This is a genomic window from Rubellimicrobium mesophilum DSM 19309, from assembly GCF_000600335.2.
Lineage (GTDB): Bacteria > Pseudomonadota > Alphaproteobacteria > Rhodobacterales > Rhodobacteraceae > Rubellimicrobium > Rubellimicrobium mesophilum.
Map to the genome: position 1 here is coordinate 92566 of NZ_KK088571.1, position 96533 is coordinate 189098.

The window sequence follows — 96533 nt, forward strand, 5'->3', positions numbered from 1 at the left end:
TCAACACCATCACCCTCGCCCAACGCGGCGGCGCCGGCCCCAACATCGACAGCGTCAAGATCACGCCTCTCAATGTCGGGCCTGCGGACACGACCGCTGACGAGGGCAATGACCTTGCGCTCGCCGTGGTCAACTCGACCAACCCGGCGGCGGTGGTCTTCCAGGTCAACGGCCTCGACAGCGACATCCAGACGATCACGGTCAGCTTCAACGGCGGTACGGCAGAGGCGGTGACCCTGGATGCGCAGGGCCGCTTCACGCGCGACCTCAGCAGCCAAGCCGGCACGGTGACGGCCAACCTCGTCGTAAAGGATGATGCGAACAACACCGCGTCGACCTCGGCGACAGTGACCATATCGACCGGGGGCGACCCGAACGCGGACATCGCCGTCAAGAGCAAGGACGCGGCCTTCTACGCCGACCGTCTGCACTTCAACTGGATCGACAACCCAGAGTCCGTGACTCCCGGCACACCGCGCGACTACAAGGACAGCGCGGTCGTCACCATCTCGAACACCGGCACCGCGCCTCTCCAGTTCCTGGAATCGACGCTCACCGGGCCGTTCAAGCTGGCCAACCCGGCCGCTTTCACCGGCCTCACGCTAGGCGCCGGCAAGTCGGTCGACGTCACCGTCCTCTTCGACCGCACCGCCTACACGCCGAAAGCCCAGACCGTCACGGGCGTCGTCGAGGGCGCGCTCACGCTGCGAACGAACGACGCCGACAGTCCGATCGCCAAGGTCAACCTCGAGGCGTTCTGGCAGCAGCGCGACGAGGGCGGCTGGGAGCCGAACGCCAACGAGATCTGGAAGATGTTCGGCTTCGGCAACTTCATCGAGGGTCTCTCTCTCAACAACGGCGGCGAGTTCTCGGCCCTGAATTTCTACGATGTCTACCTGCCGGCGGACGAGACGGAGGTGCTCTCTGCCTACTGGCGGCTGGCCGACGGGGTCACCTCAGCCAAGGTCACTCAGCTTGCGGCCTCCACAAGCCGGCCGGGGCGGCGCTCACCATCCACAATCCGGGATCCAAGAGCGCGGCGGTCCAGATCACCTATCACGATCCGCTCCAGAACCAGTCCATCCTGCCACTGCGGCCGAACGGGACCTTCGCCACGGGTACGTTCACCAACACGACGGTTCCGGATGCCTGGACGGGCAACGACATCTTCGGCTTCACCGTCGCCGGCCTTTCCACCGATCCCAACCTCAATCCGACCGGGACCGGCGCGCCGACCCAGGCCGAGCTCGACGCCCGCTATCCGGGCTACACGGTCAAGAACGGCAACGTGTTCGACCCGAGCGGCAAGGCGGTGCCCGACGGCTACACGGTCCGCGTGTTCCAGGCCGTGGATATGAACGGCGTGGCAATCCCGAACACCTATCTCATCCTCCAGGACTACACCGGCATCAACTACGACTACCAGGACAACGTGTTCGTCGTTGAAGGCATCACGCCGGTCTTCTCGGGGACAGCGACCGCAACCCTGTCTTCGGCTCTCGCAAAGACGAGTTCGGCCAGCCTCCAAGGGACTGGAGAGGCGACTGATGATCGCCTTCTTGGAGACGCGGGGGCGAACCACCTGCGCGGCTGGGGCGGCGACGACGTGCTGATGGGGGGCCGGGGCGAGGACCACCTGAGCGGGGGGGCGGGCGAGATCCGGCTCCGGGAGGTGCGGGCGGGGGTCCTGGTCGAGCTCAACGTCGACGACGACGCGCGGCCCGAGCTGGCGATCCTGGTCCGGGGCGGCGGCGGGCTCGACGCCGGCGACTTCGTGCTCTGACCGGCGGCGGGCCGGCTCGCCCCAAGGGGGCGGGACCGGCCACCGCACGCCCCCGGCGGACCGGTCCGCCGGCCTGTGGCTGGCTATCCCTGTTGGAAATAGGCACCCAACTTGGAAGGCCACTAGTCTGGCAGAAGGTTCACGGGCCTGTCTTGGAGAGGCGCGATGACAACTATGCCGGTGGATGCGAGCCTGCGTGAGGTCCGACGCCCTACCAGGTGGACGTCTAGAACATCCTGCTAACTTGCTTCGTGTCGCGAGTGATCTTCGTTCCAGTGCTGGCGGTACGACCGAAGCCGTATGACGGGTCATCGGCTTGCACCTTCGTCCATCTGACATGATCCAACTGCTTCGAACGGCGAGTCTGCTCGGACCCAGATCGATCGCCGGAGTGCCGATCGTTACGACCAGACCATTACTGTCACGACCAGGGACTTCCTTTGGCGAGGAGCTAAAAGGACCTCGTGATCCCACTGGAGGCCTGCAGCACCGCCGAGACCGGAGTCGTGCGCCCCGATGCTCAGGGTCGCTCTACAGTGAGTTGGCAAGATGGGAGTTCCCGAAAGGCTTGCCAGCGAGTATCGTCCGAGAGCCATGACGCCCAAGACCTCTGTTGTCGTAGTCACCTACAACCATGCTGCGTTCATAGATCAGGCACTTGAATCGGTTCTGGGTCAGAGGACCGATCATGACTTCGAAGTCATAATCAGCGAGGATGCGTCCACCGACGGAACCCACGAAATCGTCAAGCGCTGGCAAGAACGGTTCCCCTCGGTCGTCCGTTTGCTCCTCTCGGAGAAGAACCTGCGCAGCAATGAGACCGTAAGGCGCGGCTTTCATGCGGCACGAGGCAAATACGTCTCCCTGCTGGACGGCGACGATTGCTGGAGTTCGCCGGACAAGCTTGCACGACAAGCGGCAGTCCTCGACGCGGATCCCAGCCTTAGTCTCTGCTTTCATAATGCAGTGGTCTCTACGGGCACGACGCGTTTCGGAGGTCTGTGGACCGATCCTTCATTGAAGGCGAGGCTCGGCTTGGCCGACCTGTGGGAGGGCAACCCCTTCGCGACCTGCGGGAGCATGTTCAGGAGGGCTTGCGTGCCACGGATTCCGGACTGGTACTGCCAGGTCGGCGGCATGATCACCGATTGGCCCCTCTATGTCCTCTTCGCCGAAAAGGGCGACATCGCCTTCCTGCCCGAAGCGATGGGCGTCTACAGGCTCCATCCGGGCGGTGCGTTCTCGCCGAAGTCGGACCTGACCAAACTCGAAACCATGGAGATGCTTTACCGGATCGTGAACGAAGGGACCGAATTCAGGCACGACAAGGACCTTCGGGCGGGTCATGGCAGGTATTTCCTCGACATGGCACGGACCTACTTGGATCAGGGCCGAACGGATCTCGCGCGCCGGTGCCTTCGGGAGGCTCGCAGCTATCGGCCCCGCGGTCAGTTCCGAGGTCTCGCCGAAGCGTTCTCGCTGGAGGTGCGCAGTTGGCTGCGTCGGAGAGCATCGCTGTGACGATCGACAAGGCTGAGGTTCCGACGATCCCTCCGATCGCGGAACCGGCCGCCTCGCCGCGCTGGTCGGTCATGATCCCGACCTATGAAAGCGCGCATCTGGCCGCAGGGGCGATCGACTCCGTGCTCAAGCAGGCGTTGCCGCCCGACGACATGGAGATCGTCGTCGTGGACGATGCCTCGCGCGATGACATCGAACGTGTGGTGGCCGAACGTGGCGGGCGGGTTCGATTGCACAAGCAGCCGAGTAATCTCGGCGTGCCGGCCAACCTGACCGAATGCATCCGCCTTTCCAGGGGGCAACTCGTCCATATTCTCCATGGCGACGACATGGTCCGCCCTGGATTTTATGCCGCAATGGAGAAGGGCTTCGCGGATCCTTCGGTGGGCGCCGTCTGGTGCCGTCAGATCTTCATGGATCGCGACGGAAACTGGACCGGAGTCAGCGCCATCGAGGCGCCCGAGGGCCGGGTCCTGCACGCGGCCCGGTTCCTGGCGGAGCGACAAAGGATCATGACGCCATCCATCTGCGTGCGCCGCTCCGTCTATGAGGCGGTGGGCGGGTTCCATCCTGAGCTGCGCTGCGTGGAAGACTGGGAGATGTGGGTCCGCATCGCGGCCCGCTTCGCCATCGGGCACGTTCATGAGCCCCTGGCGGTCTATCGGATGCACGCCGCGTCGAACACGGGCCGCAACCTTCGGGATGCGGCCGAGGCGGCCTATGCGGGAAAGGCCATAGACCTCTTCGCTGCCCATCTGCCGCCATCCGAGGCAGGGGACGTCGTCCGCGCGGCTCGCCGCTCCGCCGCTCGTCATGCGCTGGACACCGGCTGGAGCCTTGCGCGAGGTGGGGATCGGTCAGCGGGACGGGCTCAGGCCGCGGCGGCCCTGCGGCTGTCCCGCGATCCTGCGATCCTGCTCCGGGCGGTCTACAACCTGCTCCTCGGTCCCATTTCGCCATCCCATCCGGGAGGGCCGACGTGATGCTCCCATCGGTGGTGATCTCGGGCTGCGGGGCGGTGGTCAACGAATATTACGGTCCGCTGCTGCAGCGTCGGGAGCTGGATGGCCAACTGCGCGTCATCGGCGTGCACGACCCGTCGCCCGACCGGATGCGTGCAGTGGTCGACCGCCATTTCCCTTCAGCCCGCCCTTGCGCCGTCTTCACGGATCTCGTGGGGCTTCCTGCCGATCTGGTGATAGTTGCAGCCCCACCGGCCACTCATGCCGCGCAGGTCATCGAGGCACTCGAGGCAGGCCGAGCAGTCCTCTGCGAGAAGCCCATGGCGCTGACTGGGGCGGAGGCGGAACGAATGGTCGTGACAGCGGAACGGACGCGTCGACTCCTTGCGGTGGCGCTGGTCCGCCGCTGGCACCCATCGAGCCGCATCGCGCGCTGGATCGTCCGGAGTGGGCTCTTCGGGTCGGTCCACTCGGTCGATGTCTTCGAAGGGGGACCGTTCCGGTGGCCCGTCTCGGGACCGGGATACTTCACGCGAAGCCTGTCGGGGGGAGGGGTCTTGGCCGACCTTGGGCCCCACCTGCTCGACCTTCTCCACGACTGGCTGGGCGAGCTCGAGTTGCTGGAGATGCAGGACGATGCCATGGGCGGAGTCGAGGCCAATGCGCTCGTGCGACTCCGCGCCGGGAACGTGCCGGTCGTCCTGCGTCTGACGCGCGACTGGGAGCGGCCGAACGAGATCACCGTCCAGTTTGACCAGGCGATGTTGCGCTGGAGGCCCGACGACATCAGCCATGTCACGGTCACCACGCGGGACGGGCAGGCGCTGAAGCTTACCGGGCCCGAGGATGGTGACTTTCTGGACAGTTTCGGCGCCATGCTCGACGCGGTTCTTGAGCGGATGGCCGGGTGCCCCTCCCCGGTCGTGGAAGGCCGCGAGGCGTTGACGGTGGTAAGATTGATCGAGAGGGCCTACCGAGACCGCCTGCCCATGGTCATGCCGTGGCTGGAACCGGCCCATGGCTGACCTTGGCCCTCGAATAGCCGTTGTTGGCGCCGGCGGCTTCGTGGGCAATCGCATGGTGGAGGTCCTGAACCTTGACCTCCGGTGGCCCGTCCGGCCTGTGGCACGCCGCGCAAGCGGGCTGGCCCTCGCGGCCCGCTTCGCTCTCGATGGCCGCGTGGCTAATGCCATGGACCATCAGCGCCTGAAAGAGGCGCTCGACGGCTGTGAGGTCGTGGTCCACGCCGTGGCCGGTGACTCCGCGACGATCATCGGGTCCGTGGAGCCGGTTTACACTGCGGCCGCGGCGGCGGGCTGCCGACGCCTTGTCTACCTCAGTTCAGCCATGGTGCATGGCCAATCGCCGACCGCCGGGACCGATGAGGGGTCGCCATTGCCGCGCGACCAGCGCCTGCCCTACAACCTCGCGAAGCGCGAGGCCGAACGGCGCCTCTTCAAGCTTGCCGAGCGAGGCAAGGTTGAAGCGGTGGCCTTGCGGCCGGGCATCGTCTGGGGGCCGCGCTCACAATGGATCGGAGGGCTGGCCGACGCCCTGCTGGGTGGACGGGCCGGGTTGGTGGACGCTGGCCGGGGGGTTTGCAACGCCATCCATGTGGACAATGTCGTTCATGCCGTGCGACTGGCCGCGACCGTTCCTGGGGTCGCGGGCGAGGCGTTCCTGATCGGAGAGCATGAGACGCCGAGCTGGCGGACCTTCACCGCGAGGGTTGCCACGGCCCTAGGGATGTCGATCGAGGCCATTCCGACGCTCGACTTCGAGCAGACGCCACCGACGCTGCAAGAACGGGTCGACGGCTGGCGACAGTCCCGCTCGGTCCAGCGTGCGCTGGAATCCCTGCCGAGGCCGCTCCGGATGGGGCTGGCGGCCGCTTGGGCGGCTTCGGGCGCCCTGCCGCAAGCGAGACCGCCGGGACCCCAGGCCGACTTGGAGATGGCGCTCCTTCATCGCGCCACGCACGTCCCGAACTGGGAGAAGGCGCGCAGAGTGCTCGGCTACGAGCCGATCATGCCCACGGACGAGGGCTGGCGACGCACGATCGCCTGGCTCGCCTTTGCAGGCTATCCGGTGACCGTCACATGACGCGGGTCTCGGCGGTCATCAACATCTACGAGGAGGACCCGACGCTGATCTCGGAGGCCATCGCGAGCATCCGGGCGCAGACCCGACCGGCGGACGAGATCATCGTCGTGCAGGACGGCATGCACCGGGATTATTCCGCGTTGTTCGCCCGGCATCCGGACCTGACTCTCCTCCGGCAGGAGAACATGGGTCTGGCGGCTGCGCGCAACACGGGGCTGCGCGCGGCGACTGGCGACATGATCCTGTTCCTGGACGGGGACGACCGCCTCATGCCCGAGGCCATCGCCGTCAACCTTGCGCAGCTCGAGGGAGAGCCGGGAGCCCTCATGGCCTTTGGCGGCTGGCGTTTCATCGAGGCGGACGGCACGCCGCTGCCGCAGATCGTCATGCCGCCTTTGGGCGAGGACCCTGTAGCGACTCTTCTCCGCGGCAACTGCATCGGGATGCACTCCACCGTGCTTTATCGCCGCTCCGCCCTGCTGGCGGAGGGAGGCTTCGCCCCCGACTTCCGCGCCTGCGAGGACTACGAGCTGTATCTGCGCATGGCCCGGCGGGGACCGATTCTCGCCACGGGCCGCCTGCTGGCCGAATACCGGCAGCATGGCGGCAACATGTCGTCGGATCATCCGATGATGATGCGCACCGCTCTGCGCGTGCTGGCCGCGCAGGAGCCGCACCTCGCTGGCCGGCCGGACTGGGCGGCTGCGCGTCGGCAGGGCATCGCAGCCTGGAAGGTGCATTATGCGCGCCAGCAGTATGCCGACATCCTGAAGGCAGCCCGCGGACAGGCGCCTGCTGGACGGGTCCTGCGAAGCTGGCTACGCATGACTCGCGCGGTCCCGTGGACGATGGGCAAGGTGGTCATGTCGGAAATTCTGAGCCGTATTCGGGCGGCGATCCGCACCGACGCGCGGCAGCGGCCGGTCGATCATGTTGACTGGGGTCAGCTTCGGAGGACAACGCCCGTGAGCCCTTGGTTCGGCTTCGACCGGGGGCTTCCGGTCGACCGCCGCTACATCGAAGGATTCCTGACGACGAGCGCGGGCGACATCCGTGGCCGTGTGCTCGAAGTTGGCGACAATGCCTACACGCTGAGGTTCGGCGGCGACCGCGTGACAGCGAGCGAAGTGCTGCACGTCGATCCGGAGGCTCCTGGCGTCACCTACGTCGCCGACCTCGCCGATGGCGCCGGGCTGCCCGACAATGCCTTCGACTGCATCGTGCTCACGCAGACGCTGCACCTCATCTACGACATGCCCGCCGCCATCCGTACCATCCGTCGCATCCTCGCACCCGGAGGCGTGCTCCTCCTCACCGTTCCCGGCGTGAGCAGTGTGGACCAGGGAGAGTGGGGAGGCACATGGTTCTGGTCGTTGACCGCCGCTTCCCTGGGCCGCCTTCTCAGCGATGCTTTCCAAGTCGAGAACGTGTCGGTCGAGACGCATGGCAATGTGCTGGTCGCGACCGCCTTCCTCCACGGCTTGGCCGCGTCCGAGCTGACGGATGAGGAGTTCGCGGTCGCGGACCCGAATTATCCCGTCATCGTGACAGCTCGGGCCCGTAAAGCTTGAGGATGCGGGCGGCCCTTGGTCGGCTCGGCGGGGTCGCTCGATGGCTGGCTGGTCGGTCCGATCCCGTCATCCTGATGTATCATCGGGTCGCCCAGACGGAGGTCGATCCCTGGGGCCTGTCGGTCCGGCCCGAAACCTTCGAGCGGCAGATGGCCCTTCTCGCGCAGACGCGGAGGCCCGTGCCACTCCGATGGTTGACGGCTGAGTTGCGGGCCGGGCGGAGGCCGCCAGGGGCCGTGGCGGTGACCTTCGACGATGCCTACCGCGACGTGCTGGAGAATGCCCAGCCGAGCTTGGTCCGGCACGGCGTCCCCGCGACGGTCTTCGTCGTCTCGGGCACGATCGGATCGGAGCGCGGCTACTGGTGGGACGAGTTGGCGCAGTTGGTCCTGGGAGATCAAGCCCTTCCGGAGGCCATGGACTTGCCTGTCCCATCGCCGGAGGTCGAGCTGGCACGCCAGCAAGGAGACCGCAGCGCCCTGCACATGGCTCTCTGGCGTTTGGTCAGGCTTCGGCCGGAGGAAGAGCGCGCCACGATCATGCGGGCCGTGGCTCGTGCCTATGGCGACCCGCCGATCCCCTATGCGCCAGTGATGACGGAGCACGAGCTCCGTTCGATCACCGATGGCGGGCTGGTGAGTCTCGGGGTCCATACCGTGACGCACCCGTCGCTGCCCTCGCTCACGGTCGAGCGGCAGCGCGAGGAACTGGCGGCCAGCCGGGCGGAGGTGGAGCGGATCGCCGGAGAGCCTCTTGCCTCGCTGGCCTATCCATTCGGCGACTACGACGAGACCACCATCGGCGTCGCGCGCTCGCTCGGCTTCGACCACGCGGTCAGCGTCGAGGCTGGGTGGGCCAACGACTGGGGGCGACGGTTCGCGCTGCCACGGATCGACGTCAAGGACTGGCCGGACGCGCGTTTCCTGCGGACGCTTGCATGGCTCGGGTAAGCGCGATCATCATCTTCCTCAATGAGGAGCGCTTCCTGGCCGAGGCCATCGCCAGCGTCCGGGCGCAGACCTTCGACGATTGGGAACTTATACTCGTGGACGACGGCTCCACCGATGCGAGCCCTTCGATCGCCCATGCAGTCGCGGCGCAGGACCCCCGTATCCGCGTCGTGACGCATCCCGGCGGCGAGAATCGGGGCATGAGCGCGAGCCGCAACCGCGGACTGGCCGAGGCAAGAGGGGATTACGTCGCTTTCCTCGATGGTGACGACGTCTGGCTCCCGCAGAAGCTTGCCGAACAGGTGGCGATCCTGGACGCCGAGCCGCGATGCGGGATGCTCTATGGCCGGACGATGCTCTGGCATAGCTGGAACCCGGAAGCGGCGGATCGAGACGGGTTCCTGGATCTGGGGGTGGAGCCGGGTCGCTCCTATGACCCGCCGGTTCTCTACAGGCTCCTGTTGCGGAACCGGGCGCAAGCCCCCACGACCAACAATGCCATCCTTCGCCGATCTCTGGCGGACCAAGTGGGTGGCTTCGAGGACGAGTTCCGCACGCTGTTCGAGGATCAGGTCTTCTATGTGAAGACCCATCTCGCGGCGCCTTGCTTCGTGGACGACCGTGTCTGGGCCTGGTATCGCCAGCATCCCCGAAGTTCGACCTCGCAAGTCCACCCCCTGCGGGAACTGGCGGCGCTCGCTCGCTTCCACCGCTGGGTGGGGGGCTACTTGCGGGCGCATTATCCGGGCCGGAGGGATCTTTGGTTGTCGCTGTTGGCTGCGAGGGTCGATTGCCGGTTGCGGCAAGCTAGGGCCATGGCCGGCTTCGCGCTGGGGCGCGGCTGATGGCGATGCCTCGCGTCTCGATTATCACGCCTTTCCTCGACGCCGAACGCTATCTTGCCGAAGCCGTCGAGAGCGTGCGGGCCCAGACCTTCCCCGACTGGGAGTTGCTCCTTGTCGACGACGGATCGAGCGACGAAGGCCCTGCCATCGCGAACCGATATGTTGACGCCGAACCTGGGAGGATTCGTTACCTGCCGCCGGACCCGCGTCGGCGTGGTGCCGCAGCGGCTCGCAACAGGGGCATCGCGGCTGCGCGCGGGGCGCTGATCGCCCTTCTCGACGCAGACGACACCTATCTGCCCGAGAAGCTTGCCCACGACTTGGCGACCCTTGCCGCAGACCCCGGCGTCGCCTGGCTGTACCGCTCTACCCGCTGGGTTCATGATGGTGCTCTGGGGCGCGATTGGACCGAGCGCCCTGGCGTGCGGACCGACCGGAGCTACGATCCACCACACTTGCTGATTCGCGTCATTCTCAGAGAGCGCGGCGATGTGCCCTCCACCTGCGGCGTGTTGATGCGTAAGACTGCGGTTGAGGCTGTCGGAGGGTTCGAGGAAAGGTTTCGCCTCTACGAAGACCAGACACTCTGGGCGAAGCTGATGCTCAATGGCCGGACCCGCGTCGGGACAGGAAGCGATGCTCTTTATCGTCAGCATCCTCTATCCACCTCGGCGGCGGCCATTGCTTCAGGAGACTATCACCCCACCCGGCCCCATGCCGCGCGCAGAGCCTTTCTCGACTGGCTCCAGGATTACGTGCAGGACCATGGTGCCGATCCACGCTTGCTCCAGGCGCTCGCTGCGGCCAAGGCCGATTGCGACGGTGGGGCCTTGACGGCCGTCCGGCGTCGCTTGCGGCGTCTCAGCCGCTACGTCCCGGCGATGCCATGAACTCCGTGCAAGTAGCGCGCCAGCCGTGATCTGAGGCCTCGTGGCGGAGGCTCCGGCTGTGGTGGCGGTGGAAGTCCGGCCAGGAAGGCCGCCATGCCCGCGCCACTCTGCCGCTGCGCATAGGCGCGCTCGATGGCCCCGCCAGGTAGAAGGGCCTCGACGAGGCGGTCCCGAATCGCCTCTGCATCATTGGCTGCGCGCCGACCACGAAGCATCGCAAGCTCCTGCGCCTCGCGCGTCCGAAGCGCTTCGAAAACCTGGTCGAGTCGCTCGGGCGAGAGATCGGAAAGCCCGAGTACATGCGGCCAGCCGATGTGGCGGCACTGCCTCGTGATCTTGCCACCGCCGCGCACGGCGTCGACGGCGAGGACCGGGACCCCCCGCTTCAATCCCATGACCAGGCCATGCAGCCGCGTGGTGACAAGGATGTCCACGCGTGCGATCAGCGCCTCGATCTCGCCCGGCGTTCGCAGGCCCATCTCATTCTGGTCGAGGCGCGTGTCGATCGCGACCCGCGCCGCCTCGTGCCGATCGAGCAGGGCGCCGATCGCCCTGTGAGCGGCGTCCGTGTCGGCCTCGTCGTGGGCCTCCACGAGGCAGACTCCGACGACCGGGGGCAGGGTAGCCCGACTGGCGAAGACCATGTCCGCATTCACGCCCTCGGCACTGTCCCTTTCGATCACGAGATCGAAGGGGTTCCACTGCGACGGGGGCCGCTCGAGGGACAGGTTGAGGCCAACCAGCCGGCAATGGGCGAAGCGCAGGAGAAAGTCGCGCTCGAGTGCGCCATGGTTGAAGGGGCCGCAGACGAAGAAGGCATGGCTGTAGATCGCCGGATCGACATCGCTCAGCGGCAGGCCATCCTCGAAGGGCGGGGCCACGGCCACATCGGCGGGCATGTCCTGTTCGCGTAGCCAATCCAGGAGCACGTCGCGCGCGAGGAGGTCGCCTCCCGTGGCGTGACCGTCCGCGTAGCTGAACCACCCGGCCACAAGAGCCCTCATGCCGCCACCCACCTGTGCGCGATCTCGACGTGGCCAAAGCCCGGTGCCTCGACAGCCTCTCGCCCTGCTACGAGGCCCGGTTGCACGTCGAAGACGAGTGCACCCTCGCAGCGGTCCTCGATGACGCCGTCGCCTGCCGTGAGGGCGACGTTCAGCCGGTAGCGGCCCGGACGGAGGGGGAGCGAGTCGATCTCGCAGCAGAAGACCTGGGACCTGGCGCCGGTTTGCACGTCCTGAGGCGCCGAATTGCCGGTGTCGAAGGACGTGACCCCCTGACCCAACACGTCATAGATCGTGAAGGCGCAGCGGACCCGGTCCGTGGGGCCATTGGCGCGGAACTCGAAGCAGGCTCGCTCGCCCGAGATCAGCGTTGGACCAGCGCGACCTTGGATGCGGATCGCCTCGACCCTGACATGGCCCCGGCCGCTCCGCTCCGTGCGCAGATGGATCGGCTCGTCGGCCCAGCGCTGCAGCATCCGGAGATGCTCGCCTATGACGGTCGTCGGTGTTCCATCCATGGCCACGACGCCCTCCCGGATCAGGATGGCGCGGCTGCACAGTTTCTGGATCGCCGCGAGCTGGTGGCTCACGATCAGCACCGTGCGACCCTCGCCCACCAGTTCGCCGATCCGGCCCAAGCACTTGGCCTGGAAGGCTGCGTCGCCCACGCCCAAGACCTCGTCCACGATCAGGATGTCGGGGTCGATATGAGCGGCCACCGCAAATCCCAGCCGCAGGTACATGCCGCTCGAATAGCGCTTCACGGGCGTGTCGATGAAGGGCTCTATGCCCGAGAACTCGACGATCTGCTCGAAGCGGGCCGCTGTCTCGCGGCGGGACATGCCGAGGATCGCGCCGTTGAGGAAGACGTTCTCGCGCCCCGTGAGCTCGGGGTGGAACCCTGTTCCGACCTCGAGGAGAGCGCCTACGCGCCCGCGCGCGATGATCCGGCCCGAGGTCGGCTCGACGATGCGGGACAGGATCTTGAGAAGGGTGCTCTTGCCTGCCCCATTTGCGCCGATGATGCCCAGGACCTCCCCGGGCTGAACATCGAACGACACGTCGCGAAGCGCCCAGAATGTGGAGACCGTCCGGCGACGGCTCCGAAAGGAGGCGAGACCCTCTCGGAGGGTGGGAAACGAGTTGCGCTCTCGCCCGACCATATAGGACTTGGCCAGGTGCTCGGCGCGGATGGCAAGGTGCTTCATGCCCGCGCCCTTCCTACAGGATGTCCGCCAGACTTCGCTCCGTATGCCGGAGGTAGACGGCCCCCATCCCCAGTGCAACGAAGGTTGAGGCGACCGAGATCGCGAAGGAGGGTGCGTGGATGGCAGTCCCGAAGAGGGACCAGCGAAGCCCATCCACGACCCCGACCATGGGATTGAGGCTGTAGATCATCCGCCAACCGCCGGGCAGCGCGCTGCTCGGGTAGGCTATGGGCGATGCGAACAGGGCAAATTGAAGCGCGAAGGGCAGGGCGTGGCCGACGTCTCGGTATTGGGCATTGGCGGCGCACAGGATGAGGCCCACGCCGAGCGTTGCCGCCAGCCCGAGGAGCAGCGGCGCCCAGACCAGAAGGAGGCGGACGGACGGCACCCAGTCATAAAAGATCAAGACCGCCACCAGAAGCGGCAGATGCACCAGCAACTCGATCAGGCCCGACAGTACGGCTGCGAGTGGCAGAGCGAGGCGAGGGAAGTAGACGCGGCGCACAAGCTCCTGGTTCGTGACAAAGCTCGTCGCGGCCGTGCTGACCCCGTGGGAGAAGAACTGCCAAGGGATCAGGCCCGCCAGCACGAAGAGCGGGTAGGGAACCCCGTCCGTGGCGACGCCGGCGAGGCGGGCGAAGATGAGCGTCAGAACGGTGGCGGTCAGGAGAGGCTGCAGCAACGCCCATGCGCACCCCCAGCACCGTCTGCCGATAACGGACCTTGAAGTCCCGCCAGACGAAGAAGGCGACGAGCTCCCGATGGAGCCAAAGCTCGTCCAATCCGAGTGACCCGATGCCGCGGCGGCGCTCGATCACAAGGACTGGCGGCTCGTGGGTGCGGGCTGGGCGCCACGGCTCCCTCATCCCCGGTGCTCCGTGGTCCAGACGATGCGCTGGCCGACCAATCCTGCCACGATGCCGCGGACCGAGATCGTCACGTCGACGGCCAGAAACGGAAGGGATGCGAGACTCATCAGGACAAGCCGCCGGTCCGCACCAGACAAGCGGAGCGCAAGCCCGATCTGCAGGCCGACGACAAGAACATAGAGGCCGACCAGAAGGGCTGCGACGATGATGGGGACCAAGGTCCCCGCCACCCAGCCAAGTAGGGCCAACAAGGCCAAAACCACGAGGAGCGGACGCTCGAAATAGCCAGCATGGGTGGCGAGCGAATCGAACCAGGCCACAAGGCTCTCGCCCCTCCCGCGAAGGAGCAGGGCCTTGGTCGCCGACTCGGCATATCCGGCGGACCAGCGCACGTGCTGCGCCAGATAGCCAGCCAGCGTGTCAGGCACGTCCTGGAGCGCGCGCACGTCGGCCGCGTAGGCGATGCGTCCACCCTCGGCCGAGATTGCAGCGGAGAACATCGTGTCGTCCGCGAACTGCCATCTCTCAGGATAGAGCTTGCGAAAGGTCGCTGGCCGACATGCCCAGGAACCTGCGAGCTTCGTCGGCAACCCGAGCGCGTGCTGGCCGCGGCTCGTCACCGCCTCGCCCACCGCCGCCTCGAGATAGCAGTAGGCCGAAACGAGCGAGCGGCTCGCGCGGTCCACCGGATGCTCTATGGCGACGGCCGCGACCCTGGGGTCGGCGAAGTACTTGACCAGGTTCTCAAGAGCGTCGGGCGCCAGCCGGTGGTCGGCATCGATGACGAGGAGGAGGTCGTCATCAGACATCGGGAGGCCGGTCAAGCCTTCCCGCAGCGCGATCGCCTTGCCTCGCTGAGGGGAAGGCAGGGCCACCGCGCGGAAAAGGTCGGGCTGCATCGCCTCAGCGTCGCGCATGAGTTCGGCCGAGCCGTCCGCGGATCCATCGTCTATCAGGATCACCACCCGATCTCCCTCGTAGGGCAGAGCGGCAAGAGAGGCGATCAGACGTGGAAGCCGCCGGGCCTCGTTGCGGCAGGCGCATGCGATCCAGATGCGCGGCCTCGCAGAGATCGCCTTCCAGGGCCGATAGAGCATCGCGGCCGCATAGCAGAGGAGCAGCCGGCGCGAGGCCGAGACCGCGAGGACGGCAGCCACAAGGACAGCCATAATGGTGAGAGAGACTTCGACCATGTACTGTTGCTTGCCAGGCCCGGTGATTGACAGAATTGCAACGTCCGAAAAGACCATAGCCTTGCAATTCAGCGCCGGGAAGCAGGGGTTTGACCGCTTCGATTGGGGTGGTCCTTCTGTCGCGAAACGTCGAATATGGGTTGCGCCCAGGGAGAACGGGGATGAGCAGTGCAAGCGACGCGGACGACGGCTCGCCCGACATGGGTCCGTCCTTTGCCGTCGTCGTTCCAGCTCATCAGGCCGCTGATCAGATCGGGCGCTGCATCTCCGCCCTGCGGGCGAGCGGTTTCCTCGATCAGGAGATCCTCGTCGTGGACGATGGCTCCCTCGATGGAACCAGCGAGGTGGCGACCTCGTGCGGCATACGCGTGATCCGCCACGAGCGGCCGCAACGTCCAGCCTTGGCGCGCAACGCGGGGGCGGAGGCGACCGCCTCCGAAATCCTCGTGTTCGTGGACGCGGATGTTCTCGTGCATCCGGGGGCCCGTGATCGGCTCGAGGCATTCTTTCGAACCTCCCAAGATCATGCCGCGATCTTCGGGTCCTACGATGACGCCCCCGAAAGCCGGCGGCCCGTCAGTCGCTACCGCAATCTCCTGCACCACTATGTGCACCAGACCAGCCGGCCAGAGGCGAACACTTTCTGGACGGGTTTCGGCGCAGTCCGGCGGTCCGCCTTCGAGGCTGCAGGCGGCTTCGATCCGGTTTGGGAAGCCATCGAGGATGTGGAACTCGGGCTTCGGCTCAGGGCTGCCGGCGGCCGGATCCGACTCGACCGGACGCTCTTGTGCAAGCATCTGAAGGACTGGACCTTGGTTTCCATGTTCCGGACGGACTGGAAGGGCCGAGCGGTGCCTTGGACGCAACTTCTCAGGCAGCGCAGGACGGAGGCGGGCGACTTGAACCTCTCCCGCGCGCATCGGGTGAGCGGGCTCCTGACGCTCCTTCTACCCTTCTGCCTTCTCGCGGGTCTGGCGGCCCCTTCGGCTCTTTGGCTGCTCCCAGCTTGTCTCGGTGGGTTCGTCGCTGTGAATGCGCGCTTTCTGACGTTCCTCGGGATGTCCGGAGGACCCGGTTTCGCGCTGAGGAGCATCGGCTACCACCTCGCGCATTATGCGGCGGCCGACCTCGGCTACGTTCAAGGACAGCTCCAAGGGCGGCGCCGGGGCGGGGTTGATCAAGGGGTCAGGCTCGGCGCGCCCGCTTCCATTCGTCGCGTCGATGCCTCCAAGGAATGAGGGACGGTCGAGGAACAGTGCCGACCCTTGGGACCGGCCAAGACGTCGAAGCCCTCGGCGCAGGGTCGCTGCACTGAGATTGACGACCGTCCGAGCCTCAAGCAAAGTCGCACCTGCACCTCCCACGACGAAGGTATGCACGAGTGAGCTCCCCAGCCTTGGCTCGATCGAGCTCGTCCTTGTGGGCTTCATATGACTCAGTCGAGGGTCGGACTGTCCTGCCGCATGATCCGCGATGCGGGCAGGACCGTGGAGATCTGGTGCGGTGTGAGCCGTGACTGGCCCTGCTCCCCTTCTGTCCTTTCGGGGTGCCCTGCTCGCGTTTGGTCTGGCGCTGGCGCTGACCTGGCCCATGCTGGCGACTGGCGGCTATCTCGTCTTCACGGATACCCTGTCCTACATCAGCGGCGGGGACATCATCTGGCGGATGGGCCGGCATCTCCTTCGTTCGCTCATGGGGATCAGGGAGGCTGTCGGCGAATCGGCGCAGAGCATGGTCAACGACAAGGGCGAGCCCTATGTCGTCCGTTCCTTCGCCTACTCGCTGTTCACCCTGGTTGCCGGAGCCTCGATCTGGCCGGCGGGATTCGCGATCCTGCAGACGGCGGCGACGCTCTGGGCGTCCTTCGCGCTGATCGGTCCCGAGGCGATCACCCGGCCCGGGAGGCTCGTGCTCACGTTCCTGTACCTTGCGACCGCTTCGACGCTCCCGTGGTTCGCTGTCTATCTGATGCCGGACCTGCTGGCCGCAGCGATCGTCATCTACGCCGCGATCCTGGTTCGGCGCTTCGATGACCTGAGGACCTGGCAGCAGATCGCCTTGGGAGCGATCGCCTCCTTCGCCATCATCGCGCACTACGGGCATGTTCCACTGGCCGTCGGGCTGTTTGGTTTCGTCCTGATCTGGAGGGGTGTCGGGCGACGCCTGACCCGACGCGTGATCCTCGCTGGGCTCATACCCATTCTCTTCTCGCCGCTCGCGAACCTGAGCGCCAGCAGCCTGGTCCTCGACACCCCGAGCACGACCCCGCTGCGCTTGCCTGTCCTGCTGGCGCGCTCCATCGCCGACGGGCCCGCGCGCTGGTATCTCGAGGAGGCCTGCCCGGATGCCGCGCTCGTCATGTGTGAGGTCTATGGCAAGGACATTCCCGATATCGGGGAGTTCCTGTGGGGCGATAGTGGCATCAGCTCGCTCACGCCCGAGCAACTCGAAGGGATTCGGGCCGAGGAATCCACGATCCTCCTGAGCGCCTTTCGTCGGTATCCTCTCGAGCAGACCGAGTCGCTGCTGGGCAATTCGGCTCGTCAGATCGTGAGCGTCGGCACGGACCAGATCAGCGTGGCAACCTGGGACGAGCAAGGCGACCTGATCTTTGCCGAGCCCGGCGCACAGGGCCTCCGCATCGTCGAGGCGTTCGACCCTGTCACGGTGGTTGGAACCTGGGCGGCCGCTGCGGTCATCCTGCTGCTCTGGGCCATGGGGCGGCTGGGCCGTCATGAGCTGGAGCTCCTCGCGATCGTGGTCGTGGGGCTCCTCATCAATGCGGCGATCTTCGGCGGCCTGTCGGCGCCTGTCGATCGTTATCAGTCCCGGGTCATATGGCTTATCCCTGCGCTCGCCGGCCTCTTTCTCACGACCAGCAATAGGGTCCGCCAACTGCACAAGTCAGGTGCAACTCTGCGTGGACGACGAAGCGACGACTTGACGGAATGGCCACGAGTCCAAGATCGCTGACCCAGGTTCCTGAGGTGTGCTGCAGGGGATCCATGTCCTGACACCCTCGTGAGCCGGGTCTGCCGCCCCGACCGGGGCTCCCGCCCGTGCCGCTCGCGGGGCGCTCGAACGCTGTGGCCGGGGTTCGGATGCGGCGCGCTGCCTGGTTCGGGAGTCGGCTCGGATCAGACGGTTTGCACTCGTCGGCCCGACTCGACCTTCTTCGTCTCGAACTCCTCATGGTAGGATCGCTCGACATTGACCGTCCAGAGATCGTTCTCCTCTCCCAAGATGTTCCTCACCGCGAGCATGGCCGTCAGCATGGAGTGGTCTTGGTTGTTGTAGCGATGAAGACCATTTCGTCCCGCTGTCTGGAAGTTCCGAAGCGTCTGCAGCCAGGTTCGTATGACCTCGACGGCGTCCCGGTATTCCGCATCGTAGACGGGGTAAGCCTTTTCCTGCCGGATCACCGCGAAGCCGGTGATTCTCGCGGCGTCGGCCAGACCCAGCTTCTCGATTTCGCTCGCGGCAAGGCCGCGCAGTTCTTCGTCGGGCATGGACCAGAGACGGTCGCCCTTGTTGACGAAATATTCCATGCCGATCGAGGCCGTGCTCTCATCGGCGACCATGTCGCGCGACCAGGCCCGAAAGTTCTGGATGCGTCCGACCAGCACCTCGGGCGAGTGAATGTAGATCCAGTTGTCCGGAAACGGGTCGACTTGATCGAGCTGCAGCGCGACGATGAGGAAGTCACGGTAGCGCAGCCGCTGGGCCGCATCCCTCACCTCGTCCGGGGGCGGAGGATCGAAGGCCTCGATCAGGTCGCGCAGGGCCATCGAGTTGATGAACTGGTCCCCCTCGACCAGTTCCTCCGACGCAGGCTGCCCGTCGACCGAATCCTTCCCGATCCCTACCGCAATGACCCGATCCTCCGACCACAGCACCCGTGTGACATTGGCGCCAAGACGAACCTCGCCACCACGTCCGATGACGCTGTCGCGCACGCGCTCCCACATCATGCCAGGGCCGAGCCGAGGATACTGGAACCTCTCGATCAAGCTGGTCGCATCGGTGCCGCCGAACACGGAATTCCGGATGACCTTCATCAGCGAAAGGCTCTTGATGCGCTGCGCTGCCCAGTCAGCCTGGATTCGTCTCGGCGAAATGCCCCAGACCTTCTCCGTATAGGCCCGGAAGAAGTGCATGTAGAGCCGACCGCCGAAACGATTGATCGTCCATTCCTCGAAGTTGGTTTCCTTCGGGTGAGGCCAGATCTGCCACTTGAGATAGGAAATCAGGATCCGCCCAGCCTCGTAGAGGCCGATGTTCCACAGGGCATTCAGTACTTTGAGTGGATAGGCGTAGAACCGGCCGCGATAGTAGATGCGGCTCATCCGTGACACGGTGATGAAATCGGCGCCCAACACCTCGTGCCACATGGCCTCGACCTCCGGCACCTTGGTGAAGAACCGATGTCCACCGATGTCGAAGCGGTAGCCGTCCCTCTCCTCCGTCCGGGATATGCCCCCCACCATCCGAGAGGCTTCGAGCACGACCGGATGGGACCGAGGTGCCCGCCTCTGCAGTTCGTAGGCCGCCGTCAAGCCCGCCGGCCCGGCGCCGATGATCACGACCCGATCTGCGCCCATAACATTCCCAACAACCTCACCCCATCCCTTGGGACAACTAAAGCACAGAACGGATTTGCTGCGCAAATCGTATCGGCTGCCAACCATTGGGTGGGCGGGCGAGGTCGGCCTGGACATCGAACAACCTCTACAACCCTAAGGTGACAGTTGTCGACAGGTCGAGGGTCGCAGGTTGCGAGTCCATGGACGAAGATGAAAATCCGCACGGGGCAGTCATGTCTCCAACTGGTGGCGAGCCGCGCCTCGTTTCCGGAGCTTCCGAGCCCAGAGACACATCGGCTCCGTCTCATCATGTGGCGCAATACGGCTCGGGCGCCTGACGGTCAAAACTCAGGGGGCAGTGTCGGGGGGCGCGGTTCACGTCGCTTCGCGCGCTGGGAAACCATCCATCATGCCTCGGCAAGGCTCTCGCCAGGAGCGGCCTCATGTCGTCACTGAACTCCCGTCGTGCGCAGCGCCCGATCCGTTCGCCGCCCTCCTTCGGACCCCTGCAAGCGGCGGGTCTCCCGGCCGCTCAAATCGTCCGGCGCGACCAGTCGCCTAGGCCGTGGCGGTCAAGGAGTCCAACTCTCCCAACCGCTCCCGAAGTGCAGGGATGGTTCGGACAAGCCCCTCGTCCAGGGGCACCAGGGGTGTCCAGCCAAGAATTTCACGGGCAAGGGAGATGTCGGGGCGACGCTGCTTGGGGTCGTCGATCGGCAGCGGCCGTCGCTCTAGCCGGGACGTGCTGCCCGTGAAGGCCAGTACCTTCTCGGCCAGCTCCCGGATCGTGAACTCTCCCGGGTTGCCGATGTTGATCGGTCCGGTGACGTCGGGCCCTGTCGCCATCAGCCTCATCAGCCCCTCCACCAGGTCGTCCACGAAGCAGAAGGAGCGCGTCTGGCTGCCTTCTCCGAAGATGGTGAGCGGCTCCCCGCGAAGGGCCTGAACGATGAAGTTGGATACGACGCGCCCATCGGCATGGTGCATCCTCGGCCCATATGTGTTGAAGATGCGGGCCACCTTGATCTCCACCTTGTGCTGGCGGTGATAGTCGAAGAACAGGGTCTCCGCGCAGCGCTTGCCTTCGTCGTAGCAGGAGCGGGGCCGATCGGGTTGACGTGGCCCCAGTAGCCCTCGCGTTGCGGGTGGACGCTGGGATCGCCGTAAACCTCGGAGGTCGAGGCCTGGAGCACCTTGCATTTCAGGCGCTTCGCCAGCCCCAGCATGTTGATCGCTCCATGGACCGAGGTCTTGGTCGTCTGGACGGGGTCGTGCTGGTAGTGAATGGGAGAGGCCGGGCAGGCCAGGTTGTAGATCTCGTCCACCTCGACGAAGAGCGGAAACGTCACGTCGTGGCGCAGGAACTCGAAGCGCGGATGAGTGTGCAGGTGCTCGATGTTGCGTTTCGTTCCTGTAAACAGATTGTCCACGCAAATGACCTCATGCCCCTGGGAAAGGAGCCTGTCGATGAGGTGGGAGCCGATGAAGCCGGCGCCTCCGGTCACCAGTATGCGCTTGCGGCTGTCGTAAAGTCTTGCCAACCGAGTTGCCTTTCAAAACTTGGGCGATCATCACGAATCGCCTTGTTTCACGTCCTCCGGGTCGATGCCGCCGCTGACGTCAGACTCCCTCGGATTTGCCAACGATCCATGATCCGGTCAGACAACTCGGTTCGGCGGATCACCATTCCTCAGGCGCTCGGTTGCGACCACCCGCTCAAGTCCCCTCATGGACTCCCTTGATAGGTCTCATTCCGAGATAGTTTTTCAGATACATCGATCGCATTGGTGTTGTTGGAGTGGACGCTATCATGGGACCAGAGACCCGATGAAGCCCGAGACGCCTGAATTGCTGCTGGGATGTGGCCTTGGACGACGTGACGAGGCCGGGTGATCGTGTGCAGGCAGGATCGAGGCCTGGCCGAAAGTGAGCGGGAGCTTGGGATCTCGTGCGGCATCCCTGGCAGGCATCAAGGTAATCGACACACAAGCGCGCTTGATCCACGACAGGGTGCTGGTGTCCCTCCGAGCCTACGAGGCGCCCGGCAGGGCGAGGTACCTGCAAGCGAGGACTCCGTTGGTGCCAGGAGGAGGAGCAGTGAGAGCTTGGTCGCCATGACGCCGTCGGTCTCCGAGGCCATCCCGATGCGCGTCGGGCACCGCGCGGCCGAAGGAGGTCATACGGAGCAGGGCTGCCTGTCAGAGGTGCCCAAGGTCACCCTGGCCGGCAGGCGTGTCGAGGGCAGGCTGGGGCTGGCCGCCGATGGGAAGAAGATCGCGGCTGGGCGGCCGCGATATTCGCACTACGATTGTCGCGGACCACTCTGGGCGGCTGGTCTCAAGGGGAGTACAAGCCGCCCAGGGCGACTCAGGGAAGACAGCGATCAGGTGTTGCAATGACTAATCAGTCGTTGATTTCCGCACCTGCATTGTGGCAAAATTACGACGGAAGACTGCGAAGGGGGTGCCTCTTCGCGGGCATGGTTGTTCTATGAACTTGGCTCAGAGAAGATCTGAGCCTTTAAAAGTTGTTTTCTGTGATCTGAGACAGGAGGTGCCAAGTGTCGGCCAATATTGAGGCGAGCTCGGAACCTGACGTCGGACCTTCGCTGGAGTCGAGTCAAGGACAAGCTCTCTTGGGCCGGCTCTCCGGTGCCTCGGCCAAGGCCGCGCTCTGGCCTTTGGAATACCGGGGGCTTCCGAAGCGCATTCTCGATGTCGCAGCCGTTTTGATGTGTGCCCCTTTCGTTCTACCCATCATCGGGTTGCTGGCGATCATCATTTCGTTCGATGGGGGGCGCCCATTTTATTGTCAGGCGCGCGTGGGCCGCAACGGGCGCCAGTTCATGTGCTGGAAGCTGCGATCGATGTGCCACGACTCCCACGCGGCGCTGGCGGCCTATCTGGCCGCGGACCCCCAGGCTCAACGCGAGTGGGAGACGACCCAGAAGCTCAAGGACGACCCGCGCGTCACGCGGATCGGCCGGATCCTGCGCAAGTCATCGCTGGATGAACTCCCACAACTCTGGAACGTCCTGATCGGTGACATGAGCCTCGTCGGCCCCAGGCCGATGATGCCTGACCAGTGCGTGTTCTATAAGGGCGTGAGTTACTATGCCCTTCGCCCCGGAATCACGGGGATGTGGCAGGTCTATGGACGAAACGAGACCGCCTTCGCCGATCGGGCGGTGTTCGACGACGCCTACGAGCGTGAGCTTTCGTTCATGACCGATCTCAAGCTCGTGGCTGCGACGATAAAGGTAGTCCTCAGAGGCACGGGCTACTGAGCTGGATCGAGGCTCATCCCTGCTCCGCTTGGTCCTTTGATGGCAGGTCGCTCTGAAAGCTGACCAAGCCATCCGCCTCAGCCTCATCCGACTGCCTTGACATGGAGTGCCGGCCGCTAGGTTCGACGGGCTCGTAGGCGCCGGGAGTCGCTGCGGCGGTCGCCTCCCGTCCTTGCGCATCGGACGGCGTTCCGAGGAGTGATGGCCTTCAGTGCGCGGTTGACCCGAGGTGGCCGTCCGGGATAGGGGCATCGCCCTCTGAGCGGGGGAGGAGCCCATGGCGCGCTGGTTGGGCGTGGATTTCGGAACGTCGAACACCTCAGCGGCGGTCCTGGAGAACGGCCGGCCCCGGCTGATCGAGCTGGAGCCCGGACGCGTCTCGGTGCCGACGGCGGTCTTCCTCGACTACGGATCCAAGCGAATGCTGTTCGGCACCGCGGCGGTGGAGGCCTTGGTCGGCGGCCGCGAGGGACGGTTCCTGCGGGCGCTGAAGCGGGTCCTCGGCACGCCGCTGATGCGCGAGAGGCGGCAGCTTCTGAGTCGGCGGATGACGCTGGTCGAACTGGTGGGCGAGGTGCTGGCCCGGGTTCGGACGCGAGCCGAGGATGACGCGGGCGAACGTTTGGACCGGGTCGTCGCAGGGCGGCCCGTGGTCTTCCACGCCGAGCACGAACGGGATGTCCAGGCGGCGGTGGACCTCGAGGAGGCCTACCGGATCGCCGGGTTCGAGGAGGTGGCCTGGCTCACCGAGCCGGAAGCGGCGGCGCGCGCCTGCGGGGTGCGCGACGGCCTCGGGATCGTGGTGGACATAGGAGGCGGGACCTCGGACTTCGCGGTCTTTGCGGCGGAGGCCGGACGGACCCGCGTGCTCGCGAGCGAGGGCGTGCGGGTGGGCGGCACGGACGCCGACAAGGCGTTGAGCCTAGCCCATGCGATGCCGCTCCTTGGGATGGGGACGCGGCTGAAGGCCCAGATCGGGAGCGCCATGCACGAGGTGCCGGTCGCACCCTTCCACGACCTCGCGACCTGGGAGCGGATCGGATTTCTCCAGACCCCCGAAATGACCCGCGAGGCCGCACGGATGTGGCGGCTGGCCGAGCGGCCCGAGCGGATAGGCCGGCTCCAGACGGTGCTGGAGTCGGGCTTGGGCTTCGACCTCGCCTTTGCGGTCGAGGAGGGCAAGATCGCGGCCAATGGGGGCATGGGCCGGATCGACTTGGCGGTGATAGAGCCGGGGCTCGGCGCGCCGCTGGACGCCGAGCGTCTCGCACGGGACCTGGGGCCGCTCACGGAGGCGATCGCCGCGGGAGCGCTGAGGGCCACGAAGCACGCCGGGGTCGCGCCGGAGGCTGTCACCCATGTGGTTCATGTGGGCGGTTCGAGCCTTCTCGACCCGATTCGCCGTGCGATGGCCGACCTGTTCCCCCGCGCTCGGCCCGTGGAGACGGCTGCCTTCACCGCCGTGGCCGAGGGGTTGGCGCTGGCGGCGGGAGAGCGGAGCTGACGAGAGGTCAGCCAGCCTTGGCGAAACCGCGGCGGTGGAGCGCCCGGTCCATGTTGCGCACCGCATAGCCCGAGGGCAGCGGCCAGTCGGCATAGGCGTCCTCTCTGGTCGCAAGCTCGTGCCGGGCGTGAAGCGGCCAGTTCGGGTCATCGAGCGCGGCCCGACCCAGGGCAACGAGGTCGGCCGAGCCTTCGGCCACCACGGCCTCAGCCTCCCCGGCATTGGTGACGAGACCCACCGCCATGGTGGGCAGGACGGCGCCTTCGCGAACGCCATGGGCGAGGGGCACCTGGTAGGATGGGCCCAAGGCGAACTGCCCGCCAGCGAAGCCGCCCGAGGAGCAGTCGATCAAGTCGGCGCCGATCTCCTTGAGCGCCCGGGCGTAGGCCACGCTATCCTCCAGGGTCCAGCCGCCCGGAATGCCGTCCTGGGCGGAAATGCGGACGAACATCGGCTTGTGGGCGGGCCAGGCCTCGCGGACGGCCTTGGCCACGGACAGCGGAAAGCGCATCCGGTTCTCGAGGCTGCCGCCCCACTCATCCTCGCGCTTGTTGGCGACGGGCGATAGGAACTGGTGGAGGAGGTAGCCATGCGCCGAATGGACCTCCACGAGATCGAAACCCGCTGTCTCGGCTCGGCGCGCCGCGGCTACGAAGGCGTCGCGCAAGGCGCTGAGTTCGGGCGCCGTCAGGGCATGAGGGACCTTGTAGTCCGGCGACTCGGGCGCATGCGAGACGGCGCTGGGTGATACGGGACGCCAGTCCTCGAAGCCGACCAGGGGCTTCTCCTCCTCGGTCTCGTCGAAGCCCTCGCGCCAGGGGACAGGGGAGGCGGCCTTGCGGCCCGCATGGGCGAGCTGGATGCCAGCGGCGGCGCCCTGCGCGTGAAGGACGTCCACGATGCGGGCAAGGGGGGCGGTCTGGTCGTCGCTCCAGAGGCCGAGGTCGGCGTAGGTGATACGCCCCTCGGGCGTGACGGCGGTCGCCTCGACGATCACGGTGCCGAAGCCGCCCAGCGCGAAGCGGCCGAGATGGACAAGGTGATAGTCGGTGGCAAGGCCGCCGCTGGCCGAGTACTGGCACATCGGGGTCACGACGAGGCGGTTGGAAACGGTCAGTCCACGGAGGCTGATGGGCGAGAAGAGAAGACTCACGGCGGATAGGTCCTGGCTAGTCCCGACACGCCCGGGACGGTTGCAGGAAGGGGAGGGCGACGATGGGTCAAGGCCGTGGCCTTGCGGTCATTGCAACCCAGGCTGACCGGTGCCGTATGGCTCGCACGGCAGGCAGCAAGTAGCAGGCGACCGGATGCCCGGCTCGCGGCCCGGGGAGGCCAGGCTACTCGCGAGCCGACACCATGCGGTTCACGAGGGGGACCTCCTCAAGAAGGAGCGAAAAGAGGAAGCCCAAGGCACCGAGCGCGGCCGCGATCCAGAAGATGGGTCGGAGAGCGTCCGCCACCTGCAGGCCGACGGTCGCGCGCATCTCCTCGGGCACGCCGGCCATCATCTGCGGGCCGATCTCGCCCGAGCCAAGCTCGATTCCACCCATTTGAGTCGCGAGCCGAGCGGCGAAGAGCGCGCCGAACGCCGCCACGGCGAGCGAGCCCCCGACCTGACGGAACAGAAGGCCGGCGGCGGTGGCGGTGCCCAGCACCTCGCGCGGGACGGCGTTCTGCACGGCGGTCGTGACCACCGGGAAGATGCAGCCCATGCCGAGGCCCACCAAGGCCAGGGAAACGCTGAACATCGGGACCGAGGTCGTGGGCTCGATCCGCGACAGGAGCAGCATCCCGGCCGTGAGGAAGCAGGTGCCGAAGATCGGAAGCCAGCGGTAGCGCCCGGTCCGGCCCATGTAGCGCCCCGAGACGGTCGAGGTCGCGAGGATGCCCGCCGTCATCGGGATCAGCATGAGCCCCGACTCGGTCGGCGAGGCGCCCTGCGCGATCTGGAGAAAGATCGGCAGGAAGGTGATCGACCCGAACATCGCCGCCCCGGCGATGAAGCCGATGGCGCTCGTGACCCAGAACACGTTCATGCGGAAGAGGCCGAGGGGATGATCGGCTCGGCCGCCCTCCGCTCGATGGCGAGGAAGGCGAGGCCCGAGGCCAAGGCCACCGCTGCGAGACCGAGGACCTGGGGCGAGGACCAGGGGAAGGTGCGACCTCCGAGGCTCGTCACCAGTGTGAGGGAGGCGAGGGCCAGCGACAACGTCGCCGCGCCCCACCAGTCGACCTCGTGGCTCACGCGCCGGCCGCTCGGCTGGAAGGACGCGAGGAAGCCCGCCATGGCGAGGCCGCCCACGGGAAGGTTGACGTAGAAGATCCAGTGCCAGCTCACTGCTTCCACGAACCAACCGCCGATCAGGGGGCCCAGGACCGACGAGACGCCGAAGACGGCGGCGAACACGCCCTGGATCTTGCCCCGGTCGCGCGGGGGATGACATCGCCGATGACCGAAAGCGCCAGGACGAAGAGCCCGCCGCCGCCGAGCCCCTGCAGCGCGCGGGCCAGGATCAGGAAGGTCATGCTGGTGGCCAGCCCGCAGAGCGCCGAGCCCAGTAGGAACAAGGCCACCGAGACCACGACCGTGTTCCGCCGACCATAGAGGTCGCCGAGCTTGCCGTAGAGCGGCGCGACGACCGTCGAGGACAGGATGTAGGCGGTGACGACCCAGCTCAGGTGGTCGAGGCCGCCGAGGTCGGCCACGATGGTCGGAAGCGCCGTCGAGACGATGCTCTGGTCCAACGCCGCGAGGAGCAGCAGGAGGCCGATCGAGACGATGACCAGCCTCACGTTCGACACGCGCGCGGCCTCGGGAACGGTGGACTGGGACGGGGAGGGCATGGAAGCTCCTGGAAGACGACCGGCAGGACACGAGGCGACGTGGCGAGGCAAGGCCCGGCCCGCGCCACCTTTACGCTTCTCCGAGCCCTGGTGACAGCACCCACTGGGGCAGGTCTGCCCAAGGTGGCGCGGGAGCCCGCTCCGGCCAGGGCGAGGCGTCACCTGGCGACGGGCGCCGACCTCGCCAGGGACCGGCACGGCTTCGCTCAAGCACAGGTCGAAGGGCCGACCCCATGCGGAGAGGAGGCCGAAGCCGTGGGCCGATTTGGGGAGGCGGGTCACCAAGGCCATCGAGCCCGACGTGGGCCGTCCGGTCAGGGGCGGGCCAAGGTTGGGGTCGATACCCTCTTTGGGCGACCCGCACATGACCTGGGCGGCGGGAACTCGTTGTCCGTCGTGGATCGGAGGCTCGCCGGGTGCAGGATGCCCTGTCCGGCTACGAAAGCCTGTCTATCCGGAGAACCCCGGCTGCCTGGCGGCTCGCACCTGAGGATGCTCGGATCGGACAGGCCGGCAGGCAAGTCATCGGGGGTGACTTCCCGTTCGGGTCGTAGGAGAACGTTCCGAACCCCCGGATGACGAGACGGATGCATCATGTCGACCTCCTACGATTCCGTCCTGGCTGACATGGTGGCGGCAGCCCGGGCGGCGGGCGACCTGACGCTCCGCCATTTCCGACGCTTCCGAGAGCTTGAGATCGGCATCAAGGGACCGGCCGACTTCGTCTCGGACGCCGACCGCGAATCGGAGCTCCTGATCCGCGAGCATCTGCTCCGTCGCTACCCGGACTGGAGCCTCACCGGCGAGGAGTTCCCGCCGGAGGAGCGGACGGGCGACCACCACTGGCTCGTCGATCCCATCGACGGCACGACGAACTTCATCAACGGGATGCCCTACACGATCTCCATCGCGCTGCGGCACCGGAGCGAGACGGTGGCCGGCGCACTCTATAATCCGGTCGCTGACGAGATGTTCACCGCGACCAAGGGCGGCGGCGCATGGCTGAACGGCGAGCGCCTCCGAGTCAGCGCACGCAGCGAGGTGGGGCTGATGGCGGTCGGGACGGGCCTGCCCACGCCGAATCTCCACAGCTTCGCGGGCTACTACGCCCGGCTGGAGCGCCTGCGCGCGCCCATCGGGGCGGTGCGGATCGTGGGAAGCTCCGCCAACTCCTGCGCCCATGTCGCCTGCGGGCGGCTGACCGGCTACTTCGAGGAGTCGGGCCTTGTGGACTGGGCCGTGGGGGTGCTCCTCGTGCAGGAAGCCGGGGGGATCGTCACGGACTGGTGGGGCCGGGGGCCCGAGGTCTACGAGAAGACCGGCATGGTGATCGTCGCCAACCCAGCCACCCACGCCTACCTCCTCGACCAACTCAAGGACGCGCCGCGCAAGGACCTCTGAGCATCAGGCCAGCGCCGCGCCGAGCCCCTCGGGATCGTCGGTGGTGATCTGGTCCACGCGCAGGTCCAGGAGCCGGCGCGCGGTCTCCACCCCTTCGGCGTCGGCCTGTCGGATCGTGTAGGCATCCACTCGCCGCCCGGCGGCCTGGAATGCGGCGACAAGATCAACGCCCTGATCCGAGGCGGCAAGGACCAGGCCGTGATGCAGGTAGATCATTTCGGCCTGCGGCGCGTCGGCCAATGCCCCTTCCACGAAGCTCGTGAAGTCACTCGTCTCGCGGAGACGCTCGATGGCGCCGAAGTGGCAGGGGTCGTGGCCGATCCGCAGGCCATCCACCCCCTCGGACAGGCGTCGCACGGCCTCGACGTCGCCGGAGGACAGGACGAAATGCCGTGCCACTGGGGCGACGATCCGGTGGAAGGCGGCGATCGTGCCGGCGTCGAGGACCTGATCCTCCTTGAAGTCGAGCTGGAGGAGGCCCTCGGGATGCGCGCCCTCGCAGGACATGAGCTCGCAGAGGTCCTCGATCAGCATGACCCGATCAGGGAGTGGCGCTCCGTCCGCACCTCGCAGGTGAAGGGCGCGGAGCGTGGCGGCCGAGGCGGCGCGGACCGGCCCGGTGCCGGTCGTGTCGCGGTCCAGCACGAGGTCATGGAGCACCGCGAAGCCGCCTTCGCCATGGACCACGAGGTCCACCTCGGCACTCGCACCGAGCCGCAGCCCCTCGACGATGCGGCGTCCCGTGAAGGGCGTGTCGCCGGCCCGCCGCCGGGCCCTGTGCCACTTCAGGAAGGTGCGACGCCCGTCGCGGGTCACCGAGATCGCGTCGGCCATGGGTCTCAGGTGCTCCGATGGACGGCGCGGCCGTCGCGGTAGAGGGCGAAGGCGCGGGGGATCGGCGCGACCGACTGGCCGGCGTGCCAGGCGCGCGCGTCGGGGACCATGGCCTTGAGCCGAAGCCCGTCGGCGAGGTCGACGTCCACGATCCCGTGGGCGCCGAAATCCGTCACCCTGTGGACCTGGGCGATGTTTCCGCCGGAGACCGGCACGATCTCCAGCGCCTCGGGACGGACCGCCAGGAGGGCCGGCCCGTCGCCGACGGGCATCGGCACCTCGATGCTCGGGTGGCGGAACGCGCCGCTCGACACCATGCCCTCGATCATGTTCATCGAGCCGATGAACCCGGCCACGAAGGGCGTCTCGGGCTTGCGATAGACGTCGTCCGGGGGGCCGATCTGCTCGGTGCGCCCATCCCGCATCACCACGATCCGATCCGCTAGGGCCAATGCCTCGTCCTGGCCGTGCGTCACGAAGAGCGTGGTGATCCCGAGACGCTGCTGAAGCTCGCGCACCTCCTCGCGCAGCCGCTCTCGCAGGTGCTGGTCGAGGCTCGCGAAGGGCTCGTCGAGGAGGAGGATCTTCGGCTCCAGCACCAGCGACCGGGCGAGGGCCACGCGCTGCTGCTGCCCGCCCGAGAGCTGGTGCGTCATGCGCTCGCCATAGCCCGCGAGACCCACCTGGTCGAGCGCGGCCTCCACCCGCCGTCGGATCTCCTCGCGCGGCAGGCGCCTCAGCTTGAGGCCGAAGGCGAGGTTCCGAAAGACGTTCATATGCGTCCAGAGCGCATGGCTCTGGAAGACCATGCCGGTCGGGCGCCGCTCCGGCGGGGTGCGGGTCACGTCCTCTCCGTCGATGGCGATGCTGCCCGAGGTCGGCGTCTCGAAGCCGCCGATCATGCGGAGGAGCGTCGACTTGCCCGAGCCCGAGGGGCCGAGCAGGCAGACGAGCTCCCCGTCGCGCACGGTGAGGTTGAAGCGCTCCACGGCGTTCAGGGCGCCGAAGGACTTGGTCACGTCGCGGATGTCGAGGACCGCCATGCCGCGCCTCAGGCCCCGAAGCCGCGGGCGAAGCTGCCCGAGCCGATGACACGTCGGGCGAAGATCAGGGCCACGAACGAAGGAATCCAAAGGATCACGGACAGAACGGCCCCATACTGAATCACCGGCTGGTTGTTGATGAAGGAGATCATGAGGACCGGCAGCGTGCGGATCGCCGGCGCGCCGATCAGCCAGGCCCCCTCGATCTCGTAGAAGGTGTTGACGAAGCTGAGGAGGACCGCCGCCGCGATGGTCGGCCCCGCCTGCGGCAGGGTGATCGACCAGAAGACCCGCAGCGGCGAGGCGCCCACGTCGCGCGCGGCCTCCTCCATGCGGCGGCTCACGGCCTGGAAGGCGGCCACCGGGATCCAGATCATGAAGAGCAACGTGCCGACGAGCTGGATCAGCACCACGCCCCAGAATGTGCCGATCAGGCCGAGGTTGAGGAAGATGCCGGCGATGGCGACGAGGAGGCCGAACTTGGGAAAGGCCTGTCCGGCGAGGAAGGAGAAGAACAGGACGTTGCGGCCGGGGAAGTCCATGCGGGCGAAGGCGTAGGCCGCAGGCAGGCAGATGGCCGAGGAGAGCAGCGTCACCGTGGTCGCGAGGCTCAGGCTCGTGGTGATGGAGGTCCAGACGTCGCGGCGCGCGAGCGTCGTATTCCAGTAGCGCAGCCCGAACTCCTGCGGGATCACCGCCGGGTAGCGCCAGACGTTGCTGAAGGCCCAGGTGCCCACGACCACGAGTGGGAAGACGATCACGAGGGTCAGGGCCACCGCGAAGGCAACCCCGGTCGGGTCGATGGGGGCGGAGCGGCGAGGCATGGTCATCGGCGCGCCCTGTCGCGCGCCACGGAGCGCACGTAGAACAGGCCGAACACGAGGCAGAAGCCGAAGGTGATGACGGCCTGCGTGATGGCGGTCGTGGGGTCGTTGAGGTCGCGGAAGGTGCGCTGCATGAACGGGCCCATCATCTCGGGCGAGGCGGGGCCGAGCACGTAGGGCAGCGTGAAGGCCGAGAAGATGCCGAGGACGGTGAAGCTGATCGCCACGAGGATCGAGTTGCCGATCCGGGGCAGGATGATGTGCCAGAGCACCGCGAAGCGCCGGGCGCCCACGTCCCGTGCGGCCTCGATGGAGGCGTCGGACACGGCTCCGAGCCCGGACAGCAGGATCAGTACGGTCAGGGGGATGTGGTCCCAGACGAGGCCGATGACCGGGCCCCAGGGGGTGAGGTAGGGCGACTGTATCTTGGGCAGGCCCACGGCGTTGAGGAGGATGTCCACGGTCCCGTTCGGGCCCAGCACCCGGATGATGGCGTAGCTCAGGATCACCGAAGGCACGAACATCGGGAAGATGGCGAGGCTCTGGACATAGGCCGCGAGGGGCCCCTTGGCAAAGCGCAGGTAGAGCGCGATGGGCAGGCAGACGATCAGCAGCAGCACCGCGCAGACTCCGGTGGTCCAGAGCGTGACGCCGAGGTTGCCCAGGCTGTAGGGGTCCGAGAAGAAACCCACGTAGGTCTCGACGGTGAAGCGCCGCCCGCCCTCGCCGTCCGGGAGGAACAGCGTCCGACCGATGGCGGAGAGGATCGGCCAGATGATGAGCCAGCCGACCAGGGCCACGGGCGGCGCGACGAGCAGGAGGCCGATCGACCTCCTGCTCGTCGCGGTCGGCGTGTCCGGTCGCGCCGTCACTCTTCGCGGGGCACGTTCGGGGCGACGTTCCGATACCAGCCGTCGTTGATCGCCACCTCCCAGTCGCCGCTCGGGAAGACGGGGATCGTCTCGGGGATCACGTCCGCATACTTCTCGCGCAGCTCCTGGCTCACGTAGTCCCAGGACACCCCCGGGGAAGCCGCCGAGCTCGGTCAGGACGGCGTTCTGGACTTCCTCGGTCAGGATGTAGTCGGCGAGCTTGAGCGCGGCGTCGCGGTTGACGCCGTTGGCGAGGACTACGCTGCGGGAGAAGCCGCCGGGGAGGCCGAGGTCGGTGAGCTGCACGAGACCCGTGGTCTCGGGCAGCACGCCCTGCTGGATCGCCTGGATCGCCTGGTCGGACCAGGCCGGGATCATGGTCACGGCGGACTGGCTGAGGAGCTGGATCGACTGGGTGTTGCCGGAGGTGTAGGCCCCCTCCTCGAACAGCGACGGCGCGAGGTCCGCGAGGATGTCCCAGGCCGGCTTCAGCGCGGCCTCGGCGGCCTCGGGCGAGTAGTTGTCCACGGTGAACTTGGACGGGTCCTTGCCGTTCGCCTCGTAGATGGCGCGGCGCACGAAGTTGCCGCCCGACCCGCCCTTGTCGGGACGGTTATAGATGAACTGGCCCGGGTTCGCCTTAATCCAGGCCACGAGGTCAGCGAAGGTCCGAGGCGCCTGCTCGGCCGGGAGCTTGGCCGTGTCGAAGGCCAGCAGGACCTGGCTCCCCCGGTAGGGCAGCGAATAGTCCGTGTCGATGGCCAGCGGGTTGATCTTGTCGTAGTTCGACAGACCCGCTTCCTTGATGTTGACGTACATGCCGGCTTCCATCGCGCCGGCGGGCAGCCGAGGGTCGAAGTTCTCAAAGAAGTCGGCCTGCGGGTCGGTGCCCGACGACAGCGCCGCCAGCGCGCGGTCGGCGATGCTGAGGTTGCCGGCGTTGTCCCCGGCGTCCACGAGGTTCAGCGTGATGCCCGGGTTGGCGGCCTCGAAGCCCGGCTGGACGAAGTTGGTCCAGAAGTCGAGCACGTTCTGGTCCGACGAGGTGTACCAGTCGATGGTGCCCTCGGCGGCGAGGACGCCCCGGGGCAGGAGCACCAGGCCAGCAGCGGTACCGCCGGCTGACAGCAGGAAGGCGCGTCGTCTCATCTTCTCTCTCCCTGGGTTTGGCGCGGAGCCCCGCACCATGGCTTCGTCCCGCTCGGGTTGTCGCACGCGACGCCCGGGGCACCGGGACGGACCGCCCCCGGCGGCGACCTGAGCCGCCCCGTCGGGGAGGCGACCGGCGCCCGGACGCAAGCTGCGTCGTTCATTTGGCTGGGCCTCCCTGGTCCGCGCGTTCAGCGCCGCGGTGCCTCGGGCGCCGTCTTCCTTTGCGGCACTCCGATCACGAGGAAACGATGAACACGTGCCGAACATGCGTCAAGAGGCTGGCCGGGCGCCATTCCCCCGCCGAAACCATGACCTTGCGGCACGAGCTGTCCGCAAGGCCCGACATGGGCGCCGCGGAGCGATCGCGGGCCCCTTGACGGCCGGTCATCGGGGGAGTGGAAGATCGCCTCGCTCCATCTACCTGAAATTCCATCGATGATAGGGTCACCGACGGGCCACGAGGAGAGCCACCATGATGCCGGAACTGGAGGACCTGATCCAGAAGCGCGCCCACGAGATCTGGGAGCAGGAGGGCCGGCCACATGGTCGGCACGAGGAGCACTGGAGGCAGGCCGCCGAGGAGGTCACGCGCGAGGTCGAGCGGATCAAGGCGGAGCATCAGGCCGACGATGGATCCGCCGCCCAGGCTGCCCCGAAGGGCCGCCAGCGCCGGGCCAAGGGTTCCGAAGAGGCTCCCGCGACCCGTGCGCGGCGGACCAGCCGGGCGGCGCCGGCCGAGGGGGCCGCCGGCACCGAGCCGGGTCAGGAGAAGGCGCCCGCCCGCAGGCGGGGCAAAGCCGCAGAGGGCCAGCCCGACACCGCTGCTCCGGCCCCTCGGACCACTCGTCGCCGAGCCTCCAAGGCTGAGGAGGCCTGAGGACACCAGCCGCCGCGATCACCTGCGCCGGACGCGGCCGGAGAGGCCCGCTTCAAGCGGCTGCGGATCGGCTCCTCAAGGTCGGAGGGCGTCCCTCAGTCGGGCGAGCTCGCCGTTGCGCGCGGACAGGGCACCCAGGACCAGGCCGATCTCGACCTCGAGGGCGGCGATGCCAGCGGCCGCCTCGCTGGCGAGCGCCGACTCGTCGTCCATGCCAGCGGCCTTCGCCCGGCTCGAGAGCCTCATGTGCTCGGCCTGAAGGATCCCCAGCCTGGCGCAGTCGCGTGGGGCCTGGGCTTCCACGAAGGCGAGCACCCGGCGAATGCCGGACGCATGGGCGCCTTCAGGCCGGGGCGCTGCCTGGCTCGTCAAGGACATCTCTTCCTCCCATAAACATGAACACCGTTCACGGAGATCAGATACCTTGCCAGTGAACGATGTTCAAGACATTTTGTGAACGATGTTCAAGTATGGGGGCCGATCATGGGGAGACGCGACGAGGGGCGCGAGGAGCTCCGCCTCAGGCTGCTCGAAACGGCCGAGCGGCACATCGCGGCGCAAGGGCTCGCAGGGCTCAAGGCGCGCGAGCTCACGGCCGAGGCCGGGGTGGCCCTGGGCTCGATCTACAACGCCTTCGAGAACCTGGACCTCCTCGTCGTGCACGTGAACGCCCGCACCCTCGCGCGGCTCGACGCGGCGCTTCGGGAGATGGCGCCGGACACCCTGGCTCCGGCCGAGCGGATGGTCGCGCTGGCCCGGGGTTATGTGCGGTTCGCCTTGGACAATCGCCGTCTCTGGGCGGCGCTCTTCGACCATCGCCTGCCGGAGCATGTGGCGGTGCCCGAATGGCACCGCGAGGCCCATGTCCGAATCCTCCAACTGATTGCGGGACCGCTGGCCAGGCTGCGGCCGGACCTGTCGGTCGAGCAGCTCGCCCTGCGGGCCCGCACGCTTTTCGCGGCCGTGCATGGCGTCGTCCACCTCTCCTCACCGGCCAGTTCGTCGGCACGCCCCGGGAGGTGCTCGAGGAGGAGGTCGTGACGCTGGTGGAATCGCTGGTGCGCGGGATTCCGGCGGGGCCCGGCACGGCGGCCTGAGGCGCGCACAGGCCCTGTGCGCGTGCTGCATTGCGGCGAAGGCACGAGGCGCTATCTGGGGCCGCGTTCACATCGGCCCTATCGGCCCCTCGATCCTGCAGGAGATCCATGACCGCTCGTCCCTTCGACTCCCTTTGGACCCCCCGGATGCTCAGCGTCCTCCGAATCGTTGCCGCGCTCGTGTTCTTTGCCCACGGCACCCAGAAGATCCTGGGCTTCCCCGCCTCGGACATGGTGCCCCCGGCGGGTTCGCTGCCGTGGATCGCCGGCATCCTTGAACTCGTGGGGGGCGCCCTGCTGATCCTCGGCCTCTTCACGCGACCCGTCGCCTTCGTCCTGTCGGGCCAGATGGCGGTCGCCTACTGGATGGCCCATGCGCCCCAGGGACCATTCCCGGCGCTCAACGGTGGCGATGCCGCGATCCTCTATTGCTTCGTGTTCCTGTACCTCGTCTTCGCCGGCGCGGGCTCCTGGAGCCTCGATGCCGCCCTCGCGAAGGGTCGGACGACAGCCTGATCGGGGCGACCGGCGCGAGGTCCGAACGGCCGGACCTCGCCTCGGGCGGACGGCGCCCCCGACCGCCGCATCGAGGCCTTTCAGGCCGCTTGGGCCCGCACGGAGGTCCGCAGCCCGCCGAAGGGGCGGAACGTCATCGCGACCAGGAAGGCCCCGAGGCCTAGGCCGAAGCTGGTAAGGTAGAGCGCCCCGTAGCCGCCGGTCGTGTCGAAGATCCAGCCGCCCAGGACCGGCCCGGTGGCCATCCCGAGGCTGCCGGCCATGCCGGTCCCGCCCATGATCGTGCCCATCATCCGCATCGGGAAGTTCTCTCGGATCAGCACGGCGTAGAGCGGCATGATCCCGGCGTAGATGAAGCCGAAGATCGCGGCCACGACGTAGAACTGGATCAGCTCGCGGGCGAAGAAGTAGGCCAGCGCTCCGAAGGCCTGCGCGAGGAGGCCCGCCACGAGGATGCGCTTGGCCCCGAAGCGGTCGCCCAGGAGGCCGAAACCGATGCGGCCCCCCATGCCGGCGATCCCCTCGACCGAGTAGATCGACACGGCGGCGAGCGCGGAGATGCCGCAGAGCTCGGCATAGCTCACGGTGTGGAAGATCGGCCCGGAATGCGTGGCGCAGCAGAAGAAGTTGGTCAGCACCAGGACGATGAACGGCAGGGAGGTCACGGCTTGACGGACCGTCATGCCTTCGGGGGAGGCGTCGCCGGTCGGGCCTTCCATGGCGGGCTGCGGCGGCGGGCGACGCAGCAGGAGCGCGGTCGGCACCGTGGTGACCGCCACGACGGCGGCCAGGATCGAGAGGACCGTTCGCCAGTCGTAGGTGGCGGCCAGCCGGGCGGCGAGCGGTGACATGGTGACCGGCGCGAGGCCCATTCCGGCCGAGACGAGCGAGACCGCGAGGCTCCGCTGCGTGGTGAACCAGCCGGTGACCGTCGCCATCATGGGGGCGAAGAAGGCCGCGACCGTGGCACCCGCGAGGACGCCGAAGCTCGCCTGGAACAGGAGCAGCGACGGCGCATGGCCAGCGAGCCAAAGGCTGAGGGCGAAGAGGGCCGCGCCGGACATCACCACGGGGCGCGCGCCGAAGCGGTCGGAGAGGGCGCCCCAGACCATGGAGGTCATGGCCATGGCGAGGAAGCCCACGGTCATCGCCCCGGAGATGCCGGTGCGCGACCAGCCGGTCGCCTCCGCCATGGGCGTCAGCAGCACGGGCAGCGAGAACAGCGACCCCATGGCGATGCAGCCCATGAAGCCGCCTGCCGCGACGACCACCCAGCGATACGACGAATCGGCCATCCTGTCCTCCCTGAGGCCACCTGTCGCAGGTCGTCCCGCCGCGTGGCCGTTGTTCTGCTCCGTTTGTATTGATATCAATCTAACATGAGCGACGCAACGAGTTCCCATCGAGACCGTCCACGAGATCCGCGACCAGTGTCTCTGCCTCGCCACGCAGCGGGCGGCGCGGCTGCTCGCGCGGAGGTTCGACCGGCTCTTCGCGCCGCTGGGCCTGACGAACGGGCAGTTCTCGCTTCTGGTGGCGCTGAGCGGCCAGTGGCGGCCCCGGATCGGCGAGCTGGCGGAGTTCCTCGGCATGGACTCCACAACGATGACGGCGGCGGTCAAGACGCTGGGCAAGCGGGGGCTCGTGAGCCTGGTTCCCGACCCGGAAGATGCCCGCGCGCGGCGGCTGGCCCTTACCGAGGACGGGCGTGAGGTCGTCGCCAAGGCCGTGCCGCTCTGGCGCGAGGAGCACGCCAGGGTGCAGGCCGAGCTCGTCGGAGAGGATCCGCTGGCACTGGCGCGGACTCTGGGGGAGTTGCGTTAGGCCCGTCGCCGCCCAGCCGACGGGGAACGGGCGAAGGCATCCGGCTTTGGGACCTTGATCGGGCCATTCGCACCCTCTCCGCCCCAAGTCCCCGTGATCCGGTTTGCCGGTGGAGGGGCCGCCGCTAGGTGCGCCAGAGCAGGCCTTCGGCGATCGGACGGCCGCCAGCAGGGTGATATATGAGCGCTTTCCTCAACCGCGTCGCCACGGCCGTGCCGCCCAACGACGTCCATTCGGCCTTCGTCAACTTCGCGTCCGGCCTCCTCGAGGGCGAGCGGAGCGCGCCGCTCTTCGACCGGCTCGTCAAGCGCAGCCAGATCGACCACCGCTGGTCGGTGCTGACGCTCGCGGACGAGGGGCGCTCGGCGGGCGTCGGCAACGAGGAGGTCTACCGGCGCGGTCGCTTTCCTTCGACCGGCGAGCGGATGCGGCTCTTCGAGCGCTTTGCGGGCGACCTCGCGGAGGAGGCCGTCGAGGGGCTCGGGATGGGCGAGCGGGTGCGCGAGGTGACCCATGTCCTCGCGGTGTCCTGCACGGGGCTCTATGCGCCGGGGCTGGACCTGCAACTGGTGGAGCGGCTTGGGCTCGATCCCTCGGTGGAGCGGACCGTGGTGGGCTTCATGGGCTGCTACGCGGGGATCAACGCCCTCAAGCTCGCCCGGCACATCGTGCGGTCGGACCCCCAGGCGCGGGTGCTGATCGTGTCGGTCGAGCTCTGCACCCTGCACCTGCAGGAGACGACCGACCTCGAGAAGGTGCTGAGCTTCCTGATCTTCGGCGACGGCTGCGCGGCGGCGCTGGTGAGCGCGGAGCCCCAGGGCCTGTCGCTCGACCGCTTCCACGCGGCGCTCCTGCCCGAGGGGGCGGAGCAGATCACCTGGCGGATCGGCGACGACGGCTTCGACATGCACCTGTCGGGGCAGGTCCCGGCCTCGGTGGGCGAGGCGCTGCGGCGGGGGCGCGGGCGCATCCTCGACGGCGCGGAGGTGGGCGAGATCGACCTCTGGGCCGTGCATCCGGGCGGGCGGACGATCCTCGACGCGGTGCAGGGGGCGCTGGACCTCGGGCCCGAGGCGATGGCGGATTCCCGTGAGGTGCTGCGGCGGTTCGGCAATATGTCGTCGGCCACGGTGCTGTTCGTGCTGCAACGGCTCATGGAGCGGGCGCAGCCGGGCGAGAAGGGCTGCGCCATGGCCTTCGGGCCGGGGCTGACGGCCGAGACGCTGCTCTTCACGGCGGCGGCGTGATGCACGACCTGTCCCAGCGGTCGCATGAGTCGGAGCTCATGGACGCCGAGGACACGGACTTTGCCACGTTCCGCGACTGCCTGCGCGACCTTGCCCAGGTGAACGTGCTGTCGATGGGCTACCGGCCGACGCTCGCGTTCCTGGACGGGTTGCGGCGGGCGGGGCGGATCGGGCCGGGGCGGCCGGTGGCGATCCTCGACGCGGGGAGCGGCTACGGCGACCTGCTGCGCGCGGTGGATCGCTGGGGCGCTCGGCACGGGTTGGACCTGCGGCTGACGGGGGTGGACCTGAACCCCTGGTCGGCGCGGGCTGCGGCGGAAGCAACGGACCCGGGGCGGCCGATCCGCTGGGAGACGGGGGACGTCTTCGACTACGAGGGGCGGGCGGACGTGATCGTCAGCTCGCTCTTCACGCATCACCTCGACGACGCGCTCCTCGTCCGGTTCCTCCGCTGGATGGAGGAGCGGGCGCGGATCGGGTGGTTCGTCAACGACCTGCACCGGCATCGCCTGCCGGAGGCGACCTTCGGGACGCTGGCGGGCGCGCTGCGGTTCCATCGCTTCGTGCGGCATGACGGGCCGGTGTCGTTCCGGCGGGCCTTCCGGCCGGGGGACTGGGAGCGGCTTCTGCGGGAGGCCGGGGTGGCGGAGGCGACCGTGCGGCGGTGGTTCCCGTTCCGGCTCTGCGTCGCGCGGGTGAAGCCGTCGTGAGGCGGGAGGTCCTCGTCCTCGGCGGCGGGCTCGCCGGGGCGGCGGCGGCGGTGCATCTCGCGCGGGCGGGGCGGGATGTCTGCCTGATCGAGCGGACGCCGGGGCCGCACGACAAGGTCTGCGGCGAGTTCCTGAGCTTCGAGGCGCAAGGCGAGCTTAGACGGATCGGGGTCGAACCCCGGATGCTGGGCGCGGTGCCGATCCAGGCCGTGGCCGTGGAAGCTGGACGGCGGCGCGCGGAGGCGCCGCTGGGGTTCGAGGCGCTGAGCCTGTCACGCCGGGTGCTGGACGAGGCCCTGCTCGCCAAGGCGGCCGAGACAGGAGCAGAGGTCCGGCGCGGCGCCCGGGTGACCGGGCTAGTGCGCGATGGCGAAGGCTGGTCGGTCGAGGTCGAGGGGCAGGGCCGGATCGGTGCCCGCCATGTCGTCCTGGCGACGGGCAAGCACGATCTGCGGGGCTGGCGGAGACCGGATGGGCGGCAGTCGGACCTGATCGGGTTCAAGGCCTACTGGCATCTGCCGAATGCGGCAGAGGGCACGGTCGAGCTGCACCTCTTCCCCGGTGGCTATGCCGGGCTCGAGATGGTCGAGGGCGGGCTGGCGAACCTGTGCCTCGTGGTGGGCCGGGCGGGCTTCGACGGCCTCGGGCGGCGCTGGGAGCGGCTCCTGTCCCATGTCCTGCGGAGCTGCCCGGGGCTGCGGGTCCGGCTGGCCGGCGCGGAGCCCTGCGAGGGCAGGCCCCTCGCGATCGGGCGGATTCCCTATGGGTTCGTCCAGGAGGGGAGCGACGGGCTCTGGCGGGTCGGGGACCAGGCGGCGGTGATCCCGTCCTTCACGGGGGAAGGCATGTCCATCGCGCTGCACTCCGCTCGGCTGGCGTCGTCGTTCCTGCTGGCCGGGCGGGGCGCCGAGGCGTTCCAGCGGCGGCTTGCCCGCGATGTCCGGGGACAGGTGCGGCTGAGCACGCTGATCTCGCAGGCGCTCGTCGCGCCGGGGGCGCAGGCGGCGGCGGGGTGGCTGCTGGTCCCGCCGGTCCTGCGCTGGGCGCTCTGGCGGACGCGACTGCCGGAGACGGCGCGGCGTAGGGTCTAGGCTGGCGTCGGGCGCAACTCCGCCCTCCTGCGGAAGGGGCGCCTTGCGACGGCCCGCTTCCTTTCGGGGTGGCATCCCCGATTCGCGGCGGGATCAGGATGGCAGCGGAAAGTTAAGGTCAGATTAACGGCGCGGCGAAAGGCGAGCGCGGCCAATAGGACTTGGGTTGAGCCGAGGGACGGCGACCTGCAGCGAGCGGGAACCGGCCAGGCGAAGCAGCCGTTCCCGCAGATCAACCGGCGCGCCACGAGCGCGGCCCCAACCCGGGAGAGCCCATGCCCATCGCCCCCGACCAGCTCCCCTCCGGCGCGAGCAAGCTCGCCCGAGCCCATCCCGAAATCTGGGCCGCCTATGCGGCGCTGGGCCGGGCCGTCGCCGAGGCGGGTCCGCTCGACCGCCGCACGGCGCGGCTCGTGAAGCTCGCGCTCGCCATCGGCGCGCTGTCCGAGGGGGCGGTGCATTCCCACGCGCGGCGGGGGCTGGCCGATGGCCTGAGCCCGGAGGAGCTGCGGCACGTCGCGCTGCTGGCGATCCCGACGCTGGGGCTCCCGCAGGCGACCAAGGGCATGAGCTGGATCGAGGACATCACGGGCGAGGCGGCCCGGGAGGCCAGGGCCGGGCTCGACGAGGGGCCGGCCTAGGCCGTCCGGATGCTCGACATGGGCCGTCATCCAAGCGGATCGAAAGGTCGGGAGGCCGGAACGCATGGCGGGGAGGAGGGGTCTGCCAGGCGGGCAAGGCCCGCGCGCGGGGCCGCCTCCGCCAAGCCGCTGACGGCCGAGCGCATCCGCAACATCGCGGAGTTCTACGTGGGCCAGCGCGAGAGCAGCACCCGGATGCTGCGGGCGATGCTCGAACGGCGGCTGATGCGGCGGCTGCGGACGCTGGACCCGGAATCGGCCGAGGAGGAGAGGGCCGCCGCGATGCCGCTGATCGAGGCGGAGGTCGAGCGTCTGACGGCGGCGGGGGTGGTGGACGATGCGCGCTATGCGGGGATGAAGGCGCGCTCGGCGCTGGCCTCGGGCCGGGGGACGCTGCGCATCCTGCGCGACCTGGGGCAGAAGGGGGTGACGGGGGCGACGGCCGAGGCCGCGCTGCTCGGCGCGGCGCGCGAGCTGACCGACGAGGTCTCGGGGACGGCCGAGGCGACCGAGGTGCTGGGCGCGGCGGAGCTGGAGGCGGCGGAGGTCTTCGCGCGGAAGAAGCGGTTCGGCCCCTATCGGACGGAGCCCTTGCCCGAGGCCTGGGCCGAGCGGTCCAGGGTCTGGCGCCGCGAGGCCGGGGCTATGGCGCGGGCGGGCTTCGGGGTGGACACGATCCGCAAGGTGCTCGACCGCGAGCCGGAAGAGAGCTGAGCCTTCACTCCTGCAAGATGGCGGCGAAGGAGGCCTGGCGGGCCAGCAGCACGGCCTGGGTTCGGGTTTGGACGCCGAGCTTGCGCATGATGGCGGTGACGTGGGCCTTGACGGTGGCGTCGGCGATGGCGAGGTCGTAGGCGATCTGCTTGTTGAGCTTGCCCTCGCAGATGAGCTCGAGGATGCGGGCCTGCTGGCGGGTGAGGAGCGAGAGGCGGGCGAGGGCCTCGGCGGGGGCGGCGGCGGCGGGGGCGGCGAGGGCCAGGCCCTCGGGGACGAAGACGCCGCCCTGGCCGATGCGCGCCAGCGCGGCGCGGAACACCTCGCGGCCGGAGTGCTTGGGCACGAAGCCCGCCGCCCCGGCCTGCAGGGCGGCGGCGACCACCCGGGGGTCGTCGAGCGAGGAGACCACCACCACGGGGGCGCCGCGGGCGGCGGCGCGCAGCCGCACCAGCCCCTCGAGGCCGCTGACGTCGGGCAGGTGCAGGTCGAGCACCACCAGGTCCACCCCCTCGCCCGCCGCCAGCCGCGCAAGCGCCGCGCCCAGGCTGTCGGCCACCTCGGTGCGCCCCACCCCCGCCACCGCCCGCAGCGTGATGGCCAGCGCGTCGCAGAACAGCGGATGGTCATCCACGACGAGCGCGCTCGCGAAGCCGCGAAGCGGCAGGGCAGAACCAGACAACAGCGCCGGCATGGCCAGGGCTCCGGGAAAAGGGGGGGCTCCCCCGTAGACTAGCAGTCCCCGCTGCCCGCGCCACCTCCACAAAGGTCGGAGACCGGGGACGACCCTCGCCGGGCGATCTGGCTCCAACCCTACGACCTATGTCGCGGCTGACCGTCCGAGTCGTCTCTGGCAGGTTCCCCTCGGGCCGCGAGGAGGCGGCGTCAGGGAGAAGGTCATGAACAAGGTCGAACATTTCCGCGTGGCGGGCTCGCCCTACAAGACGCGCTACGACAACTTCATCGGCGGCAAGTTCGTGGCTCCGAACGCCGGCCGCTACTTCGAGAACACCTCGCCCGTCACCGGCCAGGTCCTCTGCGAGATCGCCCGCTCGGACGCGTCCGACGTCGAGGCCGCGCTGGACGCCGCCCACGCGGCGAAGGATAGCTGGGGCAAGACCTCGGCCGCCCACCGCGCGGTGATCCTCAACAAGATCGCCGACCGCATGGAGGAGAACCTGTCCCTCCTCGCCACCGCCGAGACCTGGGACAACGGCAAGCCCATCCGCGAGACGACCGCCGCCGACCTTCCGCTGGCCATCGACCACTTCCGCTACTTCGCCGGGGTCGTCCGCGCCCAGGAAGGCGGGATCTCCGAGATCGACCACGACACCATCGCCTACCACTTCCACGAGCCGCTGGGCGTCGTCGGCCAGATCATCCCCTGGAACTTCCCGCTGCTGATGGCGACCTGGAAGCTCGCCCCAGCGCTCGCCGCCGGCAACTGCGTGGTCATCAAGCCCGCCGAGCAGACCCCCGCGTCGATCATGCTCTGGGTGGAGCTGATCGCCGACCTGCTGCCCCCGGGCGTGCTCAACGTCGTCAACGGCTTCGGCCTCGAGGCCGGCAAGCCGCTGGCCTCCTCGAACCGGATCGCCAAGATCGCCTTCACCGGCGAGACGACGACGGGCCGGCTCATCATGCAGTACGCGTCGCAGAACCTGATCCCCGTGACTCTGGAACTCGGCGGCAAGTCCCCGAACATCTTCTTCAAGGACGTGACCCGCGAGGACGACGACTTCTTCGACAAGGCCATCGAAGGCTTCGTGATGTTCGCGCTGAACCAGGGCGAGGTCTGCACCTGCCCGTCGCGCGCCCTGATCCACGAGTCGATCTACGACCAGTTCATGGAGCGCGCCCTCAAGCGCGTCGAGGCCATCGTCCAGGGTGACCCGCTGGACCCGGCGACCATGATCGGCGCGCAGGCCTCGTCCGAGCAGCTCGAGAAGATCCTGTCCTACATGGACATCGGCCGCCAGGAAGGCGCCGAGGTGCTGACGGGCGGCGAGCGCGCCGTGATGCAGGGCGACCTCGCGAACGGCTATTACGTCAAGCCGACCGTCTTCAAGGGCACCAACAAGATGCGGATCTTCCAGGAGGAGATCTTCGGGCCCGTCGTCTCGGTCACGACCTTCAAGGACGAGGACGAGGCGCTGCACATCGCCAACGACACGCTCTACGGGCTTGGCGCGGGCGTGTGGTCGCGCGAGGCGAACACCTGCTACCGCTTCGGCCGCGCGATCCAGGCGGGCCGGGTCTGGACCAACTGCTATCACGCCTACCCGGCCCACGCGGCCTTCGGCGGCTACAAGCAGTCGGGCATCGGCCGGGAGAACCACCTCGACATGCTGTCGCACTACCAGCAGACCAAGAACATGCTGGTGAGCTACTCGCCCAAGAAGCTCGGCTTCTTCTGAGCCGGAGCGCGAGGGACCGGAGAGGCGCGGGCGCGCGGGGCATCCCCCGCGCGCCCTTTCCGCATGAGAGGATGACGCCATGAACGACATGACGACCGCGACCGAGACGCTGGACAAGGTCACCGCCACGCCCGAGGCGCTGGCGCTGCTGGCCGAGATCGTGGCCGACCACGGGCCGGTGCTGTTCCACCAGTCGGGCGGCTGCTGCGACGGGTCCTCGCCCATGTGCTATCCGCAGGGGGAGTTCATCGTCGGCGACCTCGACGTGAAGCTGGGCGAGATCGGCGGGATGCCGGTCTACATCTCGAGCAGCCAGTACGAGGCGTGGAAGCACACCGACCTCGTCATCGACGTGGTGCCGGGGCGGGGCGGGATGTTCTCCCTCGACAATGGGCGGGAGAAGCGGTTCCTGACGCGGTCGACCATCTGCGTCCGGCCGGATTGAGGACGCAACTTCCCCTACCCCGCCGGGCGGCGACCCGGGGACAGGATCACCCTGGCAGAGAAATCCTAAAGAACCGTTGACGGCCGCGAGGATTCTCGTGGCCGGAGCGGAGCCGGTCGCAGGGGACGCGGGCCGCGATCCCTGCGACCAGTTGGGCTGTGGTCCTAGAGCCGCTGGCCTGACGCCTGGTCGAAGACGTGGGCGCGGCGAGGGTCGAAGCGGAAGGGCACCGTCTCGCCCGGTTGCACGGAAACGCGGTCGCGCACCAGCGCGTCGATGGGGGCGGGACCGAGGCGGCCGAAGATCTGGGTCTCGGAGCCCGTGGGCTCGAGGACCGCGACCTCGACCGGGATGCCGCCGGGGCCGACCTCGATGTGCTCGGGCCGGATGCCGTAGATGACCGGGCGGCCCTCTTCCGCCGCGACGCCGTCGAGGGGGAGGGCCACGCCACCGTCGGTCAGGACGACGCGGCTGCCGCCCTGGCTCGCGACCCGGCCGGACAGGAAGTTCATCGAGGGGCTGCCGATGAAGCCGGCGACGAAGGTGTTGCCGGGCCGGTCGTAGAGGTCGAGCGGGCGGCCGATCTGCTCCACGCGCCCGTCCTTCATGACGACGATCTTGTCGGCCATGGTCATGGCCTCGATCTGGTCGTGGGTGACGTAGATCGTCGTCGTCCGCAGGCGGCGGTGGAGGTCCTTGATCTCGACCCGCATGGCGACGCGGAGCTTGGCGTCGAGGTTCGACAGCGGCTCGTCGAAGAGGAACACCTGCGGGTCGCGCACGATGGCGCGCCCCATGGCGACGCGCTGGCGCTGCCCGCCCGAGAGCTGCTTGGGATAGCGGTCGAGGAGCTTCGTGAGGTCGAGGATCTCGGCGGCCTTGCGGATCTTGGCCTGGATCTCGGCCTTGGGGGCGCCCTTTATCATGAGCGAGAAGCCCATGTTCTCGGCCACGGTCTTGTGGGGGTAGAGCGCGTAGGACTGGAACACCATGGCGATGTCCCGGTCCTTGGGCAGGACGTCGTTCACCACCCGGCCGCCGATGCTGATGGTGCCGTCCGAGATCGACTCGAGGCCGGCGATCATCCGCAGGAGCGTGGACTTGCCGCAGCCCGAGGGGCCGACCAGCACGACGAACTCGCCGTCGGCGATGTCCACGCTGACTCCGTGGATGACCTGCGCCTCGCCGTAGCGCTTGACGGCGTCCTTGACGGTGACCTGGGCCATTCTGCTCTCTTACTGCGGGAGTTCGATCTGCATCTTCACCTCGCCCGGGGGCGCGGCGGCGGCCACCTCGAAGGCGTGGACGCTCTCGTCGAAGGCGAAGGTGCGGGTGATGAGGGGCTTCACGTCGATGGCGCCCGAGGACAGCATCGCCACGCAGCGCGGGAAGACATGGGCGTAGCGGAAGACGTGCTCCACCCGCGCCTCGCGCACCATGGCCTTGCCGACGCTGTAGGGGATGTCGTGGACCTGGCTGCCGATGAAGACGACCCGGCCGCCGGGGCAGAGGGGATCGAAGACACCGGACGCGGCCTTGGGGCTGCCCGAGCATTCGAGGACGATCTCGACGCCCCAGCCGTCCGTGGCCTTGAGGATCTCCTGGGTGAGGTCCTGCTTGGCCACGTTGATGGGCGTGATCGGCCCGAGGCTCGCGGCCAGTTCGAGCTTGCGGTCGTCGATGTCGCTCACGAAGACCCGCGCGCAGCCGGCGGCGAGCGCGGAGAGCGCCGTGACGAGGCCGATCGGGCCGGCGCCGATCACCAGGGCGATGTCGCCGGGCTTCACCTGCGCCTTGGTCGCCGCATGGACGCCCACGGCCAGGGGCTCGACCATCGCGGCCTCGGCGAAGGAGACGTTGTCGGGGAGCTTGAAGGTGAAGGCCTCGGGGTGGACGACGGTCGGGCGCAGGATGCCGTGCACCGGGGGGGTGGCCCAGAAGCGGACGGCCGGGTCGATGTTGTACATCCCCATCCGCGTCGCGCGGCTGTTGGGGTCGGGGATGCCCGGCTCCATGCAGACGCGGTCGCCCTCGTTCAGGGTCGTGACCTCCGGGCCGACCTCGACCACGGTGCCCGAGGCCTCGTGCCCCAGGATCATCGGCGCCTTGACCTGGAAGACGCCGATGCCGCCATGGGTGTAGTAGTGGACGTCCGACCCGCAGATGCCGACGGTGTGCAGCTTGATGCGGACGTCGCGCGGGCCCATCGGCTCCTCGCGCTCGATGGGGTAGTCGCGGAGCGAGAGCTTGCCCTTCTCCTCGAGGACCAGGGATTTCATGGCGTGGTCTCCTTCCTGGGGCTGCCGGCCAGGGGCCTCAACCCTTCCATATGATGAGCGCGCCCAGGGCGAGCACGATCAGGTGGCAGATCGTCAGCGGGGCGGCCTGCTCGATGAAGCGGAGCCAGAACAGCTCCAGGGCGACCCCGAGGTAGATGGCGATGAAGAGCCGGTCGAACCAGTTCGTCACGATGGGGAGGAAGCCCCGGCGGATGCGGCGGCGCGGCTTGGCGACCACGCCCTCGTCCAGTTCGTCGGGATTGGTGAGCACGGGGGCTACTCCTTGACCGCGCCGAAGGTCAGGCCGGCGACGATGTGGCGCTGCACGACGGCGAAGATGACCAGCGCGGGGATCAGGGTGATGATCGAGATCGAGGCCATCTTGCCCCACTCCGTCCCCGTGGTCGTCACGTATTCCGACAGGCCCGTCGTGATCGTCCGGGCGTTGAAGCTGGTGAGCGTCGCGGCGAGGAGGAACTCGTTCCAGGCGAAGACCCAGGTGAGGATCAGCGTCACCGCGAGGCCGGGCTTGGCGAGGGGCCAGACGACCTGCCGGATCACTTGGCCTGTGGTCGCGCCGTCCACGGTCGCGGCCTCGTCGAGCTCCCTCGGGATGCCGTCGATGGTGGGGCGGAGCGTCCAGATCGCGAAGGGCAGGTTGAAGGTGCAGTAGAGCAGGATCATGCCGATCCGGGTGTCGTAGAGCTTCCAGTCGCCGATGGCGAAGACCTGCGTGAATAGGAGGAACAGGGGCAGCAGGAACACCGCCGCCGGGGCCATGCGGTTGGTGATCGTCCAGAAGAAGATGTTCTCCTTGCCGCCCAAGTCGTAGCGCGACAGCGCGTAGCAGGCGAAGAAGGCGAGCGTGGTGACGAGGACGGCGTTGCCGGTCGAGATGATGACCGAGTTCATCATGTAGCGGCGCAGCGTCTCGTCCGTGAAGACCTCGGCGTAGTTGGCCCAGTAGGCGCGATCGAGGATCAGGCTCGGCGTGGTGAAGAGGTCCACGGGCGGCTTCACCGAGATGACGAAGAGCCAGTAGATCGGGAACAGCGTGGCGAAGCTGATGACCAGCCAGAGCAGCAGCGAGAGGACGGGGTTGCCGGGCCGCATCAGGTGGGCTCCTTCCGGGCGCGGGGGCGACGAGGGCGACATAAAGGACCCAGCACATCATCAGCGTCAGGTAGAGCACGATGATGGAGATCGCCGAGCCGTAGCCGTAATCGGTCTTGGGGAAGACGAGCTTCCAGATGTGGAGGCCCACGTAGCGGGTCGAGGCGCCCGGGCCACCGCCCGTCAGCATCCAGATCTCGTCGACGGTGCGGAGCGCGTCCATCAGGCGGATGAAGACGGTGGCCAGGATCGCGGGACGGATCATCGGCAGGGTGATGTGCCAGAAGATCTGCCGCCGGTTCGCGCCGTCGATCTGCGCCTGCTCGAACGGCTCCTTGGGGAGGGCCAGCAGCGCGGCGAGGAGCGTGAGCGTCACGAGCGGCGTCCAGTGCCAGACATCCATGATGACGGTCAGCACAAAGGCCGAGGTCGCGTCGCGGCCGATGTTGAGGTCGTAGCCGAACCATTCGTTCAGCAGGTGGGGGATGATGCCGATGGAGGGCGTCGTCATCAGCCTCCAGACCGAGCCCACGACGATGGGGGCCACGATCAGCGGCAGGGTGTGGACCGTGCGGAAGAGCGACTTGCCGGGGAAATCCCGCATCAGGAGCTGCGCGAGGAGGTAGCCCAGGATCACCTCGCTGCCGACGGCGAAGACGGCGAACTTGAGCGTGAGGCCCACCGAGAGCAGGAACTCGGAGTCGAAGACGAGGCGGCGGAAGTTCTGCGCCCCATTGAAGACCATGTCCGGGCTCGCGCCGAAGGGGTTCCAGCGGTGGAAGGCCACCCAGAGGACGTAGAGGAACGGGGCGATCCCGAAGACGCCCAGAATCGCGAGGGTCGGCGCCAGCATCAGCCAGCCGGTTCTGTTGGAGCGCATGGGATCCCTTGCGGTGCCGTGGGGTGCGAAAGGGGCCGCCGCTGCCCTGAGCGGCGGCCCCGGTCGCGCGGTCAGGTCACTGGCGGTAGCCGAGGTTCGTGAGCTCTTCCTCGGCCTTGGCGGCCATCTGGTCGAGCCCGGTGTCGGGGTCGATCTCGCCGGTCAGGATCTGGTAGAAGATCGGGGCCGTGGCCTCGCGCACCTGGGCGTGGAACGGGTAGGGCGGGGCGCCGGCGAAGAGCTTCCCGTCGTCGCGCAGCATCGTGTAGTAGCCGCCGAGCGAGGCATCCATCTCCTGGACCTTGGCGTCGTCGTAGGTCGCGGTGTTGGTGATGCGCGGCGCGGCGACGGCCCAGTCCGCCTGGACCGAGTTCTGCCCGATGTACTCGAGGAAGAGGAGCGCGGCCTCCTGGTTCTTGGAGGTCACCGGGACGCCGAAGGCGCCGCCGTCGTAGTAGCCGATGTAGCCGTTGCCGGACTCGGCCGCTTCCATCACGCCGGGCTCGACCGGCGGGAGGGCGACGCCCACGTTGCCCACCACCTTGGACTGGTTCGGGTCCGAGGCGATCCAGGCGGCGTTCTCGCCATAGACGAGGCCCTGGGCCACGCGTCCGGCGGCGAAGGTGGTCCCGACCTCGGTCCAGGTCGAGGCCGCGCTTTCCGGGGGCGCGATGTCGCGCAGGTGGAGCCAGTAGTGCAGCGCCGCCTTGGCCTCGGGCGAGTTCATGGAGCCGCCGTTCTCGACGGAGGCGGCGTAGTTGTTGTCGGCGTTGATGCCCCAGTTGTAGACGCCGTACGTCGGGGCGATCGACTCGAAGAACTCGTACCACGAGGCCGGGTGGCCGGTATGGGCCTGGGCGGTCGTGCCCCAGAGCTCCATGTCGTGGTCCTGGCCCCACTTGGTGAAGAATTCCGCGATCTGCGTGTATTCCTCGTGGTTGGTCGCCGGGGCGAGGTCGCGGCCGGTCTGCTCCTTGAAGGCGGCCTGGATCTCGGGGTCGTTGAAGAGGTCGGTGCGGTAGAGGTAGACCTTGATAAAGGCCTCCATCGGCACGCCGAAGAGGTCGTTGCCCTCGCCCCGGAAGTAGTCGGCGAAGGTGGTGAAGTTCGCCTCGTCGAAGTCGGGCGACTTCAGCTCGGGGTGGTCGGCCAGCGTCTTGGTGATGTCGACCAGGAAGTTCCGCGCCAGGTAGGCGTAGATGATGTCCTGCTCGATGTAGACCATGTCATAGATGCCGGTGCCGGCCTCCATGTCCTTGATGGCCTTGTCGTACATCTGGTCCCAGGACGTCGTCTCGATCTCGACCTGGATGCCCGTGGCCTCCTCGAAGGCGGGGGCGAGCACGTCCTTGATGTAGTTGGACGGCGGCGTGCTCTCGGTCACGCCATGCAGGGTCACGCCCTGGAACTGCGCGCCGGCGTCCGACCAGAAGTCGGCCCAGGCCGGCAGGGCGGTGGTGGTGAGCGCCAGCGCAACGGCGGACAGCCCCAAACCTCGTCTCGTCAACATCGACTCCTCCTTGCGTTTCCGATTCTTGCCAGGGCCTCGCGGCCGCCGTCGGTCCGGGGCTTGCCCCCGCCTTCGGTCGTCCGGCCGCTTGTCCTCCCCGGCCGGGCGCTGGATCCGCCTGCCAGGCCGGCCCTTCGAGGGCTGCGCCTGACGACGGGGAAAGCATAGGCGGGGCAAGCTCCTCTGCGCCACGCGCGGTTCGCCGGCGACCTATACTTTTCCGCCGCTCGTCGTCCCGGGAATGCCCTAGGCCGCGCCGTCGCGCCCTTCTCGGAACGGATCGGGCCGCGCTTCGGTCGCCACCTTCTGGGCGCCCGCCTCCACTCGGACGGGGTCCGGCCGCAGACCTTGATGAACTGCCGGTTGAAGTTGGCGACGTTGTTGAAGCCGACCTCGAAGCAGATGTCGGTGATGGGCAGCCGGCTCTGGGTGAGGAGCGTGCAGGCGGCATAGACCCGCGCGAGCACCAGGTAGCGCGCGAAGGTGTGCCCGGTCTGGCGCTTGAACAGCCGGGAGAAGGCCTGCGGCGCCAGACCGCAATGGTACGCCACGGAGGCGAGGTCGATCTCCTCGGCGTAGTGCTCCAGGATGAAGCGCATGGCGGCGTCCAGCTCGGGCGGGAGGTCGGCGGGCGCGCCGTTCGGCGCGAGGCGCGACAGCCGCCGCCGTTCCCCCGGCTCCCGCGCGAGGCGCTCCATCAGGCGCAGGAACAGGATCGCCCGCTCGGCCCCCTGCGCGGCCCCGATCCCGGAGAGCAGGGCCTGCCCCGCCCGCGCCGTGGCGCCGGTGAACTCCAGCCCGAAGGCCGCTTCCTCGAAGAGGGCGCGGAGCCCCGCGAACTCGGGGCACATCCCGGTCAGCCGGTCCACCCAGTCCTGCGTGAACTGGACCAGCATGTCCCGCCCGTGCAGCACCTCGCCGGGGCCCAGGGTGCTGACCCAGTTGTGCGGCAGGTTGGGCCCGGTCAGGACGAGGCATCCGGGCGCGAACTCGCCCATGTAGTCGCCGACCATCATCACGCCGCCCCGGTGCCGGGTCAGGTGCAGCTCGTATTCCGGGTGGTAGTGCCATTTGGCGAGATGGTGCGGGTAGTCGTGGACGAACCAGCGGAACGATTCGGCCGGTGGGCAGATGATGACCTCGTAGTCGGGAACGATGCGGACGTTCGCCTTCATCCTCTCCCCTCTCCAGGTGGCTCCGGGTATCGGTGCCCGACGTCATGCCTTCGGCCGCAGTGGGCCGCGCCGTCTTCATTCCAGGGGCAAACCGGACTGCCCGAACCGATACCTGGGCCAGATCGAAGGCGGCGAACCCATGGGTTGTCAATGAAAATACCTGCTGCGGCGCGGCAACATGACCTGTCGTGCCCGACGAAGAACAGCAGCCTTGACGCGACGGCCGAGCTGGATTTGCATGTGGTCGCAACATATTCCGTTCGAGGGCAGAGATGACGATCAACCGTCTGGGTATACATTCCTTCGTCTGGACCGGAGGAGCGACTCAGGAAGGTCTCGAGAAGGCCATGGAGGACTCGGCCGCCTGCGGGTTCCGGCTGATCGAGCTGGCCTATCTGCGGCCCGAGAAGTTCGACCTCGACCGGCTTGCGAGGCGCGCGCAGGCGCTGGACCTCGACATCGCGGTCACGATGGGGCTGCCGGTCTCGGCCGACGTCTCCAGCGAGGACGCAGGCGTCGTGAAGGCGGGGAGGAGCTGCTGGCCTCGGCCGTCGCGGCCGTGCGGGACATCGGGGGCTCCAAGCTGGGCGGCATCCTGTATTCCGCGCACACGAAATACGGGACCATGCCCAGCGACCGGGGCCGCAGGAACAGCGTCGCGGCGATCGCCAGGACGGCCGAGGTCGCCAAGTCGGCCGGCGTCGACCTCGTGCTGGAGGTCGTGAACCGGTTCGAGACGAACCTCCTCAACACCACCGCGCAGGGGCTGGAGTTCATCGCGGCCACCGGATCGGACCATGTGCGGCTGCACCTCGACACTTTCCACATGAACATCGAGGAGGCCAATCCGGCCGCCGCGATCCGGCTCGCGGGGGACAAGCTCGGCTACTTCCACATCGGGGAGAGCAACCGGGGCTACCTGGGCGACGGCGTGATCGACTTCGCGGGCATCTTCGATGCGCTGCTCGACATCGGCTACGAGCGCGACGTGACCTTCGAGTCCTTCTCGGGCGCCGTCGTGGACGAGAGCCTGTCGCTCGCCTGCGCGATCTGGCGCGACACCTGGACCGAGAGCCTGCCGCTCGCGCGCCACGCCAAGGCCTTCATCGACCTGAAGGTGGACGAGGCGGCCCGCCGCCGCGCCACGAACGCCCGGCCCTGAGCGGGCGCCGCACGCGGGATCCATGCCGTGCAGGGCGTCGCCTCGATCGCCAGCTCGCCGCGCCGCATCCGGCAGGGCAACGAGATCGCCGCCCTGCGTGCCCTGCACGAGTTCCGCCGGCTGAGCCGCGCGGACCTCGCCCGCGAGCTCCGGCTCAACCGGTCCTCATCGGGTCACATCATCGCCGGGCTCATCGAGGAGGGACTCGTCCGCGAGGTGGGCGAATCGGCCGGGGATGGGCGGGGGCGGCGTCGGGCCGGGCGTCCGGGCATCCTCCTGGAGCTCGTGCCCGAGGCCGTCCTGTTCGTGGGCGTCGAGATCGGGGTCGAGCACATCGGCGTGGTCGAGCTCGACCTGGGCGCCAGGGCCGTGCGTTCCGTGCAGGAGCCCTTCGACGGCCCGGCGACCCCGGTCGAGGCCGCGGTGAGCCGGGCCCTGGGTCTGGCCTTCGATGCCATGCCGCCCGACCGGCGCCGCCTCTGCGAGGGCTTGGGCTTGGCGACACCGTCGCAGATGGGACGCACCGGCGTGGTCCGCCTGGCGCCGCTCCTCGGCTGGGCGGACGTGGACCTGGCCGAGGTCGTTCGGCGAGCGATGCCCCTGTCGGTCCCGGTCATGGTGGAGAACGACGCCAATGCCCTGGCGATCGGCGCGACCTATGGCCGGAAGGTCGCGCGGGCCGGCGTGACCCTGGTGCTCAACATGGAGAGCGGCGTGGGCGGGGGCATCCTGATCGAAGGACGCCTCTTCCGGGGGGCGCATGGCCTGGCGGGGGAGATCGGGCACCTGGGACTCGACCGCGCCGTCCGGGTCGAGGAGCGCATCGGACTGGAACGCATCCTGGCCGATTACGGCGTGCGCCGCGGACTCGCGCAGCCGCGGCTTGCCGACCTCCTCCGGGGCGTGCGTGATCGCGAAGGGGGGGCCGTGGAGGTGGCCGAAGGCTGGGCACGGACGCTCGCCTTCGCGCTGGTCCAGGCCTGCCGCGTGATCGACGCGGACGAGATCGTGCTCGGCGGGTCGGTGGCGGCGCTATATCCGCTGGTCGCGGATCGCGTGCGGACGCATCTGAGGGAGCAGCAGGAACCAAGCTTTCCATTGCCGGCGATCTCGGTCCACGAGGATGCCGACTTCGGCGCGGCCTTCGGTGCCGCCTGCATGTTGCATCAGCGTTTTCTGTCGTGGGAGAGCAATCGCTTCGCGGCGGCTCCTTCGCCGGAGCGGGCCTGAGGGCGTGGCCGGCCCCGTGTCGCGATCACCGCGCCTCCGCAGATATGTTGCGAGGGCCTACAAAACGGATTAGGCCTGCTCCGGGGGACTGGTGGGGCAGGGCGACGGCATATCCGCGCCGGTCTGACGAAGGGGGAGAAGGTGCACGTCGAGGCGAACAGGCGGGCCGGCGGCCTCGCGCCCGATGCCCTCGGTCCGACCGTGACCGTGGGAGAGATCCTTGTCGAGATCATGGCCACCGCGCGCGGCGAAGGCTTTCTCGAACCGCTGGACCTTCGAGGGCCGTTCCCCAGCGGGGCGCCGGCCATCTTCATCGACCAGTGCGCCCGGCTCGGCGGCTCGGCGGGCATCGTGGCCGCGGTCGGCGACGACGACTTCGGGCGGGTGAACCTGAGGCGGCTGGAACGCGACGGCGCCGACACCTCGGCGGTGCTGGTGAGCCCCGACTGGCCGACGGGGAGCGCCTTCGTGCGGTATCGCGACGACGGCTCCCGCGATTTCGTGTTCAACATCGCCAAGTCCGCGGCCTCCCTGGTGAGCCTGACCGAGGAGGCGAAGGCCCTGTTCGCCCGCGCCGGGCACCTGCACGTCATGGGCACGGCCTTCGCCATTCCCGGCCTCTGGGCGCTCCTGGAGCACGCCCTGCCGGTCGTCCGGGCCCGGGGCGGAAGCGTGTCGCTCGACCCGAACCTCCGGAAGGAGCTCCTGGCGCATGGCCAGACCCGGGAGCGGTTGGAGCTCGTCATCGGGCAGGCCGACCTCGTGCTGCCCTCGGGCGACGAGCTGTTCCTCGCGGCCGGGGTGGAGGGCGAGGAAGCCGCGGTCGCCGCCCTGTTCGAGCGGGGGGTGCGCGAGGTCGTCCTCAAGCGTGGCGAACGGGGCTCGACGTGGTTCGGCGACGGCGGGGGGCGGGTCGACTGCCCGGCCTTCGTCGTGGCGGAGGTCGATCCGACCGGCGCGGGAGACTGCTTCGGGGGCGCCTATGTCGCGTGCCGGCGCCTCGGGATGCCGCCCGAAAGCGCGCTCCTGTACGCGAATGCGGCCGGGGCGCGGAACGTGACGGTGCTGGGGCCGATGGAAGGGGCAGGGACGCGGGGGGAACTGGATGCCTTCATCGCCGCGACGCCCCGGCGGGCCTGAGGTGGGAGGAGACATGGCACGGGAACTGGACGGCAAGGTGGTCGCGATCACCGGGGCGGCGTCGGGCATCGGGCTCGCCTGCGCCAGGAGGTGCCTGCGGGCGGGGGCGCGGGTCGTGCTGATCGACCGCGACGAGGAACGGCTCCGGGGGCTCTGCGCCGAGGAGGGGCCCGAGGCCATGCCCCTCGTGGTGGACCTGGCCGACCCCGCCAGCGTGGCTGGCATGGTTCCGGGCATCCTCGCCGTGGCCGGGGGGCTCGACGTGTTCCATGCCAACGCGGGGTCCTATGTCGGCGGCGACCTCGTGGAGGGCGACCCGGACGCCTTCGACCGGATGCTGGCCCTCAACGTCAACGCGGTGGTGCGGACGGTGCGACTCGTGCTCCCGCACATGATCGGGCGGGGCACCGGCGACGTCATCGTCACCTCCTCGGTCGCGGGGGTCGTGCCGGTCCCCTGGGAGCCGGTCTACACCGCCTCCAAGCACGCGGTGCAGGCCTTCGTGCACACGGTCCGGCGGCAGGTCATGAAGCAGGGCGTCCGCGTCGGCGCCGTCCTGCCCGGGCCGGTCGTGACCGCGCTGCTCAGGGACTGGCCCGAGGAGAACCTGCGCAAGGCCAAGGCTGAGGGCTGGGTGATCGAGCCCGAGGAGGTCGCCGAGGCCGTGCTCTTCATGCTGACGCGACCTCGCAACGTCACGATTCGCGACCTCGTCATCCTTCCGGCGACGCAGGACATCTGATCCGGCGGCCGGGACCAACCTTCAGGGAGTTCGAGATGTATCAGGAACGGTTCCGCCTGAATGGCGAGACGGCCGTCGTGACCGGCGGGGGGCGCGGGATCGGACTGGCCTGCGCCGAGGCGCTGGGGGAGGCGGGCGCCCGGGTCGTGCTGGTCGAGCCAGGGGAGGCCGCCACGCAGGAGGCGGTGCGCGTCCTCGCGGGGAAGGGCATCGTGGCCCAGGGCATCGCGGGGGACGTCACCCGCCCCGCGAGAATGGACGAGATCGCCGACGACCTCGCATCCCGGGGGATGGCTGCCACGATCCTCGTCAACAACGCTGGCATCGGCCAGAGCGGGATCCCGACCGAGGAGGTCACCGATGCGGACTGGCTCCGCATGATGGATGTGAACGTCAACGGGGTGTTCTGGTGCTCGCGCGCCTTCGGGCGGCACATGATCCGGGCGAGGCGGGGCTCCATCGTCAACCTGGGCTCGATGTCGGGGACGATCGCCAACCGCCCGCAGTCGCAGACGCCGTACAACGTCTCCAAGGCGGCGGTGCACCATCTGACGCGGTCGCTCGCGGCCGAATGGGCGCCGCACGGGGTCCGGGTCAACGCGGTGGCGCCGACCTACATCGAGACGCCGATGGTCCTGGCCAACCCGCTCAACCAGGACCGCATCCCGATCTGGCTGAACGACACGCCGATGGGCCGCATGGGGCAGGCCGACGAGGTCGCCGCCGCCGTGCTGTTCCTCGCCTCCGAGGCCGCGAGCCTGATGACCGGGGCCGTCCTTCCCGTGGACGGCGGCTACACCTGCTGGTGAGGGCGGAGGCGCCCTCGGCTCCGCAGGGATCGGGTCGAGGCACGGAGGGTTGCCCGAGGTCCTGCTTGCGACGTCGCCGCGGACTGGGCTGGCAGGCTGGACCGGGGTGCTCCACGGCAGGCCCGCAAGGCCTTGGTCCAACGGTCCTCTCCCGTGGCCTCCTGCCAGGCGGCCAGCCGCCGTGGCGGGACAAGGGACGGATATGTGAGCGACGACTTCCAGGAGGACGACGGAACATGAGCGAACCCTTTCACCAGCCCGTCGACGCAGCCGTGGTGCCGCGCTTCGCGGGCCTGTCCACCTTCATGCGCCTGCCGGCCGTCGCCTCGGCGGCCGGGCTCGACATCGCGCTCGTGGGCATTCCCTGGGATGGCGGCACCACGAACCGGGCCGGCGCCCGGCATGGCCCGCGCGAGATGCGCAACCAGTCGAGCCTCATGCGGCGGGTGCATCACGTCAGCCGCGTGGCGCCCTTCAGCCTGGCGAATGTCGCCGACGTGGGCGACGTGTCGGTGAACCCGATCGACCTGCTCGACGGCCTGGCCCGGATCGAGGCCGGGATCGCGCAGATCGTCGAGGCTGGGGCGATCCCTCTCTGCGCCGGGGGCGACCATCTGACGACGCTGCCGGTGCTGCGCGCGGTCGCGAAGGGCCGTCCGGTCGGGCTCATCCACTTCGACGCCCATTCGGACACCAACGACGCCTACTTCGGCGGCAACCGCTACACGCACGGCACCCCATTCCGTCGTGCCATCGAGGAGGGCCTGCTCGACCCCAAGCGGATCGTGCAGATCGGCATCCGGGGCTCGATCTACGACCCCGACGAGCACGGCTGGGCCCGCGAGCAGGGCATCCGCATCGTCTACATGGAGGAGTTCGTCCGGCGCGGGCCCGCCGACGTGATGGCCGAGGCGCGGGAGATCGCGGGCGGGCAGCCGACCTACGTCACCTTCGACATCGACTGCCTCGACCCGTCGATGGCGCCGGGCACCGGGACGCCCGAGATCGGCGGCTTCACGACCCGCGAGGCGCAGGAGATGCTGCGGCTCCTGGACGGAGTGGACATCGTGGGCGCCGATGTCGTGGAGGTCTCGCCGCCCTTCGACCTGGGCGGCATGACGGCGCTCGCGGGGGCTACGATGATGTTCGAGATCCTCTGCGTGATGGCCGGAAACCTGGACCGCCTGCGGGAGGAGGCGGGGGGCCCGGCCTGAGGCGCGTATCGGGGCTCCGGCGCTCGATGCCGAGACGTCCCCGGTGGGGAGGACGCCGCTCGCCGCTGCGGCCGCCCCTCCGGGGAAGCTCGGCTCAGGACTGAACGGTGCGCGGCAGGGTGGAGAGGATTTCCGGTCCTTGCTCGCGCAGGACGACGATGTCCTCGAGCCTGACGCCGAACCGACCTTCGAGATAGATGCCGGGCTCGATCGAGAAGACGTTGCCGGCCTGGAGCACCGTGTCCGAGGTCGATGTGATGTAGGGCGGCTCGTGGATGTCGATGCCGAGCCCGTGGCCGGTCCGGTGGAGGAAGCGGTCGCCGTACCCGGCGTCCTCGATGACGCGGCGCGCGGCATGGTCCACGTCGCGGGCCGGCACCCCGGGCCGGGCGGCGGCCAGGGCGGCCTGCACGGCGCGCTCCACGATGCCGATGATGCTCGTGAACTCCGGGTCGGGCGTCCCGAACCACCGGCAGCGCGTCATGTCGGACGGATAGCCCTGGAAGCGGCAGCCGGTGTCGATCAGCACGGCCCTGTCGCGGGCGAGCCGGGTCGAGCCGGTGTGGTGGTGAGGGAAGGCCCCGTTCGCGCCGAAGCCCACGATGGTGAATTCCGGCGTCGCGCCGTGGGCCTTGTAGTGGGCGTGGATGGCCGCCTGCACGTCGAGCTCGGTCATGCCCTCCTCGAGGGCGTCGAAGGCGAGGCGGGCCGCGTCGTCGTTGAGGCGGGCGCTCGCGCGGAGGCCGTCGATCTCGGTCTCGTCCTTGCGGAGGCGGAGGGCGCCGACCGTATCGGAGGCGAAGCTGCGCCGGGGAGAGGGGAGGGCGTCGAGCAGCCGGAGCGCGAAATCGGCGCGCATGGCCTCGTCCACCGCGACGGCGAGGCCCGGCCGGGTGGCGTCGCAGGCGGCGAGGAGGTCCGCCAGCGCGGCATCGGGGCCGGTCGCGTCGGCCCAGGTGAAGAAGGGCAGGTCGGTCGCCTGTCGGGCGGAATCGGCGTTGAGCGAGGGCATCAGCACCCCGGCGAAGCCGGCGCTGACGAGGAGCATCACCGGGCGCTCGTCCCCGTGCGGGTCGAGGCCGGCAAGCCATCGCATGTGGCTCGTGGGGCCGAGCGCGACGAGGTCGGTGCCGGTCTCGGCCATGCGGGCGCGCAGGCCGGACAGGCGGTCGGTGTGGACCGTCATGGGGGAAGCTCCCGGTTGGAGGGGAAGGGGCCGCCGGGGATGCCGGCGGCCCGGTCAGGGCATCACTGCTTGTCGACGAGGCGGTAGTAGACGAAGTCCGAGGTCGCGCCGTTGACGTAGCCCGAGACGTCCGCGGCCATGGCGACCTGATAGGAGGCCTGGAACATGATGATGATGGGCGAGCTCTCCTGCACCTTGGCCTGGAGGTCGCGGTACATCTCCTCGCGCGTGGCTTGGTCGGGCTCAGCCAGGGCGGCCAGCGTCTCCTGGTTCAGCTCGTCCGGCACGGCCCAGGCGTTCCGCCAGGTGGTCGTGGCCTGGTAGGCCTCGTCCGAGTTGTCCTCGTTGTAGGCGAAGGCCTTGGCGTTCGAGTGCGGGTCCATGAAGTCCGGGCCCCAGTAGAGCAGCATCGCCTCGTGGCTGCGGTCGCGGTACTTGGTGATGACCTGCGAGCCGGTGCCGGGGACGATCTCGAAGTTGATCCCGGCCTCGGCGAAGCTGGCCTGGAGCGACTGCGCCATGTCGGTGAAGGGCGTGGAGTTGATGACGTCGAGCGTGACGTCGATGGGCGTCTCCACCCCGGCGTCGGCCAGGATCTGCTTGGCCCGCTCGGGGTCGTAGCTGTAGGGGTTGTCGTCCAGCGAGCCCGGGAAGCCCTTGGGCCAGAAGGCCTGGTGAATCTCCATCTGGCCCTTGAGGAAGCTGTCCGTCATCCCCTGGTAGTCCACGAGGTAGCGCGCGGCCTCCCAGACGGCGGGGTTGGTCAGGGCCTCGACCTTCTGGTTGAAGGACAGGAAGTGGACGGCGGCCTGCGGGTAGGTCTCGACCTTGATCGCCTGCGGGTCGAGCGTGGCGATCTGGTCGGGGGTCAGGTTCTTGGCCATGTCCACGTCGCCCTGCTCCAGCAGGAGTTGCTGCGTCGCGGATTCGGCCACGTGCTGGAGGATCACCCCCTCCACCTTGGGCGCGCCTTTGAAGTAGTCGGGGTTGGCCTGGAGCCGCACCAGCTCGGCCGGCCGGAAGGTCTGGAGCGAGAAGGGGCCGGAGCCGGCGCTGTTGGCGTTGAGCCAGGCGTTGCCCATGTCGCCGTTCTCCTCGTGCTCCATGACCGTGGCCATGTCCACGACCGAGGCCGGGCGCGAGGCGAGCACGTTCAGCACGAAGGCCGAGGAGAAGTCGCCGTCCCAGCGGACCGTCACCGTGTTGCCGTCGGCGGTGACCATCTGCTCGACGTTCTCGGGGGTCCAGCCGAGCTGGGTCAGGATGAAGGCCGGGGTGAGGTTCAGCTTCACCACGCGCGCGAAGGAGCCGACCACGTCCTCGGCCCGGACCGGGTTGCCGGAGTGGAAGGCCACGCCGTCGCGCAGGGTGAAGGCGATGGACTTGCCCGCCTCGTCGGCGGTCCATTCGGTGGCGAGGCCGGGGGCGAGGACCGTCGGGTCCTCGGCGTCGTACTGTATGAGCCGGTCGTAGATGTTGGTGACGAGCTCGCCGCTGGTGAACTCGTAGGCCTGCGCCGGGTCGATGGCGACGATGTCGTCGATGTTCTGCGCGACGACGAGGATGTCGTCCGGGGTCTCGGCCCAGGCGGCGGGCGCGGCGAGCGGCAGGATCAGCGCGCTCGCCCAAAGGGTCGCTCGTAGGGTCTTCATGGTTTCTCTCTCCTGTCGGTTCGTCCTGTCGGGGTGTCGTCGGCTTCGGGCGGCCGCCGGGGCAGGCGCGGCCCGGCGTGTCGGTGGAGCACGCTCAGCGTGCCGGTCCAGAGAATGCGGGCGGGGGCGCCGTGGTTGGCCCAGGCATGGGGCGTGGCGCCGCTGTAGTGCAGGCTGTCGCCGGCGCGCATGGTCATGGCGACGCCGCCCAGCCTCTGCTCGATCTCGCCCTCCAGGATGACGATGATCTCCTCCCCCTCGTGGGTCACCGTCTCGGAGGCGAAGCCCGGCGGGACGTGGAGGATGTAGGAGCTGAGCTCCGAGCCCGGGTAGTCCGAGCTGATCGCCTCGTAGACCATGGGCGAGCCGGGGAGCGAGAAGCGCGGGCGCCCCTCGGCCCGCGACAGTGCGTCGGCGGGCTTGGGCTGGGCCACGAAGTAGTCGAGGCCGACCTCCAGCCCCTCGGCGATCTGCGCCAGCGTGGCGAGCGTCGGCACCGCCTTGTCGTTCTCGACCTGGCTCATGTAGCCGACCGAGAGCCCGGTCCGGGCGCAGAGCTCCCTGAGCGTGAGGCCGAGCTTCCTCCGGCGCTTGCGCAGGAGCGGACCCAGCAGGGGGCCGGTTCGCAGGTCGCTGTCGATGCCGGCCACGGAACGCCCGCCCTCCACAAAAATTTGTTTGATCTAAGCAAAACATTCTGTAACTGCCAAGGGTGATCTGCGGCCCCCGATGGGCCGCCCCCCTCGCGCAAGGCCGCTCCGTCCCGTGACCACCGTCCCCCGCCCCGTGATGCGCCCGAGCCGGACCCGGCGGCTCGCATGGTCGCTGGGCGGCTTCGTGGTCGTCACGGCGCTGACCTTCCTCGGCCTCATCGCCATCACCTTCTTCATCGGCCGGGTGATCCCCATCGACCCGGTGCTCGCCGTCGTGGGTGACCGCGCCACGCCCGAGCAATACGAGGTCGCGCGCGTCGCCATGGGCCTCGACCGGCCGCTGATCGTGCAGTTCGTGGACTACGTGGGCCATGTGCTGCGGGGCGACCTCGGCGTCTCGGTCTCGACCAACAACCGGGTGGCCGAGGACCTGGGGCGGGTGTTCCCGGCGACGCTGGAGATGGCGACCCTCGGCATCATCATCGGCGTCGTGCTGGGCGTGCCGATGGGCGTCCTCGCGGCGGTGCGGCAGGGGCGCTGGGTGGACCAGATCATCCGCGTGCTGGCGCTCCTCGGCTACTCGGTGCCGGCCTTCTGGCTCGGGCTCGTGGGCCTCGCGCTGTTCTACGCACATCTCGGCTGGGTCGCGGGGCCGAACCGGATCGACGTCTTCTACGACGGGCTCGTGGAGCCGGTGACGGGCCTCCTGCTGGTGGACAGCCTGATCGCGGGGGACACGGACGTGTTCTTCAACGCGCTCTCCCATATCGTGCTGCCGGCGACGATCCTGGGTTTCTTCTCGCTCGCCTACATCGCGCGGATGACGCGCAGCTTCATGCTGGACCAACTGGCGCAGGAGTACGTCACCACCGCCCGGGTGAAGGGCCTGCCCGAGCGGCGCGTGATCTGGGTCCATGCCTTCGGGCCGATCCGGGTGCCGCTCCTCACCGTGATCGGCCTTAGCTACGCGGGCCTCCTCGAAGGGTCGGTGATGATCGAGACGGTCTTCTCCTGGCCCGGCATCGGCAACTACCTGACGACGGCTCTCTTCAACGCCGACATGAACGCGGTGCTGGGGGCGACGCTGGTGATCGGCGCGGTGTTCATCGTCATCAACAAGGTGTCGGACGTGCTCTACCGCATCCTCGACCCGCGGAGCCGGACGTGACCGCGCGCGCGTGGCTCCTCTCCGAGAGCCCCGCCTCGCGGCTGCAGGCGAGCATGGGGCGCGCCTACCTCGCGGCGGGCCTGCTGCTGCGGAACCCGCTGGCGGTGGTCGGCGGGGCGATCATCCTGCTCCTGATCCTGACCGCCCTCTTCGCGCCTCTGATCGCGCCGGAGAGCCCGCTGGGGCAGGACCTGCCGCGCCGCCTCTTGCCGCCCTCGGCCGAGCACTGGATGGGAACGGACGAGATCGGGCGCGACATCTTCAGCCGCGTGGTCTACGGCGCGCGGATCACGCTCCTGATCGTCGTCCTCGTCGCGGTGATCGCGGCGCCGGTCGGCATGATCGTCGGCGCGGTCTCGGGCTACTTCGGGGGCGTGGACGGACCGCATCCTGATGGGCATCACCGACATCTTCCTGTCGATGCCCAAGCTCGTGCTCGCGCTGGCCTTCGCGGCGGCGCTGGGGCCTGGCATCCGCAACGCGGTCATCGCCATCGCCATCACCACCTGGCCCGCCTACGCGCGCATCGCGCGGGCCGAGACGCTGACCTGGCGCAACTCCGAGTTCGTGGCGGCGACGCGGCTCCTGGGCGCGTCCCATGCGCGGATCGTCACCCGCCACATCCTGCCGCTCTGCGCCTCGTCCACGATCATCCGCATCACGCTCGACATGGCGGGGATCATCCTCACGGCGGCGGGCCTGGGCTTCCTGGGCCTCGGCGCGCAGCCGCCTCTGCCGGAATGGGGCGCGATGATCTCGCGCGGGCGGACCTTCATCCTCGACCAGTGGTGGGTCGCCACCATGCCGGGCTTCGCCATCGTCGTCGTGAGCCTCGGCTTCTGCTTCCTGGGCGACGGGCTGCGTGACGCTCTCGACCCCAAGAGCGCGGGCCGGTCGTGAGCGAGCCGCTTCTCTCGGTCCAGAAGCTGCGGGTCAGCTTCCCGACGCGCGACGGCGGGCGAGTCAACGTCGTGGACGGCGTCTCCTTCGACCTCGGGCGCGAGAGGCTGGGCATCGTGGGCGAGAGCGGGTCGGGCAAGTCCATGACCGGCCGCGCGATCCTGCGGCTCATCCGACCGCCCGGCCGGGTGGAGGCCACCCGCCTCGCTTTCGAGGGCGAGGACCTGACGACGCTGCCCGAGCGGCGGATGCGGACGCTGCGGGGGGCGCGGATCTCCATGGTCATGCAGGACCCGCGCTATTCGCTGAACCCGGTGATGACGGTGGGCCGGCAGATCGCCGAGGCGCTGCGCGCCCATACCCCCCTGGGCCGCGCCGCCACACGGGAGCGCGTGCTGGAGATGCTCCGGGCGGTCCGCATCAACGATCCCGAGCGGGTGGCGGGCCTCTACCCCCACGAGGTCTCGGGCGGGATGGGGCAGCGGGTGATGATCGCCATGATGCTGATCCCGCGTCCGAGCCTCCTCATCGCGGACGAGCCCACCAGCGCGCTCGATGTCAGCGTGCAGGCGCAGGTGCTCGACCTCATGGACGACCTCGTGCGCGGGAACGGGATGGGCCTGATCCTCATCAGCCACGACCTCGACCTCGTTGCGCGCTACTGCGACCGCATCCTGGTGATGAACGCCGGCCGCGTGGTCGAGACCTGCGAGGCCCGCCGCCTCTCCGAGGCGCGGCATCCCTACACCCGGGGCCTCCTCGCCTCGGTGCCCCGGATGCACGAGACGCGGGCCGAGCTTCCCACCCTCGACCGGCGGGCAGGGCAGGGGACATGAGCGCGATCTCGCTGCGCGACGTCGGCATCGCCTACAACGGCGTCCCGGTCGTCCACGACGTCAGCTTCGACGTGGCCGAGGGCGAGAGCTTCGCCCTGGTGGGCGAGAGCGGGTCGGGCAAGTCGACCGTCCTCAAGGCCATCACCGGGCTTGCGCCGGAGTGGACCGGCTCCATCGGCATCCTCGGCGCGCCTGTCAGCCACCAGCCGGACCGGACGCTGGCCCGGACGGTGCAGATGGTCTTCCAGGATCCCTACGGCTCGCTCCACCCCCGCAAGACGGTGGACGCGGTGCTGACCGAGGCGCTGGCCATCCACGGGATCGGCGACCGCGACGCGCGGGTGGAGGCGGTGCTGCGGGACGTGGGCCTCGACCGCCGTTTCCGGTTCCGCTACCCGCACCAGCTCTCGGGCGGGCAGCGGCAGCGGGTGGCCATCGCGCGGGCGCTGATCCTGGAGCCCCGCGTGCTGCTCCTCGACGAGCCGACGAGCGCGCTCGACGTGAGCGTGCAGGCCGAGATCCTGAACCTGCTCAAGCGCCTGCGGACCGAGCACGGGCTGACCTACCTGCTGGTCACCCACAACCTGCCGGTCGTGAGCTTCATGTGCGACCGCATGGCCGTGATGAACCGGGGCCGGGTGGTCGAGATCGCCCCCGCCGCGGCGCTCCACGACGGCTCCTTCTCCGATCCCTATTCTAAGGGCCTCTACGCCGCGAGCGGCGGGGCCCATCCCGAACCCGAGGACCGCCGATGACCGATTTCGCCCAGGCCCGCCGCGCCTTCGACGCCGAGCTTGCCGCCGCCGCTACGCCCCAGGAGACCTATGCCGCGCTGCACCGGCTGGCCGACGCCCTCGTGGGGGCCAAGCTCTTCACCGTGATGACGGTGGACATGGCGGCCGGCCTCGCCCGTCGCGCCTATACCAGCGACCCCGAGAGCTACCCGGCGACCGGCACCAAGCCCATCGAGATGAACGCCTGGTTCGAGGTCGTCCATGGCCGGCACGAGATGTTCGTGGCCAATACGCTCGCCGACATCGCCAAGGTGTTCGGGGACCACGAGCTGATCGGCTCGCTGGGTTGCGGCTCGGTGGTGAACCTGCCGGTGCTGCGGGCCGGGCAGCTCGTGGCGACGGTCAACCTCCTCGATGCCGAGCAGCACTACACTCCGGAGCGGGTCGAGCGCGTCGCCTCGGAGCTGACCCTGCCCGCGATGGCGACGCTCCTGACGGCCGACCGTCTCGGTCACTGACGCATCCGCCAGGGGAGGGGCAGGCCTGGCGGAATCGTGGATCGGCGACGGAGCGGCGGACGGGGAATCCCCATCCCAGGCCCGGCGATCGCCAAAGACTTCGCATCAGTGATTGCCGAGGCGGTCAGGCTCATGCGGCTCGGCCGCCCCAATGATCAGGGACCCCTGCCGGTCACCGGTGGGCAGGTTCGCCGTTGATCGGAGAGAAAGGTTCTCCGCGTCGCGCGAGCACAGCGCTTGTTCGACGGCAAGATCGGCCTTGCCTAGCCGCGGGATGAGCCGGAATGCGGCGGACGGGGATGTGCGGACGCCCGGACCTTGGCGTCTCCGCCGTTTCCGCCATCTCGGTCGGGCTCGCGCCGCTCCGTGACGGTGGTCCTGCTCGCCGTAGAGTCAACGTCGGGTCTCCAGCCGACCTGCGTGGCCACGCAGGAGGGCCCGGGCCCCGCGTATCAAGGGATCGCCTACGCTGACGGCACTCGGCCTCGGCGCTTGGCGCACTGGCCGGTGCGCTTGCGACGGTTGCCCGGTTCTACGGTCGCTCGACCCTAATGGTCGTCCGCCGCCCGCGAGCCCGGTTCGGTCGGCCGCGGAGCCTGCTGTCGACGTCCCTTGGCTTGATCGCCCAAGGAGGGCGATGACTCCGGCCGGGGCTGGCGCCCCACGTCGAAGGTCGCGCGTCGCAGGATCGCCCCCGTCCCGTCCACCGTCAGCCGCAGCGCCCGCCCGCCATGATAGAAGGTCAGCCGCCAACGCCCGGCGTCCTCGTCGACTCCGGTCTCGCAGCGGCTGGTGATCGCCCCCGACCGCATCAGCCCCGGCACCCCCGCCGGGTCGAGCCGGAAGGCCGACGCGAGGACCCCGGCCTCCACCTCGAACCCCCCGCCGGTGAGGCGCACCTCGCTCATGACGGCCTCCAGTAGCCATTCGCCGCCGCGACCGCGGCGAAATGCGTGGCCACCGCCTGGCTGATGGCGATCAGCGCGTCCGGGTCCTGGGCATACTGGACGCGCAGCCGCTCGCGCACCTCCGGGTCGGCCTGGGTCATCTTCACTGTCATCCGCGCGAGCCGGACGGCAAGGTCGTAGCCCTCGGCCGGGGTCGCGGTGATGAGGCTCGGAAGCCAGTCGGTCATAGTCGCATCCTTTCCTTCACTGGAAGATGTTCGCCCCGCCGCAGGGAAGCGCCGGGAGGAGGTTAGCCCGTCGCCGCGCGGTCGCCACGCCGACGCTCAGGCCGCGAGAGGCCGGGGAAGCGCCACGTCCGCGAGCGTGCTGCGGTCCAGCTCCGCGAGGAACGCGACCTCCGCCGCCCGCAGCCGGCCCTTGAGCCGGCAGCAGCCGCCGATGCTGCAGTCGCCCCCACCCGGCCCGAAGCAGTCCACCAGCGCGTTCCCGGCCTCCAGCAGTCGCACGACCTCGTCCAGCCGGATCTCTCCCGGCGCCCGAGCCAGCACCGCGCCGCCACCCGCGCCCCGCCGGGTCGCGACGACGCCCCCCTGCGCCAGCCGCTGCATGATCTTGGTCAGGTGGTGCCGCGACAAGGCGAACTCCTGCGCGAGTTCGGCGGTCGAGACGGCGCGGCCCGGCTCGGCCGCCATCCGCATCAGCATCCGCAGGCCGTAGTCGGTGAAGGCGGTGAGGCGCATGGTCGCTCCATCCCGAGCTGAATAGGTATTGTGGATACCTATTATCAGGCCTAGGAAGGATGGCAACAGGAACCCGACCACGGCCCGCACGATGACCCTCGCCGCGACCTCCGCCCGACCCGCCATGACCGCCGAGCTGATGGAGAGGACCGGCCTCGACGAGGCGCGCCTCACCGCGCTGGTCCACCGCTTCTACGGCAAGGTCCGCGCCGACGAGGTCCTCGGCCCCATCTTCGCCGAGCGCATCCACGACTGGGACCCGCACCTCGAGCGCATGGTCGCCTTCTGGTCCTCGGTCGCGCTGATGACCGGCCGCTACCACGGCCGCCCGGTGGTCAAGCACGTGGGCCTCCCCGTCGGGTGGGAGCACTACGAGCGCTGGCTCGCCCTCTTCCGCGAGACCGCCGCCGAGACCTGCCCGCCCGAGGGCGCCGCCCACGTGATCGAGCGGGCCGAGCGCATCGCCCAGTCCCTTTTCATGGCGGGCCAGGACGCCGCGCGCGTGCCCTCCGCCGTTCCCTCCCTCCGCTGACAAGGACCGCCGCCATGACCGAGGCCGCCACCCCCTCCGACCCCGCCGAGCTCACCCGCTTCATCGAAGCCCGCTACCACGCCCGGCACCGCCAGCAGCTCCCCGATCTCGCCGCCCTCGCCGGCAAGGTGGAGCGCGTCCACGCCGGGGCCGAGGGCGTGCCCGCCGGCCTCGCGGAGGTCCTGTCCCGCCTGATCGGCGAGATGGAGGTCCACATGAAGAAGGAGGAGCTGATCCTCTTTCCGGCGATCCGACAGGGCGGTCGCGCAGGCCTGAATGCCCCGATTGCTGCGATGCGCGCCGACCACCACGACCATGGCGAGGAGATCGCCGCCATCCTCCGCCTCACCCGGGGCCTGACCCTGCCGCAGGGCGCCTGCCGGAGCTGGACCGCCCTCTACGATGGCTTGGGCGACTTCGTGTCCGACCTCGAGGAGCACATCCGGCTGGAGAACAAGGTCCTGTTCCCGCAGTTCGAGACCGCCTGACCACAGAGCCCCGATGTCCCGTCACGTCCGCCGCCCCCGCCCGGGGCGCGGCCTCCCCCTCCCTTGCCCGGAGACCCCCGCATGACCACCCAGGATCACGCCCCGCCCCGCTCGGTGCTGGAGGATCTCCCCGGCGACCTCCTGATCTGGGTCCTGATCGTCAGCGAGCTCGCGGTCTTCGGCGCGGGCCTCCTGGCCTTCCTCGTCGTCCGGCTGGGCGATCCCTCGGGCTTCGCGGCGGCGCAGGACCAGCTCCACCGTGTCTCGGCCTCGATCAATACCGTCGTCCTCGTCACTTCCGGCTGGCTCGCCGCCCGCGCGACGCGCGAGGCGCAGGCCGGGCGGGTCGGCCCCACGCGCCTCAACCTCGCGCTGGCCGGGCTCCTCGGGATCGTGTTCCTCGTCCTCAAGGGCCGCGAATACGCCGACGCCATCGCCCGGGGCCTCGGGACCCCGAGACGCACCCCTTCTTCACCTTCTACTGGCTGCTCACCGGCTTCCACGCGGCCCACGTCATCGCCGGGGTCATCATCATGGCCCTGGTCGCGATCCGTGCCCGCGCCGATCAGGTCGAGGACGGGGCGCAGTTCTGGCACATGGTGGACCTCGTCTGGGTGATCCTGTTCCCCATCATATACCTGCTGCGGTGACGCCGATGCTGACGAAAGCCTGGACGACCCTGCTCGCGCTCACCGCCCTCTCGGCGGCGGCGGCCCTCCTCCTTCCAGGGCTCGGCGCCGCCGGCTGGACCGCCCCGACCGCGATCCTCCTCTTCGCGTGGCTCAAGGCGCGCGTGGTCCTGTCGCGCTACCTCGGGCTCGCGGCGGTGCCGTCCGTGGCGCGCGGCTTCGGCGTGGTGCTCGCGCTCTTCATGTTGGCGGCCGGCGGCCTCACCCTGGCCGCCGATGCCGGGGCGAGGCCGGCCGTCGCCGCCCCCGCCCAGAACTGATGCGGCAACCCGCCCCTCAGTTCGACCCCGCGCCGATGGCGGCGACCTGATCCGCCGTCATCTCGCCCGTCGTCGTCACCTGCCCGTCCTGGATGCGCCACAGCCGAAACGGCCCGCTGATGTCGCCATACTGGTCGAAGATCACCGGCCCGATCACCCTCTCGTAGCGGATGGGCTTGCCCTCCGCGATCAGCGCCAGCGCCCGTCTGAACTCCTCCGGACCTGCATGGATCGGCTCGCCCGCGGGGTCGGTCACCTGCCGGATGGCATCGCGTATCGCGTCCGGCTCGGCCTTCCCGGCCTTGGCGATGGCGAGGCCCACGATGGCGCCCGCGTCATAGGACCGGTCCGCCGCCGGAGCCGAGGGCTCGATCCCCTCGGAGAAGGCCGCGAAGTTGTCGTTGAAGTACTTCGTCGAGTCCGTCTCCGTGGTCCCCGAGGAGGTGCCGTAGGCGTCGTTCAGGTATTGCGCCCCCACCGCCTCGATGAAGTCCGAGGAGTTCATGCCGTCGTTCAGCAGGAACTTCTGCGGCCCGCCCTGGCTGATCCAGGTCCGCGCGATGGTCGCCCCGTCCACCGGATAGCTGATGAGGTAGAGCGCCTGCGGGTCGCCCGCCATCGCCGCCGTCACCTCGGCGTCGTAGCTGGGCTGGCTCTCGTTGTAGGACGTGACCGAGGTGATGGTGCCGCCGAGCTTCTGGAAGGCGTCGGCGAACTCGCGCTCCATGTTCACGCCGAAGTCGTTGTTCACCTGGATGATGGCGAGGTTGGTCAGCCCCGAATCCACCGCGTATTTCGCCGCCGCCACGCCCTGCAGCGCGTCCGAGGTGATGGTGCGGAAGAAGTACAGCCCCCGTCTGCCCGTCCTTGGCCATCTGCGTCAGCGTCGGCGAGGAGGAGGCAGGCGAGACCTGAACCACGCCCGCAGGCGCCGTGACCGAGGTCAGGATCGGGATCGACACCGAGGAGATGATCCCCCCGATGATGACCGGCACCTGCCCGATGTCCACGAGCTGCCGCGCCTGGTCCACCGCGACGTTGCCTTGGCTCTGGCTGTCGCGCGTGTCGGGGACGAGCTGGCAGCCCAGCACGCCCCCGGCCTCGTTGAGGTCGTGGAAGGCCATCTCGACGGCCTTGGCCCCGGCCTGCCCGTAGGCGCCAGCGGGCCCGGTCAGCTCCATGACGAGGCCGACCGTGACCTCGCAATCCTGGGCGAAGGCGGCCTGGCCGAATCCGGCGGCGAGCGCCAGGGCGAGGAGGGAAGCGGAACGTCTCATAGGGGTCTCCGTGCTGGGTCGGCCGTCTGGTCGCGGCCTGTGGGTTGGCGCTTATGTCTCAGCCCGGCGGCGCGCCCGGCGCCGGGTCGATCCAGGTCTCCTGAAGGTGGCGCCAGACGACGCCGCCCGGCGCGGAGGGGTCCGCTGCGAACAGGGCCGAGGCCCGCCGCGCGGTCCGTTCCGCCCCATCCTCCTGCAATTCGTCATAGACCACGAGGGCGAGGCCACCGCCCAGGTCCCGCGTCGCGCGCGGCACCACCCGGATGACGAAGCCCGCGCCCCGGCGCCCCCGTGCGGCGCGCAGCATGGCCACGACCTCATCGGCCGCCTGCTCGCGCGCGTCGGGTCCGATCCGGCGGAAGTCCGGGGCGAAGGCGCGGGCGCACTCCTCCAGCGCCATCTCCGGTCCCCGGCCCGTGAACCAGTCCACGAAGAAGCGGTGGCGCTCCGCCACCTCCTCCAGCGCGAGGGCCTCCAGCTCCGTCATCCCTCGACCCGGTTCAGCTCGTATTTCATGATGCGCCCGTGCCGCCCGGTGCGGTCGCGCTCCAACTCGTAGACCTCGCCGGGGACGGACCGCCCGTGCGCCAGCACCGCCGCGATCTCGGTCCGCTCGGCCTCGCCCACGTCGAGGTCGGGGATCGCGAGGTTCCGCTCCAGATGCGCCCGCGACCGCGCCCCCACGATCACCGCCGCCACGCCCGGCCGGTCCAGCACCAGCCGGCTCGCCACCGAGGCGACGTCGGACCCGAGCCGCCGCGCCACCTGGTCCAGCACGGCCAGAAGCTCCTGGAACAGCGCCCAGCCGCCCCATTCGTCCACGATCAGCTTGTATTTCGGAAGCGAGCGGTTCTCGAAGGGCGCCTCGGGCTCCGGTGCGCCCAGCCACCGCTCCGAGAACAGCCCCCCCGCCACCGTCCCGTAGCAGAGGAGCGACATCCCTGTCTCCGCCGCCACCTGCGCCAGCGCCCGCGAAGGCCGGTCGTCGATCAGCGAATACTGCACCTGCATCGATGCCAGCGGCACCCCCGCCCGGACCATCTCCCGCGTCCGCGCGGCGTCGAAGTTGGTCCCGCCGACATTGGCGATTCGGCCCTCCCGCCGCAGCTCCGCCAGCCACAGCGCCACCTCGGTCGAGCGGTCGACCGCATGGTCCCACCAGTGGAACTGCACGAGGTCCAGCCGCTCCACCCCGAGCCGCTGGCGCGACCGGTCGATGGCCCGCGCCACGTCCGCACGGGTCAGAGTCGAAAGGTCCCCGAGGTCCGGCACGTACTTCGTGTGCACCTTCACCCGCGCGAACGCCTCCGCGCCCCGAAGCTTCAGGTACTGGGCGCGGAAGGCCCCGATCATCTCCTCGACGCCCGTATAGATGTCGGCGCAGTCGAAGGTGACGATCCCGGCGTCCGCGAAGGCCACCATGTCCTCCAGGCCCTCGGCCCGGTCGATGGCCCCATGCCCCCCGGCGAGCTGCCATCCCCCCTTGATGACGCGCGAGATGCGGTGCCCGGGGGCGAGGTCGGCATACTGCATCAGCGGGGCTCCGTAGGCAGGGGCACGGCGGTCGCGGCCGCGTGCGAGAATCGGCGACGCCCGATGCGGGTGATCCGCAGCCGGGACGGGCAGTTGGGGTCCGGGCAGGCGACCTCGGCGTCGCTCTCCATCCAGTCGTTCGGGTGGTTCGCCCGCTGCTTGGCGGCGAGCAGCGGCAGCACCGAGGCGAGCGAGTAGATCGAGATCCCCTGCCCAGGCGGCAGGTGCAGCATCTCGCCCCTGAGCTCGAACCAGTCGCCGACCTTCGCCCCGCACCAGAGCCTCGCCCCCTCGGGCGCCACCACCTCGACCCGCAGGTCCCAGAGCTCGAAGCCGTCGTCGCTCATGCCGCCGCCCCCTCCGAGTCGTCCCAGACCCCGTCGCCCGTCCGCTCCAGGATGGCGAAGGTCCGCGCCACGTCGGCCTCCAGCTCCCGCAGCATCGCGCCCTCGTCCCCCGTCCGCGCGGCCTGCAGGATGCCCCGGTGGTGCAGCGTGGCTGAGGGGTCGGTCAGCGGCGAATGCAGCCGCTGCGCCGCCCGCACATAGGGCCCGGCCTGCATCCAGAGGCTCTCCACCATCGGCAGCAGCACCGTCGATCCCGCCCGCGCGTAGAGCCCGAAATGGAACCCGTGGTTGAGCCGAGCGAGCGCCCGCAGGTCCGTCGCCGCCTCATAGTCCCGCGTCAGCCGCTCCAGCCCGTCGAGGTCCGCCGCCGTCAGGTTCGGCAGCGCGCGCCGCGCGAGGTCTCCCTCGATCAGCAGCCGCGCCCGCCTCAGGTCCCGCGCCCGCGCCCGCGACAGACCCGGCACGCGGACGCGGCGCCCCGGCGTCGTCTCCAGCGCCCGCTCCGACACCAGCCGGGCCAGCGCCTCCCGCACGGGCATGGAGCTGACGCCCAGCCTCTGCGCCACCTCGGCCGCCGGGAAGGTCTCGCCCGCGTCGAATGTCCCGTGGATCAGGCTCTCGCGGAGTTGGGCATAGACGCGGTCCTGCACCGTCTCGCGGCCCACGGCCGCCAGCGCGCCCAGTCCCCCCGCCGTCCCGCCCGCGTCCATGCGGTCCCTCCGACAACCCGCTTTACTCAACCGCATCGCCATGGTCATGTAAACCGCAAACGATCACTGATCACATTCGGGGAGAGCATGGACAGATCCGCCGGGCAGGAAGCCGCGCCCGTCCTCTCGGCCCGAGGGCTGTCCAAGTCCTATGGCGGCAACCGCGTCGTCTCCGACCTGTCGCTCGACCTCCCTCCCGGCGGGATGCTGGGCCTCATCGGCCCGAACGGCGCGGGCAAGACGACTCTCTTCAACCTTCTCGCGGGCGCGGTCCGCCCCGACGGCGGCGCGATCCTGCTGGTGGGCCGCGACGTGACCGCTCAGCCCCCCCGCGCGCGCCTCCGCGCCGGGCTCGGCCGCAGCTTCCAGATCGCCCGCCCCTTCGCGCGCATGACGGTGCTGGAGAACGTCATGACCGCCGCCCAGGCCCAGACCGGCGAATCCGCCTTGGCCGCCCTCCTCCGCCCCGCCCGCGTCCGGTCAGAGGAGCGCGCCCATGCCGCCCGCGCCCGCGAGATCCTCGACTTCGTGTCGCTGTCCCAGTTGGAGGGCGAGCCCGCCTCCGTCCTTTCCGGCGGCCAGCGCAAGCTCCTTGAACTCGCCCGCGTCCTGATGGCCGAGCCGCGCGTCATCCTCCTCGACGAGCCCGGCGCCGGCGTGAACCCCGCGCTCCTCGACCTCATCGCCGACCGCATCCAGGCCATCAACGCCCGGGGCGTCGCCGTCCTCCTGATCGAGCACAACATGGAGCTCGTGGCCCGCCTCTGCCCCCGCGTGATCGTCATGGCCGCGGGCCGCCTCCTTGCCGAAGGGCCGCCGTCCGAGGTCACGGCCCGCGCGGACGTGATCGAGGTCTATCTCGAAGGGATGCCCGCATGACCGCCCTCACCCTGCGCGACTTCGTGGCGGGCTACGACCCCGACCTCCCCATCGTGAAGGACGTCACCCTCGACGTACCCGAGGGGCAGGTCCTCACGATCCTCGGCCCCAACGGCGCGGGCAAGTCCACCCTGATCCGCGCCGTCGCCGGCATGGTCCCCATCTTCAGCGGGGAGGTGCGCCTCTCGGGCCGCGACGTGACCCGCGCCCCGGCCCACGCCCTCGCCCGCGCGGGCCTGGGCTTCGTCCCGCAGACCGAGAACGTGTTCACCCGCCTCTCCATCCGCGAGAACCTCCAGATCGCCGCCGAGCTCCTCCCCCGCTCCGCCCGCGCCGCGCGGGTGGCCGCGATGCTCGCCATGTTCCCCGACCTCGCCGCCCGGCCCGAGGCGCTCGCGGGCTCCCTCTCCGGCGGCCAGCGCCAGATGCTCGCCGCCGCGCGCGCTCTGCTGTCGGAGCCCCGCGTCCTCATCCTCGACGAGCCCTCGGCCGGCCTCTCCCCTAAGCTGGTCGCGCAGGTCTTCGACTCCCTCCGCCGCATCGCCCAGGGCGGCGTGACCCTCGTCCTCGTGGAGCAGAACGTCCGCGCCGCCCTGGCGCTGGCGGACCGCGCCGTGGTGCTGGTGGACGGCCGCCTCGCCCACGACGCGCCCGCCGCCGAACTCGTCGGCAACCCGCTCCTCGGGCAGCTCTTCCTCGGGGCGCGCGCCGCATGACGCCGCAGCTTCTCGTCAACGGGCTGGTCGCCGGGACCACCATCGGCCTCGGCGCCATCGGCCTCTCGCTCACCTACTCGATCCTGCGCTTCGCCAACTTCACGCAGGGTGACCTCATTGCCTGGGGCGCCTACCTGACGCTGACCGTCGCGAGCGCCATCGCCGGCCTCCTCGCCGGGCTCGCCCCCGCGACGCCGCTCGCCCCCTTCAGCTTCGGCTGGACCCTCCCTGTCGCCCTCCTCGCCGGGATGGCGCTGACGGTCCTCCTCGCCCTCGCCCTCGACGCCGTGCTCTTCGCGCGGCTGCGGGCGAGGGGGGCCGATGCCATCATCCTCGTGATGGCGGGCTTCGGCGCCTCCATGGCGCTCCGCGCGGGCCTCGAGTTCATCTACACCTCCGCCCCCGCCTACTTCACGCACGAGCTTCAGATCGCCCGGCCTCTGGGCCTCGGGATGCGCGCGACGCCCGACCAGCTCCTCGTCCTCGGCCTCACGGCGGTGCTCGTTCTCGCGCTCCACCTCCTCGTCACCCGCACCGCCACGGGCCGTGCCATGCGCGCGGTCAGCGAGAACCCCGCGCTCGCCGCCGTCTACGGCCTCGACGTGGCTCGCGTCGTCCGCGTGACCTGGATCATCGGCGCGGGCCTCGCCTGCGTGGCCGGGGTGATGTCCGGCCTCCTCGTGCAGATCCGCCCGACGATGGGCTTCGACCTCCTGCTGCCGCTTTTCGCCGCGACGATCCTGGGCGGCATCGGCTCCATCCCCGGCGCCATGGTCGGCGGCCTCGTCATCGGCCTGTCCGAGGCGCTGGCCGTCCAGCTCCTCGGTGCCGAATGGCGCGCGGCGGCGGCCTTCGTGGTGCTGGTGGCGGTGCTGATCCTGCGCCCCTCGGGCCTCTTCGGGCGGGGCGCCTGACGATGGAACTCCTCGCCTACGCCGCCTTCTTCCTCACGGTCGCCATGACCTACGCGACCATCTGCCTGGGCCTCAACGTCCAGTGGGGGCAGACCGGCCTCTTCAACGTGGGCGTCGCGGCCTTCGTGGGCCTCGGCGCCTATGTCTCCGCTATCCTGACGACGCCCGAGGCCCCCGGCCGCCTGGGCGGCCTCGGCCTCCCCATCGCCGCCGGGTGGGTCGGCGCGGCGCTCGCGGGCGGGGTACTGGCCCTCCTCGTCGGCGCGCTGACGATCCGCCTCCGCTCCGACTACCTCGCCATCGCCACCTTCGGCGTCGCCGTCGCCCTGCAACTCGTCTTCCAGAACGCCGAGCCCCTCACCGGCGGCGCCTTCGGTATCGGCTTCATCCCCCGCCCCTTCGGCGGCCTCCAGCGCCAGGCGCTCCCCTTCGCGGCGCTGAACCTCGCCCTCACCGTGGCGCTGGTCCTGATCCTCTACCTCGCCCTCGAACGCCTCGCCCAAAGCCCCTGGGGCCGCGCCCTGAGGGCCGTGCGCGAGGACGAGACCGCCGCCGAATCCCTCGGCAAGTCCCCCCTGAGGCTGCGGCTCGAGGCCTTCGTCCTCGGCGGCATGGTCATGGCCCTCGCGGGCGCGGTGCAGGCCCATTTCATCGGCTTCATCGCCCCCGCGAACTACCTCCCCGCGCTCACCTTCCAGGTCTGGGCCATGCTGATCCTCGGCGGCTCGGGCAACAACCGGGGCGCGATCCTCGGCGCGGTGGTCGTCTGGGCGATCTGGGCCGCCACCGCCGCGCTCATCGCCCACCTCGTCCCGGCCGGAGAGCAGGCCCGAGCCTCCTCGCTCCAGCTCGTCGCCATCGGCGTGATCCTTTGCGCCGTCCTCCTCTGGCGCCCGCAGGGCCTCCTGCCCGAGCGCCGCGCCGTCCCCCGCCACCTCGGCCGCCCCTGATCCAAGGCTCCCCCATGCGCCCCGACCGCACTACCCTCGCCGGCCTCTCCATCCCCCGCCTCCTCACCGGCCTCTGGCAGGTCGCGGACCAGGAGAAGGACGGGACCCCCACCGACATCCCCGCCGCCGCCGCCCAGCTTTCCGCCTACGCCCGCGCGGGCTTCGACGCCTTCGACATGGCCGACCACTACGGCAGCGCCGAGCTCATCGCGGGCGAGATGCTGCGCCGCTGGGACGGCCCCGACCGCCCGCTCGCCTTCACCAAGTGGTGCCCGGCCCCCGGCCCCATGACCCCCGAGGTCGTGCGAGCCGGCGTGCGGGAGCGCCTCGACCGACTCGGCGTCGCCAGGGTGGACCTCCTCCAGTTCCACTGGTGGAGCTTCGAGCACCCCGCCTGGCTCGACGCCCTCCGCGAGATCGAGGCCCTGCGGCAGGAGGGGCTCGTCGGCGCCATCGGCGTCACCAACTTCGACGCCGCCCACCTCGCGCTCGCCCTCTCGGACGGCATCCCCATCGCCTCCAACCAGGTCTCCTTCTCCCTGATCGACCGCCGCGCCGCCGGTCCGCTCACGACGCTCTGCCGCGAGCGGGGCGTGCGCCTCCTCGCCTACGGCACCCTCTGCGGCGGCCTCCTCTCCGAGCGCTGGCTGGACAAGCCGCGCCCCGAGGCCGTGCGGGACTGGAGCAAGATGAAGTACCTCCGCTTCGTGGACGCCGCCGGGGGATGGGAGGCGCTCCAGGCCATCCTCCGCGCCACCGACCGCGTGGCCCGGCGTCACGGCGCCTCGATCTCCAACGTGGCGACCCGCTGGGTCCTCGACCACGACTCCGTCGCCGCGGCCATCGTCGGCGCGCGGCTGGGCGAATCCGAGCACCGCGCCGACAACCTCGCCCTCTTCGACCTGCGCCTCGACGACGAGGACCACGCGATGCTCTCCGAGGCCTTCGCCGCCACCCGCCCCATCCCCGGCGACTGCGGCGACGAGTATCGGCAGCCCCCCTTCCTCACCGCCTCGGGCGACCTCAGCCACCACCTGGCCGAGATCCCCTCGGCCATGTCCGTCGTCCCCGATCCCGACCGCCCTGGCCGCGCCCGCGCCTTCTCCGGCTCGGAATGGGAGCCGCTGGCCGGCTACTGCCGCGCCGTCCGTGACCGCGACCGCATCCTCGTCTCCGGCACCACCGCCACGCACGGCCGCGACCGCGTCGTCGCCCCGTCGGATGCTGGCGCGCAGACCACCTACATCCTGGACAAGATCGCCGCTGCGGTGCGCGCCTTGGGCGGACGGCCCGAGGACATCCTGCGGACCCGGCTGTACCTGCGCGAGGCCACAGACGTCGATGCCGCTGCGCGGGCTCATGGTCGGTGCTTCGCGACGTCTCCGCCAGCGAACACGACCTTCGTCGTGGGCGACCTGATCGGCGACTTCCGCGTCGAGATCGAGGCGGAGGCCGTCTTGTCCTGAGCGCGAGACGAAAGGCGCTCGGACTGACGGGTGCCAGCCTCGCGGCAGGATGCGGTGGGGTTGATGTTCGGGGCCATCCGCGCCCGGGAACCCGATCATCTCTGCCGACGTTGGGTATCGGGTCACTGCAACTCGCGGCCGGTGATCCAGGGGACTCTGAACTGAGCTACTCACTTGCGATACGACCGGAGTCATCGGTAGGCCGCGCGTTCAGCCGCTCGGATTTTCGGAGCCGTTTCTCATGAATATCGAAGTGCGGGACCAGTTGGACCGCCGCCACATCCTCATGGCGCTGCGCGCCTTCCGCCGGGGCGACTTCTCGGTGCGGCTTCCCATGACGCTCGAAGGGGTCGACGCGGACATCGCCGAGACCTTCAACGAGATCGTGGAGATGAACGAGCTCCTGACGAAGGAGTTCGAGCGGCTCTCCCGCGTCGTGGGCAAGGACGGCCGGATCGGCGAGCGCGGGAACGTCCACGGGGCGACGGGCGGCTGGGAGTCGAGCATCCGGTCGGTCAACGAGCTGATCGAGGACATGGTGCAGCCCACGGCCGAGGTGGCGCGGGTAATCGGCGCGGTGGCCAAGGGCGACCTGTCCCAGCAGATGATGGTGGAGATCGACGGCCGGCCGCTTAGGGGCGAGTTCCTGCGGATCGGCAAGATCGTGAACACCATGGTGGACCAGCTCGCGAGCTTCGCCTCGGAGGTGACGCGGGTGGCGCGGGAGGTGGGGACCGAGGGGAAGCTGGGCGGGCAGGCCCGTGTGGAGGGCGTCGCGGGGACCTGGAAGGACCTCACCGACAACGTGAACGCGATGGCGACGAACCTCACGAGCCAGGTGCGGAACATCGCGGAGGTGACCACGGCGGTGGCCTCGGGCGACCTCTCCAAGAAGATCACCGTGGACGTGAAAGGCGAGATCCTGGAGCTCAAGAACACCATCAACACGATGGTGGACCAGTTGAACTCCTTCGCCTCCGAGGTGACTCGTGTGGCGCGGGAGGTGGGGACCGAAGAGAAGCTGGGCGGGCAGGCGCGCGTGGAGGGCGTGGGCGGCACCTGGGCGGACCTCACCGACAACGTGAACCTGATGGCCGCGAACCTGACGGGCCAGGTGCGGAACATCGCCGAGGTGACGACGGCGGTGGCGCTTGGCGACCTGTCCAAGAAGATCACGGTGGACGTGAAAGGGGAGATCCTGGAACTGAAGGACACCATCAACACGATGGTGGACCAGCTCAACTCGTTCGCGTCCGAGGTGACCCGCGTGGCCCGCGAGGTCGGGACCGAGGGCAAGCTCGGCGGGCAGGCGCAGGTGCGCGGGGTCGCCGGAACCTGGAAGGACCTCACCGACAACGTGAACGCGATGGCCGGCAACCTGACGGGGCAGGTGCGGAACATCGCCGAGGTGACGACGGCGGTGGCCTCGGGCGACCTGTCGAAGAAGATCACGGTGGACGTGAAGGGAGAAATCCTCGAGCTGAAGAACACCATCAACACCATGGTGGACCAGCTCAACACCTTCGCCTCCGAGGTCACGCGGGTGGCGCGGGAGGTGGGCACCGAGGGCAAGCTCGGCGGGCAGGCGCAGGTGCGCGGCGTGGGCGGGACCTGGAAGGACCTTACCGACAACGTGAACCTGATGGCGGCGAACCTGACGGGGCAGGTTCGGAACATTGCCGAAGTGACGACGGCGGTGGCACGGGGCGACCTGTCCAAGAAGATCACCGTGGACGTGAAGGGGGAAATTCTCGAACTGAAGAACACCATCAACACGATGGTGGACCAGTTGAACTCCTTCGCCTCCGAGGTGACGCGGGTGGCGCGGGAGGTCGGCTCGGAAGGGAAGCTCGGCGGGCAGGCCCATGTGGAGGGCGTCGCGGGAACCTGGAAGGACCTGACCGACAACGTGAACGCCATGGCGGGCAACCTGACGGTGCAGCTCCGCGACGTGTCCAAGGTGGCGACGGCCATCGCCACGGGCGACCTTACCCAGAAGATCACCGTCGATGTGCAGGGCGAGATCCTGCAGATCAAGGACGTCATCAACACCATGGTGGACCAGCTCAACAGCTTCGCGGGCGAGGTGACCCGCGTGGCGCGCGAGGTCGGGACCGAGGGCAAGCTTGGCGGGCAGGCGCAGGTGCGCGGGGTCGCGGGGACCTGGAAGGACCTCACCGACAACGTGAACGCGATGGCGGGCAACCTGACCGGGCAGGTGCGGAACATCGCGGAGGTGACGACCGCCGTGGCGCTGGGCGACCTGTCGAAGAAGATCACGGTGGACGTGCGGGGAGATCCTGGAACTGAAGGACACCATCAACACCATGGTGGACCAGCTCAACTCGTTCGCGTCCGAGGTGACCCGCGTGGCGCGGGAGGTGGGCACCGAAGGGCAAGCTCGGCGGTCAGGCGCAGGTGCGGGGTGTCGCGGGGACCTGGAAGGACCTCACCGACAACGTGAACGCGATGGCGCAACCTGACCGGGCAGGTGCGGAACATCGCGGAGGTGACGACCGCCGTGGCGCGGGCGACCTGTCGAAGAAGATCACGGTGGACGTGAAGGGCGAGATCCTCGAGCTGAAGTCCACGATCAACACCATGGTGGACCAGCTCAACAGCTTCGCGGGCGAGGTGACCCGCGTGGCGCGGGAGGTGGGGACGGAAGGAAAGCTTGGCGGTCAGGCCCGCGTGGAGGGCGTCGCGGGGACCTGGAAGGACCTCACCGACAACGTGAACCTGATGGCGACCAACCTGACCAACCAGGTGCGGGGCATCGCCGAGGTGGTGACCGCCGTGGCGCAGGGGAACCTCAAGCGCAAGCTCGCGGTGGACGCCAAGGGCGAGATCGCGGCGCTGGCCGACACCATCAACGGCATGATCGAGACGCTCGCGACCTTCGCGGACCAGGTGACCAACGTGGCGCGCGAGGTGGGCGTCGAGGGCAAGCTCGGCGGGCAGGCACGGGTGCCGGGCGCGGCGGGCCTCTGGCGTGACCTGACCGACAACGTGAACGCCATGGCCGCGAACCTGACGAGCCAGGTCCGCTCCATCGCCGACGTGGCGACCGCCGTGACCAAGGGCGACCTCTCCCGCTCCATCGCCGTGGAGGCCTCGGGCGAGATGGCGGCGCTCAAGGACAACATCAACGAGATGATCCGCAACCTGAAGGATCAGACGCTCAAGAACGCCGAGCAGGACTGGCTCAAGACCAACCTCGCGCGGTTCTCGCGGATGCTGCAGGGCGAGCGGGACCTCAGCACGGTGTCGCGGCTCATCATGTCCGAGCTCGCGCCGCTGGTGAACGCGCAATACGGGGTCTTCTACGTCACCACGCGCGAGGAGGAGAGGTTCTACCTCGATCTCGCCGCCTCCTACGGCGCGGACAGCCCCGCCAACATGAGGACCCGCATCGAGCCGCGCGAGGGGCTGATCGGGCAGGCGGCGGCCGACAAGCGGGTGATCGTCCTCAACAACGTTCCGCCGGACTTCGTCCGCATCTCCAGCGGATTGGGCGAGGCGCGGCCGGCCTCCGTCATCATCCTGCCGGCGCTTTTCGAGGACGACGTGAAGGCGGTAATCGAGCTCGCCTCCTTCGGGGAGTTCAGCGACACGCACCAGAGCTTCCTCAACCAGCTCATGGAGTCGGTGGGGATCGTGCTCAACACCATCGCCGCCACGATGCGGACCGAGGGCCTCCTCAAGCAGTCGCAGCTCCTGACGGCCGAGCTGCAGGCGCGGCAGTCCGAGCTCACCACCAAGCAGGGCGAGCTCCACGCCACCAACGAGGAGCTTCAGGAGAAGGCGCAGCTTCTCGAGAACGAGAAGAAGCAGGTGGAGAACAAGAACCTAGAGATCGAGATGGCGCGGCGGGCGCTGGAGGAGAAGGCCGAGCAGCTCGCGCTCACCTCCAAGTACAAGTCCGAGTTCCTGGCCAACATGAGCCATGAGCTCCGGACGCCGCTCAACTCGCTCCTGATCCTGTCGAAGCTGCTCGCGAGCAACCAGAAGGGCAACCTCGACGAGAAGCAGGTGGAGTTCGCCCGCACGATCAACTCGGCGGGCACGGACCTCCTGTCGCTCATCAACGACATCCTCGACCTGTCGAAGATCGAATCCGGGACCGTCACCATCGAGCTGGGCGAGATGCCGGTCGCGCAGATGAAGCAGCACATGGAGCGCACCTTCCGGCAGCTCGCGGCGGACAAGGGGCTCGGCTTCGCCATCCATGTCGATCCCGCCCTGCCGGAGACCATCCGCACCGACGAGAAGCGCCTCCAGCAGGTCGTGCTGAACCTGCTGTCCAACGCCTTCAAGTTCACCTCGGAGGGGCAGGTCACGCTCGACATCTCCCTCGTGGGCACGGCGTCGAGCGGCGGCGTCAAGCGGCGCGGGCCGTCCCTCGCCATCGCGGTGACGGACACCGGCATCGGCATCCCGATGGACAAGCAGAAGCTGATCTTCGAGGCCTTCCAGCAGGCGGACGGCACGACCAGCCGGAAATACGGCGGCACGGGCCTGGGCCTGTCGATCAGCCGCGAGATCGCGCGCCTGCTCGGCGGCGAGCTGAGCGTCGAGAGCGCGCCGGGCAAGGGTTCGCGCTTCACGCTGACGATCCCGCTGCGGGCGCCGGCGGCGAACGGCCCGTCGCTGCCCCGGGAGGCGGTCCCGGCGGACGGTGCCTCGGCGGGGGCGGAGGTGACCGATGACCGCGAGAGCATCGGCCCCAACGACCGGGTGGTGATGATCGTGGAGGACGATCCGACCTTCGGCGCGATCCTCATGCGTCTCGCGCGCGAGGTCGGGCTCAGGGCGGTGCTCTCGACCGCAGGGGCGGGGACGCTGGCGCTCGCACGCAGGCTCGTGCCGGACGCGATCACGCTGGACCTGGGGCTGTCGGACATCGATGGCTGGGTGCTCTTCGACCTGCTGCGCCACGATCCCAAGACGCGGCACATCCCGATCCACGTCGTCTCGGGGAGCGAGCAGAACGCGACCCTGACGGCCAAGGGGGCCGCCAGCGTCTGGACCAAGCCCGTCGAGCCCGAGGCGCTGAGCCGCATCTTCGAGGAGATGCGGGACAAGGGGCCGCGCGCCCAGCGCAGCGTCCTCGTGGTGGATGCCGACGCCGACCGGCGCTTGTCCATCGTGGGTGCGCTCCGCGACGGCATCACCACGGTGACGGCCGCCGCCGCACCGCCGGGGAAGGAGGCGGAGCCGCACGACCTCGTCGTCGTGGCCCTCGGCCGAGGGGCGGAGGAGAACCGGAAGCTCCTGGAGGCCATCGGGTCGGGGCGGATCGTGCTCTTCGGGGAGACGGCCGACGCGATCGAGCAGGCCAGGGCCGCGCGGCCGGGCCTCGCCGTTGAGGGGCGGGCCCAGACCGCCTCGCAACTCGGGCAGGTCGTCGCCTCGCTCCTGGCAGGCGGCCCGGCCGATCCGGCGGAGGCTCCGGCCGACGCCGCCGACCTCAAGGGCGCCAAGGTGCTGATCGTCGACGACGACATCCGCAACATCTTCTCGCTGACCAGCGTCCTCGAGACCCTGGGGATCGAGGTGCTGCACGCCGAGCGGGGGCAGGAGGGCATCCGCATCCTCGAGTCCACGTCCGACGTGGATGCGGCGCTGATCGACATCATGATGCCGGACATGGACGGCTACGAGACCATGCGCGAGATTCGCCGGCGGCCGCAGTTGCGGGACCTGCCGCTGATCTCGGTGACTGCCAAGGCGATGAAGGGCGACCGCGCCAAGTGCCTCGACGCCGGGGCCTCGGACTACATCGCCAAGCCGGTCGACCTCGACCTGCTGCTCGCGCTGCTGCGCGTGTGGATCGGCCGGTCACGCGGCCGTCGCGGCGCCGACGGGGCGGCCGCGGCCCAGCCGGTGCCGGCATGATCCGGACCGACCATCCGACGGCGTTGCGCCCGGACGACGCGGCCGTGCCCCTGGTGCGGCCGCGCCCTCGCATCCTGGCGGTGGACGACGACGAGCGGAACCTGCTGGCCGTCTGCGAGGTGCTGGACTCCGTGGGGGAGGTGGTCTGCGCGCGGTCCGGGACCGAGGCGCTGCGCTGCCTCCTTCGCGACGAGTTCGCGGTGATCCTGCTCGATGTACTGATGCCGGACATGGACGGCTACGAGACGGCCACCCTGATCCGCCAGCGCGAGCAGTCGCGGCGCACGCCGATCATCTTCCTGTCGGCGATCAACAAGGATGAGGCCCACCTGCTGCAGGGCTACGACGCGGGGGCGGTGGACTACGTCTTCAAGCCTTTCGACACGCTGGTCCTTCGCTCCAAGGTATCGGTCTTCGTCGACCTCTACGAGAAGACGCGCGAGGTGCAGGAGACGGCCGCCCGCGAGCAGAGGCTCCTCGAGGCCGCGCTCAGGGCCCAGGCCGAGAAGCTGGAGGCCGAGGCGAAGCTCGACGCGAGCCGGCTTCGGCAGGAGGCGATGCTGCGGGCGCTGCCGGTCGTGTTCCATTCGCGCGGGGTGGAGCATCCGCATCCGGCTCTCTTCGTCAGCGACAGCGTCGAGGCGATGACGGGCTTCTCGCCCCAGAGGTTCACGTCCGAGCCGGACTTCGGGTTCAGCCGGATCCATCCGGAGGACCGAACGCGCGTCGAGGCCGCGCATCAGGAGGCCGCGGCGGCCGGCGTCTATAGCTGCGAATACCGCTGGCAGGCCGCCGACGGGAGCTGGAAGGTGTTCCTGGACCAGGGCGTGATCGCGCCGCCGGAGGAGGGCCAGCCGCCCGCGCTGTTCGGCACGCTGCTCGACATCACCGAGCACCGGCATCTGGAGGAGCAGCTCGCGCAGGCCCGCAAGATGGAGACGGTGGGCCAGCTCACCGGCGGGATTGCCCATGACTTCAACAACCTGCTCGCCTCGGTGCTGAGCGGCCTCGCGCTGCTGGAGCGGCGGGCCGAGCTGCCCGAGAGCGTGCGCCCGATCCTCGACATGACCCGCCACGCGGCCCAGCAGGGTGCGGATCTCATCGACCGGATGCTGGCCTTCTCGCGGCGGCAGCAGCTTCGCCCCTCGGCGGTCCACATCCCTGCGCTCGCCCAGGCCCTGGAGGGGCTGATCGGCCCCGTGCTGGGGGGGCTTGTCCGGCTGCAGTGGCGGCTCGGGGACGAGGTGTGGCCGGCCCATGCCGACCGGAGCCAGCTCGAGCTCGCGATGATGAACCTCGTCATCAACGCCCGTGATGCGATGCCCCAGGGCGGCACGATCGGCCTCTCCGCCGAGAACGCCGAAGTGGGGGCGGGCGCCGGAGACCTTGCGGCGGGGGACTACGTCGTGATCGCGGTGGAGGATTCGGGGACCGGCATGGGGCCCGAGATCCTGGCCCGGGTGCTGGAGCCCTTCTTCACCACCAAGGAGGTCGGCAAGGGCACGGGGCTCGGCCTCAGCATGGCCTACGGCTTTGCCCGCCAGTCGGGCGGGACGCTCCGGATCGACAGCGAGCCGGGCCGGGGCACGCGGGTGGAGCTGTGGCTGCCCCGCTCCCGTTCGCTGCCCGTCGCCGACGCGCCCTCCGGGTGGAGGGCCGCCGTCAAGGCAAGGGAGCCCGGGGCCTCCGGCTCGCGGCCCGAGGTCCTTCTGGTCGATGACAGCGCGACCCTGCGGGAACTCACCGCGACCATGCTGCGCGAGCACGGCTTCGCCGTCGCCACCGCGGCCGGCGGCGCCGAGGCGCTCAGCCTGATCGAGCGGGAGCCCGACCGCTTCGACGTGATCGTGACCGATTTCGCGATGCCGCTGGTGTCGGGCCTCGATGTCATCCGCTTCGCCCGGAACCACCGCCCGGACTGGCCAGCGGTGATGGTGAGCGGCTACGCGGATGCCTCGGCCATCGAGGACCGCCCCGGCGACGTGGTCCTGCTCAAGAAGCCCTTCCCGCCCGAGGCGCTGGTCGAGGCGATCGTCAACGGGCTGGAACAGGGCTCCGCCGCGCCACGTCGGGCCGCGAGCCGCTGACGCGGCCGGGTCAGCGGCGGGGGCCGGAGACGTTCTTGGCCAGGATGGCGGCGATGATGATCGCGAAGGCGGCCAGCCGGAGAAGGTAAAGGGGGCTGCGCTCCTCCAGCGGCACGCGGGAGAAGGCGAGGAGCGTCTGGTTGAGCGAGAGGAGCGCGAAGGCCGCCGCGAAGGCGGCGAAGAGCCCGTCCCGCGTCCGTCGCCAGTAGCGGAGGAACACGAGGCCGGCGACCAGGAAGCCCATGGCGATGAGGCCGGAGGTGAACTCGAACATCGCCTACTCCCCTTCCCAGATCAGGCCCACCAGCAGCGTGCCCACCGCGAGGAGCGAGGCGCCGTGGCGGAGGAGCTGCAGGTCGCGGGCAGGGAAGATCGCGATGTCGAGGAGGATCACCAGGCTGTTGAGCGACAGGAAGCCGAAGCACAGGCCGCACCAGAGCAGGAGCCGGGTGCCGCTGCGCCTCCAGCCCCTCAGCAGGAGCCAGGTGCAGAGCGCCGCCGCCAGCAGGCAGAGGATGTAGATCGCGACGGGAAGGGCGCCCATGGCCTTCAATCCTTGATGATCCGGAACGCGTCGGAGAAGGTGCGCAGCTTCTCGGAGGGGCCCTGGACGATCAGGCGCCTCACGGGTCCCGGCTTGACGCGGTAGGTCTCGGCGAGCTGCCGGATGATCTCGTCCTGGCGCGGGGAGGAGGGACCGTAGCGGACGCTGCCGCTGTCCTCGACCAGGATCAGCCCGGCGGCGAGGAGCTCCTCGAGGCCCTTGCGGACCACGGCCTGGCTCGACCTGAGCTCGTCGATGATCTGTTCGGGCTGCCAGTCGCGCCCGGGCTCCCGATGGAGGGCCAGGAGAATCTCGAGAGACCATACCGATCCGAACGAGTCCTGGATAAACTCGACCAGCTCCCTGTCCATCGCGCTCCGGCCCGTGATCGTCCCGACCGTCCGACGTCGGGCCGGACTTTGTCGGAATCCTAGGGCGCGCGGCGGGTTCGGCAATCTTGACCTAGGGGAGGCCTCCTGCTTGGTCCGCGCGGCCTTGCTTCTGGCGATCCGTCGGACGGCCCGAGCCACAGGCCGGCAGCAGTCCTTACGGACCGCCATCCACTTCGGCTCTAATCTGTGTTCTGGCTGGGGCGCTAGGAGTCGCACCCCACTTGCTTCCTAACCTAAATACCTGATTCGCAGAGGAATTTTCGGCACTCCGGCCGGTTGTGTGACAGTTCGGATCAACTCGCTGGTACTATGAGATCCGAGGGTAGAATTACCCGTTTAAGATTGCCTAACAAGGTCCCCCGATCACCGTCAGTTTTCTTAGGAGCATGGAATGTCTGATACCAAAGTTGCGTGGATGGCCAGCACCGCGAAGCTTAGCTTGGGTAAGGGTATGAGTGGGTCGTCCCGTCACTTTCATAAAAACGCGCGACGAACTTGATCGCCGCCTCGGCATTCGGCTCCTCGTAGGTTCAAATCCTGCCCCCGCAACCACTTTCGCCGAACTCAGCGCCCCCGGATCGAGCTGTGCCTCGCCGGGGGCGTTGCGCGTTCTGAGCCCGAGCGCGACGAGCGCCGCGGTCTGACCCTCAAGGTCCACGTCCCAGCCGCCGCTTGCGTCCCGCTGCACGACGACTCGGGTGATCAGCCCGCGCAAGAGGCCCAGTGCCTCGTCGCGGATCGCGGGATGGGCGAGCGCCTCGCGCAGGTGTTCCACCTTGGCGCGGTAGAGCTCGGCCAGGTTGGGATGCAGCCGCACCGGCGGGGGCGCGGGCTCGGCGAGGGCTTGCTCCAGCGCGCGCTTCTCGGCTTCCAGGCCCTCGAGCTTCGCCAGCAGGCCCGGGCTGCGGAAGCCCTCGGCGATGGCGTCGTAGAGGCCCTCGATCTTGGCCGTGAGGCTGGTGAGCTCCCGCCCTTGGCGCGCCCGCTCGGCCTCGGCCTCCGCGCGCCCGGCGTTGATCTCCTGGGTGTAGGCCGCGACAAAGGCCTTCACCATCTCGGGCTGCATCAGCCCCTGGCGCACGAGGTCGAGGACGAGGTCCTCCAGGACCGAGCGGCGGATCGCCTTGCGCTGCGCGCACTGGTCGAGCTTGCGAGCGTTGCCGCAGGCCAGGTAGTCGCTGCCCGCTGAGATGTAATTGCCCCCGCAGCAGCCGCACTGGACGAGGCCGGTCAGGAGATGCACGGGCCGCCGGTGCTCCCAGAAGCGGTTCTCCTTCATGGCGCGCACCTTGGGGCTGGCGTCGATCTGGGCCTGGCGGGCCTTGACCCGCTCCCAGAGCGCCTCGTCGATGATCCTGAGGTGAGGCACCTCCTCGACCACCCAGGCCTCAGGCGGGTTGGGGCGGGCCACGCGCTTGCCCGTCCGGGGGTCCTTGACGAAGCGCTGCCGGTTCCAGATCAGGCGGCCGACATACAACTCGTTGTTGAGCACCCCCGTTCCGCGGCCCCGGTGGCCGCGGATGGTGGTGTCGCGCCAGAGCTGACCACGAGGGCCAGGGACGCGCTCCATGTTGAGGCTGCGCGCGATGGCCTTGGGTGACTGCCCGTTGGCGAAGGCCTCAAAGATGCGCCGCACCACCCGGGCCTCCTCAGGCTGGATCTCGCGCTGCCCGCGCTCGTCTCCAGCCACCACGCGGTAGCCGTAGCAGAGCCCGCCGCCGGAGCGGCCCGCCCGCACCCGGCCCTCGAGCCCGCGGCGGGTCTTCTGGGCGAGGTCCTGGAGGTAGAGGGCGTTCATCGCACCCTTGAGGCCGATGTGCAGATCGCCCACCTCGCCCTCGCTCAGCGTGACGAGCTTCACGCCGAGGAAGCGCAGGCGCTTGAAGAGGGCGGCGATGTCCTCCTGGTCGCGGCTCAGGCGATCGAGCGCCTCGGCCACGACCACGTCGATCTCGCCCGCGAGCACCGCCCCAAGCAGGCGCTGGTAGCCGGGGCGCAGCCCCGAACCGCCGGAGAGCGCCCGGTCCTCGAAGACCTGCGTCACCTCCCAGCCGGCGCGGCTCGCGTGTGTGCGGCAGAGGCGGATCTGGTCCTCGAGGGAGGCGGCCGACTGCAGGTCGGAGGAGTAACGGGCGTAGATGGCAGCGCGCATGAGGGGCTCTCCCTGGTCTCTTATCATGATCTAGGCCGCGCTTCCGGGGCGACCGGCCCGGGCGTTCCCGCCTGGAGCGGGTCCGCGGTCCGCGTGTCCGGCTCCGCTCCGCAGCGCCTCGCGCGCGGCCTGCCGCTCCGCCTGCACATAGTCTTGCCAGAGGCTCACGGCCTGGGCGTCGCGAGCCTGGTCGTAGTGCCTCTCCGCGGTGCGTCGGTCGGCGTGGTGGAGGAGGGCGGGGGCGAGCCGGACGAGCTCGGGGTCGGTCTCGCCCAGGCTGGTGACGGCGCAGTCGCGGAAGCGGTGCGGCGGGATGGCGGTGCCGAAGGCCGCCTTGGTCCGTTGGATGACTGCAGCATAGCCCCCGGTCTCGGCCAGCGGCTTGCCCCGCCAGGAGATCCAGAGGTGGTCCTGGGTCTCGACCTGAGCCTCCGTCCGGGTCTCTCCTCCGCTCAGCAGCACCGGTCGGTAGTACTCGAGGTACCGCTCGATCAGCGGGGTGAGGGCCGGGGGAAGCGGCTGCTCGAAGGCGCGGTGGTTCTTGGTCTCGTGCTCGTCGAGGAGGAGGACATAGACCTCGCCCCGTCTCACCAGATGCCGCCCGAGCCTGAGACCCGCGAAGCTCGCCCGCCGGAGGGGCCGGCAGGCCAGCATCAGGATTATCAGGCCGTCGCGGAAGAGCGCGGCCTTCCAGAGCGGGCGGGCGGCCTCGCCGCGCTCTGCCTTCTGTATGAGCGCCTGGCCCAGGCCAACGAGGTCCCGGCTGGGCACCACCTGGGCGCGCTTATTGCGCACGGGCCGGCTCCGGGCCTTGAGCTTGGCTCGCACCCGCCGCAGGACAGAGAGGTCGGCCCCTGGCGCCATCACCCGCAGCGCCTCGCTGAGGTCGCGGACGCGGTTGCGCACCGTGAGCGGGGCGACCGTGGCCTGCAGCTCGGCGATGAAGGCGCGCAGGCGGTCCGGGGTCAGCCGCTCGGCGGCCCCGACGTCCGGGTCGAGCCAGCCGTGACGGTCCAGGAAGGTGAGCCAGCGTCCATAGGCGTCCTGCACGCTCTTGCGGGTGGCCGGGCGCCAGTGGGCGGCGAGGCCCCCCTCCTCGAGCAGGGTGCCGGGCGCGACGGCGGCGGCCCAGGCCTGCCGGTCCCCCGCGGGCCAGTGCTCGGGCTTGAGGCACCGCCGAGACGGATCGGACTTGGGGTCGAGCAGGGCAGGGCCCTCGACCAATGTCTCCCCCTCAGCCATGGCCGATCTCCTTCAGGATGGCGCCGCGGATGCCGAGCACCAGCTCGTCGAAGCGGCGCACCGCGTGCTGGTCATGCACGCCCGCGTAGCTGCGTAGCGTGGTCTCGACGCTGCGTTGACCGAGCACCCGGCGGACCACCTCCAGCCCTTCGGGGTTCTCGGTGAGGTAGAGCGTGGCCGCGAAGTGGCGCAGCAGGTGCGGGTAGACCGCGAGCCCGGTCTCGGCACGGATGGTCTTTGAGAAGACCCGGCCGAACTGCTCGGGCGCCTTGGTCTTGCCGGCCTTCTCACCCGGGAAGAGGAAGCCCTCCGGATTGGGCCCGAAGAGCGGCAGCAGGCGCGTGATGTAGAAGTCCAGGAGCTTCGCGCTCTCGGGCGGCAGCGCGTAGTCGTGGCCCACGCGGTTCTTCACCTCGGCCTCGTCCAGCACGATCACCGTGCGGCGTCCCACCCTGAGGATGTGCTGGCCGAGCCGGAGCGCGACGAGGTTGCCCCGCCGGATCGGGCGCATCAGCAGGAGCTCGAGCGCGACGGCCACCTGCATGAGGCGGGCGTCGGCCAGGGTGAGCTCCGCGGCCGGCTTCCGCTGCAGGCGCAGATGGATGCGCGTGGGCAGCATGATCAGCGTCTCGATGTTGCCGCGGTCGACGAACTGCCGCAGCGCCGCCTTGGGCCGGGGCTTCAGGCCGGAGCGCGCGGGCGAGAGCTTCGAGCGGAAGCGCTTGAGCTTGGCGACCGTGGCCGCCTCGGCGCCCACAGCGTGCTGGGCCACCAGCACCAGCACATGGGCGATCTGCGCCAGCATCTGGCTCGGGCGCTGGCCGTTGCGGTCCAGGTGGAACTGCAGTGCAAGCGTCGGGGCCTCGCCCTCAACCAGCGTGGCGAGCGAGGTGATGGTCTCCAGAGGACGTCCGCTGGCGACGAGCCCCGCCACGGCCTGCCGCAGGGCGTAGCGGTAGGCCGTGATCGAGGCCGGCCGGAGGGGACGCAGCGGCCCCGTCTCGCTCAGCAGGTCGCCCTCCTCCGAGAGGGCGGTGAGCCAGGCTTCGGCCTCAGCGCGGAAGGACAGGGGCAGCGCGTCCCAAGGGGGCGAGTAGGTCGTGCTGTAGCTCGGCACCGTGACCGACTGCAGCCCCAGATCATCGGCTGCAGCCGCGAGCTTGTTCCAGATCAGGCAGACCTCGCGATGGTGCTGCTGGGGTTTGGTCTTCAGCGTCTGGGTGCGGAGGTAGGCCACGTAGGCGGCAAGGACCACGTCGTCGACCGCGGCCGGGCTGATCCCCTGGCCATCGCAGAAGCGGGCGAGCCGCGACAGGCCCCAGTGGCGCAGCCCCGCGGCCGTCATGTGCGCGAGGAGCGCCGTCCAGCCCTCCGACAGCTCCGCCCGGGGCTGGGGCTGGTCGGGCGCGAGGCCGATGCGCTTCAGGGCGAAGGCCACGTCCGAGCGGATGGTCTCCCACCGGTGCGGCTGGATCCCGGCCTGCGTCGGATGGACACCCTCGAGCTTCTCGCGAAGGAACCAGAACGCGGCCGGCGTCTCGTCCGGCGCCAGCCCCAGGGCGCCGCAGAGACGCTTGATCGAGGAGGCGAGGTTGCGTCGGCGCACTGGGCTCAGCTCAGGGTCGGCGCGCATCGCCAGGATGAGCTCGGCCATGGTGAAGGGGATAGGCGAGGAGGGGGCAGCGGCCCGAGCGTTCGGGACAACCGAGGCGGCGGAGACGGGCAGGGCAGGGGACTGGATCATGGGGATCTCGCAATCAGACAAAGGGCGGATCAGGAACGGGGCGGGGCGGACACGAGGGGCATCAGGAGGACAGCAGGGGCCAGACGGGCCAATTCAGGAGATCGTAGCACAGCTCAGCCCGGTCCTTCGGGAGGGACCGAGCTCCTGACACGGGCCCAAGTGCCTGCCAGGACTGGACATTGGTGGACAGGAGGGACAGCGAGACGAGGGCTGTTCGATCGGGCAAAGAGGTCCGGGGGACAGACGGAACGGGAGCTTCTGGGAGGCTTGACCGAACCGGTGGAGACCGCCGAAGGGCGCCACAGGGGCAGGCAATCGGGCTAGTACGGTTGTCCATTGCTACTGACCCAGGAGCTTCTGAAGGCGATAGGCGCGCAGGTCCTGCGGACGGATGCGCAGTTGGCGGCCGGACTTCATGGCCGGGAGCTCGCCCGCATCGATACGGCGGCGGATCGTCTTGGTGCTGGTGGCCTCGAGTTCCGCCACCTCGCGGATGGTCAGCAGCCGCTCGAGATCAGCGGCTCGGGTAGCGGTCTTGGACGTGGTCGTGGTCGGGCTCCTGGTCGGCATGGCGCGTCTCTCCTTCGGTCGGATCGGACGCGGCGAGGTGCTGGTGGGCCGCCATCCGCCCCAGCAGGCGCGCCAGAGCCACGAGCGCGGCGGAAGCCTCGGACTCCGCCGACGCGCGGTCCTCTGGTGCGATCTGGGGGTCGGGCCTGAGCACGTGTCCTGCGTCCTGTCTGCGGCCCCGTGGGGCCGGCCCGGACGGCGAGACGGGCAGGACGCCTGTTCACCGCCGGAACAGGACAGCATGTACGAGAGGATCAGTGATCAGCAGGAGGACTGAGCAGTCAGCCGTGATCGCCCCGCTGCGCGATCGCGCGCCGGACAGTGACGGGGCTCACCCCGAAGACCTTGGCCACACTTCGATACGCCTCCATGCGGCCAAAGCCGTGCATGACCGCCAAGTCGAAGGCCCGAATGTAATTCGCACGTCGCGCAGCTTTGTCCTCTTCGCTGCCATGGGCCCGCCTGTGGCCCTGCCGGCCGCCCTCGCGGACCCTCTCCCCGGTCAGGAAGTCTACTTCGAACATCCCCTTCATGGCCGCCTCGGTGACGAGCTCGCCCGCGGCAAAGGCCGACGCCATCGCCTCATCCATACTGCCGGCTCGGAGCTGCTCCTGGGCCACGCTCAAGATCCTGAGCACCCGAGCTGCATAGCCCTCGGGCGAGTCCGGCGCATGGCCGAGGTGCAGGAGGGCTTGGTCGAGGGGGAGAAGAACACTGTCCTGCTCGGCGTTAAGATCGACGGCCTCGTCCAGCACCGCCCAGGTGCCATCCGGCCGGACCACATAGGCCTGCTCGGAGCCCGAGGGCAGCTCGGCTGCCACTAGGATCCGGGTCGCGAGCTCCGTGAGCCGCTGGACGAGCCGCGCAAAGCTCGAGCGCTCGACCGTCGTGATGGCCGCCTGGATCTGCGCGCCCACATCACCGGGCTCATCCCAGTCGTACGTGACAATGCCACGCTCAGTCATCCCGCTTCCGCTCTTGTCCGTCATCTTCGGCATCGCGTCACCCCTCCGGTTTGTATGCGGCGACATGGGATCGAACGGTCCCCAACAAGAGTTTCCCAGCAGCATTCCGATGGTCGCGCGAAGTCAGCCACCGCCCCTGTGCGCGACCTATGTTGTCAGCCGTCCGCAATGAGTAGAGTGCCATAGCACGCCTGCTGACCTCACGCCCGCTGCTCTGGGCCTTGCTGGCTCTTCCGGCGCTCTGGGTGATGTGGGGCTGGGCGAGCGGGGTCTCGACCTATGGTGAGGTGGTGAATCGGAGCGGCCTTTGGGCGGCGCTCCTGCTGATCCCGACCACGGCGGTCACGCCCTTGCGTCTGCTGTTCTCTCAGGGACGCTGGCTGACCTGGCTCATCGAGAGGCGTGGGGATCTGGGCGTTGCGGCCTTCTTCTACGCAGGGGTGCATGCTACGGCCTACGCTGCCGGAAAGGGCGACCTCGGCCTGATCATTGCGGAAGCCAAGCAGTCCTGGCTGCTGGCTGGTTGGGCGGCCTTGCTGATCTTTCTCGCGTTCGCCGCGACGGTCGATGACGCAGCTGTGGTTCTGCTGCGGCGTTGCTGGAGGTGGCTGCACCACGTGGGCCACGCCAGTGCAGCCCTGGCCTTTGTCCACCGCGCCCTGAAGCGGTGGCACCGGGTCGTCTACGTCGGGGCCGCCCTGGTCGTTGTCCACTGGGCGCTCTCGGCCTTCGATCCGCTGACCCTGCAAGTCCAGACCGCCCTTCAGGCCTATGGCTACTACAGCGGTCCGATCGACGGCATCATCGGCTCACAGTCCAAGGACGCCCTGGCGCGGTTCCAACATGACCACCAGCTGCCCGTGACCGGCACCATCACCCCAGAGGTGCTCGATGCCGTTGGCATCGTCCCCAACTGAGATGTTGGCGTGGGTCGGAGCCGGCCAGGGGTCAGTCGCAGTGCTGTGGGGCGACTAGGTCACATCGGCCGCAGGGGCTGTGCCCTGTTCACCGCGGCCAGGGTTCGTGTGAAGGTCTCGACCTGCACGAGATAGTCGCGCTGGTTGCTGGCATCGAGCGTGCCGATGTTCACGGCCCGCAGGGTTTCGAGACCGCGCTCGGCCTCCATGCGGCTGCTCCTGATCGACTTGGCGGCGCGGCGGGCGCTCTCGGCGTCGGAGGTGGTCAGCCAGTGGATGTTGCGGATGCTCGCCTCGAGGGCCACGATCTCGGCCTCCTCTTGGGCGGTGAGTTCGGCCACAAGGCGGGCGTGCTGCTGGGTCATGGCGGGGTCCGTTCCGGCTGGATCCCAGGATAGCCGCAGATCAGGCCGGAAGTGTGGTAGGAACGAGGTTGAGGTTGGCCCTCATGAGAAGACCGCTCCCGGTCAGACGACCGGGAGCGGGCACCAGGCAGTCGGCCTCTCGGCCGCCCGCCGGTTCAGAGCAGGAGGTCGTTCGCGCCCAAGGATTGGATATCGTTGACCTGGATCTCGAAGTCGGCCCGGCCGTCGCCGTCGACATCGCCCCGCAGGAGGAGATCCGCGCCGCTCTCGACCACCCAGACCCCGTGGGCCTCGGCGCCGGTGCCGCTCCAGCTGAACGCTTGGTTTCCGCCCGCGTCCGTGTTGGCGTCGATGCTCCGCAGGTCGATCTCATCCACACCGCGCGTGAAGTCGTTGATGATGTCCCGCTCCGTGGCGCCCAGGGCGCTGTCGGCAGCTGAATCGAAGATGAAGACATCGCGCGCCTCGTCGTTGCCGCCCGCCATCAGATCGCGTCCGCGGCCACCGTGGAGAGTATCCGCCCCGGCCTGACCGCGCAGAGTGTCGTTGCCGGCCAATCCCTCAAGGTAGTTGGCATCGGAGTTGCCGTAGAACTCATCCGCCTCCGAGGTCCCTTCAACGTTTTCGATGTTGCGGATCACGTCCGAGCCCATGCCGGTGGCCTGCGCACGCTCGATATTCAGGTTCACCGTCACGCCGGCGCCGCCTGAGACCATCAGCCAATCGTCGCCGGCCCCACCGTCGATGACGTCATTGCCGCCATCAAGGGTCAGCTTGTCGTCGCCGCCACTACCATCCATGCGGTCGTGGCCCAGTCTGCCCCTGAGGACGTCGTCGCCTGCCCCCCCGTTCAGGATGTCGTTGCCATTGGTGCCCTGGGTCCTGTCGCTGTCCCCATCGCCTTCAGATGGGGGAGTGCCGGACAGGTCGCCGTCGCGGACGCTGGCGTCGAGGATCCTCGCCTTAATGGGCGAGGACAGGGGTGAGTAGACGCCGGACCAGGTGTTGTAGCGCGAGTCGCCCGCCCAGAGGTTGACAATGCTCCGCAACTCGCCCGTGTACCACACGCCGCCTGGCATGTCGGAGGAGTCGAACGTGGCCACCACGTCGCCGTCGACGCGGAAGACCGCGCTCCTGCCGTTCAGCGTGATGTCGTAGTCGTGCACGCCGTTGGAGGCGTCGAAGCCCAGGTCCACCACCGTGCGTTCGAGCGGCCGGATGTGCCGGCCGGCGCTGTTCTCCATATGCACCGTGACCTGCACATGGCGGGTGTCGCTGCCCAGGAACTCCCAGTCGAACTCCAGCGTGCGCTGGTCGTTGCCACCTGCGGCAATGGCGAACATGCCAAAGACAGTGCCCGGCTTCATATCAGGCGCCTGCGCACTCCAGCTGAAGGTGCCGACGTCGGCAGTGGCGCCCGAGCGCATCTCGCCGCCGGTGGCCTTGTAGGAGCCGGGCGCGGCCGAGCCCAGGCTCACCTCGGCGGCGCCGTCCGCAGCGATGCGCACCCGGTCGCGCGACCAGTT

General features: G+C 69.2%; 91 protein-coding genes and 5 pseudogenes. 50 read left to right on the forward strand and 46 right to left on the reverse strand.

Going from position 1 to position 96533, the window contains the following annotated elements; genetic code table 11:
- The 10 genes from RUMESO_RS25735 to RUMESO_RS11115 form a co-directional block, all read left to right on the forward strand.
- A partial coding sequence (locus tag RUMESO_RS25735; protein WP_037280217.1) for a COG1361 family protein occupies positions 1 to 1358 on the forward strand: 1358 nt, incomplete at its 5' end.
- The gene (locus RUMESO_RS25740) at positions 1289 to 1783 is read left to right on the forward strand and encodes a hypothetical protein (protein WP_037280218.1); all 495 of its coding nucleotides are present in this window, start codon (positions 1289 to 1291) and stop codon (positions 1781 to 1783) included. The genes RUMESO_RS25735 and RUMESO_RS25740, both read left to right, overlap by 70 nt.
- A 594-nt stretch (positions 1784 to 2377) precedes the next feature.
- Positions 2378 to 3304 (forward strand): glycosyltransferase family 2 protein, encoded by a 927-nt coding sequence (locus tag RUMESO_RS24210; protein WP_169791162.1) that lies wholly within the window; start codon positions 2378 to 2380, stop codon positions 3302 to 3304.
- Positions 3301 to 4287, forward strand: a complete 987-nt coding sequence (locus tag RUMESO_RS11085) for a glycosyltransferase family 2 protein (RefSeq protein WP_051521242.1) — start codon at positions 3301 to 3303, stop codon at positions 4285 to 4287. Before RUMESO_RS24210 ends, RUMESO_RS11085 begins: the two co-directional genes overlap by 4 nt.
- Positions 4287 to 5291 carry a Gfo/Idh/MocA family protein gene (locus RUMESO_RS11090; protein WP_245639248.1) on the forward strand — a complete coding sequence of 335 codons (1005 nt, stop codon included), beginning with the start codon at positions 4287 to 4289 and terminating at the stop codon, positions 5289 to 5291. Before RUMESO_RS11085 ends, RUMESO_RS11090 begins: the two co-directional genes overlap by 1 nt.
- A complete protein-coding gene (locus RUMESO_RS11095) occupies positions 5284 to 6369 on the forward strand; it encodes an NAD-dependent epimerase/dehydratase family protein (RefSeq protein ID WP_037280221.1) in 1086 nt (361 codons plus the stop codon). The genes RUMESO_RS11090 and RUMESO_RS11095 overlap by 8 nt, the downstream gene beginning before the upstream one ends.
- Positions 6366 to 7940 (forward strand): bifunctional glycosyltransferase/class I SAM-dependent methyltransferase, encoded by a 1575-nt coding sequence (locus tag RUMESO_RS24215; RefSeq protein ID WP_082483866.1) that lies wholly within the window; start codon positions 6366 to 6368, stop codon positions 7938 to 7940. The genes RUMESO_RS11095 and RUMESO_RS24215 overlap by 4 nt, the downstream gene beginning before the upstream one ends.
- Before the next feature lie 149 nt (positions 7941 to 8089).
- Positions 8090 to 8890 carry a polysaccharide deacetylase family protein gene (locus RUMESO_RS11105; RefSeq protein WP_281177556.1) on the forward strand — a complete coding sequence of 267 codons (801 nt, stop codon included), beginning with the start codon at positions 8090 to 8092 and terminating at the stop codon, positions 8888 to 8890.
- On the forward strand, positions 8878 to 9735 hold the full coding sequence (locus tag RUMESO_RS11110) for a glycosyltransferase family 2 protein (protein ID WP_051521245.1): 858 nt from the start codon (positions 8878 to 8880) through the stop codon (positions 9733 to 9735). Before RUMESO_RS11105 ends, RUMESO_RS11110 begins: the two co-directional genes overlap by 13 nt.
- Positions 9735 to 10625 carry a glycosyltransferase family 2 protein gene (locus tag RUMESO_RS11115; RefSeq protein ID WP_051521246.1) on the forward strand — a complete coding sequence of 297 codons (891 nt, stop codon included), beginning with the start codon at positions 9735 to 9737 and terminating at the stop codon, positions 10623 to 10625. The genes RUMESO_RS11110 and RUMESO_RS11115 overlap by 1 nt, the downstream gene beginning before the upstream one ends.
- Here RUMESO_RS11115 and RUMESO_RS11120 read toward each other — a convergent pair.
- From RUMESO_RS11120 to RUMESO_RS11135, 4 genes are all read right to left on the reverse strand, one after another.
- Entirely contained in the window at positions 10604 to 11629 is a 1026-nt protein-coding gene (locus RUMESO_RS11120) for a polysaccharide pyruvyl transferase family protein (RefSeq protein ID WP_156362898.1), read from the reverse strand. The genes RUMESO_RS11115 and RUMESO_RS11120 overlap by 22 nt on opposite strands.
- The gene (locus tag RUMESO_RS11125; protein WP_037280223.1) at positions 11626 to 12837 is read right to left on the reverse strand and encodes an ABC transporter ATP-binding protein; all 1212 of its coding nucleotides are present in this window, start codon (positions 12835 to 12837) and stop codon (positions 11626 to 11628) included. The genes RUMESO_RS11120 and RUMESO_RS11125 overlap by 4 nt, the downstream gene beginning before the upstream one ends.
- 13 nt (positions 12838 to 12850) lie before the next feature.
- A complete protein-coding gene (locus RUMESO_RS11130) occupies positions 12851 to 13600 on the reverse strand; it encodes an ABC transporter permease (RefSeq protein ID WP_082483870.1) in 750 nt (249 codons plus the stop codon).
- Between the two features lie 99 nt (positions 13601 to 13699).
- On the reverse strand, positions 13700 to 14956 hold the full coding sequence (locus RUMESO_RS11135; protein WP_082483874.1) for a glycosyltransferase family 2 protein: 1257 nt from the start codon (positions 14954 to 14956) through the stop codon (positions 13700 to 13702).
- 104 nt (positions 14957 to 15060) lie between these two features.
- Here RUMESO_RS11135 and RUMESO_RS11140 point away from each other — a divergent pair, with 104 nt between their 5' ends.
- Together RUMESO_RS11140 and RUMESO_RS11145 are read left to right on the forward strand one after the other, a co-directional pair.
- Positions 15061 to 16137, forward strand: coding sequence for a glycosyltransferase family 2 protein (locus tag RUMESO_RS11140; protein ID WP_051521249.1), 1077 nt, complete (start codon positions 15061 to 15063; stop codon positions 16135 to 16137).
- Between the two features lie 274 nt (positions 16138 to 16411).
- The gene (locus RUMESO_RS11145; RefSeq protein WP_156362902.1) at positions 16412 to 17872 is read left to right on the forward strand and encodes a hypothetical protein; all 1461 of its coding nucleotides are present in this window, start codon (positions 16412 to 16414) and stop codon (positions 17870 to 17872) included.
- 164 nt (positions 17873 to 18036) lie between these two features.
- Here the strand turns inward: RUMESO_RS11145 and RUMESO_RS11150 are convergent, their stop codons facing one another.
- Positions 18037 to 19482 (reverse strand): NAD(P)/FAD-dependent oxidoreductase, encoded by a 1446-nt coding sequence (locus RUMESO_RS11150; RefSeq protein WP_245639237.1) that lies wholly within the window; start codon positions 19480 to 19482, stop codon positions 18037 to 18039.
- Between the two features lie 558 nt (positions 19483 to 20040).
- Positions 20041 to 21023 (reverse strand): annotated as a pseudogene (locus RUMESO_RS11155) (UDP-glucuronic acid decarboxylase family protein).
- A 1094-nt stretch (positions 21024 to 22117) separates the two neighbouring features.
- Here RUMESO_RS11155 and RUMESO_RS11160 point away from each other — a divergent pair.
- Together RUMESO_RS11160 and RUMESO_RS11165 are read left to right on the forward strand one after the other, a co-directional pair.
- A complete protein-coding gene (locus tag RUMESO_RS11160; protein WP_245639238.1) occupies positions 22118 to 22768 on the forward strand; it encodes a sugar transferase in 651 nt (216 codons plus the stop codon).
- 277 nt (positions 22769 to 23045) lie between these two features.
- Positions 23046 to 24272, forward strand: coding sequence for an Hsp70 family protein (locus RUMESO_RS11165; protein WP_037280229.1), 1227 nt, complete (start codon positions 23046 to 23048; stop codon positions 24270 to 24272).
- Between the two features lie 7 nt (positions 24273 to 24279).
- Here the strand turns inward: RUMESO_RS11165 and RUMESO_RS11170 are convergent, their stop codons facing one another.
- From RUMESO_RS11170 to RUMESO_RS28530, 3 genes and pseudogenes are all read right to left on the reverse strand, one after another.
- The gene (locus tag RUMESO_RS11170; RefSeq protein WP_037280230.1) at positions 24280 to 25425 is read right to left on the reverse strand and encodes an NADH:flavin oxidoreductase/NADH oxidase; all 1146 of its coding nucleotides are present in this window, start codon (positions 25423 to 25425) and stop codon (positions 24280 to 24282) included.
- Positions 25426 to 25609: 184 nt separating this feature from the next.
- Complete coding sequence (locus RUMESO_RS27155) at positions 25610 to 26308, reverse strand: MFS transporter (RefSeq protein ID WP_051521250.1); 699 nt, start codon at positions 26306 to 26308, stop codon at positions 25610 to 25612.
- Positions 26305 to 27482: pseudogene (locus RUMESO_RS28530) on the reverse strand (MFS transporter). Before RUMESO_RS28530 ends, RUMESO_RS27155 begins: the two are co-directional and overlap by 4 nt.
- Before the next feature lie 228 nt (positions 27483 to 27710).
- Here RUMESO_RS28530 and RUMESO_RS11190 point away from each other — a divergent pair.
- The gene (locus tag RUMESO_RS11190) at positions 27711 to 28517 is read left to right on the forward strand and encodes an inositol monophosphatase family protein (RefSeq protein WP_037280231.1); all 807 of its coding nucleotides are present in this window, start codon (positions 27711 to 27713) and stop codon (positions 28515 to 28517) included.
- A gap of 3 nt (positions 28518 to 28520) precedes the next feature.
- Here RUMESO_RS11190 and RUMESO_RS11195 read toward each other — a convergent pair whose 3' ends face one another.
- From RUMESO_RS11195 to RUMESO_RS27170, 4 genes are read right to left on the reverse strand one after another with little or no spacing between them, the layout of a single operon-like run.
- A complete protein-coding gene (locus RUMESO_RS11195; RefSeq protein ID WP_037280232.1) occupies positions 28521 to 29351 on the reverse strand; it encodes a glycerophosphodiester phosphodiesterase in 831 nt (276 codons plus the stop codon).
- 5 nt (positions 29352 to 29356) lie between these two features.
- Positions 29357 to 30394, reverse strand: coding sequence for an ABC transporter ATP-binding protein (locus RUMESO_RS11200; protein WP_037280233.1), 1038 nt, complete (start codon positions 30392 to 30394; stop codon positions 29357 to 29359).
- 8 nt (positions 30395 to 30402) lie between these two features.
- Positions 30403 to 31224 (reverse strand): ABC transporter permease, encoded by an 822-nt coding sequence (locus tag RUMESO_RS11205; protein WP_037280234.1) that lies wholly within the window; start codon positions 31222 to 31224, stop codon positions 30403 to 30405.
- Positions 31221 to 33239, reverse strand: coding sequence for an extracellular solute-binding protein (locus RUMESO_RS27170; protein WP_245639239.1), 2019 nt, complete (start codon positions 33237 to 33239; stop codon positions 31221 to 31223). The genes RUMESO_RS11205 and RUMESO_RS27170 overlap by 4 nt, the downstream gene beginning before the upstream one ends.
- A 475-nt stretch (positions 33240 to 33714) precedes the next feature.
- On the opposite strand from RUMESO_RS27170, the gene RUMESO_RS11220 reads away from it, so the two are divergent.
- Complete coding sequence (locus tag RUMESO_RS11220) at positions 33715 to 34119, forward strand: DUF2934 domain-containing protein (protein ID WP_051521254.1); 405 nt, start codon at positions 33715 to 33717, stop codon at positions 34117 to 34119.
- Between the two features lie 75 nt (positions 34120 to 34194).
- Here the strand turns inward: RUMESO_RS11220 and RUMESO_RS11225 are convergent, their stop codons facing one another.
- A complete protein-coding gene (locus RUMESO_RS11225; RefSeq protein ID WP_037280236.1) occupies positions 34195 to 34497 on the reverse strand; it encodes a hypothetical protein in 303 nt (100 codons plus the stop codon).
- A gap of 105 nt (positions 34498 to 34602) precedes the next feature.
- Here RUMESO_RS11225 and RUMESO_RS11230 point away from each other — a divergent pair, with 105 nt between their 5' ends.
- A complete protein-coding gene (locus RUMESO_RS11230) occupies positions 34603 to 35160 on the forward strand; it encodes a TetR-like C-terminal domain-containing protein (protein WP_245639240.1) in 558 nt (185 codons plus the stop codon).
- Between the two features lie 164 nt (positions 35161 to 35324).
- A complete protein-coding gene (locus tag RUMESO_RS11235; protein WP_037280237.1) occupies positions 35325 to 35732 on the forward strand; it encodes a DoxX family protein in 408 nt (135 codons plus the stop codon).
- 80 nt (positions 35733 to 35812) lie between these two features.
- On the opposite strand, the gene RUMESO_RS11240 is transcribed toward RUMESO_RS11235, so the two are convergent.
- Entirely contained in the window at positions 35813 to 37027 is a 1215-nt protein-coding gene (locus RUMESO_RS11240; RefSeq protein WP_037280238.1) for an MFS transporter, read from the reverse strand.
- 211 nt (positions 37028 to 37238) lie between these two features.
- On the opposite strand from RUMESO_RS11240, the gene RUMESO_RS11245 reads away from it, so the two are divergent.
- The 6 genes from RUMESO_RS11245 to RUMESO_RS11270 all read left to right on the forward strand — a co-directional run bounded on the left by RUMESO_RS11245 (position 37239) and on the right by RUMESO_RS11270 (position 41959).
- Positions 37239 to 37556, forward strand: a complete 318-nt coding sequence (locus RUMESO_RS11245; RefSeq protein WP_281177558.1) for a MarR family winged helix-turn-helix transcriptional regulator — start codon at positions 37239 to 37241, stop codon at positions 37554 to 37556.
- A gap of 179 nt (positions 37557 to 37735) precedes the next feature.
- Positions 37736 to 38803, forward strand: coding sequence for a type III polyketide synthase (locus RUMESO_RS11250; RefSeq protein WP_037280240.1), 1068 nt, complete (start codon positions 37736 to 37738; stop codon positions 38801 to 38803).
- Positions 38803 to 39513, forward strand: coding sequence for a methyltransferase domain-containing protein (locus tag RUMESO_RS11255; protein WP_037280241.1), 711 nt, complete (start codon positions 38803 to 38805; stop codon positions 39511 to 39513). The genes RUMESO_RS11250 and RUMESO_RS11255 overlap by 1 nt, the downstream gene beginning before the upstream one ends.
- Positions 39510 to 40604, forward strand: coding sequence for an NAD(P)/FAD-dependent oxidoreductase (locus RUMESO_RS11260; RefSeq protein WP_037280242.1), 1095 nt, complete (start codon positions 39510 to 39512; stop codon positions 40602 to 40604). The genes RUMESO_RS11255 and RUMESO_RS11260 overlap by 4 nt, the downstream gene beginning before the upstream one ends.
- A gap of 275 nt (positions 40605 to 40879) precedes the next feature.
- Positions 40880 to 41245 (forward strand): carboxymuconolactone decarboxylase family protein, encoded by a 366-nt coding sequence (locus RUMESO_RS11265; RefSeq protein ID WP_037280243.1) that lies wholly within the window; start codon positions 40880 to 40882, stop codon positions 41243 to 41245.
- An 18-nt stretch (positions 41246 to 41263) separates the two neighbouring features.
- On the forward strand, positions 41264 to 41959 hold the full coding sequence (locus tag RUMESO_RS11270) for a regulatory protein RecX (RefSeq protein ID WP_169791164.1): 696 nt from the start codon (positions 41264 to 41266) through the stop codon (positions 41957 to 41959).
- Positions 41960 to 41963: 4 nt separating this feature from the next.
- On the opposite strand, the gene RUMESO_RS11275 is transcribed toward RUMESO_RS11270, so the two are convergent.
- Complete coding sequence (locus RUMESO_RS11275; protein WP_037280245.1) at positions 41964 to 42653, reverse strand: response regulator transcription factor; 690 nt, start codon at positions 42651 to 42653, stop codon at positions 41964 to 41966.
- 205 nt (positions 42654 to 42858) lie between these two features.
- On the opposite strand from RUMESO_RS11275, the gene adh reads away from it, so the two are divergent.
- Complete coding sequence (adh, locus tag RUMESO_RS11280; protein WP_037280246.1) at positions 42859 to 44376, forward strand: aldehyde dehydrogenase; 1518 nt, start codon at positions 42859 to 42861, stop codon at positions 44374 to 44376.
- A gap of 79 nt (positions 44377 to 44455) precedes the next feature.
- Positions 44456 to 44821, forward strand: coding sequence for a DUF779 domain-containing protein (locus tag RUMESO_RS11285; RefSeq protein WP_037280248.1), 366 nt, complete (start codon positions 44456 to 44458; stop codon positions 44819 to 44821).
- Between the two features lie 164 nt (positions 44822 to 44985).
- On the opposite strand, the gene RUMESO_RS11290 is transcribed toward RUMESO_RS11285, so the two are convergent.
- From RUMESO_RS11290 to RUMESO_RS11320, 7 genes and pseudogenes are all read right to left on the reverse strand, one after another.
- Positions 44986 to 46047 carry an ABC transporter ATP-binding protein gene (locus tag RUMESO_RS11290; RefSeq protein ID WP_037280249.1) on the reverse strand — a complete coding sequence of 354 codons (1062 nt, stop codon included), beginning with the start codon at positions 46045 to 46047 and terminating at the stop codon, positions 44986 to 44988.
- Positions 46048 to 46056: 9 nt separating this feature from the next.
- The gene (locus RUMESO_RS11295) at positions 46057 to 47100 is read right to left on the reverse strand and encodes an NAD(P)-dependent alcohol dehydrogenase (protein WP_037280251.1); all 1044 of its coding nucleotides are present in this window, start codon (positions 47098 to 47100) and stop codon (positions 46057 to 46059) included.
- A 37-nt stretch (positions 47101 to 47137) separates the two neighbouring features.
- Positions 47138 to 47371: a DUF2160 family membrane protein gene (locus RUMESO_RS25745; RefSeq protein WP_037280252.1), complete on the reverse strand. Its 234-nt coding sequence runs from the start codon at positions 47369 to 47371 to the stop codon at positions 47138 to 47140.
- Between the two features lie 5 nt (positions 47372 to 47376).
- Positions 47377 to 48213 (reverse strand): carbohydrate ABC transporter permease, encoded by an 837-nt coding sequence (locus RUMESO_RS11305; RefSeq protein ID WP_037280253.1) that lies wholly within the window; start codon positions 48211 to 48213, stop codon positions 47377 to 47379.
- A gap of 82 nt (positions 48214 to 48295) precedes the next feature.
- Positions 48296 to 49093: pseudogene (locus RUMESO_RS27175) on the reverse strand (carbohydrate ABC transporter permease); the annotation flags it as partial.
- Positions 49094 to 49169: 76 nt separating this feature from the next.
- On the reverse strand, positions 49170 to 50603 hold the full coding sequence (locus RUMESO_RS11315; protein WP_037280256.1) for an ABC transporter substrate-binding protein: 1434 nt from the start codon (positions 50601 to 50603) through the stop codon (positions 49170 to 49172).
- Positions 50597 to 51778 carry a helix-turn-helix domain-containing protein gene (locus RUMESO_RS11320; RefSeq protein WP_156362904.1) on the reverse strand — a complete coding sequence of 394 codons (1182 nt, stop codon included), beginning with the start codon at positions 51776 to 51778 and terminating at the stop codon, positions 50597 to 50599. Before RUMESO_RS11320 ends, RUMESO_RS11315 begins: the two co-directional genes overlap by 7 nt.
- 238 nt (positions 51779 to 52016) lie before the next feature.
- On the opposite strand from RUMESO_RS11320, the gene RUMESO_RS11325 reads away from it, so the two are divergent.
- The 6 genes from RUMESO_RS11325 (at position 52017) to speB (ending at position 58075) form a co-directional block, all read left to right on the forward strand.
- On the forward strand, positions 52017 to 52940 hold the full coding sequence (locus tag RUMESO_RS11325) for a sugar phosphate isomerase/epimerase family protein (RefSeq protein WP_211262864.1): 924 nt from the start codon (positions 52017 to 52019) through the stop codon (positions 52938 to 52940).
- A gap of 27 nt (positions 52941 to 52967) precedes the next feature.
- Positions 52968 to 54170, forward strand: coding sequence for an ROK family protein (locus tag RUMESO_RS11330; protein ID WP_037280258.1), 1203 nt, complete (start codon positions 52968 to 52970; stop codon positions 54168 to 54170).
- Positions 54171 to 54311: 141 nt separating this feature from the next.
- Complete coding sequence (locus RUMESO_RS11335; RefSeq protein WP_037280259.1) at positions 54312 to 55310, forward strand: tagatose kinase; 999 nt, start codon at positions 54312 to 54314, stop codon at positions 55308 to 55310.
- 13 nt (positions 55311 to 55323) lie between these two features.
- On the forward strand, positions 55324 to 56052 hold the full coding sequence (locus RUMESO_RS11340) for an SDR family oxidoreductase (RefSeq protein ID WP_037280260.1): 729 nt from the start codon (positions 55324 to 55326) through the stop codon (positions 56050 to 56052).
- 35 nt (positions 56053 to 56087) lie between these two features.
- Complete coding sequence (locus RUMESO_RS11345) at positions 56088 to 56861, forward strand: SDR family NAD(P)-dependent oxidoreductase (RefSeq protein WP_037280262.1); 774 nt, start codon at positions 56088 to 56090, stop codon at positions 56859 to 56861.
- 236 nt (positions 56862 to 57097) lie between these two features.
- The gene (speB, locus tag RUMESO_RS11350) at positions 57098 to 58075 is read left to right on the forward strand and encodes an agmatinase (RefSeq protein WP_037280263.1); all 978 of its coding nucleotides are present in this window, start codon (positions 57098 to 57100) and stop codon (positions 58073 to 58075) included.
- Positions 58076 to 58169: 94 nt separating this feature from the next.
- Here the strand turns inward: speB and RUMESO_RS11355 are convergent, their stop codons facing one another.
- The 3 genes from RUMESO_RS11355 to RUMESO_RS11365 form a co-directional block, all read right to left on the reverse strand.
- Positions 58170 to 59261 carry a M24 family metallopeptidase gene (locus RUMESO_RS11355; protein WP_037280264.1) on the reverse strand — a complete coding sequence of 364 codons (1092 nt, stop codon included), beginning with the start codon at positions 59259 to 59261 and terminating at the stop codon, positions 58170 to 58172.
- Between the two features lie 62 nt (positions 59262 to 59323).
- Positions 59324 to 60913 (reverse strand): ABC transporter substrate-binding protein, encoded by a 1590-nt coding sequence (locus tag RUMESO_RS11360; RefSeq protein ID WP_037280265.1) that lies wholly within the window; start codon positions 60911 to 60913, stop codon positions 59324 to 59326.
- The gene (locus RUMESO_RS11365; protein WP_037280267.1) at positions 60910 to 61563 is read right to left on the reverse strand and encodes a helix-turn-helix domain-containing protein; all 654 of its coding nucleotides are present in this window, start codon (positions 61561 to 61563) and stop codon (positions 60910 to 60912) included. Before RUMESO_RS11365 ends, RUMESO_RS11360 begins: the two co-directional genes overlap by 4 nt.
- Positions 61564 to 61702: 139 nt before the next feature.
- On the opposite strand from RUMESO_RS11365, the gene RUMESO_RS11370 reads away from it, so the two are divergent.
- From RUMESO_RS11370 to RUMESO_RS11390, 5 genes and pseudogenes are all read left to right on the forward strand, one after another.
- Positions 61703 to 62734 (forward strand): ABC transporter permease, encoded by a 1032-nt coding sequence (locus RUMESO_RS11370; RefSeq protein WP_037280327.1) that lies wholly within the window; start codon positions 61703 to 61705, stop codon positions 62732 to 62734.
- A pseudogene (locus tag RUMESO_RS11375) lies at positions 62731 to 63634 on the forward strand (ABC transporter permease). Before RUMESO_RS11370 ends, RUMESO_RS11375 begins: the two are co-directional and overlap by 4 nt.
- Positions 63631 to 64470 carry an ABC transporter ATP-binding protein gene (locus RUMESO_RS11380; protein ID WP_037280269.1) on the forward strand — a complete coding sequence of 280 codons (840 nt, stop codon included), beginning with the start codon at positions 63631 to 63633 and terminating at the stop codon, positions 64468 to 64470. Before RUMESO_RS11375 ends, RUMESO_RS11380 begins: the two are co-directional and overlap by 4 nt.
- Positions 64467 to 65225, forward strand: coding sequence for an ABC transporter ATP-binding protein (locus RUMESO_RS11385; RefSeq protein ID WP_037280270.1), 759 nt, complete (start codon positions 64467 to 64469; stop codon positions 65223 to 65225). Before RUMESO_RS11380 ends, RUMESO_RS11385 begins: the two co-directional genes overlap by 4 nt.
- Positions 65222 to 65722: a hypothetical protein gene (locus RUMESO_RS11390; protein ID WP_037280271.1), complete on the forward strand. Its 501-nt coding sequence runs from the start codon at positions 65222 to 65224 to the stop codon at positions 65720 to 65722. The genes RUMESO_RS11385 and RUMESO_RS11390 overlap by 4 nt, the downstream gene beginning before the upstream one ends.
- A 548-nt stretch (positions 65723 to 66270) precedes the next feature.
- On the opposite strand, the gene RUMESO_RS11395 is transcribed toward RUMESO_RS11390, so the two are convergent.
- The 3 genes from RUMESO_RS11395 to RUMESO_RS11405 all read right to left on the reverse strand — a co-directional run bounded on the left by RUMESO_RS11395 (position 66271) and on the right by RUMESO_RS11405 (position 67370).
- Positions 66271 to 66630, reverse strand: coding sequence for a DUF6522 family protein (locus RUMESO_RS11395; RefSeq protein ID WP_342670765.1), 360 nt, complete (start codon positions 66628 to 66630; stop codon positions 66271 to 66273).
- Positions 66627 to 66857: a hexameric tyrosine-coordinated heme protein gene (locus RUMESO_RS11400; protein ID WP_037280272.1), complete on the reverse strand. Its 231-nt coding sequence runs from the start codon at positions 66855 to 66857 to the stop codon at positions 66627 to 66629. The genes RUMESO_RS11395 and RUMESO_RS11400 overlap by 4 nt, the downstream gene beginning before the upstream one ends.
- A 96-nt stretch (positions 66858 to 66953) precedes the next feature.
- The gene (locus tag RUMESO_RS11405; protein ID WP_037280273.1) at positions 66954 to 67370 is read right to left on the reverse strand and encodes an RrF2 family transcriptional regulator; all 417 of its coding nucleotides are present in this window, start codon (positions 67368 to 67370) and stop codon (positions 66954 to 66956) included.
- A 91-nt stretch (positions 67371 to 67461) separates the two neighbouring features.
- On the opposite strand from RUMESO_RS11405, the gene RUMESO_RS11410 reads away from it, so the two are divergent.
- The 4 genes from RUMESO_RS11410 (at position 67462) to RUMESO_RS11425 (ending at position 69339) form a co-directional block, all read left to right on the forward strand.
- Positions 67462 to 67902: a group III truncated hemoglobin gene (locus tag RUMESO_RS11410; RefSeq protein WP_245639243.1), complete on the forward strand. Its 441-nt coding sequence runs from the start codon at positions 67462 to 67464 to the stop codon at positions 67900 to 67902.
- A gap of 14 nt (positions 67903 to 67916) precedes the next feature.
- Positions 67917 to 68390 carry a hemerythrin domain-containing protein gene (locus tag RUMESO_RS11415; protein ID WP_037280274.1) on the forward strand — a complete coding sequence of 158 codons (474 nt, stop codon included), beginning with the start codon at positions 67917 to 67919 and terminating at the stop codon, positions 68388 to 68390.
- Between the two features lie 81 nt (positions 68391 to 68471).
- Positions 68472 to 69008 (forward strand): cytochrome c oxidase subunit 3, encoded by a 537-nt coding sequence (locus RUMESO_RS11420; RefSeq protein ID WP_342670766.1) that lies wholly within the window; start codon positions 68472 to 68474, stop codon positions 69006 to 69008.
- Between the two features lie 37 nt (positions 69009 to 69045).
- Complete coding sequence (locus RUMESO_RS11425) at positions 69046 to 69339, forward strand: hypothetical protein (RefSeq protein WP_037280276.1); 294 nt, start codon at positions 69046 to 69048, stop codon at positions 69337 to 69339.
- A 16-nt stretch (positions 69340 to 69355) separates the two neighbouring features.
- Here the strand turns inward: RUMESO_RS11425 and RUMESO_RS26380 are convergent, their stop codons facing one another.
- The 6 genes and pseudogenes from RUMESO_RS26380 to RUMESO_RS11450 all read right to left on the reverse strand — a co-directional run bounded on the left by RUMESO_RS26380 (position 69356) and on the right by RUMESO_RS11450 (position 73206).
- Positions 69356 to 70189: an ABC transporter substrate-binding protein gene (locus RUMESO_RS26380; protein WP_281177559.1), complete on the reverse strand. Its 834-nt coding sequence runs from the start codon at positions 70187 to 70189 to the stop codon at positions 69356 to 69358.
- 76 nt (positions 70190 to 70265) lie between these two features.
- Positions 70266 to 70616, reverse strand: a pseudogene (locus RUMESO_RS28535) (ABC transporter substrate-binding protein); the annotation flags it as partial.
- A gap of 58 nt (positions 70617 to 70674) precedes the next feature.
- Complete coding sequence (locus RUMESO_RS11435; RefSeq protein WP_037280277.1) at positions 70675 to 71103, reverse strand: hypothetical protein; 429 nt, start codon at positions 71101 to 71103, stop codon at positions 70675 to 70677.
- Positions 71100 to 72149, reverse strand: coding sequence for an aldo/keto reductase (locus tag RUMESO_RS11440; protein ID WP_037280278.1), 1050 nt, complete (start codon positions 72147 to 72149; stop codon positions 71100 to 71102). The genes RUMESO_RS11435 and RUMESO_RS11440 overlap by 4 nt, the downstream gene beginning before the upstream one ends.
- Positions 72149 to 72496: a TIGR04076 family protein gene (locus tag RUMESO_RS11445; protein ID WP_037280279.1), complete on the reverse strand. Its 348-nt coding sequence runs from the start codon at positions 72494 to 72496 to the stop codon at positions 72149 to 72151. Before RUMESO_RS11445 ends, RUMESO_RS11440 begins: the two co-directional genes overlap by 1 nt.
- Positions 72493 to 73206: a GntR family transcriptional regulator gene (locus RUMESO_RS11450; protein ID WP_051521257.1), complete on the reverse strand. Its 714-nt coding sequence runs from the start codon at positions 73204 to 73206 to the stop codon at positions 72493 to 72495. The genes RUMESO_RS11445 and RUMESO_RS11450 overlap by 4 nt, the downstream gene beginning before the upstream one ends.
- Positions 73207 to 73293: 87 nt before the next feature.
- On the opposite strand from RUMESO_RS11450, the gene RUMESO_RS11455 reads away from it, so the two are divergent.
- From RUMESO_RS11455 to RUMESO_RS11485, 8 genes are all read left to right on the forward strand, one after another.
- Positions 73294 to 74085 carry an ABC transporter ATP-binding protein gene (locus RUMESO_RS11455; protein ID WP_037280281.1) on the forward strand — a complete coding sequence of 264 codons (792 nt, stop codon included), beginning with the start codon at positions 73294 to 73296 and terminating at the stop codon, positions 74083 to 74085.
- Positions 74082 to 74801 (forward strand): branched-chain amino acid ABC transporter ATP-binding protein, encoded by a 720-nt coding sequence (locus tag RUMESO_RS11460; protein WP_037280282.1) that lies wholly within the window; start codon positions 74082 to 74084, stop codon positions 74799 to 74801. Before RUMESO_RS11455 ends, RUMESO_RS11460 begins: the two co-directional genes overlap by 4 nt.
- Positions 74798 to 75715 carry a branched-chain amino acid ABC transporter permease gene (locus tag RUMESO_RS11465; protein WP_037280283.1) on the forward strand — a complete coding sequence of 306 codons (918 nt, stop codon included), beginning with the start codon at positions 74798 to 74800 and terminating at the stop codon, positions 75713 to 75715. The genes RUMESO_RS11460 and RUMESO_RS11465 overlap by 4 nt, the downstream gene beginning before the upstream one ends.
- Positions 75716 to 75717: 2 nt before the next feature.
- Positions 75718 to 76665, forward strand: coding sequence for a branched-chain amino acid ABC transporter permease (locus tag RUMESO_RS11470; RefSeq protein ID WP_037280284.1), 948 nt, complete (start codon positions 75718 to 75720; stop codon positions 76663 to 76665).
- A gap of 14 nt (positions 76666 to 76679) precedes the next feature.
- Positions 76680 to 78131, forward strand: a complete 1452-nt coding sequence (locus RUMESO_RS11475; RefSeq protein ID WP_037280285.1) for an aldo/keto reductase — start codon at positions 76680 to 76682, stop codon at positions 78129 to 78131.
- Positions 78132 to 78372: 241 nt separating this feature from the next.
- Positions 78373 to 80595, forward strand: a complete 2223-nt coding sequence (locus RUMESO_RS26390) for a HAMP domain-containing protein (protein ID WP_211262866.1) — start codon at positions 78373 to 78375, stop codon at positions 80593 to 80595.
- Complete coding sequence (locus tag RUMESO_RS26395) at positions 80550 to 84029, forward strand: hybrid sensor histidine kinase/response regulator (RefSeq protein ID WP_211262867.1); 3480 nt, start codon at positions 80550 to 80552, stop codon at positions 84027 to 84029. Before RUMESO_RS26390 ends, RUMESO_RS26395 begins: the two co-directional genes overlap by 46 nt.
- Complete coding sequence (locus RUMESO_RS11485; protein WP_051521262.1) at positions 84026 to 86116, forward strand: response regulator; 2091 nt, start codon at positions 84026 to 84028, stop codon at positions 86114 to 86116. Before RUMESO_RS26395 ends, RUMESO_RS11485 begins: the two co-directional genes overlap by 4 nt.
- 10 nt (positions 86117 to 86126) lie before the next feature.
- Here RUMESO_RS11485 and RUMESO_RS11490 read toward each other — a convergent pair whose 3' ends face one another.
- The 9 genes from RUMESO_RS11490 to RUMESO_RS11530 form a co-directional block, all read right to left on the reverse strand.
- Positions 86127 to 86390: a DUF5985 family protein gene (locus RUMESO_RS11490; RefSeq protein WP_037280286.1), complete on the reverse strand. Its 264-nt coding sequence runs from the start codon at positions 86388 to 86390 to the stop codon at positions 86127 to 86129.
- A 3-nt stretch (positions 86391 to 86393) separates the two neighbouring features.
- Positions 86394 to 86660 carry a DUF5985 family protein gene (locus tag RUMESO_RS11495; protein WP_037280287.1) on the reverse strand — a complete coding sequence of 89 codons (267 nt, stop codon included), beginning with the start codon at positions 86658 to 86660 and terminating at the stop codon, positions 86394 to 86396.
- 5 nt (positions 86661 to 86665) lie between these two features.
- Complete coding sequence (locus RUMESO_RS11500) at positions 86666 to 87031, reverse strand: helix-turn-helix transcriptional regulator (RefSeq protein WP_037280288.1); 366 nt, start codon at positions 87029 to 87031, stop codon at positions 86666 to 86668.
- A 367-nt stretch (positions 87032 to 87398) separates the two neighbouring features.
- Positions 87399 to 89204 carry a recombinase family protein gene (locus RUMESO_RS11505; RefSeq protein WP_082483887.1) on the reverse strand — a complete coding sequence of 602 codons (1806 nt, stop codon included), beginning with the start codon at positions 89202 to 89204 and terminating at the stop codon, positions 87399 to 87401.
- Positions 89205 to 89234: 30 nt separating this feature from the next.
- The gene (locus RUMESO_RS11510; RefSeq protein WP_037280289.1) at positions 89235 to 90446 is read right to left on the reverse strand and encodes a site-specific integrase; all 1212 of its coding nucleotides are present in this window, start codon (positions 90444 to 90446) and stop codon (positions 89235 to 89237) included.
- On the reverse strand, positions 90439 to 92190 hold the full coding sequence (locus RUMESO_RS11515; protein ID WP_037280290.1) for a site-specific integrase: 1752 nt from the start codon (positions 92188 to 92190) through the stop codon (positions 90439 to 90441). Before RUMESO_RS11515 ends, RUMESO_RS11510 begins: the two co-directional genes overlap by 8 nt.
- A 339-nt stretch (positions 92191 to 92529) precedes the next feature.
- The gene (locus RUMESO_RS25170) at positions 92530 to 92760 is read right to left on the reverse strand and encodes a helix-turn-helix domain-containing protein (RefSeq protein WP_037280291.1); all 231 of its coding nucleotides are present in this window, start codon (positions 92758 to 92760) and stop codon (positions 92530 to 92532) included.
- Positions 92705 to 92914: a hypothetical protein gene (locus RUMESO_RS25750; RefSeq protein WP_169791165.1), complete on the reverse strand. Its 210-nt coding sequence runs from the start codon at positions 92912 to 92914 to the stop codon at positions 92705 to 92707. The genes RUMESO_RS25170 and RUMESO_RS25750 overlap by 56 nt, the downstream gene beginning before the upstream one ends.
- A 127-nt stretch (positions 92915 to 93041) precedes the next feature.
- Positions 93042 to 93758, reverse strand: a complete 717-nt coding sequence (locus RUMESO_RS11530) for a hypothetical protein (RefSeq protein ID WP_037280293.1) — start codon at positions 93756 to 93758, stop codon at positions 93042 to 93044.
- A 188-nt stretch (positions 93759 to 93946) separates the two neighbouring features.
- Between RUMESO_RS11530 and RUMESO_RS26400 the strand changes: the two genes are divergently transcribed.
- A complete protein-coding gene (locus RUMESO_RS26400; RefSeq protein ID WP_211262868.1) occupies positions 93947 to 94642 on the forward strand; it encodes a peptidoglycan-binding protein in 696 nt (231 codons plus the stop codon).
- A gap of 59 nt (positions 94643 to 94701) precedes the next feature.
- On the opposite strand, the gene RUMESO_RS11540 is transcribed toward RUMESO_RS26400, so the two are convergent.
- On the reverse strand, positions 94702 to 95007 hold the full coding sequence (locus tag RUMESO_RS11540) for a hypothetical protein (RefSeq protein WP_037280294.1): 306 nt from the start codon (positions 95005 to 95007) through the stop codon (positions 94702 to 94704).
- 155 nt (positions 95008 to 95162) lie between these two features.
- The coding region (locus RUMESO_RS11545; RefSeq protein WP_156362908.1) for a family 16 glycosylhydrolase at positions 95163 to 96533 on the reverse strand (1371 nt) is incomplete at its 5' end.

What these genes read in the sequence shown, in the direction of transcription:
- RUMESO_RS11490 (WP_037280286.1), bottom strand. Translation starts at nt 86,390, where the DNA reads ATGTTCGAGTTCACCTCCGGCCTCATCGCCATGGGCTTCCTGGTCGCC.
- RUMESO_RS11105 (WP_281177556.1), top strand. Translation starts at nt 8,090, where the DNA reads ATGGCCCTTCTCGCGCAGACGCGGAGGCCCGTGCCACTCCGATGGTTG.
- RUMESO_RS11510 (WP_037280289.1), bottom strand. Translation starts at nt 90,446, where the DNA reads ATGGCTGAGGGGGAGACATTGGTCGAGGGCCCTGCCCTGCTCGACCCC.
- RUMESO_RS11385 (WP_037280270.1), top strand. Translation starts at nt 64,467, where the DNA reads ATGAGCGCGATCTCGCTGCGCGACGTCGGCATCGCCTACAACGGCGTC.
- RUMESO_RS11420 (WP_342670766.1), top strand. Translation starts at nt 68,472, where the DNA reads ATGACCACCCAGGATCACGCCCCGCCCCGCTCGGTGCTGGAGGATCTC.
- RUMESO_RS11540 (WP_037280294.1), bottom strand. Translation starts at nt 95,007, where the DNA reads ATGACCCAGCAGCACGCCCGCCTTGTGGCCGAACTCACCGCCCAAGAG.
- RUMESO_RS27170 (WP_245639239.1), bottom strand. Translation starts at nt 33,239, where the DNA reads ATGAGACGACGCGCCTTCCTGCTGTCAGCCGGCGGTACCGCTGCTGGC.
- RUMESO_RS11255 (WP_037280241.1), top strand. Translation starts at nt 38,803, where the DNA reads ATGCACGACCTGTCCCAGCGGTCGCATGAGTCGGAGCTCATGGACGCC.
- RUMESO_RS11355 (WP_037280264.1), bottom strand. Translation starts at nt 59,261, where the DNA reads ATGACGGTCCACACCGACCGCCTGTCCGGCCTGCGCGCCCGCATGGCC.
- RUMESO_RS11450 (WP_051521257.1), bottom strand. Translation starts at nt 73,206, where the DNA reads ATGGACGCGGGCGGGACGGCGGGGGGACTGGGCGCGCTGGCGGCCGTG.
- RUMESO_RS11190 (WP_037280231.1), top strand. Translation starts at nt 27,711, where the DNA reads ATGTCGACCTCCTACGATTCCGTCCTGGCTGACATGGTGGCGGCAGCC.
- RUMESO_RS11120 (WP_156362898.1), bottom strand. Translation starts at nt 11,629, where the DNA reads ATGAGGGCTCTTGTGGCCGGGTGGTTCAGCTACGCGGACGGTCACGCC.
- RUMESO_RS25170 (WP_037280291.1), bottom strand. Translation starts at nt 92,760, where the DNA reads ATGCCGACCAGGAGCCCGACCACGACCACGTCCAAGACCGCTACCCGA.
- RUMESO_RS11440 (WP_037280278.1), bottom strand. Translation starts at nt 72,149, where the DNA reads ATGCAGTATGCCGACCTCGCCCCCGGGCACCGCATCTCGCGCGTCATC.
- RUMESO_RS11415 (WP_037280274.1), top strand. Translation starts at nt 67,917, where the DNA reads ATGACCGAGGCCGCCACCCCCTCCGACCCCGCCGAGCTCACCCGCTTC.
- RUMESO_RS11240 (WP_037280238.1), bottom strand. Translation starts at nt 37,027, where the DNA reads ATGGCCGATTCGTCGTATCGCTGGGTGGTCGTCGCGGCAGGCGGCTTC.
- adh (WP_037280246.1), top strand. Translation starts at nt 42,859, where the DNA reads ATGAACAAGGTCGAACATTTCCGCGTGGCGGGCTCGCCCTACAAGACG.
- RUMESO_RS11395 (WP_342670765.1), bottom strand. Translation starts at nt 66,630, where the DNA reads ATGAGCGAGGTGCGCCTCACCGGCGGGGGGTTCGAGGTGGAGGCCGGG.
- RUMESO_RS11325 (WP_211262864.1), top strand. Translation starts at nt 52,017, where the DNA reads ATGTGGTCGCAACATATTCCGTTCGAGGGCAGAGATGACGATCAACCG.
- RUMESO_RS11110 (WP_051521245.1), top strand. Translation starts at nt 8,878, where the DNA reads ATGGCTCGGGTAAGCGCGATCATCATCTTCCTCAATGAGGAGCGCTTC.
- RUMESO_RS11095 (WP_037280221.1), top strand. Translation starts at nt 5,284, where the DNA reads ATGGCTGACCTTGGCCCTCGAATAGCCGTTGTTGGCGCCGGCGGCTTC.
- RUMESO_RS11135 (WP_082483874.1), bottom strand. Translation starts at nt 14,956, where the DNA reads ATGGTCTTTTCGGACGTTGCAATTCTGTCAATCACCGGGCCTGGCAAG.
- RUMESO_RS24215 (WP_082483866.1), top strand. Translation starts at nt 6,366, where the DNA reads ATGACGCGGGTCTCGGCGGTCATCAACATCTACGAGGAGGACCCGACG.
- RUMESO_RS11275 (WP_037280245.1), bottom strand. Translation starts at nt 42,653, where the DNA reads ATGCCGGCGCTGTTGTCTGGTTCTGCCCTGCCGCTTCGCGGCTTCGCG.
- RUMESO_RS11500 (WP_037280288.1), bottom strand. Translation starts at nt 87,031, where the DNA reads ATGGACAGGGAGCTGGTCGAGTTTATCCAGGACTCGTTCGGATCGGTA.
- RUMESO_RS11455 (WP_037280281.1), top strand. Translation starts at nt 73,294, where the DNA reads ATGGACAGATCCGCCGGGCAGGAAGCCGCGCCCGTCCTCTCGGCCCGA.
- RUMESO_RS11470 (WP_037280284.1), top strand. Translation starts at nt 75,718, where the DNA reads ATGGAACTCCTCGCCTACGCCGCCTTCTTCCTCACGGTCGCCATGACC.
- speB (WP_037280263.1), top strand. Translation starts at nt 57,098, where the DNA reads ATGAGCGAACCCTTTCACCAGCCCGTCGACGCAGCCGTGGTGCCGCGC.
- RUMESO_RS11225 (WP_037280236.1), bottom strand. Translation starts at nt 34,497, where the DNA reads ATGTCCTTGACGAGCCAGGCAGCGCCCCGGCCTGAAGGCGCCCATGCG.
- RUMESO_RS11125 (WP_037280223.1), bottom strand. Translation starts at nt 12,837, where the DNA reads ATGAAGCACCTTGCCATCCGCGCCGAGCACCTGGCCAAGTCCTATATG.
- RUMESO_RS26390 (WP_211262866.1), top strand. Translation starts at nt 78,373, where the DNA reads ATGAATATCGAAGTGCGGGACCAGTTGGACCGCCGCCACATCCTCATG.
- RUMESO_RS11345 (WP_037280262.1), top strand. Translation starts at nt 56,088, where the DNA reads ATGTATCAGGAACGGTTCCGCCTGAATGGCGAGACGGCCGTCGTGACC.
- RUMESO_RS11290 (WP_037280249.1), bottom strand. Translation starts at nt 46,047, where the DNA reads ATGGCCCAGGTCACCGTCAAGGACGCCGTCAAGCGCTACGGCGAGGCG.
- RUMESO_RS11530 (WP_037280293.1), bottom strand. Translation starts at nt 93,758, where the DNA reads ATGCCGAAGATGACGGACAAGAGCGGAAGCGGGATGACTGAGCGTGGC.
- RUMESO_RS11400 (WP_037280272.1), bottom strand. Translation starts at nt 66,857, where the DNA reads ATGACCGACTGGCTTCCGAGCCTCATCACCGCGACCCCGGCCGAGGGC.
- RUMESO_RS11405 (WP_037280273.1), bottom strand. Translation starts at nt 67,370, where the DNA reads ATGCGCCTCACCGCCTTCACCGACTACGGCCTGCGGATGCTGATGCGG.
- RUMESO_RS11235 (WP_037280237.1), top strand. Translation starts at nt 35,325, where the DNA reads ATGACCGCTCGTCCCTTCGACTCCCTTTGGACCCCCCGGATGCTCAGC.
- RUMESO_RS11250 (WP_037280240.1), top strand. Translation starts at nt 37,736, where the DNA reads ATGAGCGCTTTCCTCAACCGCGTCGCCACGGCCGTGCCGCCCAACGAC.
- RUMESO_RS11515 (WP_037280290.1), bottom strand. Translation starts at nt 92,190, where the DNA reads ATGATCCAGTCCCCTGCCCTGCCCGTCTCCGCCGCCTCGGTTGTCCCG.
- RUMESO_RS11285 (WP_037280248.1), top strand. Translation starts at nt 44,456, where the DNA reads ATGAACGACATGACGACCGCGACCGAGACGCTGGACAAGGTCACCGCC.
- RUMESO_RS11475 (WP_037280285.1), top strand. Translation starts at nt 76,680, where the DNA reads ATGCGCCCCGACCGCACTACCCTCGCCGGCCTCTCCATCCCCCGCCTC.
- RUMESO_RS11360 (WP_037280265.1), bottom strand. Translation starts at nt 60,913, where the DNA reads ATGAAGACCCTACGAGCGACCCTTTGGGCGAGCGCGCTGATCCTGCCG.
- RUMESO_RS11090 (WP_245639248.1), top strand. Translation starts at nt 4,287, where the DNA reads ATGCTCCCATCGGTGGTGATCTCGGGCTGCGGGGCGGTGGTCAACGAA.
- RUMESO_RS11425 (WP_037280276.1), top strand. Translation starts at nt 69,046, where the DNA reads ATGCTGACGAAAGCCTGGACGACCCTGCTCGCGCTCACCGCCCTCTCG.
- RUMESO_RS11460 (WP_037280282.1), top strand. Translation starts at nt 74,082, where the DNA reads ATGACCGCCCTCACCCTGCGCGACTTCGTGGCGGGCTACGACCCCGAC.
- RUMESO_RS11195 (WP_037280232.1), bottom strand. Translation starts at nt 29,351, where the DNA reads ATGGCCGACGCGATCTCGGTGACCCGCGACGGGCGTCGCACCTTCCTG.
- RUMESO_RS11140 (WP_051521249.1), top strand. Translation starts at nt 15,061, where the DNA reads ATGAGCAGTGCAAGCGACGCGGACGACGGCTCGCCCGACATGGGTCCG.
- RUMESO_RS11305 (WP_037280253.1), bottom strand. Translation starts at nt 48,213, where the DNA reads ATGCGGCCCGGCAACCCCGTCCTCTCGCTGCTGCTCTGGCTGGTCATC.
- RUMESO_RS11320 (WP_156362904.1), bottom strand. Translation starts at nt 51,778, where the DNA reads ATGAAGGCGAACGTCCGCATCGTTCCCGACTACGAGGTCATCATCTGC.
- RUMESO_RS11200 (WP_037280233.1), bottom strand. Translation starts at nt 30,394, where the DNA reads ATGGCGGTCCTCGACATCCGCGACGTGACCAAGTCCTTCGGCGCCCTG.
- RUMESO_RS11465 (WP_037280283.1), top strand. Translation starts at nt 74,798, where the DNA reads ATGACGCCGCAGCTTCTCGTCAACGGGCTGGTCGCCGGGACCACCATC.
- RUMESO_RS11495 (WP_037280287.1), bottom strand. Translation starts at nt 86,660, where the DNA reads ATGGGCGCCCTTCCCGTCGCGATCTACATCCTCTGCCTGCTGGCGGCG.
- RUMESO_RS24210 (WP_169791162.1), top strand. Translation starts at nt 2,378, where the DNA reads ATGACGCCCAAGACCTCTGTTGTCGTAGTCACCTACAACCATGCTGCG.
- RUMESO_RS11370 (WP_037280327.1), top strand. Translation starts at nt 61,703, where the DNA reads ATGCGCCCGAGCCGGACCCGGCGGCTCGCATGGTCGCTGGGCGGCTTC.
- RUMESO_RS11505 (WP_082483887.1), bottom strand. Translation starts at nt 89,204, where the DNA reads ATGCGCGCTGCCATCTACGCCCGTTACTCCTCCGACCTGCAGTCGGCC.
- RUMESO_RS27155 (WP_051521250.1), bottom strand. Translation starts at nt 26,308, where the DNA reads ATGAACGTGTTCTGGGTCACGAGCGCCATCGGCTTCATCGCCGGGGCG.
- RUMESO_RS11205 (WP_037280234.1), bottom strand. Translation starts at nt 31,224, where the DNA reads ATGACCATGCCTCGCCGCTCCGCCCCCATCGACCCGACCGGGGTTGCC.
- RUMESO_RS11265 (WP_037280243.1), top strand. Translation starts at nt 40,880, where the DNA reads ATGCCCATCGCCCCCGACCAGCTCCCCTCCGGCGCGAGCAAGCTCGCC.
- RUMESO_RS11340 (WP_037280260.1), top strand. Translation starts at nt 55,324, where the DNA reads ATGGCACGGGAACTGGACGGCAAGGTGGTCGCGATCACCGGGGCGGCG.
- RUMESO_RS11115 (WP_051521246.1), top strand. Translation starts at nt 9,735, where the DNA reads ATGGCGATGCCTCGCGTCTCGATTATCACGCCTTTCCTCGACGCCGAA.
- RUMESO_RS11270 (WP_169791164.1), top strand. Translation starts at nt 41,264, where the DNA reads ATGGGCCGTCATCCAAGCGGATCGAAAGGTCGGGAGGCCGGAACGCAT.
- RUMESO_RS11435 (WP_037280277.1), bottom strand. Translation starts at nt 71,103, where the DNA reads ATGACGGAGCTGGAGGCCCTCGCGCTGGAGGAGGTGGCGGAGCGCCAC.
- RUMESO_RS11220 (WP_051521254.1), top strand. Translation starts at nt 33,715, where the DNA reads ATGATGCCGGAACTGGAGGACCTGATCCAGAAGCGCGCCCACGAGATC.
- RUMESO_RS11230 (WP_245639240.1), top strand. Translation starts at nt 34,603, where the DNA reads ATGGGGAGACGCGACGAGGGGCGCGAGGAGCTCCGCCTCAGGCTGCTC.
- RUMESO_RS11410 (WP_245639243.1), top strand. Translation starts at nt 67,462, where the DNA reads ATGACCCTCGCCGCGACCTCCGCCCGACCCGCCATGACCGCCGAGCTG.
- RUMESO_RS11295 (WP_037280251.1), bottom strand. Translation starts at nt 47,100, where the DNA reads ATGAAATCCCTGGTCCTCGAGGAGAAGGGCAAGCTCTCGCTCCGCGAC.
- RUMESO_RS11315 (WP_037280256.1), bottom strand. Translation starts at nt 50,603, where the DNA reads ATGTTGACGAGACGAGGTTTGGGGCTGTCCGCCGTTGCGCTGGCGCTC.
- RUMESO_RS11165 (WP_037280229.1), top strand. Translation starts at nt 23,046, where the DNA reads ATGGCGCGCTGGTTGGGCGTGGATTTCGGAACGTCGAACACCTCAGCG.
- RUMESO_RS11445 (WP_037280279.1), bottom strand. Translation starts at nt 72,496, where the DNA reads ATGAGCGACGACGGCTTCGAGCTCTGGGACCTGCGGGTCGAGGTGGTG.
- RUMESO_RS11390 (WP_037280271.1), top strand. Translation starts at nt 65,222, where the DNA reads ATGACCGATTTCGCCCAGGCCCGCCGCGCCTTCGACGCCGAGCTTGCC.
- RUMESO_RS11485 (WP_051521262.1), top strand. Translation starts at nt 84,026, where the DNA reads ATGATCCGGACCGACCATCCGACGGCGTTGCGCCCGGACGACGCGGCC.